The organism is Allochromatium humboldtianum (assembly GCF_013385175.1).
GTDB classification, from domain to species: domain Bacteria; phylum Pseudomonadota; class Gammaproteobacteria; order Chromatiales; family Chromatiaceae; genus Thermochromatium; species Thermochromatium humboldtianum.
Window position 1 is genome coordinate 1 of the sequence record NZ_JABZEO010000007.1, and the last position, 114,638, is coordinate 114,638.

The window sequence follows — 114,638 nt, forward strand, 5'->3', positions numbered from 1 at the left end:
ATACTCTGGATATGTGATGTCGCCATTCGCACCCGAGCCGTATCACCGAATCGCTGACCGCCGGATGCACGCCATGTCCAACTTCTCGGACTCGAAATCTTTAGGACCCATCGAGATCCTGGGTGTCATCTTAGCTTGACACCGACAGATGTCAAGTCTGTTTTACAGCGGATCGCTCATTCGAGGAACTTTCGGAGGTAGGTGATGATGAGGGCCATGAGGGCGATGCCGGCGGTGGCGATGAAGGCCACCTTTCCCATATAGAAGAGCATCGAGATGACGGGGCTGAGATTGGGCAGTCCCACGGGTTCGGAGTCGTCCTCGCCGCCCTCCGGCTCCTGGCCGGCGGAGCCGGCATCCGCCGTGGTCGAGGTGCGCGCTTCGGCGGGTTCCAGGCGATAGGGCGCCGTGGCGGCGACGCGGAAGAACCGAACCCCCTGTCCATCCCCATCCTTGCACATGACGACGAATTCGGTATCGACCGCCAGCTGTTCGAGTGTCGCGAATTCCGACGCAAAGGACTCCGCGCCGTCGGCTTCGCCTTCATGCTCCCAGGTGGTGGCCTTATCGGGCCAGGTTCTTTTAGCCGCAAACTTCACGTGCAATTCCTCTCTATTTTAAGATTCGGATCAACGTAAGGAGCCTTGGCGCATCGTCGCGGCGGCGGCCTGGAGACGAGGCCATGGGTGTGGAAGCGCTGAAGCGGTGTTTTGCCCACAAGATTCAGGGGATTGTATTGCTCGCTGCCGGGCTTGTCACGGTATCGCGCGCGGTGCCGTCCTGGCATTCATGCCGACGGCGCCTGAACGGCATCCATCTTTCTTGCAAGCTGAACCGCCAACATCGTCCCATGCGCCTGTCGATCCATTCCAAGGTCTTCCTGACACTGCTGCTCGCCTGCATGGTCGTGCTGGCGGGATCCCATGCCTTCGTCCAGTGGTCGTTTCAGCGTGGACTGGTCGAGTTCGCCGACGCGCGTGAACAGGAGCGTATCGCGCGCGTGATCGAACGGCTGGTCGACATCCATCAGCGCGAAAGCTCGTGGCGGGCGCTGATCGAGGATCGGCGTCTATGGTTCTACGCCCTGAACGGGCGGCATGACCCCTGGCGCGAGCCGCGACCCGAGCGCCCGGAACGCGGGCCGTCCTGGATGCGCGAGGCCGGCTCCGATCCGCGTGCCTGGCCGCCTCAGCGCTGGCTCGATCGGTTGCGCCAGCACGAGCGCCCGGCCCCGCTGGAACTACGGCTGATGTTGCTCGATGCGCAGGGCGACATCCTCTATGGGCGTTCCGAGCTGCTTGTCGACAGCCGTCGTTATCCGGTGGAGGTGGACGGTCGGCGGATCGGCGAGCTGGCGCTACTACCTGGCTCGCCCGTGCCGGAATCGGCCGAGCTGCGCTTTCGCAGCACCCTGGGCGACCGGCTCTGGATCATCGCCCTGGCCATGCTGCTGCTCGCCGCCGCCCTCGCCTATCCGCTCTCCAGTCGGCTGGTGCGTCCGGTACGCGACTTCCAGGACGTGGCACGACGGCTGGCGGCCGGCGATTTCAGCGCGCGTGTGCCTGCGCATGGCGGCGACGAGCTGGCGCGTCTGGGGCAGGACATCAATGCCCTGGCCGCCGCACTGGAGCGCAACGAACAGGCGCGTCGTCGTTGGGCGGCCGACATCTCGCACGAACTGCGCACGCCGATTGCCCTGCTGCGCGCCGAACTGGAAGCGCTCCAGGATGGCGTGCGCCCCTTCGATCGCGCCGCGCTCGATGCCCTGCATGGCGATATCCTGCGTCTCGGGCGCTTGGTCGACGACCTCTACGAGCTGACCACCACCGACATGGGCGCGCTCGGCTATCGTTTCGCCGCCTGCGACGTCTCCGAGATCCTCGGCGCCGACGTCGACGCCTTCGAGCGGGCGTTCCAGGAGGCGGGGCTGACGCTGGAGTTCGACGACGCACTGCACGAACCCATGCTGATCCAGGCCGACGCCCAGCGGCTCTCGCAGCTCTTTCGCAATCTGCTGGGCAACAGCCGTAAATACACGGATCCGGGCGGCGGGCTGTACATTCGATTGTGGCGCGAGGCCGGACGGCTCGTCATCGATTTTCAGGACAGCGCACCCGGTGTGCCGGCTGAAGACTTGTCTCGGCTCTTCGAGCGGCTCTATCGGGTCGAGGGGTCGCGCAGTCGGAATACGGGCGGGGCCGGGCTGGGGCTGGCCATCGCCCGCAACGTCGTCGAGGCGCATGGCGGCACCATCGCGGCAGAGGCCGCGCCTCAGGGCGGCCTGTGGATTCGCGTGACCTTGCCGGTCTCGGGCAAGTCCGCCTGACACCGAGCGGTTTTGACAGGGGCTGACCCTGCGAGGAAATCATTGCATGAGCACGACAGAGACAGCGCACATCCTGATCGTCGAGGACGAGGAACGGCTCGCGCGGCTGGTAGCGGACTATCTGCGAGCGGCCGGACACCGCGTCGAGCATCTGGCCGAGGGCACAGGCGTCGTCGCCTGGGTGCGGCGCGAACGCCCGGATCTGATCCTGCTGGATCTGATGCTGCCCGGAAAGGATGGACTGGACATCTGCCGCGAGATCCGCGCCGAGAGTCAGGTGCCGATCATCATGACCACGGCGCGGGTCGAGGAGATCGACCGGCTGCTCGGACTCGAACTCGGCGCCGACGACTATGTCTGCAAGCCCTACAGTCCGCGCGAGCTGGTGGCGAGGGTCAAGGCGGTGCTCAGGCGCACGCTGGCGCCCGAGCCGCCGGCGGCCGATCCAGGCCCGCTGCATCTGCATCGCGATGAACTGCGGGTGCGCGCGGGTGCCGACGAGATCGAACTGACCGCCGTCGAGTTCGCCCTGCTCGAAACCCTGCACGGTGCGCCTGGACGCATCTTCTCGCGCGATCGGCTCATGGACCGTATCTATCGCGACCACCGGGTCGTCTCGGATCGCACCATCGACAGCCATGTCAAGAAGCTCCGGCGTAAGCTCGCCGAACTGCTGCCCGAGCAGGAACTCATCCACTCCGTCTATGGTGTGGGCTACCGCTACGAGCTGCCCGCCGACAGCGATTAGGAATCGAGCGCGGTACGGTCGAGGATGTGGCGCGCCCAGGTGCTGTGCGTGGCCAGTTCGCACATGGAACCGCCGAACTTGAAGACGGCCTGCTCCGACTCCTCCAGGATGCGCCGCGCGGCCTCCAGATCGTTCGGCGCCACCCGAAAGCTCGCCTCGATCAGCGGCAACTGGCTCGGGTGGATGGCGGTCTTGCCGCAGAGACCGTGGGCGATGTCGTCGCTCAGCTCTTCGTGCAGGATCTCGGGATGGTCGATGTGCTCGAAGACCGGCGCGGTGAGCTGGAAGCCGTAGGGTTTGAAGCAGGTCACGAGCTGGGCGATGGTCTGACCCAGGGGCGTGCGGTAGATGGTGCGGTCGCGCGGACGGCGGATGCCGAGCAGGGACAGCAGATCGTTGCCGCCGATGCGCAGTGCCAGGATGCGCTCGCGATAGCCGCGTTCGAGCAGATGATCACGCAGGGCGATCATGCGCGCCGGCTCGAAGACGTCGCGCGTCTCCAGCGTCGGCATGTACAGATGCGCGGCGTCATCGATGAGCGGCTCCAGATAGCGATCGGCGTTGCTCAGGTCGAACTTGGGCAGCACGAAGCCGTCGAGCTTGTCGATCCCCGGCAGCGCCAGCAGCCAGTCGAGGATCTCGGGATTGCGCACCCGCACGAACCGGAGCAGCGACGGACGCGGCTCCATCGCGTCCAGACAGTCGCGCAGATTGGCCAGCCCGGATTCGAGCGCGCTCGGTGCGACCGCGTCCTCGGTGCAGAAAATGACCGAGCGCAGTTCGGGCCATTTGAGTCCATTGGCGATGCTCAGCACATCGCGATGGGTCACGGGCACATAGAGCGATCCGCCGAGACGATAGGCGTCAAGCATCGATCACCCCCTTGATGAGCGAAACGGCCTGGTAAGGCAGGGTCGGGTCGACCTGCCGGCGTACATTCTTCTCATGCGCCAGCTCCAGGAGATGCGCGACCTCCGGGGCCTCTGGGTCGCGGATGATGACGCGCTCGGGCACGCGACGCAACAGCACGCGCGTGGCCTCGCCGATGCCGGGCTTGATGAAGTTCTCGTTCTGGATTCCGAATGTCACGCGGATGTCGGCGAGCAGCGCCGTCGAGCGGGCGCGCGCCAGACTCGGATCGACCGGCTGGGCGTTTGGTTCATAGCCCTTGGCGAGCAATTCGCGCGCGGCACTGAGCAGCTCTTCGATGAACCACACCGAGCGATCGGCAGACGTGAATTCGTGATAGTAGACGCAGCCGTGGAAGTCGTCCGGGCCGATGTGTTCATTGAGGATGGAACGGCTGACGAGTCCCGACATGGTCGCGTTCAGAATGCTCGATGGGATCAGATAGTCGGTGTCCGATGGGGCGATGCCGACGCCCGCCAGATCGGTGAGCGCATGGAGGTCGGCATCCAGACGCACGCCATGGTCGCGCTCGAAGTCGTCGAGCGCGCGGCGCAGTTCACGCGCAATCACGCCCTTGCCGGTCCAGCCGTCGACGAACACCAGCCCCGCCGGATCGCGCCCGGCCCGATCGAGGATGAAGCGCAGCGCATTGCGATCGATCCCCCGGTCGCGGATGATCGAGATCGAATAGTGCTCAGACGCGCGCCCGAAGATCTCGCGCAGCACATGCTTGAGCGCCACGCCGACCGGTGTTCCGGCGCGCGCCAGCGAGACCAGGGTGATCTCGCCCGGACGCCGCGCCGCGATGATCGCCGCCAGATCGAGCACGCCCTGGGCCATCGGCCTCAGTCCCATGGCCAGCGCGCGCTGGAAGACCTCCAGATAACGCGCCGAGGGCAGCGACTCGCGACTGAGCATCTCGCTGTAGTGACGCCGTCCGCTCTGGATGAGGCGCTCCTTCTCGGCCACGTCGATGGGGTCGATCTCGATCGGCTTGAGCAGGAACTGCACGTCACCCGGACGATAGCTTCCCGAGAAGGGCGCTGAGCCAAGTCTTTCGTTCATGATATGACAGTCGGTGATGTGAGCGCTGGTCGAGCATGAGCCGCCGGTCCGTCCGGCGGTGGCGTGGTGTCTGTCCGAGCGTTGGACTCAGATCAGGACACGCGACAGGGTGGCCTCGAACAACTGCGAGCCGCGCGGTGTGATGGCGTAGTCGCATTCGGCCATGAAGGCCCCATCGATCAGGCTGTCGCCGATGCCGATGGTCAGCAGCTCGCCCCAGTCGCGCCCCAGGTGCGCGATCAGATGCTGCACCGCCCATTCCTTGCCGAGCCAGCGCGGGAGGATCGCCAGATTGTTGCCGTTGCGATGCAGTCGATAGGTCTGGGAGCGCTCGGCGGCCCAGGGAACGACCAGCTCGTCTTGCAGCCGGTCGAGATCAGACGCGCGCTCGTCGCGATACTTGGCGACCAGATAGAAATGCACGCCGAAATCGGTGATGAACCGCGCATGGATCGCCAGACGCTCATGGGCGGCGAAGCTCAGCATCCGATCCAGCAGGGCGTTGAGTTCGTCGAGCGAATCATGCGACTGCGTCTCCATGCGCGCCATCCAGTCGCTGTCGGGTTCGCCGTCCGGGTTCAGGATGACACCGCCATAGTCGATGATGCGCCAGCTCGCGAACGGCAGATCCACCCGGCGCAGGGCGTCGTGATCCCGCGCCGTGGTGGGGATGAGCGTCGACTGGTCGTCCAGCAGTTGCCACAGCGAGCGCTGGCGTGCCGTCATGAACGAATGGGCGCGACCATCGGCCAGATAGGCGGTCGGACGTAACGCTTCTTCGCTCGGACACTTGCGGTGGCTCTGGAACAGGGTGTCGTCCAGATCCAGGAAGACCAGTCGGCGCACGTTCAGGCCAGCTCGAAGTCGGCCGGGTTCAGACCCAGTTCCATGGCCAGCTTGCGGGCGACGCGCTTCTCGTTGTCGTCGAAGTTGCCGTCCGCGCCGCCGATGGCGATGGCCAGACGCACGATCAGACGCGCGCCCTCGTCGTTGCCCTTCATCTTGCGGATGGCCTCATAGGCCTTGGCCTCGCCCAGATCCTTGTCGAACTCGATCTGGGTCATGATGTTCTGGAACGACTCGATGATGTCCTTGCCGGAGAAGACCGACAGCGCTTCGTAGTTCTCGATGAAGCGCATCATCTTCTGCTTCTCGTCGGAGGAGACATGGCCGTCGGCCATGGAGATGAGCACCGAACCGCTGACGGCGGCGTTCAGGAAGTCCTTGTTCTTGAACTTCATGACCTCGGTCTTGAGGTCGGAGGCTTTCTGCTTGAGGTTGTTCAAAAAGTCTTGGAAGGCCATGGTGTGTCACCTGTGATGTCGATGTCGATACGAAAACAGAAAGTCTAAATGCGTCAATCCTTGCTGCCCCGAACCCAATCCAGTCCCCAATGATGGGCCTGATCCATGTCCAGATGACCGCGATGGTAGTCGACCAGCTTGGTGATCTTGACGGCGCCGCCCTGGTTCTCCAGAAGCGCGATGGCGCACATGGGCCGGTCGTTGCGGTGTGAGTCGAGCCGCACCTCGATCTCCGGCTGGCCCGGCGTCTTGAGCGTGATGAGCGCCTCGGCCTCGGCCCAGTTGGGCGCACCCTCGTAGATGAAGGCATAGACCAGCACGCGCTTGATCTGATCCCAATGTTCGCCGTTGATACGCAGATTCTCGCCGCCGGCGCTGGAGCCGGTGCGATCGTCGGCGTCCAGGGCGATATAGGGCGCACGGTAATAGTCGCCGAAGGTGTTGCCCAGCGCCTGAACCGCGCTCTTGTCGCCATTGGCCAGCTCGTAGAGACAACCGACGTCGAGATCGGTGCGGTTGTTGCCCATGAGTCCGCTCAGGAACCCCTTCTTGGCCCCGGAGACCGAACGCCATTTGAGATTGATCAGGATCTCGCCATGCGCGGCGTTGAACTGCTTCTGCAGCGAGACCGAGTTGCCGCGCTTCTCCAGCGTGATCTTGCTGAGATTGACCGGCGACGGCTGAAGCTTGGGCGGCGCGGGCGGCGGCGGGGCGGCCTGGGTCTCGGTCGCCACGGTGCCGCCGAAGTGCGCGACCAGCGCCGCCAGTCCGCCGTTGAAGCCCTGGCCAAGCGCACAGGTACGCCAGACGCCGTCCTTGCGATAGATCTCCAGCAGCATGAGCGCGCGTTCCTCGGCGAAATCCGCGCCGCTGAACTCGAAGCAACCGGCCTCGCTCGTCCCGTCCATGAAGCGCACATGCCCGCGACCGATCCGCGACATGGTTCCCGCGCCGTCGATCGCTACGGTGACGGTCAGGCGCTCGATGCTCGTCGGCAACCGCCCGAGATCGACCGCGAAACCGGCCCTGTCGCCCGCCGGCACCGACAGCGCCACCCCGCCGCAGGGCGAGGTCGGCTGGTTGAAGAAGGTCATGTAGCGCTCATCGGCGAGCCGACCCCCAGCATCCAGCCCGAAACAGGCGAAATCGAGGATCAGGCCGGGCGCGTCGATCGACACGCCCAGCGTGAAGCGCTGACCATTCGGAATCAGATCCGCGATCTTGGCGCGCTGTCCGCGCGAGAGGTTCATCAGACATTGACTCCATGTTGCAACGCCAGCGCACGCAAACCACCGGAATAGCCCTGCCCCACGGCGCGGAACTTCCAGTCGCCGCTATGGCGGTAGATCTCGCCGAAGATCATGGCCGTCTCGGTCGAATAGTCCTCGGACAGATCGAAGCGCACGACCTCTTGATTGTTGTCACGGTTGACGATGCGCACGAAGGCGTTGCTGACCTGACCGAAGTTCTGCCGCCGCGCGTCGGCATCATGGATCGTGACCACGATCACCAGACGCTGCACCTCGGCAGGCACCTTAGACAGCGTGACATGGACCGACTCATCATCGCCCTCGCCCGCACCGGTGCGATTGTCGCCTGTGTGCTCAATGGCCCCCTCGGGCGACTTCGGCTGGTTGTAGAAGATGAAATAGGCATCGCTCGGCACCTTGCCGTCGTCCTTGACCATGAACAGGCTGGCGTCCAGGTCGAAATCCTGCCCATCGGTGGCGCGTGCGTCCCAACCCAGACCCACGAGCACGTTCTCCAGATTGGGCGCTTCCTTGCTCAGGTTGACGTTGCCGCCTTTGTTCAGACTGATGGCCATGGCTTAGCTCCTTTCAGAGTGGTCAGTAGTCGAATCGCGTCCTATTCGGTAGACGCAACGCTATAGGACCGATGACGCGGCCCCAGGTTTTGCAACAGGTCGTCGAGTCCCGCACGCGGGGTTTCGTGACAGACGATGATCCGCGCATAGTCGCCGGGGTCGACATTGTAGAGATAGTTACGGATCCCTTCGCCGTAATTATCCGCGAAGACGCGCCGAGACCCAACATCGGCGCCGAGCAGGATCGGCGAGCGACTGGTGGCCTGGACCGCGACCCTGAAGCCCAGTGCTTCCAGCCCCAGCCCGACGCGGAAAGCGAGATGCATGAACTCGCCGGTACCCAGAACCAGGATCGAATCGCCCGCTTGCAGGCCCTCGGACAGATGCTCCAGATCGGCGTGCGGCACGTGGATCGACTGTTCGATGCCGAACCGGCCCAGATCCTCAGCAAGCTGGTGTGGTGCACGTCGGTTGTCGCCGACGGCGGACGGCGGCTCGTCGGTGGACCAGGACGCGGCCGGCTCGAAGGCGAATTCACCATGCAGCGCGGCCACGCACTCGACCGGCAATCCCAAGCGTGCGGAGAAACGCGCCGCGCTGTCGGCGCCGCCGAACTGAGTGATGGCGACGAAGTGGATGCGCTCGATTTTAGGATTGAGGCGTCGATAGGACTCGACCAGATTGCATAGGGTATTGCCGGTGCTGATCTCGTCGTCGATCAGTACCAGCTCGCGCGCCGACTCGAAGCGCGCTCGTAACTCGGGCCGGGTCGGGGCATAGAGCAACTGGTCGGGCGCGTGACAATGCGCCTCCTGGAAGTCGAGCGCCGTGCGCCCGTCGATCCGGTAGCGGGTCGAATGGATGAAGAGCGCCTCGGTCTCGGGCCGCTGCTCGAGCACCGACTCGAATACGCCCTGCCCCAGCCCGGTCGCGGTCTCGGCCATGGCGACGAACAGACAGGGGCCGGCGCCCAGGTCGAGCCGGCCGGCCAGATGGGCATGGATCTCAAGCATCCGCGTCGGCGTGACCGGCCAATGCTTGCCGAGCACCTTGCTCAGGAACAGAAAGCCGCGCTTGCGATTGTGACGCGCGGCGAATCCGCACAACTCATCCAACTCGAAGGCCGACTCATGGACCCGCACGCGCAACGTGCCCGTGTCCAGTCTGACCGCGCGCTCGGTCAGATCGACGACATCCTTCTTGGTCACGCGGCGACCTCATGGCGTTCGTACTGTGCGACCTCCAGGACCGTCATTTCGGGCGCCAGCCTTGGAGCGTCCTGATAGTCCTGATCGGTGAACCCCCGGATCAGGCCACACAGCGCCAGATAGGGCAGATTGAGTCCGGCCGCGCCCGTGTAGCCGATACCGCCGGCGAAACGCGGGTTGACCTCCAGCAGACGCGGGCCATGAGGCCCCTCGCGAAACTGGACGTTGAAGAGTCCGGTCAGACCAAAGCGCTCGGTCAGTTCGGACGCCGCCTGGGTCAGGTCAGGTCGCGCGACGATCTGCTGACCATAGGCGCCGCCTGCGGCCTTGCGCCGTTGGGTCAGGGCGATCAGGCGCCGGCCATCGCCGACGGCATCCAGGCTGTATTCATCGCCCGCGAGATATTCCATCAGCAGCCAGGTCTCATCGGGCGGGGTGCGCGCGAGAAGCTGGCGCAGACAGCCGAGCTGGATACTGTAGAGCCCATCATGCGCCAGACCATCGAGTCCCGCGTGTCCCTCCCGGATGACGCGAAAGCCGGTGCCGTTCACCCCCTTGGCCGGCTTGATGCACAGCACCTCATGGGTGAAGCGCAGTCGCTCGTAGGCCGACTCGAACTCCGCCGCCGTGCGAAAGGGGATGGTCTCGGGCGTGGGGATGTGGAACCGGCTCGCTTCGAGCGAGAAGCGTGCCTTGTCGTGCAAACGCTCCAGAGACTCGGGTGCGGCCACCGACAGCAGTTGCACACCGATGGCGGCGAAGCGCTCGCGCTGCTCGGCCAGCAGCCGCGCCTCCTTGCCAGGCCAGAGCACGTCGATGTGGCGCTCGCGGCAGAAATCCACACAGAAGTCGACATAGTCCGCACCGCTCAGCCCGGCCGGCTCCAGGGCGTGCTCGTGCGCCGGCACGAAGCCCGGAAAGCTCGGCTCGGGGTGGGTGCAGACCAGATGGAACTCGCCCGCCGCGTCGCCCCGACGGATGAGGTCGAGGACGGCGCGGACGTTCGAGAAAGTGCGGTTGAACCAGACGCGGGTCATACGCCTCCTTCGAGCGGGGTCACTCATCACGCCAACGCCTCGACGTCCCGGTCGCGCATACCGAGCAGATAGAGGATGGCGTCGAGTCCGACCGTGGCGATGGCGTGGCGCGCCTGTTCGGTGACGATGGGCTTGGCGTGGAAGGCAATACCGAGTCCGGCGATGGCCAGCATCGGCAGGTCATTGGCGCCGTCGCCGACCGCGATCACCTGCTCCAACCGGATACCCTCGCGCGCGGCGATCTCGCGCAACAGTTCGGCCTTGCGCGCGCCGTCGACGATCTCGCCGCTGACCTCCCCTGTGAGCTTGCCGTCTCTGAATTCGAGCCGGTTGGCGTGAACGTAGTCGATGCCGAATCGCCGTTGCAGATGCTCGGCGAAATAGGTGAAGCCGCCGGAGAGGATCGCGACCTTGTAACCGAGCCGCTTGAGCGTGGCGATGAGCCGGTCGGCGCCCTCGGTGATCGGCAGACGCTCGGCGATTCCGGCCAGTACGGATTCGTCCAGTCCCTTGAGCAACGCCATGCGTCGGCGAAAACTCTCCTTGAAGTCCAACTCGCCGCGCATCGCTGCCTCGGTGATGGCCGCGACCTCGGCGCCCACGCCCGCCGCCGCCGCCAGCTCGTCGATGACCTCGGTTTGGATGAGGGTCGAATCCATGTCGAAGCACACCAGCCGCCGGTTGCGGCGGAAGATGTCGTCCTCCTGGACCGAGATGTCGACGTCCAGCACCCGCCCGAGCGCCAGCAGGGCGCCATGCAGCTCGGTCAGGTCGGGCACGGCGCCGCGCACCGAGAGCTCCACCGAGGCCAGCGCCGCCGGCAGACGCTCGCGCCGCGAGATGCGCCCGGTCAGACGCGCGATGCGGTCGACGTTCAGACCGCGCTCGGCGACCACGGCCGAGACACGGGCGATGTGCTCGGCCTCGATCTCGCGTCCGACCAGGGTCAGGATATGGCGCGGCTGGCCCTGCTCGTGCACCCAGCCTTCGTAGTCATCGGCCGCGATCGGCGTAAAACGGATGTCGAGCCCCAGGGTATGGGCGCTGAACAGCAGTTCCTTGAACACCCCGCAGTCACTCCCCGTCCGGGGCAGCTCGACCATCAGACCCAGCGCCAGAGCGTTGTGGATGGTCGACTGGCCGATGTCGAGGATCGGCACATCATAGCGAGCAAGGATGGCGGTCAGGGCCGCTGTGATGCCGGGACGATCCTCACCGGTGACGTTGATCAGGACGATTTCGCTCATCGCACGGTTTACCAAGGCCGCGATGGATAGATACCGCGCAACGCAATGCAGTAGCGTACTCCAAGATAGGGATCGCGGATGGAAACGGGCTGATTGCCGCCACTCTGCGCGACCGAAACCTGGGAGGCCATGACGCTCGCACCGTCGCTATCCTTGGCGCCATGAGAGTTCAGCGCCGTCTCGATCACGACATCGGTGGCGGAGACTGTTGCGGTCGTGCCGGGCAACTGGCTTGAGGTGAGGATCACCGTTTCGGCGCCTCCCATCTGCCCTTGGTCGATACGGTTGAGTCCCGGCCCCTGGCCGATATGCACCGGCGCGCGGCTGCGAAGATCGGGAAGGGCGAACATTGCAGTACAGTCGCCGCCGTAGGTACAGCCAAGCAGCGAAAAGAGGGCTTCGTTGCCCCTGATGTTCAGTCGTTGTCCATTAGCCTCTGCATAGCCATCGGGACAGTAGGTTGATGCAAGAATGCAGACCGACCCAATGTAGGCATCGCTGTAACTATCGGGACAAGCCAGCAGCGGCGGCGCGGCCAGTGCCCCGGCCAGTGCCAGAGCGAGTGTCTTTGCAGTCAGCCTAGACATGACGAGTCTCCGAGTCAGTATGAATGAGGGCAGGAACACCGATCCGAGCCTGGATCGCTTCGACTCGCCATTCTTCGTCGCGCGGTCATGGCTTGTCAAACCGCCGACACTGGCGCTTTCCGATTCGATGGTGGCGCGCTAGGATGCGTTTTGCACAGTCAAGACCCATCACTTCGGGAGACATCGATGACGATCAGTAGAACCATTGCCGGCCTTGTGTGCGGCTCACTTCTCATCCTGAATTCGGCTCAAACAGTCGGCGCCCAAGGCGCGACTGTCGATTGGAGCGGCGCCTATGTGGGCGCGCATCTCGGGCCGATGTGGGGAAGCGCCGATTACAGCGAGCGCCACGAGCCTGTCTACGCCCGCGATGCCGACATCGATGGATTCAACGGCGGCTTGCTTGCCGGCTACAACCTTCAGACAGGCGATCTGGTCTATGGCATCGAGGTCGATCTGGGCTTCGCCGATGTCAGCGCCAAGGCTGATCGCGGTGCGCTGCATAACAATTATTCAGCCTTCAAACTCGACTTCAACAGCCATGCGCGCCTGCGTTTCGGTCTGGCCTCGGACCGGATGCTGTTCTATGTCGCCGGCGGTCTGGCCATGGCCAACTTGACCGTGAACGATGTCGACCCCGGCTGGGGTGAGGACGAATCGAGCCATGTCGGCTGGACACTGGGCGCCGGCGTCGAGCGTGTCGTCATGGATCGGCTGTCACTGCGACTCGAATATCTCTACGACAACTATGGCAGCCAGGATTACCGACTGCGCGGCGATGGCTCCTACGACGGCGAGGTCGACCTCTCGGCACATACGATGCGAGCGGCTATTTCTTATCGATTCTGATATCGAGGGCGCATTCCCCATGTTCAAACACGCCGGAAAGACCCTTCTCGCCACGCTCCTGGGCTTGACGCCCGCGATGCCGGCACTGGCTTGCAGTAGCGAGTCCTACATCGGCTCAGTCTGTATCGTCGCCTTCGGGTTCTGCCCTCAGGGGTATGCCGAGGCGAACGGACAGCTACTGCCGATCTCGCAAAATACCGCCCTGTTCTCTCTCCTCGGCAACTACTATGGCGGCGATGGCCGCAGTAATTTTGCGCTACCCGATCTGCGCGGACGCACGCCAGTGCATGTCGGTCAGGGGCCGGGACTGGCGAATTGGATCGAACTCGCCAGCCAGGGAGGCGCGGAAACGGTGACTCTCACCCCAAGCCAATTACCCGGCACGACGACCTCCGTCACGGCGACCGATGTCGTGATCGACATGGCACAGGATCCCCACGGCGCCAAGGATGGCGGAAGCGCCGCGAGCGTTACGGCCTCACGTGTCTCAGTGGCACTGACCGGCGCGAATCAGCCGGTCTCCATCCGCGATCCCTATCTTGGGATGCGTTACTGCATCGCGTTGCAGGGCTATTATCCACCACGCCCCTGAGATCGTCTCAAGCCTGCCAAACCGGGGAGGTTACTCCCCGGCGATCGTCATGCGGTCGATCAGCCAGGAGCCGGTGCGGGTGCTGCCCGGAAAGTCGCAGTCGTTGCCGACCGCCACCAGTCCGGCGAACATCTGCTTGAGATTGCCGGCGATGGTGATCTCCTCGACCGGATACTGGATCTCGCCGTTCTCGACCCAGAAGCCGGAGGCGCCGCGCGAGTAGTCGCCCGTGACCGGGTTGACGCCGTGGCCCATGAGTTCAGTGACCATCAGGCCCGTACCCATCTCGCGCAGGAGTGCGGCGCGGTCCAGCTCACCCATCTCGATGGTGAGATTGCGCACCCCGCCGGCATTGCCCGTGGTCGGCATCCCGAGCCGGCAGCCCGAATAGGTGTCGAGCACATAGGTCTGGAGCACGCCGTCGCGCACCAGATCCTTGGCGCGCGTGGCCACACCGTCGCCGTCGTAGGGCGCGCTGGACAGGCCGCGCAACAGATGCGGCTGCTCGTGGATGCGCACGAACTCGGGGAAGATGCGCTTACCGAGATGATCGAGCAGGAAGCTGGAGCGCCGGTAGAGGCTGGCGCCATTGATGGCCGAGACCAGACTGCGCAAGAGTCCGGTCGCCACCTCGGCACGGAACAGCACAGGCGCTTCACGGGTACCGAGCCGACGCGCACCGAGACGCGCCACGGTCCGTTCGGCCGCCCGTTCGCCGACCGAGCGCGCCGAGTCCAGATCAGTGGCGGCGCGCGCGGTGGTCCACCAGTAATCGCGCTGCATCAGCTCCCCATCCTGACCGATGACGGCGCAGTTGAGACTGTGGCGCGTGGTCGGATAGCCGCCGAGGAAGCCGTGACTGTTGCCGGCGACATGGATGCCGAGATGGGTCGAGAGGCTCGCGCCTTCGGAATTGACGATGCGCGGATCATGGGTGCGTGCGGCGTCCTCGCAGGCGATGGCCAGTTCGATCGCCTGCTCGACCTCGATCGCCCAGGGATGGCAGAGATCCAGATCCGGGATCTCGGTGGCCATGAGTTCGGGCGGGGCCAGATGGGCGCAGGGGTCGTCCTGGGTGTGCTGGGCGATGGCGCGCGCGGCGCTGACGGCATCACGCACGGCGGTCGGGCTGAGATCCGAGGTGCTGGCCGAGCCCTTGCGGTGGCCGAAATAGAGCGTGACGCCCAGACCATTGTCGCGCGTATGTTCGACCGTCTCGACCTCGCCGAGCCGCACCGCGACCTCCAGCCCGGCGCTGCCGCCGACCGAAGCCTCGGCGGCGCTCGCGCCCTGGCGTTTGGCCTCTTTCAGCAGGTCTTCGATGATCTGTTGCAGCCGGGCCAGACGCTCGGCGGTGTCCTCTGTGGTCAGAATGGGCATGATACGGTCTGTGTCTCGGCTGGGATTCGGATCAGCGGGGTAGCGTCGTCGGTGGTCGCTGGGACATGATAGCAGTTCGATTCGGAAAATCCGTATCCGGTTCGGGCATCCCATGGTTGGCCTGACGATCCCGTCGAACAGGCGATGCCGGTCCCGTTTCGATCTGAGGAGATCCATGATGAAACTGTCGGATTCGATCGCTCGATGCATCCGGACGCCGGTCCGGAACGCGGTTTGGCGGACGGCCCTGGCGCGGTCCGGTATCCTGGCGGCACTGGGGTTGACCTTGGCCCAGGCTCAGGCAGAGGTCGTCGCGCCCTGCGCGGATGCCTGCCGCTTCGAGGTCGGCGTGTCCGAGTCGCGCTGCCGACTCTGGGAGGCGTCCGGCGGCGGCTGGATCTCGAACCTGGACGATGGCGCCGGCCAATTGCACAACCGGGCACGCCATCACACCGCCTGGCTGAACCGCTGGATGATGCCCGCCGGCGGGGTCATGGCGGCCGAATTCACCGACGAGACACTGAGCGCGATCCGCTCCTATGGCGGACGGCGTGATTCGCCGATCTGGACCGGCAGCTATCTGGCCGCCGAGGCCCTGCGCTTCATGACCACGGGCGCGCCCGACGCCGAGCGCGCCCTGCGCGAGACGGTCGCGACCCTGCACCGCTGGTGGGCCATCTCGGGCGATCGCGGCTATCTGGCCCGCTACGCCGCGCCCGCCGACAGCCCCGAGCCGATCCTGGCGCTGTTGAGTGCCGACGACCCGGAGGTGCATCGGGACGTGCTCTACGAGAACCGGCTCTGGCACTGGCGCGGCAACATCAGCCGCGACCAGTACCAGGGACTCATGCTCGGCTATTCCCTCGCCTACGAGGCGACCCGCAGTCCGGCACTGCGCGAGACCATCCGGGCCGATGTGGTGCGCTTCGTCGAGCAGCTCATGGAGAGCGAGAACCAGCCGGTGCGCGCGCGCGTCCAGGGCACGACCGTCAGTCAGGACATCCGCATCCCCTATGCCGTCTTCAGCCGCGCCGACGCGCCGGGTGGGATACCGACCCTGACGCTGCGGCTCACCCCCTTCGACGCCGCCGGCGAGGGGGTGCTGTTCTTCTCGCCGAACACGGCCGATCTGATCCGTCAACTACCGAGCTTCGGCGCCTTCCCGGACCAGTATCAGCCGACCCAGGCGATTCAGCTCGGCGCCATCTTCCGCGTGGCGCTCCAGGTCACGGAGGGCGTGCCCGAATATGCCGAGCGCCGGCGTGTCATCGCCGAGCACTACGCGCGTCAGGCCGACAGCTGGCTCGGCATCGCCGAGCGCTGGCGCAACACCAACCGTTGCGACTCGGGCTATTTCGGGCTGAACATCGGGTTCATGCCGCTCTACAACTGGACACGGCTGGAGACGGATCAGGCACGCAAGGAACGTTTGCAACGCGCCGTGCTGCGCGACGCACTCTGGGCCGAGGTCGCCGACCACAAGAACGTCTTCTTCGCCTTCATCTATGCCGCACTGGCGCCGACGGAAGACGAAGTCCAGCCCGTGATCGACGCCCATGTGGAACAACTGGCACGCTTCAGCGCCGCGCCCAACCTGTCGCGCCCGATCGATCTGCGCGGCCGCTACCCGGAGAATCCACGCTGCCCCGGAATCTCGGCCGAGGCCGTGAACGTCGACGAGCGACCGGCGGCATCCTTCACCTGGGAACGCCATCCCTGGAAGCTCCAGGAGGCCGGGACGCCCAACATGACCTATGGCGGAGTCGACTATCTGCTCGCCTACTGGATGGGACGTCATCACGGCTTCATCGCCGACGACGCGCCTGAGACCTGTCTGCTCTGGAAACGCTGATCGGGCCGTGATCCTTTTGCGATCCAGTGCACGAAATACAGACGCGGACTTGCGTTACATTGACGCTCCGTCGACCGAGTGAGTGAGGAACCATGTCCGTCATTCTCAATGCTTTGATCCATACCGTCACACGCGCGCGCTGGCACAACTTCATGGGACGCTGCCGCAACCTGGAGCAGACCCAGCGTCGCCTGTTGGAAGAGCGTCTGGAGCGCAACGCCGACACGGTCTTCGGGCGCGAGCATGATTTCGCGCGTCTGAAGTCGCCCGCCGACTATGCGCGCGCCCTGCCCGTCTCCAGTTGGGAGACGGTCGACCCCTATGTCGATCGTCTCATCGCCGGCGAAACCCATGTCCTGACCGCCGGTCCGCCGCCCTCCATGTTCAACAAGACCAGCGGCACCACCGGCAAGCCCAAGCTGATCCCGGTGACGCCCGAGAGCAAGCAGGGCAACGCGCTCAACCAGAAGGTCTGGGCCTTCGCCGCCGTCGGCGCCCATCCGCGCTTTCTGGCCGGCAAGGTGTTTCCGATCGTCAACAAGGCGGTCGAGGGCTACACGCCGCACACCAACATCCCCTATGGCGCGGTCTCCGGGCTGATGGTGCGCGACGCCCATCCGCTGGCGCGCGCCAAATACGCCTATCCCTATGACGCCATCGAGATCGAGGACTTCAACGCACGCCGCTATGCGATGATGCGCTGCGCCGTCCCCGAGTCGGTCAGCTTCATCCCGGCCTCCAATCCCAATGCCCTGCTCAAGCTGTTCGAGAGCGCCGATGAGCACAAGGCCGACCTCCTGCGCGACATCCACGACGGCACGCTCTCGGCAAACCACGACATCCCGGGGCCGATCCGCGAGGCGCTGAGCCGCCGCTTCAAGCCCAATCCGGGCCGGGCGCGCGAACTGGAGCGGCTGGCCGAGCGCGCCGGACGGCTCCAGCCGCGCGACTACTGGCCGGATCTCAAGCTCATCGGCTGCTGGAAGGGCGGCACCGTGGGTCAGTTCGCCCGGCATCTGCACGACTGGTGCTCGCCGCAACTCAAACTGCGCGACACCGGCTACATGGCCAGCGAGGCGCATATCACCATCCCGATCAGCGACGAGGGCAACAGCGGTCTGCTGACCATCCACACCAACTATTTCGAGTTCATCCCGGAGGAGGAATTCGGACGCCCGGACGCGCGCGTGCTCATGGCCCACGAGCTGGAGGTCGGCGTGCCCTATCAGATCCTGCTGACCACGGCCGGCGGGCTCTATCGCTATTCGATCAACGACGTCATCGAGGTGACGGGGTTCTACCAGGGCGCCCCCCTGGTGAGCTTCCTGCGCAAGGGGCGCGACGTGATGAATCTTCAGGGCGAGAAGGTCAGCGCCAATCAGATCCTGATCGCCGTCCAGGGCGCCTGTGCCGAGACCGGCGTGACGCCCATGCATTTCATGGTCGTGGGCGAGTCGGCGACCTCGCGCTATCACCTGCACATCGAACCGGCCGGCGAGACGCCGGAGCAGAGCGTGATGCACCGTCTGCTCGCGAGCTTCGACGCCCGTCTGTGCGAGATCAACCATGTCTTCAAGCGCTATCAGGAACTCGATATGCTCAAACCCACGGCCCTGTCGCTGATGGAGCGCGGCTGGCTCGGCGCCATCGTCGACCACCAGGTCGCCTCCGGGATGCGCGACACCCAGTTCAAACCCGTGGTCCTGGGTTCGGAACTCCCGCCCGGCGGTCGCCTCCTCTATACCATCGACATCCGGGAGGGCGCGCCCGCATGACGGTCGAACGAGCCCGACGCCCCAAGGTCGCCGTGGTGCTCTCCAGCGGCGGCATCAAGCCGCTGGCGGCCATCCCGCTGTTCGAGTTCCTCGACGAGGCGCAGATTCCGGTCGACCTGCTGGTCGGCTGTAGCGGCGGCAGCATCATGAGCGCCATGCGCGGCTGCGGCTATGACTCCGATCACATCCGCGAACTCATCGGTCGCGTGGCACAGCGCGGACTCTTTTCCTCGATCGACCTGCGCGCCGTGCTCGGCATGGGGCGTCTGCCCTTCGGGCGCTTCGACATGCGCACGGGGCTGGTGCGCCCGGCCAAGCTCAAGCGCGCGCTCCAGGAGATGTTCGGGGATCGGCGGGTCGAGGATCTCCAGCCCAAGACCGTGATCCAGGCCACCGACATCCGGACCGGCGACGGCGTGGTCATTGAGCAGGGGTTGTTGACCGACGTGGTCTATGCCTCCAGCGCGGTCTTTCCGATGCTGCCGCCGCTGGAACTGAACGGTCGGCTGCTCGCCGACGGCTACTACACCTCGTCGCTGCCGGTGATGGAGGCGGTCAAGCGCGGCATGGACGTCATCATCGCCGTGATCTTCCACGATCCGATCGACAATCAGCCCAACGACTACATCGCCTGCCTGTCCAACTATTACACCATCCAGGGTGATGCCATCACGCGCTTCCAACTGGCGCTCTCGATCGAGCTGCACCACCACGAGATCATCATCATCAAGGTGCCCTTCGACCGGCCGATCAACATGTGGGACGTGCACCACATCCCCTACATCATCGACACCGGGCGAGCGGTGGTCGAGCAGCGCCGGGAGGAGATCCTGGAGGCTATCGGGTCGTTCTCCCGGCCGCCGGCGACGGTCACGAACGGATGAGCTTCACCGGGTCGCCTCGGGCTGGGCCGCCGCCGACCGGATATCACGGATGATGCGGCGGCTCGCCGGCCAAAACAGAGCGGTGACCACCAGCACCGCCACCCCGGCGGCCAGTGAGGCGTTATGCAGTCCCAGCATCTGGCTCAGCCAACCGCCGAGCAGATTGCCCACCGGGATGGATCCGAACACGGCCAGCAGATAGAAGGCCATGACACCGGCCCGGTGGTCGTCGTCGATGCTCAGTTGCAGCAGGGTATTGGCCGCCACGCCCTGCGCGATATAGGACAGCCCAAGCATGACGGTGACGAGCATGGCCAGCCAGAGCCCGTGCGAGAGCGACAGCAGGATCAAGGCCAATCCAAGCAGGACGCCCGCGAGTCGGAACATGGGCCACAGCCGCTCGGGTCGACGCTGGGTACCGATCAGGGCCGCGCCGATCAGAGCGCCAACACCGATGCCGCCCATCAGCCAGCCCAGTCCCTGAGGACCGGCCTCCACGACCTCGCCCGCCCACACCGGCAGCATCACATAGACCGACATGGTCGCCACCGCCACCAGGGTGTAGGACAGGATCAGATAGCGCAGTGGCGCCGTGCTCAGAATGAAACCCAGATTGCCGAGCGCCCCCCGAACCCGTCGGGCCCCGGCCCCCTCGATCGGCGGCGTCAGACAGACGAACAGCAGGGCCGTGATCATGCATAGATAGCTCACCGCATTGAGCAGAAAGCAGGGCGCGGGTCCGGTCTGCGCCATCACCCACCCCGCCAGCGGCGGTCCCACGGCGCGGGCCGTGTTGAACAACATTGAGTTCAGCGAGATGGCCGCGGGCAGATGCTCGCGCCGACTCACCAGACGCGGGACGATCGCCTGCCGGCTCGGACTGTCGAAGGCGGTCAGCACACTCATGAGGCAGCCCATGACCACGATCAGCGGCAGGGTGAGCAACTCGAAATACGCCAGCGCCGCCAGGATCAGCGCCTGGATGGCGAAGAGCGTCTGGAGCACGATCAGCAGGCGCCGCCGCTCGAAACGGTCGACCAGGGCGCCGGCGAAAGGCAGCAGGAGCAGGACCGGCAGATTGATGGCGGCCGTGAGATACCCCAGCATCAGGGCCGAGTCGGTCAACTGGTAGAGCATCCAGTTGAAGGCCGTGCTTTGGATCCAGTAGCCGATCAGCGACAGTCCCTGGCCGACGAAGAAGAACCGATAGTTGCGCTCGCCGAAGGTCTTGAGCAGTGTCGTCATGTCGGTTCCGCGCTAGGCTTCGGTGGCCGGATCGGTGGGTGAAACGAAGCCCTCGGTGAGATCCGGCTCGGCGAGCTGGTAGCCGACGATCTTCGGCTTGGCCTGATAGCCGCCGCGCTGCGAGAGCGCCTCCAGCCATCCGGCACGCATCAGCCGCAGACGGGGCGGTTCGAAGGTGCCGTTGCCGCGCCGCAGGTCATAGCCGTAGCTCAGTGTTCGCAATTCGCGGTCGAAGGATTCGACCAGCCGACGCCAGACGACTTCATCGGCGGTTGCGGCCGGTTCGATGCAGAGTTCATAGCTCAGACTCGCCTCATCCGCTACCCATTGGAAATGACGGATCGTAGTACCGCTGGCGCGCTGGGCCGACTCCATCGCCATGGCCACCTGACGGGCATCGAGCTTTTCACCGAGCAGATTCAGGACGTCGCCAACCTTGCGCAGGAACATCACCAGGGGCGCGCGTCCCTGGAAGCCTGTGACCTCGATCAGATCGCCCAGACAGTAGCGATAGAGTCCGGCGGCGCTGGTCAGGATCAGCTGATAGCGTTGCCCGACCTCCAGCTCATGGGCCAAGAGCGTCGGCGCGTCCGGCGTCTGGGGCGTCTCCTCGGGCAGGAATTCGAAAAAGAGGCTGTGGATGGCGAGCACACCGGCGGAGGTCTCATCACTCATGGGAATGGTCAGCAGACCCTCACTGGCGCCATACCCATATTCGCGAAAGATGGTCCCCGGCGGACAGCGCTCGGCCAGATCGGCGAGGAAGCGCCCCATGAGTCCGGTCTTCCAGCAGACGATCAGGCGCAGATTCGGCCAGACCGAACGGGCCGTGAGTGCCTCCAGGGCGCGCAGTTCAGCCGCGCGAGCGGGATTGGGCTGTAATTCATCTTCCAGACGCCGGCGCAGATCCGCCGGCAAGGGCGTCGGCGTCGAGACGGTGCCGGAGGCGATATCGGCGATGAAGGCCTCGGCCTGGACCGGCAGTTGGTCGAAGAGCTGGGTGAAGTTGAGCGGATTGTTGCCGATCGCCAGCGTCAGGTCGCGTTCGAGCGCAAAGCGCAGCATGGCATAGACCCGACTGGCCGGATCCTTGATCTCCAGGACAGCCGGGGGATAGGCGAAACGGCGCTGGAGTTCGGCCGGTGCGCGGGTCATCGTCATGCCGGAGGCCGAACCATAAGGGATACCCTGGGCGGTCTGTCCGGCGACCGGCGCGTTGGCGAGCGCCAGGATGTCGCCCTGCAAGACCTCGGGATGATCGCGCAGCACGCCGAGCAGACGCAGGGCCATGGTGACGCCATTGGCCGTCTGGGTGGCCTCGTTGGCCGGGATGAGCTTGGGCTTGCCCGTGGTGCCGCTGGTCATGACGAAGCGCGAGACCGGCTGCCCCTGGGTCAGCACGTCCGCCTCGCCCTCGACCAGGGCCGTCACATAGGGTTCGATCCCGTTCCAGTCGCGCAGCGGAACCTGACGGCGAAAGTCGTCGACCGAAGCGATGCGCTCGAATCCATGCTCACGCCCGAAACGGCTATCGGCATTGCGTCGCACCAGATCGAGCAGCAGCGTCTCCTGAACCGAATCGGCACGCTCGCAGAGTTCAGCGAAACCTTGCTGGAGCGCAGGGCCTTGGAGTGAGGACAGTTCAGTCGAGAATGTCATGCGATGTCTCCGCGAGAATCCCGCCCTCGGGCGAGATCATTGACCAATGCGATGCACGCCGATGTGACTCGGCTGAATGCCTGTGGCGGACAGTGATTCTACGGGCATTCACTGAACGCGGATACCCGCTCGGGACGCGACTCAGACCGGCCGGCGACGCAGTGGCTTGGAACGTCCGGGGCGTGCCGGTGCCGGCGTCGCCGGCCGGTTCTTCACGGGCGTTCGCCGCCCCTCGGGCACCCCACCCGTCCCCGGCGGCTGGAAGCTCGGCACCAGATGACGCTTGCCGTTGCCGATGAGATCGGAGCGGCCCATGTCTTTCAGCGCCTGACGCAGCAGCGGCCAGTTCTCGGGATCGTGATAGCGCAGAAAAGCCTTCTGCAAGCGGCGCTGACGCATCCCGCGCACCACCGGGACCGATTCCGAGTTCGGCGAGACCCGTTTCAGCGGATTGCGTCCAGTGTGATACATGGCGGTGGCGATCGCCAGCGGTGTCGGCAGGAAGGACTGGACCTGATCGAGCCGCAGCTTGTGGCGCTTGAGCCAGACGGCGAGATTGAGCATGTCGACATCGGTCGTCCCCGGATGACCGGCGATGAAATAGGGGATCAGATACTGCTCTTTTCCGGCTTCGCGCGAATAGCGGTCGAAGAGTTCCTTGAAGCGGTCGAAGATGCCGATGCCGGGCTTCATCATCTTACTGAGCGGCCCGGATTCGGTGTGCTCGGGCGCGATCTTGAGATAGCCGCCGACATGGTGCGTCACCAGCTCACGGATATAGGCCGGCGAGCGCATGGCCAGGTCGTAGCGCAGCCCCGAGGCGATGAGCACGCGCTTGATGCCGGGCACGGCGCGCGCCTTGCGGTAGAGCTGGATCAACGGCCCATGGTCGGTGTTGAGATTGCGGCAGATGTCGGGATAGACACAGGAGAGCTTGCGACAGGCCGCCTCGATGCGCGGGTCACGGCAGCCGAGACGCCACATGTTGGCGGAAGGCCCCCCGAGATCCGAGATGGTGCCGGTGAAACCGGGCGCCCGGTCGCGCACCTCGCCGATCTCGCGCAGGATCGAGTCCTCGGAGCGGTTCTGGATGATGCGCCCCTCGTGCTCGGTGATCGAGCAGAAGGTACAGCCGCCGAAACAGCCGCGCAGGATGATGACCGAGTGGCGGATCATCTCCCAGGCCGGCAGCCGCGCCTCGCCATAGCTCGAATGCGGACGGCGGGTGAAGGGCAGCTCGTGCAGCCGGTCGAGTTCGGAACTGGTGAGCGGGATCGGCGGCGGGTTGAGCCAGACCTCGCGCTCGCCATGGGCCTGGACCAGGGCGCGCGCATTGCCCGGATTGGTCTCCAGATGGAACACGCGCGAGGCATGGGCATAGAGCACCGGGTCGTCGCGCACTTGTTCGAAGGACGGCAGCCGGATCACGGTCTTGTCGCGCTCGGCGCGCGGCGTCGGAACGACGACCGGCACGCCCTCGGCACGCTGCTCGCAGCGCGGGTCGTCCTCATAGGGATCGTTGTGGAGCTTGAGCGGTCCGGGCGTGTCGAGCCGGGTGGAATCGAGCACTGTCCAACCCTCCGGCGGAGGACCACGACGAACGAAGGCCGTGCCGCGCAGATCGCGGATGGTGTCGATCGGTTCGCCGCGCGCCAGACGGTGCGACAGCTCTACCAGCGCCCGCTCGGCATTACCGTAGATGAGCAGGTCCGCCTTGGAATCGACCAGCACCGAGCGGCGCACCGTCTCCGACCAGTAGTCGAAGTGTGCGATGCGGCGCAGACTGGCCTCGATCCCGCCGATGACGATGGGCACGCCCTTATAGGCTTCGCGCGCGCGCTGCGCATAGACGTTCACTGAGCGGTCGGGGCGGCGTCCGGGCTCGGCGTTCGGGGTATAGGCGTCATCGGAGCGCGCGCGCCGGTCGGCGGTATAGCGGTTGACCATGGAGTCCATGTTGCCCGCCGTGATGCCGAAGAACAGATTCGGCTTGCCGAGACGCCGGAAATCGTCCGCCGAGGTCCAGTCCGGCTGCACGATGAGTCCGACTCGAAAACCCTGCGCCTCAAGCAGGCGCCCGATGATCGCCATGCCGAACGAGGGATGATCGACGTAGGCGTCACCCGTGACGATGACGATGTCGCAACTGTCCCAGCCGAGCAGGTCCATTTCGGCGCGCGAGATCGGCAGCTCGGGCGCGGCGCCGAATTTATAGGCCCAGTGCTTGCGGTAGGAGAAGAGATCAGGGGCGGCGTGCATGGCTGTCTGGAGCATCGAACGGAGATCGGAACCGCATTGTAACGCCAAGATGACGGCTGGACCCGTCGGGCGCAATCATTGAAAATGCGTCGCTTGCATTTTTCATTCAGCGCGTCGGATGCCCTCCGGCCGTCGTTGCAATCGAGGTTGATGACGTGGATTTGGCAACCCTATTGGGCTTTGTTGGCGCTATTGGCGTCATGATCGGCGCCATCGTGCTTGGTGGCGACATCGGAACCTTCATCGACGTCCCATCCATCGTGATCGTCTTTGCCGGAACCACCTTCGTGGTGCTCTTTCGCACCACCCTGGCTCAGTTCCTGGCCAGCTTCAAGGTCGCCATGGGCGCCTTCTTCGCCAAGCCCATTCCGCCGCAATCACTCATTGAGGAGGCCGTGGCCCTGGCCAACGTTGCGCGCCGCGAGGGCCTGCTCGCGCTGGAGGGCAAGGAAATCTCGCATCCATTCCTACAGACCGGCATCGGCCTGTGCATCGACGGCCACCCGCCCGAAGTCGTCCAGAAAGTGTTGAGCAAGGACATCAATCTGGCCATCCAGCGTCAGGAAGCCGGTTACAGCGTCTTCAAGGCCACGGGCGAGGTCGCACCCGCGATGGGCATGATTGGTACGCTCATCGGTCTGGTGCAGATGCTGGCCAACATGTCGGACCCCAAGGCCATCGGTCCAGCGATGGCTGTAGCCCTGCTGACCACGCTCTATGGCGCCTTTCTCGCCAATGCCGTCGCCATCCCGATCGCCGAGAAACTCAAGCTGCGCGCCAACGAGGAGAAGCTCAACAAGAGCCTGATCCTGGAATCGATCTCAGGCATCCAGGAGGGGTTGAATCCGCGCGTGCTCGAACAGTTGCTCATGACCTATCTTCCGGAAAACAAGCGCCAGAGCGCCGGTAAGGACTGATGATTCACACGCTAGCCCAGGGGGGATGACTCCATGGAACAATGCGAATGCGACGAGCAGGAATGTCCGCCGGCCGGCGCGCCGGAATGGATGGCCACCTTCGCCGACCTCATGTCGCTGATGATGTGCTTCTTCGTGCTGCTGCTGTCGTTCTCCGAGATGGATGTCATCAAGTACAAGCAGGTCGCCGGCTCGATGAAGGCGGCCTTCGGCGTGCAGCGCGACATCCCGGCCGACCAGGATCCGCTCGGCACCAGCATCATCATGCAGGAGTTCTCCCCGGCCCAGCCGCAGCCGACCGTGGTCAACGAGGTTCGGCAGCAGACCACGGACGACATGAAACGGATGCTGGAGATCCTCGACCCAGCGGTCGAGGACGCCCAGGACAAGGCCGAGGATCTCAAGCATGAACTCAAGCTCGAGATCGAAATGGGCCTGATCGAGATCAACACCATCGATGACCAAGTCGTCATCCGTATCCGCGAAAAGGGTTCTTTCCCCTCGGCCTCGGCGCGGATCGACGCGCCCTTCAAGGCCGCGCTGATGAAGATCGCCGATGCGCTCAATCAGGTCGAGGGGCGCATCCTGATCGCCGGACATACGGACGACGTGCCCATCGAAACGCTCGAATTCCCCTCCAACTGGGTGCTGTCGGCGGCGCGCGCGGCCTCCGTGGCCCACACCATGACCCAGGTGGGCGGCATCGCGCCCGAGCGCGTCGAGATCCGCGCCTATGGCGACAATCGTCCGCTGGAGTCCAACGAGACCTCCGAGGGCCGGGCCAGCAATCGGCGGGTGGAGATCATCGTGCTCGGCGAGCGCAGCGCCCAGACGCTGCTCGAAAACATCGGCGACGACGACAATCCGTAGGCAGAGAGAGTGTGGCAATGAGCAGAGACGAGCCAGTCCGAACAAGCGCACCCGCGCCGGAAGACGATCAGGATCGCGACCGGCGGCGTTACTTTCGCATCGAGGATCATATGGGGTTGCTGGTCGTTCCGGTCGGACCGGCGGAGGAAGCCCGGTTGATCGAGAGCCTGGAGACGCCGAGTTGGCGTGCGGGTCTGCTGAACGATCTGCACGCCATCCGCGAGCTGCATCTGCCCGAGCGCCGCGCGCTGGAATACAAGTTCCCGACCGTGGCGGCCTATGTCAAGGTGATCGAGAGCCAGATCGAGGCCCTGGCCCAGGCGATCGGCGATGGTGAGGGGTTTCCGAGTTCGCCCGACACGGATGCCTGTCTCAGTGCGCAGGGCGTCGGGTTCGACTGGCCGGAGGTGCTGGCGGTCGACAGCCATGTCGATCTGCGCCTGACGCTCTTTCCCGATCGGGTGCATATTCGGGCGCTGGCGCGGGTGGTGCGCTGCGATGCGGTCGAGGATCGAGGCTATCGGGTCGCGGTCGACTTCACGCATGTGCGCGAGGCCGACCGCGAGGCCATCATCCGGCATGTCTACCGCTTGCAGCGGCTCCAACTCCAGGCTCAGGCCGAGGAGGCATTCGAGGCGCGCTACCAAGCCTCCATGAAGCCCCTCAAGGACAAGCCCAAGCGCGGTTAGGTCGTCGCGCGATCGGCCTTCTCGGTGACGACGGTCTCCGAGGCCGTCGGGCGCATCCGCCCTCGGATCAGCACGAAGAACAGCGGCACGAACAGCACGCCGAGCAGGGTCGCCGCGACCACGCCGCCGAGCACACCCGTACCGATCGCGTTCTGTCCGCCCGAGCCTGCGCCCGAGCTGATCGCCAGCGGCAGCACGCCGAAACCGAAGGCGAGCGAAGTCATGACGATCGGTCGGATACGCATCCGTGCCGCTTCCAGCGCCGCGCTCAGGGCATCGCGCCCTTCTTCCTGGAGCGTCTTGGCGAACTCGACGATCAGGATCGCGTTCTTGGCCGAGAGCCCGATCGTCGCCAGCAGGCCGACCTGGAAATAGATGTCGCTCGGCAGTCCGCGTCCGAGCGCGGCGACCACCGCGCCGAGCACGCCGAGCGGCACCATCAGCATCACCGCGAAGGGCACCGACCAGCTCTCGTAGAGTGCGGCGAGCGCCAGGAATACGACCAGCGCCGAGAGCGCATAGAGGGCTGGCGCCTGAGCACCGGCCGCACGCTCTTCATAGGAAATCCCGGTCCACTCCAGACCGATGCCCGGCGGCAGTTTCCGCGCCAATTCCTCGACGGCGAGCATGGCCTCGCCCGTGCTCAGACCGGGTGCGGCCTGACCCAGCACCTCGGCGGATGGCAGACCGTTGTAGCGCTCCAGACGCGGCGAACCATAGGTCCAGGCGCCGGTCGCGAAGGCCGAGAAGGGCACCATGTCGCCATCGGCATTGCGCACGTACCAGGCGTTCAGATCCTCCGGCAGCATCCGATAGGGTGCGTCGGCCTGGACATAGACCTTCTTCACCCGTCCCTCGTGTACGAAGTCGTCGATATAGGCACTGCCCCAGGCCATCGAGAGCGTGCGGTTGATGTCGGCCAGCGACAGCCCGAGCGCGCCGGCCTTGGTGCGATCGACCTCGACCTGATACTGCGCCTCGTCCTCGCGTCCGTTCGGGCGCACGGCCATGAAGCGCGGATCCTGCATCGCCATGCCGAGGAACTGACCGCGCGCGGCGGCCAGCACCTCGCGTCCGACGCCGCCCTTGTCCTGCAACTGCACGTCCCAGCCCGAGGCCGTGCCCAGCTCGATGACCGCCGGCGGCGGAAAGGCGAAGACGCGCGCGTCGCGAATGTGCGAGAAGGCCATCATGGCCCGTCCGGCCACGGCCTTGACGTGCAGATCGGGCCGTTGGCGCTCCGACCAGTCCCGCAGCTTGACGAAGCCGATGGCCATGTTCTGGCCCTGACCGGCAAAGCTGAAACCCGAGACCGTGATGAGCTCCTTGACCGCCTCCTTCTCGTTCTCCAGGAAGTGTTTCTCGACCTGCTTGAGCACCTCGCGCGTGCGCTCGAGCGTCGCACCCGAGGGCAGCGTGACCTGCATGATGAGGATGCCCTGATCCTCGTCGGGCAGGAACGAGGTCGTCATCCGCTCGTGCAGCACGATCAGCAGGCCGACCAGCCCCAGATAGACCGCCAGGAAGATCCAGCGCCGACGGGCGATGCCGGCCACGCTCTTGCCGTAGACCGAGACACTGCGCTCGAAATTGCGGTTGAACCAGCCGAAGAAGCCGCGTCGCGGTCCATGCGGCATGGGCTTGAGCAGCGAGGCCGCCAGCGCCGGACTCAGGGTGAGCGCCACCACCACCGACAGCAGCATGGCCGAGACGATGGTGATCGAGAACTGCCGATAGATGACCCCGGTCGAGCCGCCGAAGAAGGCCATGGGCACGAACACCGCCGACAGCACCAGGGCGATGCCGACCAGCGCGCTGGTGATCTGATCCATGGACTTGCGCGTCGCTTCCTTGGGCGGCAGTCCGTCCTCGTGCATCACGCGTTCGACGTTCTCGACCACCACGATGGCGTCGTCGACCAGCAGACCGATCGCCAGCACCATCGCAAACAGCGTCAGGGTATTGATGGTGAACCCGAAGGCGGCCAGGATGCCGAAGGTGCCGAGCAGCACCACGGGCACGGCGATGGTCGGGATCAGGGTGGCGCGGAAGTTCTGCAGGAACAGATACATCACCACGAACACCAGCAGCACCGCCTCGAAGATGGTCTTGACCACCTCGCCGATGGAGATGCGCACGAAGGGCGTGGTGTCATAGGGGAAGACCGCCTCCATCCCCGGCGGGAAGAAGGCCGAGAGTTCGGCGATCTTGGCCTTGACCGCATCCGCCGTCTGCAACGCATTGGCGCCGGTGGCGAGCCGGATCGCCATGCCCGCCGCCGGACTGCCGTTGTGACGCGCCATCTTGCCGTAGCTCTCGCTGCCCAGTTCGATGCGCGCCACGTCACGCAGATGCACGGTCGAGCCATCGGCCTGGGTGCGTAGCCGGATGGCGCCGAATTCATCGGGCGTGTTGAGCCGGCTCTGGACGTTGACGGTGACGTTGAGCTGCTGGCCCTCGGGCGAGGGAATCGCACCCAGCTGACCGGCCGAGACCTGAGCGTTCTCGGCCTCGATCGCCGCGACCACGTCGGTCGGACTCAGACCATATTGATTGAGCCGGTTGGGGTCGAGCCAGATACGCATGGCGTACTGGGCCTCGAACAGGGTGATCTCGCCCACGCCGGGCACACGGCTGATCGGATCCTTGACCAGACTGGCGGCATAGTCGCCCAGATCAGCGTTGGTCAGGCTCCCATCGCGCGAGACGAAGGCCACGACCATCAGGAAGTTGCGCACCGATTTCGCGACCTGGATGCCCTGACGCACCACTTCTTCCGGCAGGAGCGCGTTGGCCAGTTGCAGCTTGTTTTGCACCTGCATCTGGGCGATGTCGGGATCGACACCGTTCTCGAAGGTGAGCGTGATGGTCGAGAGTCCGTTCGACTCACTGGTCGAGGACATGTAGCGCAGACCGTCGAGACCGTTCATCTGCTGCTCGATGACCTGGGTCACAGAGTCCTCGACGGTCTGGGCCGAGGCGCCGGGATAGGTGGCGCTGATGGCGATCTCCGGCGGCGCGATGCTCGGATACTGCGAGACCGGCAGGATGCGGATCGACAGCAACCCGGCCAGCATGATGACGATGGCGATGACCCAAGCGAAGACGGGTCGGTCGATGAAGAAACGGGCCATGATGGGGTGCTCGGTGATCGGTTAGTGAGTCTTGCCGGGACCGGACGCCGAGGCGACGGCCTCGGACGGCTGATCGTCGAGCACCACGGGCTGGGCCTTGTCGCCCGGACGCACCTTCTGCAGACCGTCGACGATCAGCCGGTCGCCGGCGGCCAGTCCGTCATCGACCAGCCAGTCACTGCCCAGCGCGCGATCGGTCGCGAGCATCCGCTGATCGACCACGCCCTCGGCGTTCAGCACCAGCGCATAGGGCCGACCGCGCCGATCGCGCTGCACGCCGCGCTGGGGCGCCAGGATCGCCTCGGGTCGCGTGCCCTCCTCCACCCGGGCGCGCACGAACATGCCCGGCAGCAGGACGTGATCGGGATTGGGGAAGGTCGCGCGCAGCGTGACCGCGCCCGTGCCCGGATCGACGCTGACCTCGGAGAACTCCAGCCGTCCGGCGAGCGGATAGTCGCTGCCGTCCTCCAGCACCAGGGTCACGCGCGGCTGATCGCCGTCCGGACGCTGGAGACGCCCGTCTTCCAGAGCACGGCGCAGACGCAGCATCTGCGCGCTCGACTGGGTGAGATCGACATAGATGGGATCGAGCTGCTGGATGGTGGCCAGAGCGAGTTCCTGATTGGCCGTCACCAGCGCGCCCTGGGTCACGACCGAGCGCCCGATGCGCCCGCCGATCGGCGCTGTCACCCGCGTGTATTCGAGATCGATGCGCGCGCGCGCCAGCTCGGCCTCGTCGACCGCCACGCTGGCGGCGGCTTCCTTGAGCGCGGCTTCGGCGTCGTCGAAATCTTCCTGACTGACGGCCTTGGCCTTGAGCAGATCGGCATAGCGCGTGGCCTTGAGCCGGGCGCGTTCGAAGGTCGCGCGCGAGCGGTTCAGGGCGGCCTGGGCGCTGTCATAGGTCGCCTGATAGACCGCCGGATCGATCCGATAAAGCACCTGACCCGAGCGGATCAGCGCGCCCTCCTTGAACAGCCGCTCCTTGATGATGCCGCCGACCTGAGGCCGCACCTCAGCGACCCGATAGGAGGCCGTGCGTCCGGGAAGCTCGGTGGTCAGAGCCGCCTCGCGCGCCTGGAGCGTGATGATCCCAACCTCGGGCGGCGGCCCGCCCGGACCACCTGGACCGCCCGGTCCCCCGCCCGGCGGCGCCGAGCGCTCACAGCCGACGACGGAGAGTGCCGCGACGAGCACGCACAGCCAGACACCGGCCCAGGGCCGAGGGATCAGGGGGTTCATGGGCAACCTCGAGAGAGCACTAGGATTGTATAGAACGTTCGTTCTAGAATGAGCGTTCAATCTAGACATTCGAGGCCAGTTCGTCAAGTACGAAAGCGAGCCTGCAAATAACGAGGAGCGACTCCCGCATGACCCTGCCGACCCGACCCGACCCAGAACAGACGCGCGCCCAGACGCGCCGACGTCAGATCCTGGACGCCGCCGCGATCTGTTTCGCGCGCGAAGGCTTCCACGGCACCAGCATCGCCGCGCTCTCCAAGGCGGCCGGGATGAGTTCGGGGCACATCTATCACTTCTTCGAGAACAAGGAGGCCATCATCGAGGCGCTGGTCGAGCGCCGGCTGGAGCAGTCGCTGGAGATGGTGAGTCAGTTCGAGAACGCCGAGGACGTCTTCCAGGCGCTGATCGATCGCGTCGACCTTGGCCTGAACGAAAAGACGGATCTGGACAACGCGGCCCTGGAGCTGGAGATCCTGGCCGAGGCGGCGCGCAATCCCAGGGTCGCGGCCAGCGTGCGCGAGGCCGACCGCATCAAGCGTGAACGGCTGATCGGTGTGCTGGGCCGCGCGCGTCAGGCGCTCGGGCGGGAGCCGGAGACCCCGGATGCCGATGCCGTGACCGAGATCCTGATGGCCCTGTTCGATGGACTCGCGGCCCGGGTCATCAATCATCCCGAACTCGACCGGACCGCGCTGGCGCCCCTGATCCGCATCGCGCTGCGGACCTTCATCGAGGGCGAGTAGACCTGATTCGGTTCAGCGACGCCGGATGTGCACCGAAGTTCAGAGCTGGAAGCGTATGGCGCGTTCTCTCAGGTCGCCGGCCAATTCCTCCAGGCCCCGGCCGGCCTGTTCGAGTTCAGCCATGTTTTCGCTCGCTTCCCGCGTTCCCCCACTGATCGAGAGGATGCCGCGACTGATCTCGATCGCGACCGCCGTCTGTTCCTCGGCGGCGCTGGCGATCTGTGACATGGTCTCCGAGATCCCATCGACGGCCGAGGTGATCGCCCCGAGCGCCTCGCCGGCCTTGCTCGCCGTGGTCATGGAGTCGTTGGCGCCCTGTCGGCTGCGGTTCATCTCATCGGCGGCCTGCTGCGCACTGTGTTGCAGGCGCTTGACCATGCCCTCGATCTCCTGGGCCGACGTCTGGGTGCGCTGCGCCAGGGTGCGGACCTCGTCGGCCACGACCGCGAAACCACGCCCTACTTCACCAGCACGCGCCGCCTCGATCGCGGCGTTCAGGGCCAGCAGATTGGTCTGACTGGTGATGGCCTGGATCACGTCGAGGATCTTGCCGATCTCCTGGCTGTCACGCTCCAGCGACTGGATGGTCTCGCCGGACTGGGCGATGCGCTCGGCCAGGGCGGACATGGACTCGATGGTCTCGGTGACGGCGACCTGCCCCTGATCGGCCAGTCGCTTGGAGGCGCGGGTGGACTCGGCCGCCGAAGCGGTGTTGCGCGCCACCTCCTCGACCGAGGCCGTCATCTCCTCCATGGCCGTGGCCACCTGATCGGTCTCCAGGTGCTGGCGCTGCGCCACCTCGCGCACCTGGGCCAGATTGCCCGACATCTCGCCGGTCGCCGAGGACAGGGTCATGGCCGAGCCGGTGATGCGCTCGACCAGACCGCGCAACTCGGCGACCATCCGATCGAAGTCGCGCGCGATGGCGCCGATCTCGTTCGGGACATCGAGATCCGTGCTGGCGGTGAGGTTGGAGTGCTCGACGATGCTGTGGATGGCGCGCCGAAGGGCGCCGAGCTGTCCCATGATGGAACGACGGAACAGCCAGTTGAGGGCGGCGACCACGGCCAGTGCGATGAGCGTGAGCGCAACGAAGGCACGCACTGAGGTCTCATAGCTGGCATGGGCGGCCTGCTGTTCCTCGTGGGCCACCTCCAGTTGCAGATCGACCAGCTCGGTGAGCTTGGCGCTGATGGGATCAATGGTCTCGTAGAGCGGGCCGTCGAACGCGCGCAACTGGTCGGCGATGTGGCCGCTCAGTCCTTCCAGATGGCGCGTGACCGCCGCGATCGCGGCATCCGCGCGGGCAAAGAGCTGCTCGGCCTCATCGACCAGGACCGCCTCGCGTGGCGTGAGATCGGTCTGGAGATAGGTCGACCAGCGCGTGCGGATGCGCTCCTGGGCCTGACGAATCCCGTTCAGGGCCTCCTCGGCCGTCATCCGGCCGGCATTGGCCTTGTTGACCGCGTCGATGACGAGCACCGCATAGTCGTCGGCGATGCCCTTGAGCCCCTGCAAGGGGACGACGCGATCCAGATAGATGCGATCGACGCCCTGATCGACCTGCCGCAGCATCGTGGTCGCGACCAAGCCGATCAGCACCATGGCGATGCTGGGAACCAGGGCCAGGAGGATCAGCTTGGTGCTGATGTTGGCGCGTTCAATAAATCTCATCCCTATTCCTCAGTGGGTGTCGCTGTCTGTCATGCCCCCGGCGATCGAGGCGAGTGGCCCGGATCCGGGGGACATGGCGAAACCACGCCCGATCGACCGATCGGCTTCGATTTCAATCGTTCCAGTAAAAGGATTGCTCGACGGCGCCCGTCGCCGGTATCGCGATATCGCGCGTCTGGACCTGACCGGCGTTGTCGACGCGCAGGACATAGCGTCCCGGCGCCAGACTGGCATAGAACCAGGGGCCTTGGGAGACGGCTTCGAGCAGGGTCGGGCCGGCGGCATCGTCGATGCGCACCCGCACATCGGCCAGATAGGAGCCGGAACCGGCGACGGCGAAGAGCAGGCGCAGATTGAACCTGGATTTGACCTCCTGCATCTCGGTGCGCTCCGAGACGCCGATGCCGCCGCTGATGTAGGGCACACCGCTGGCCACATCGGTTGCGGGCGCGGGTGTGGGTGCGGGTACGGGCGCCGGAACCGGGGCCGGCATTGGCGCAGGCTGAGCCTGGGCGGGCGCGGCCGACTCAGCGGGCAGGATGGCCCCGCCCGGCAGGACGGTCCCCGGCGGCAGCAACATGCCTTCCTGCAGCACCGTGCCCTGTGGGAGCTGGACCGCCGCCGGCGGTTGCCCGCCCGCGGGCGCGATGGCCCATTCGGTCCTCAGCCCCTGTTCGACCGGCGCGGGCGGCGCCGACTCGTACTGGGCCTGGGCAACGCCCATCGGCAGGGTCAGAGCCAGCAACAGACCAAACCCTGGGGTCTTGTCGATTCGTGTCATGAGGCACCTCAGGTCTTCAATTCCGATGATTCCAAACCGTGCAGGGAGGATAGTGTATTTTCTTCAGTCCGTCCCCGAAGCACGCCCGCTCCAGCGGCTCGGGAACTGACTCTCGATGACACCCGAACGGTGCAGGATGGCGATGCCGAGCACATGACCCCGATAGCTCGCGATGACCTGTCCCGGCGGATTGGCGGCCAGTTGCTCGGGCGTGGGCGTGAAGATCTCGCGGCGCAGATAGGCATCACGCTGTTCACGGCTGAGATCCAGCCGGAAGCGCGTCACGTCCGGGCCGATGAGCAGTGCCCCGCTGGTGGTGGGCTTGGGCGGACGGACGTTGGTGCGATGGAAGAAGATCCCGCGTCCTTCGGCCGGCGGAACGGCGGGCGGTGCGTGATCGGCGGCCATCAGATGCAGACCGCGTTTGGTCTGGCGATTGATGCGGTAGCGGCTCCAGTAGTCATCCGGCAGTCCGTATTTGGACAACAGACCGTCGAGCCATTCGTCATGCTCGCTTTCGGCGAGGGTGGCGAGTTCGGGTTCAGGCTCGGCCGGGAGTCCGGCGTCCTTCTCCAGCAACGCGATGAAGAAGCCGCCGGTGTCGTTGCGGTGGGGCCAGAGACGTCGGCATCGCGCCAGCTCGGGCGGCAGCGTGCGGCCCAGCCACTCGGTCACACCGGGCGCGGTGTCGAAGCCGGGGATGTCGATGGTCCGTAGCCGGATCTTGCCGTCGAACTCGGCCAGGATGTCAGCCACCACCAGCTCGTTCTCCTCGGGCGCGAAGGTGCAGGTCGAATAGAGGATCAGACCGCCCGGCCGGCAGCGCTGCACGGCCTTGCGCAGCAGGGCGCGCTGGCGCGGGCCGAGCCGCTCGGAGCCGGCCGGATCGTGCCGCTGCAACAGGGACGGATTGCGCCGAATGGTGCCCTCGCTGGAACAGGGCGCGTCGAGCAGGATGCGGTCGAACTGACCGCCGGCGGTCGGCCAGTTGCTCGCATCGCTCTGGGTCGTGGTCACATTGAGCACGCCGAGCCGGTCGAGATTGCCCTGGAGCGCCTTGATCCGGCCATAGGAGATGTCGTTGGCAACGACCGTGCCGCGGTTGTCGAGCGCGAAGGCGATCTGAGCGGTCTTGCCGCCGGGCGCGGCGCACATGTCGAGCACGCGCTGACCAGGTTCGAGATCCATGAGCGTCACCGGCAGTTGCGAGACGGCCTCCTGCGCATGGGCCAGACCCACGCAGTACCACCACTGCTGACCGGCCCGAAACTCGGGCGGCAGATTCAGGGCGTTGGGTAGCCCTTGGATCGGTTGCGGCGACAATCCCTGCTCGACGAGCAGCTCGTTCAGCGCCGCGACCGAGATCCGCGCCGGATTGGCCCAGAGCGCGACCGGCAGCGGACGGCCGAGCGCCTCGGCGAAGGCGTCCCAGTCGTCGACCAGATCGCGATAGCGTGCGAGCCAGGAATCGGCGATTTGATCCGGTGTTGGGAGCGAGGCCGCACTGACGCGGGCGGTACGTTGGTTCATCACTGACTGTGACCCTTTCTATTCAAATGACCCTTGGGTTCAATGGCTGACAAAGGGATTGACAATGGTCAAGCAATCAGCGATGACTTGACCGTGTTGCATGTCTTCGCTGTAGAGCGTGGAACAGCCTGCATCGATTGCGGCCGCAACGATCAGGCTGTCCCAATAACTGAATGCATGGTTTTCCCGTAACTCCGAAGCCAACAGGTGTTGCGCTGCATTGGAGGGATGAATTTCGCAGGCTCGGTACCAGTCTTCAATGATGGCGCGCAGCTGCGGCTCAGCGAGTCCAGCCTTTTTGAGCAAATTACTACTGGCCTCGCGAATCACTTGCGAGTTGACTACGGGTCTCGTCAGGCCAAGCAAAAACCGGGCTGCAAGCCGATGCTTGGGATCCGCGTCTTCGGAAGCCAATGCGTAGAGCCAGATGTTGGTATCGACGAACAGCCTAGCGGGCATTGGCTTCTTCCCGACTCAGCGGGTGAAAATCCTTGACGCCCAAAGGATGATTGATCCATTGCGCCAAGGACGACTCAGCCAAGGTTTTTGGCTGGACCTGGTCGCTTTGAATGCGTTGGACGAGAAACTTGGCAAAATCGAGCACCTCGGCCTGCTTGGCTGTCGGCAGTTGCTCTAGGGTTTCAATCAGTTCGGCCTGTATCATGACGCTCTCCTCGCGTTTTGTTCACCAGTCATCGCATTCCTCATCACGTCGATGACATCCGATGGCGTAATTTATAGCGGTCTCGATCGTTGTCTACCGTGCTTCTGGGGCTATTTGTCCGCCTTGGCCTGACGCCGCCGATCGAGCCGCTGGACGAACTCGGCGATCAAGCGCACGTAGAGCGCATCGCCCAGCACCCGATCCTCGACCCCGGCATCCAGACTGGGATTGTCGTTGACCTCGATCACGACCGGCCCCGAGGGCGTCTCCTTGAGATCCACGCCATAGAGTCCGTCGCCGATCAGATCGGCCGCCTTGAGCGCGGTGCGCACGACCGCCGGCGGAACGTCCTCGATGGCGAACGTCTCATAACCGCCCTCGACGTGACGCCCGTCGCTCTCATGCTTGACGATCTGCCAGTGATCACGGCTCATCAGATACTTGCAGGCATAGAAGGGTTTGCGCCCGAGGATGCCGATGCGCCAATCGAAAGGGGTATAGAGATATTCCTGCGCCAGGATCAGATCGGACTCCTTGAACAGCCGGGCAGCGATCCGGGTCAGACTCGCTCGATCCTCGGCCTTGTGGACGCCGCGCGAGAAGGAACCCTCGGGGATCTTGAGCACCACCGGATAGCCGATCCGCTCCTCGGCCTCCAGCAGATTCTCCTTGCGCAGCACCAGCGTCTTGGGCCGGGGAATGCGATGCGCGGCCAGTAGCTCGGCCAGATAGACCTTGTTGGTGCAGCGCAGGATAGAATCGGGATCGTCGATGACGACCATGCCCTCGCTGTCGGCCTTCTTGGCGAAGCGGAAGGTGTGGTGTCCGATACGGGTGGTCTCGCGGATGAAGAGCGCGTCGTATTCGGCCAGACGGCTGTAGTCCTTGCGCTGGATCAGCTCGACGTTCACGCCCTGGCTCTTGCCGGCCTTGACGAAGCGGGCCAGCGCCTTGGGGTCCGAGGGCGGCAACTCCTCCTCCGGGTCGTACAGGATCGCCAGATCATAGCGATAGGACAACCGCGCGCGCGGCTGACGCCAGCGTTTGGACAGATAGCCTTCCAACGCCGCGAACAGCGGACTCTCACCCTCGTTGGCCACGGCCGTGATCGGCAGCGCCTTGATCGCGCCGATGCGCCAGGTGCCGTGCAACCGGAACTCGACCTTGAGGATGGGGCAGCGGAAGGTCTCGAAGATCAGGCGCGCCAGCGGCTGCAACTCCTTGACGTCGCACTGACCGAAGCAGATCGTCAGCTCATAGGCGGTCGGGACGAGCGCGCTGGTCTTGCGCCGTCCGAGCAGACGCTGCGCCAGGGTGTTGAGTTCCTCGGTCGCCAGGTCGTAGAGCTCGCGGCTGGACAGCTCCTGGATGGTGCGCACCGTCGGGATGACCTTGTGACCGCGCGCCTCGGCCAGCAACGAGCAGTAATAGCCGAGCGAGAGATAGCGATAACTGCGGCAGAGATTGATGACGCGCAGGTCACGTTTGGCCGCCAGCTCGCCGCCGGCCAGATAATCGCGCGCCGTCACCACGGGCAGACGCGGGAAGCCGGGCTTCCAGTCGCCCGGCTGTTCGACCAACAACAGATGTTCAGCCATGTGGATCGGGTTCGGTTATTGATCGGAGACGAGCACGACGGCCTGCAGCCCGACCCGGCCATAGCGGGCCATGCGGGTGAATTCGTCGCGCTGGATCGGCATGTCGATAGAGTCGATGGTGGTCTCGCCGTTGGCGGTGTCGACATAGGGATCGTGGACGTAGACGAAATGCTCGTCGAAGCCGGTGATCACGACCCAGTGTGGAAACTTTTCGCCATAGATGCGATAGGAGCTGATGAGCACCAGAGGCACGGCGCCGGCATCCCAGCGCTGCTGGATATCCTGGATGCCGAGCGTTTGGTAGTAGATCGGGATGCCGCACTGTTCGGCTTCGGCGAGCATGTCTTCCTGGACCAGACGCATGACCTCCTTCTTCTCGGGACTGCGCACCGAATCGACCAGCAGCACGCCGGTGTCGTTGACATGGACCTCGACGGCGAAGTTCCGGCGCTGGGCCGCCAGCGCCAGACCGATCGGACCGCAGCCGCCGTGTCCCGAGGTCATGAAGATGGTGGTCGACTCGCGCCAGATGCGCAGTTCCAGGGTGCGGTTGAGCTCCAGACTCGGCCGTAGCGCCTGCATGGCCATCATCAGCGACGAGGGACCGCAGGTGAAGTCCAGCGTCTGCTCGTAGAAGGGCACGCGCTTGAGTTCGGGCTTGAGACCGGGCGCCATCGCCTTCTCGTAGCGCAGCGCCTCCATGTGGTCTTCGTAATAGTCCGAGAGCACGCCGAAACGCCGATAACCGGCGTGCTCGAACAGCTGTTGCGAAGCCAGGTTGTCGCGGCGGATCTCCAGACGCATATAGGCGCGATCCTGCTCCCAGGCGGCCTGCTCGGCGGCGACCACCAGGGCGCGACCGATGCCCTGTCCGCGTGCCCGCGCATCGATGGCGATCGAATAGAGCCGGGCGACCGAGGTGGCGCGACTGAAGAGCACCAGCACATAGCCCAGCAGCTCGCCGTCGGCCTCCGCTGCCAGGGTGCTCGCCCGCCCGCGCGTGAGCAGATAGCGGAACTGGCGCCGACTGATACGGTCGCCGTCGAAACAGGCGTTCTCCAGACGCAGCAGGGCGCTCAGATCACTGAGGACGGCGGGACGGATGGTGAACGGCAGGGTGTCGGAGGGCGTTGACACGAGAGGCGCGCTTGGGCGATTTCTATTGGACGGTGGAAAGCCGACAATCTACAGCGCCACCTGAAAAACGCAAGATCGCTGCATCCATCGCCGTCGATACCCGGAGAGCTTCAAGACCATGACCACACAGTCCCCATCCCTCAAGACCATGCTCGAAGGGTTGATCGGCACGCTCTCGGTGAGCAGCGTCACGCCCGCCTTCGATCACAGCAACGAACCCCTGGTCGCGCTGCTGGCCGGCTGGCTGGAGAGCGCCGGATTCCGCGCCGAGATCCTGCCGGTCCCTGGACATCCGGGCAAGTTCAACCTGCTCGGCACGCTCGGCTCCGGCCCCGGCGGTCTGGTGCTCTCCGGTCACACCGACACCGTCCCCTTCGACGCCCCGCTCTGGAGCCATGATCCGCTCAAGCTGACCGAGGTCGATGGGCGTTATTACGGACTAGGCACCTCGGACATGAAATCCTTCTTCGCACTGGCGCTTGAGGCGGCGCGTGCGTTCCGCGCGTCAGATCTCAAGTGCCCGCTGATGATCCTGGCCACCGCCGACGAAGAATCGGCCATGCACGGCGCGCGCGCCCTGGCCGAGGCCGGTCGACCGCTCGGACGTCATGCCGTCATCGGCGAGCCGACCAATCTGCGGCCGGTGCGTCTGCACAAGGGGGTGATGGGCGAAGCGGTACGGCTGATCGGGCGCAGCGGTCATGCCAGCGATCCGAGTCTGGGCAACAATGCGCTCGATGGGATGCACGAAGTCATGTCGGTCATCCTCGACTGGCGCACCGAGTTGCAGCAGGCGCATCGGCATCCGGCCTTTCCGGTCCCCTACCCCACCGTCAACCTCGGCCACATCCACGGCGGCGACAACCCCAACCGCATCTGCGGCGAGTGTGAGCTGCATCTGGATCTGCGTGTCCTGCCCGGCATGGACCCGGCTGACCTGCGCGCCGCGCTGGCTGAGCGCGTCGCCGATGTCGGACGGAGGCGCGGACTCCAGTGGTCGGTCGAGCCGCTGTTCACGCCGATCCCGCCCGCCGAGACGCCAGCGACGGCGGCCATCGTGCGCGCTTGCGAGTCACTCACTGGACATGCGGCCGAGGCGGTCAGCTTCGGCACCGAGATGCCGTTCCTGAACCAGCTCGGGATGGACACCCTGATCCTGGGACCGGGCGACATCGCCCAGGCCCATCAGCCTGATGAATTCCTGGCACTCGATCGCATCCCGCCGACGCTGGAGCTGCTGCGCGCGCTCATCCGGCGTTTCTGCGTCGAAGGCGAAGACACGATGGGTTGAATCGCACCTCAAACACACTCAGGATGCCGTTATTTCGGTCACGAAGGCGCTGGTACGGCCTGTCTCGACCGGAACCGTCCAAGACACTGTTTCCGACTCACAGCCGGCTACCCATTGACGCTCGCTCCCATCCCGCCGCCGTGATCACGGGCGAGCGCGACGAAGGCATGCAGATAATCGATGTCGGCCTCGCGCTCGCGGATGCCGACGAAGATCTGCTTGGCGATCCCCTGCGCGCCGAGTCGCACCGCCCCGAGATCGAGCGTGCCGGCCTGTTCGTCCACCAGCCAGCGGGGCAGTGCCGCGACACCGCGACCGCTGGCGACCATCTGCAAAAGGATATCGGTCGTCTCGATCGGCTTGTGGCGCTTGGGCCGGATACCGGCCGGCAACAGGAAGTGCGTGTAGATGTCGAGCCGGTCGAGGGCGACCGGATAGGTGATCAGCGTCTCCTCGGTCAGGTGTTCCGGTTGCACGTATGGGAGACCGCGCAAACGATGCCCCGCGCCGACCACCAGCACCTGCTCATAGTCGAACACCGGCTCGAACCGCAGACCGTGCGCGTAGAGCGGATCGGGCGTCACCAGCAGATCGATTTCGTGCGCGAAGAGCGCGCCGATCCCGCCGAACTGGAATTCCTGCCGGACATCGACGTCCACGTCCGGCCAGGCGGCCAGATAGGGTGATACCACCTTCAACAGCCATTGATGGCAGGGATGACACTCGATGCCGATGCGCAGGGCGCCGCGCTCGCCCTGGGCGAACTGCCGCAGACGCTCCTCGGCCTGTGTGAGTTGCGGCAGCAGACGATTGGCCACCGCCAGTAGATAGGCGCCGGCCTGCGTCGGACGCAGACGACGCCCCTCCCGCGTCCAGATCGCCACCCCGAGCTGATCCTCCAGCTTGCGTATCGCATGACTCAACGCCGATTGGGTGAGATGCAGTTGCTCGGCAGCGGCCGTCAGCGAGCCGTGCTGGTCGACGGCACGGACGATTGCCAGATGGGTGCGTTCGAGTTGAGCCATGACACCTATCTTGCATGAATATCATGCATGGTTGGATGAAATCATACCATTTCCATTCATGATTCACGCTGACGAGAATGGCGCCATCCTTCATCTGTCAGAGCAATCGATATGGCCATCACACACAACCTCGGCTTTCCGCGCATCGGCGCCAAGCGCGAATTGAAGTTCGCCCTCGAATCCTACTGGAAGGGCGAGTCCTCACTCGACGCACTCAGGGCGGTCGGCGCCGAGCTGCGCGCGCACAATTGGCAAGACCAAGCGGGTCTGGATCTGGTTCCGGTGGGCGATTTCGCCTTCTACGACCAGATGCTCGACATGAGCTTTACGCTGGGCCACCTCCCCGAGCGCGTGCGTGGCGTCACAGGCAATGTCCTCGACGCCTATTTCCGCGTGGCGCGCGGACGCTCGGCGCCGGCGGCCGAAGCACAGGCTGGCTGCACCGGCGGCGTCGCCGCCGGCGAGATGACCAAGTGGTTCGATACCAACTATCACTACATCGTGCCGGAGTTCACCGCCGCCACTGAATTCCAGCTCGATGCCTCGCGTCTGCTCGAGCAGCTGGCCGAAGCCAAGCGCCAGGGCGTCAATGCCAAACCGGTCATCATCGGTCCCGTCACCTATCTGGCCCTGGGCAAGAGCAAGGACGGCTCCGACCGGCTCGCGCTGCTCGATCGTCTGCTGCCGGTCTATGCCGAGTTGCTGAACCGGCTGGCCGCACACGGCGTCCAGTGGGTGCAGATCGACGAGCCGATCCTGGTGACGGAACTCGACGAAACCTGGCGCCACGCCTTCGAGATCGCCTATCACGAACTCAAGACGGCCCCGGTCAAGCTGCTGCTGGCGACCTATTTCGGCGAACTCCAGGATCAACGCTATCTGGCCGCCCATCTGCCGGTGGCCGGACTGCACATTGATGTGGTCAGGGGGCGTGACGACCTGCTGCCGTTGCTGAATCTGTTGCCCTCGACCAAGATCCTGTCACTCGGCGTGATCGACGGCCGCAACATCTGGAAGACGGATCTGAACGCCGTGCTCGATTGGCTGGAGCCGATCCAGGACCAGCTCGGCGAGCGGCTGTGGATCGCGCCCTCCTGCTCGCTGCTGCATGTGCCGGTGGATCTGGACAGCGAGCAGACGCTCGACCCCGAGATCCGGTCCTGGCTCGCCTTCGCCCGACAGAAACTCGATGAGCTGAGGATATTGGCCAGAGCGCTGAATCAGGGTCGTGAGAGCGTCAGGGCCGAGCTGGACGCCAATCGCGCCGCCATCGATTCGCGACGCCAGTCGCCGCGCGTCAACGATCCCGAGGTCAAGGCGTCGCTCACCCGGATCGATGCGCGCCTGGGCCGGCGTCAGAGTCCCTACGCCGAGCGTGCCGCCAAGCAGGCCGGCCTGCTGAGTCTGCCTGAATTCCCCACCACCACCATCGGTTCCTTCCCCCAGACGGGCGAGATCCGTCAGGCGCGCCGGCAGTTCAAGGCGGGGACGATCGACGAGGCGACCTATGTCGAGATCATGCGTGGCGAGATCGCCCGCTGCGTGCGCGAGCAGGAGGCGCTGGAACTGGATGTCCTGGTGCACGGCGAGGCCGAGCGCAACGACATGGTCGAGTACTTCGGCGAACAGCTCGCGGGTTTCACCTTCAGCCAGTTCGGCTGGGTGCAGTCCTACGGCTCGCGCTGCGTCAAGCCGCCGATCCTGTTCGGCGACATCCGCCGTCCCAAGGCCATGACGGTGGACTGGATCAGCTACGCCCAGTCGCTGACCGACAAGCCGATGAAGGGCATGCTGACCGGCCCGGTGACGATCCTCAACTGGTCCTTCGTGCGTGACGACCAGCCGCGTTCGGTCTCCTGCCGGCAGTTGGCGCTGGCGATGCGCGAGGAGGTGCTGGATCTGGAGCGCGCCGGCGTGCGCGTGATCCAGATCGACGAGGCCGCGCTGCGCGAGGGCCTGCCGCTACGCCGTTCGCAATGGAAGGGCTATCTCGACTGGGCGGTCGAGTGCTTCCGTATCACGGCCAACGGCGTGGCCGACGAGACCCAGATCCACACCCATATGTGCTACTCGGAGTTCAACGACATCATCGCGTCGATCGCCGACATGGACGCCGACGTCATCACCATCGAGACCTCGCGCTCGGACATGGAACTGCTCGACGCCTTCGATGATTTCAGTTATCCCAACGCGATCGGCCCCGGCGTCTATGACATCCACACGCCCAACATCCCGAGCGAGGCGCACATGGTCGAGCTGATGCGCAAGGCCGCCGAGCGTATCCCGGCGCAACGGCTGTGGGTGAATCCGGACTGCGGACTCAAGACGCGGCAGTGGAACGAGGTCGTCCCGGCGCTCACCAACATGGTCGCCGCCGCCCGGACGCTGCGCGCCGGCCTCGGCTGATCGCCTCAACGGGTGGCGCGAGCTTTAAGCGCCCCCATCGACCATTGCCCCCTCCAACGCCCTTACCAGAGCGGCATTTTCATCGGGCGTGCCGACCGTGAAGCGCAGACAGTCGGCCAATAGCGGATGCGCGCCATCGAGATTCTTGATCAGGATGCCGGCCTGTTTGAGTCCATCGAAGAGCGCCCTGGCACGCCCTTCGGGGACGCGCGTGAGGATGAAGTTGGCCTCGCTCGGATAGGGATGCAGTCCGGGAATCCGGTGCAGCGCCTCCTGGAGCCGGGCGCGTTCGGCGCGGATGGTGCGCGTCTGCTCGTCGAACACCGCCTTGTGCCTGAGCGCAAAGGCCGCCGAGACCTGGGTCAGCACATTGATGTTGTAGGGCAACCGGACCTTATCGATCTCGGCCAGCCAGTCGGGCGGCCCGACCAGATACCCGAGCCTCAGCCCGGCCAGCCCCATCTTGGAGACGGTGCGCATCACCAGCAGATTGTCCCAGTCGCCGACCAGCCCCATGAAGCTCGAATCGGTGAAGGGCGCGTAAGCTTCGTCGACGATGACCAGACCGGGCGCGGCCTCGATGATCCGCACCATGTCGTCGGCGTCGAAGCGGTTGCCGGTCGGGTTGTTGGGATAGGCCAGATAGACCAGCGCCGGCTGCTCGCGTTCGATGGCTTCCAGCACCGCCGGCAGGTCGATCGAAAAATCCTCGGCCTGGAGCGGCACGCCGACATAGTCCATCCCGGCGAACAGCCCGATCATCCGGTACATGACGAAGCCCGGATCGACCGAGAGGATCTTGCGCCCAGGCGCAGCGACCGTGAACGCCAGCATCTGGATCAGCTCATCGGAGCCGTTGCCGAGCAAGAGCCCCATGTCCTCGGGGATATCCATCGCCTCGCGCAAGGCGGCCTGGAGCACGAGCCCCTGCGGATCGGGATAGCGGTTGAGTTCCAGCCCGCGCAGCGTCTCCAGCCAGTCGGCCTGGAGCGACTCCGGCCAGGTGTAGGGATTCTCCATGGCATCCAGCTTGATCAGTCCGGCCGACTCGGGGACGTGATAGGCCCTGAGCGCGCGGATCTCGGGGCGAACCAGGGACTCGATGCGTGCGTTCATGCCTCGACGTCTCCGCGATATTCGGCCGAACGGGCGTGGGCGGTCAGCCCTTCGCCGCGCGCCAGAACGGAAGCGGTCCGCGCCAGTCGGGCCGACCCCTCGGCCGAGGCCATGATCAGACTGGAGCGCTTCTGGAAGTCATAGACCCCGAGCGGCGAGGAGAAGCGCGCCGTGCGCGAGGTCGGCAGGACGTGATTGGGTCCAGCGCAGTAGTCACCGAGCGCCTCAGCGGTATAGCGCCCCATGAAGATGGCCCCGGCGTGCCGGATGCGCCCGACGATCGACTCGGGATCGGCGACCGACAGCTCCAGATGCTCGGGGGCGATGTGGTTGGCGACCGCGATGGCGTCGTCCAGATCGCGCGCCAGGATCAGCGCTCCGCGTGCACGCAAGGCCGCTTCGATGATGGGTGCGCGCTCCATGGTCGGCAGCAGCCGGTCGATGCTCGCGGCCACCCGATCGAGGAACCCGGCATCCCAGCTCACCAGGATCGATTGGGCATCCTCGTCGTGCTCGGCCTGCGAGAACAGATCCATGGCGATCCAGTCCGGGTCGGTGCCGCCGTCGCAGATCACCAGGATCTCGGACGGACCGGCGACCATGTCGATACCGACCTGACCGAAGACGGCGCGCTTGGCGGTGGCGACATAGATGTTGCCCGGACCCACGATCTTGTCGACGCCTGGGATGGTCTCGGTGCCATAGGCGAGCGCGGCCACCGCCTGCGCCCCGCCGACGGCGAAGGCCCGATCGACACCCGCGACATGCGCCGCCGCCAGCACCAGCTCGTTCAATTCGCCGTCCGGTGTGGGCACCACCATGATGAGTTCGGCCACACCCGCGACCTTGGCCGGGATGGCGTTCATCAACACCGAAGACGGATAGGCCGCCTTGCCGCCGGGGACATAGAGCCCGGCGCGATCCAGGGGCGTGACCTGCTGACCGAGCAGGGTGCCGTCCGGATCGCGATAGCTCCAGCCGGCGAGCTTCTGATGCTCGGCATAGGCGCGGATGCGTTCGGCGGCCGCTTCGAGCGCCTGACGCTGCTCGGCGGGGATGGTGTTCCAGGCCTGTTCCAGACGCGCGCGCGGCAGTTCCAGATCGGCGGGCGTGGCCGGCGTCCAGCGATCGAAGCGCGCGGTATAGTCCAGGAGCGCGGCGTCGCCCCGCGCCCGCACCTCGCGGATGATCTCGGCGACGATCTGCTGGACCCGATCATCGGAGACCGACTCCCAGGCCAGCAGCCCATCGAGACGGGTGTCGAAATCTGAGTCCGAAGTGGAGAGACGTTGGATGTCGGTCACGGCGGTATGATCCTGATTCGATAAGGAGCGTTTGGAATCCGTGAAGGCTCCAAGCGCAAGATGACGACTCAAGCCTTGCGTTCGGCCACGGCCTCGCGCAGCAATTCCAGGAGCGTGGTCAAGGCTTCGTGCTTCATCTTCCAGGACGCCTTGTTGACCACCAGACGCGAGCTGATGTCGGCGATGTGCTCCAGCGGCACCAGACCATTGGCTTTGAGCGTGTTGCCGCTCTCGACCAGGTCGACGATGAGGTCGGCCAGTCCGACCAGCGGGGCCAGTTCCATCGAGCCATAGAGCTTGATGATCTCGACCTGTTGCCCCTTGGCGGCGAAATAGCGTTCCGCCGAATGGACATACTTGGTGGCGATGCGCAGGCGGCGCGTGCCGGGCTCGGGCGTCTCGGGCCGACCGGCGACCATCAGACGACAGCGGGCGATCCCCAGATCCAGAGGTTCGTAGAGTCCCTCCCCGCCGTGCTCCAGCAGCACGTCCTTGCCGGCCACGCCCAGATCGGCGGCGCCGTACTGGACATAGGTCGGCACGTCGCTGGCGCGGATGATGACGAACTTCACCATCGGGTTGGAGGTTTCCAGGATCAGCTTGCGGCTGGTCTCCGGATCGTCCAGCGGCTCGATCCCGGCATGGGCCAGTAGCGGCAGTGTCTGATCGAAGATGCGGCCCTTGGAGAGCGCGATGGTCAATGGGACAGTGAGATTCATGGCGATAGGATCCTGTCAGCCCCGGCGATGCGCCGGATGTCGGCGCCCAGGGTCGAGAGTTTGGCCTCCATGGTCTCATAGCCGCGATCCAGGTGATAGATGCGATCGACCAGGGTCTCGCCGCGCGCGACCAGTCCGGCCAGCACCAGCCCGGCCGAGGCGCGCAGATCCGTGGCCATCACCGGCGCGGCGGTGAGATGCTCGACGCCGTGACAGACGGCGACGTGCCCGTCGATACGGATGTCGGCGCCCATGCGCTGGAGTTCCGGCACATGCATGAAGCGGTTCTCGAAGATGGTCTCGGCGACCGTGCCCACGCCCTCGGCGATGGCGTTGAGGGCGCAGAACTGGGCCTGCATGTCGGTCGGGAAGGCCGGATGCGGCGCGGTATGGATATCGACCGACTGCGGACGCCGACCGCCCATGTCGAGGTCGATCCAGTCCGGCCCGGTCGTGACCGTGGCGCCGGCCTCGCGCAGTTTCTGGATCACCGCATCCAGACAGTCGGGACGGGTCGCGTTCACCCGCACCCGGCCGCCGGTCATGGCCGCGCCGACCAGGAAGGTTCCGGTCTCGATGCGGTCGGGCATGATCCGGTAGTCGCCGCCGCCGAGCCGCTCGACGCCCTGGATGCGGATGAGATCCGTGCCCGCGCCCTCGATGCGTGCGCCGAGCGCGTTGAGGAACTCGGCCAGATCCACGACTTCCGGCTCGCGCGCGGCGTTCTCGATCAGGGTCTCGCCGGAGGCCAGACAGGCCGCCATCATCAGGTTCTCGGTGCCTGTGACCGAGACCAGTTCCATAACGATGCGCGCACCCTGCAACCGCTGGGCGCGCGCGCGGATATAACCGCCCTCGACCGTGACTTCGGCGCCCATGGCGCGCAGTCCGTCGATGTGCAGATTGACCGGCCGCGCACCGATGGCACAGCCGCCCGGCAGCGAGACATCGGCCTGACCATAGCGCGCGACCAGCGGCCCGAGCACCAGGATCGAGGCGCGCATGGTCTTCACCAGCTCATAGGGCGCAACGAAGCTGTTCAGCTCGGCGGGATCGACACGGATGCCGTCGGCCGCGTCCTGGGTCAGACGCGCACCCATGCGCCCCAGCAGTTCGAGCGTGGTGCGGATGTCGCGCAGACGCGGCACATTGGTCAGGTTCACCGGGCCATCGGCCAGCAGGGTCGCCGCCAGGATCGGGAGCGCCGCGTTCTTGGCGCCGGAGGCGCGCACCTCGCCCTGCAAGGGGGTGCCGCCGGTGATGAGGAGTTTGTCCATGGGAAACTATCGCGTTCGAAGACTGTGACGACAGGAGCACGCCTGTCACGCGCCGCGTGGCCGGCTAACGGGATCGTTCAGGTTGGTGGCGCGGCCGGAGCCAGCAGATCACCCAGGTTGGAGACGGCCGCAAGCCGGCCGAGCGAATCGGGCAGATGGGCATAGCTCAGGCGCAGTCCACGACGGCGCGCCATCTCCAGCCACTCCAGCAGGAGCGCCAGACCGGCGCTGTTGGCCCGCTCGACCCCGGCGAGATCGATCACCAGCGACTCCAGACCGCGCGCCGCCGCCGTGCGCAGCAGCACCTGCCCCTCGACGGCGAGCCGGCCGACGGTATCGAAGTCGAGCACGCCGACGAGCGTCCAGCGGTCCGGCTCGAACGCGGTCAGCCGGGCAGGAGGATTCACTCCTGACCCTTGCGGTTCATCTCGCCGAGCCGCGCGATGAGTCCGTCGATGCCGTTCTGACGGATCTCGGTGGCGAAGCTGCTGCGATAGTTGCCCACCAGACTGGCGTTGTTGATGACCACGTCATAGACCTTCCAGCCGCCGCCGGCATTGTGCATGCGGTAATCGACCGGGATGGGCGTCGAACCGGACTCGCGCACCTCGGTCGCGACCGTCACCATCGAAGGCCGGTTGCCCGGCCTGGACGGCAGATAGCGGATCTCCTGACCCGAATAGCTCAGGAGCGAGCGCGCATAGGTGCGGATGAGCACCTGCTTGAAGCCGTCGACCAGCTGGCGCTGCTGGATCGGCGTGGCCTGACGCCAGTACTGACCGACCGCGCCCTGGGTGATGCGCTCGAAGTCGAAGTGCGGCAGAACGATGGTCTCGACCAGCCCGTAGATCAGCGACGGATTACGGTCGATCTCGGCGCGGCGCGCCTTCAGCGTGTCGAGCATACGCTCGGCGGTGCGCTGGACCAGTGCGGTGGCCTCGTCCTGGGCGGCCAAGAGCGAGCCGCTCCAGGTGAGCGGCGCCAGCACCAGGAGTAACAATAGGAAATGACGTCGTTGAAGAAGCATTAGCCGCTCTCACCCGCTTTTTTGAAAAGGAACTGTCCGATCATCTGTTCGAGCACCAGCGCCGACTGGGTGTTGACGATCTCGTCGCCATCACGCAGCGACTCGGGGCTGCCGCCCGCTTCCAGACCGATGTACTGCTCGCCGAGCAGACCGGACGTAAAGATATTGGCGAAGGTATCGTCCGGGATCGAGTCGACCGCCGCGTCGATCCGCATCGAGACCACCGCCTCGTAGGTCTGCTTGTCGAAGCGCACCGACTCGACGCGCCCGATGCGCACCCCGGCCATGGTCACGGGGGCGCGCACCTTGAGGCTGCCGACATTGGCAAAGCGCGCCTGGACCAGATAGCCTTCGCTGGAGGCGCTCAGGCTGAGGTTGCTCACCTGCATGGCCAGGAAGAAGAGCGCGACCAGCCCCAGGGCCACGAAGGTTCCAACCGTCAGCTCGACATTGCGTCGTTTCGCCATCTCGATTCAGTCTCCGAACATCAGCGCCGTCAATACGAAATCCAGCCCCAGCACCACCAGGGCCGCGTGCACCACCGCGCGGGTGGTCGAGCGGCTCACGCCCTCGGAGGTCGGGACCGTGTCATAGCCCTGGAAGAGCGCGATCCAGGTCACGACCACACCGAAGGCCAGACTCTTGATCACACCGTTGACCAGATCCTCGTCGAAGTCGATCTTGGCCTGCATCTGGCTCCAGTAGGCGCCCTCGTCGACCCCGAGCAGCCCCACGCCGACGAAATAGCCGCCCAGCACCCCGACGGCGCTGAAGATGGCCGCCAGCAAGGGCATCGACAGCACGCCGCCGACGAAACGCGGCACCAGGATGCGCCGCACCGGGTCGACGGCCATCATCTCCAGACCCGAGAGCTGTTCGGTGGCCTTCATCAATCCGATCTCGGCGGTGAGCGCCGAGCCGGCGCGTCCGGCCACCAGCAGCGCCGTGACTACGGGGCCGAGTTCGCGCACCAGAGACGCCGCGACCATGACGCCCAGACTCTCGGCGGCGCCGAACTGCGAGAGCACATAATAGCCCTGGAGGGCGAGCACCATCCCGACGAACAGCCCCGAGACGCCGACGATCAGCAGCGACAGCACGCCGATGTTGAACAGTTGCTCCCAGAGCAGACGCGGGCGGCGCAGCACCTCGCCCAGACCGAGCAGGATCGCCAGCAGCAGCAGATGACCGCGCCCGAGCCGCTCCAGGGCGTCGAGCACGCCGCGACCGAGTCGCACAAGCGGATCGAGCATCAGCGGTCTCCCCGCAGCAACAGATCGTCGGCCAGATCGGGCGCCGGATAGTGGAAATGCACCGGGCCGTCCGGCAGGCCGTCCATGAACTGGCGCACCCACTCGGAGCGATCGGCCGCCAGTTCGTCCGGCGTGCCCTGGGCGACAACCCGCCCCTCGAAGATCACATAGAGATAATCGGCGATGCTCGCCGTCTCGCGCACATCGTGCGAGACCAGGATGCTGGTCAGACCCGAGGCGTCGTTGAGCTGGCGGATGAGCGCCATCAGCATCCCCATCGAGATCGGATCCTGGCCGGTGAAGGGTTCATCATAGAGGATCATCATGGGATCGAGCGCAATCGCCCGCGCCAGCGCCACCCGGCGCGCCATGCCGCCCGAGAGTTGGCTCGGCATCAGATCGCGCGCCCCGCGCAACCCCACGGCCTCCAGCTTGAGCAGCACCAGCTTGCGCACCATCGAGGCGCTCAGATTGGTGTGCTCGCGCAGGGGATAGGCGACATTGTCGAAGACGCTCAGATCGGTCAGGAGCGCGCCCGACTGGAAGAGCATCCCCATGCGCCGGCGCAGCCGGTAGAGTTCGGCACTGTCGAGCCGGGTCACGTCCTGGCCGTCGACGCGGATGGTTCCGGCGTCCGGGTGCAGTTGCCCGGTGATGAGCTTGAGCAGGGTCGTCTTGCCGGTCCCGCTCGGTCCCATCACCGCCGTCACAGTTCCGCGGCGGATGTCGAGATCGAGATCCTCGAAGATGACCCGCTCGCCACGACGAAAGCACAGACCACGGATCTCGACGAGCACCTCCGGGCGCGCGTCGCCCGCAACGTCCCGGCACTCCAATACGCCATCCGACTCAAGCCCTTGTTGCGTCATGGTCTCTAGCGTTTCGATCGAAACGGGTGATTCTCATCTCCACGGATGTGTGGCGTCAAGCCATACCGACGACCGGCGGCGAGTCCGGCAGCTCCTTTCGTCCGTGTCGACCGCCCGGCCGCCTGAGGCCAGAGCTGGCAGGATTTGCCGATATCGCCGCCAATCCTGTTAATCTTGCCCCTGTCATCGATCCGCCCCCGTTCAAGGACGTGTGATCGATGCTCGCACCCTAAGCACCCAATCCCATCGAACCCGGCTGGATACAGCTCGCCATGACTGAACGACGACGACTCGGCACACTGCCGGCCGCGCTCTCGCCCGAGCAGGCCGATCAGATCAAGCGCCTCGGGCGTGCCGTGATCGAGACCGAGGCCAAGGCCGTGACAGCGCTCGCCGAACGGATGGACGACGCCTTCGTCGTCGCCTGCGCCCACATGCTCGCCTGCGACGGGCGTATCGTGGTGCTCGGCATGGGCAAGTCCGGCCACATCGGCGGCAAGATCGCCGCCACCCTGGCCAGCACCGGCAGTCCAGCCTTCTTCGTCCATCCCGGCGAGGCCAGCCACGGCGATCTGGGCATGATCACCCCGCGTGACGTGGTGCTGGCCATCTCCAACTCGGGCGAGACCGATGAACTGCTGACCATCCTGCCCATCATCAAGCGACTCGGCGTGCCCCTGGTCGCCATGACCGGACGGCGCGAGTCCACGCTGGCGCGCGAGGCCGATGTCCATCTCGACATCAGCGTCGCCATGGAGGCCTGCCCGCTCGGACTTGCCCCGACCTCCAGCACCACGGCGGCGCTGGCGATGGGCGATGCCCTGGCCATCGCGCTGCTCGAAAGCCGCGGTTTCACCGCCGAGGACTTCGCCCGCTCGCATCCGGCCGGCCGTCTCGGACGACGCCTGCTGCTGCACGTCGACGACGTGATGCACCAGGGCGAGCGCCTGCCCTGGGTGGCGCTCGGAACCTCGCTGCTCGATACGCTGGAGGAGATCTCACGCAAGGGGCTGGGCATGAGTGCCGTGGTGAACCCGGACGGCACCCTGGCCGGCGTCTTCACCGATGGGGACCTGCGCCGCGCGCTCGATCGCAGCATCGACGTCCATCACACAGCGATCGACGCCGTCATGACGCGCCAATGCGCCACCATCCAGTCGGGCGCGCTGGCCGTCGAGGCAGTGCGTCTCATGGAGTCGCGCGCCATCAATGGCTTGCTGGTGGTCGACGCCGGAGGGCGCCTGATCGGGGCGCTCAACATGCACGACCTGCTGCGCGCTGGAGTCGTCTGAGGATCGGTCCGCCGGATTCGAGCGACTCCGTGCTCGTATTGACCCCATGCCGCGAAAAGGCTACAAGGGCACGCATTCCAACCCTGGACGCGATTCAATCACGACATGACAGAGCTTCGAGAACGCGCCTCACGCATCCGGCTGGTCATCTTCGACGTCGACGGCGTACTCACCGACGGCAGTCTCTACCTCGGCGACGATGGCCAGGAGTACAAGGCGTTCAATTCGCGCGACGGTCACGGCATGGTCCTGCTCCGGGAGAGCGGCATCCGACTGGCCGTCATCACCGGACGCACCTCCAATGTCGTGCAGATGCGCATGGAGAGCCTGGGCGTCTCCGACATCTTCCAGGGCTATCGTCACAAGCTCCCGGCCTACGAACAGCTCAAACAGCGCCATGGACTCACCGATGAGCAGATCGCCTATGTCGGCGACGACGTCATCGACCTGCCGGTGATGCGCCGGGTCGGGCTGGCGATCGCGGTCGCCGACGCCGACCCCCGAGTGCGCGACCTGGCCCACTGGCGCACCACGGCGCCCGGCGGACGCGGCGCGGCACGCGAGGCCTGCGAATTCATCCTCGACGCCCAGGGCCGGCTCGAACCCCTGCTGGCCTCCTACGCATGACCCACTTCGCCGAGCGTCAGCATGGAGCACGCCGCCAGTGGCTGCTCGGGATCGGCTTCGTGCTCCTGGGACTCGGCGCCTGGTGGCAACTGCGTTCTCTGCCCGAGGACGACGGCGTCCGCGCACCACGCGAGCGCAGACCCGACTATGTCGTCCAGGGACTCTCGGCCCTGGAGACCGATGCCAGTGGCCAGCCGAGCCGGCGTCTGAGCGCCGAGCGTCTGCGCCATTATGCCGACGAGGATCTCTCCGAACTCGATGAGCCGCGTCTGGTGCTCTATCGCCCCGACGGGCCGCCCTGGTTCGCCCGGGCACGCCTGGGCCAGGTCCAGGCCGGCGGCGATCAGGTGCGTCTGACCGGCGCCGTTCGGTTCGACCGTGAGGCCGACGCGGCCAACCGCCCGGTCCATCTGCAAACCGAAGCCATGGACATCTGGCGTCAGACCGGACTGGCCGAGACCGATCTGCCGGTGCGTATCGACAGCGACGGCGACTCGATCACCGCCAACGGGATGAAGCTGTGGTACCTGGAAGACAGCTCGCGCACCAGCTTCCACGGCCGCGCCCGCATCCGGCTCTCACCCGAACCCGAACGCCAGCCGGCACCATGAGGCGTCCCATGTTCTCCAGTTTTTCCAAGCGGCTGCCGATCCTCGGCCTCCTGCTCGGCCTCGGTCTGATTGCGCCTGTCTGGGCGCTCGAAGAGGACAGCAGGCAACCGATCTACATCGAGGCCGACGAGGTCGAGTTCAACGAGGCCGACAGCACCAGCGTCTATGTCGGCAACGTCCAGGTCGAGCAGGGCAGCATGCGCCTGCTCGCCGACCATGTGACCGTTTACCATCGCGAGGACCGCCAGCCGCGTCTGATCATCGCGCTCGGCCAGCCGGCCAGCTATAAACAGTTGCTCGACGACGATCAGGGCGAGGTGCAGGCCTTCGCCAAGCGCATGGAATACGACGCCGACAAGGACGAGCTGGTGCTGATCGGCGAGGGCCTGCTGATCCAGGGCGAGGATCGGCTCACGGGCGAGCGCATCCTCTACGACCGGGCCAATGCGCGTTTCCGGGCCGGCGGCGCGGGCCGGGTCAAGATCACCATCACCCCGGACGAGTCATGAGCGGTCTGCGCGCCGAACACCTGATGAAGCGCTACGGCAGCCGCCAGGTGCTCCAGGACGTCAGCGTCCAGGTCGAGCCGGGCGAGGTCGTGGGTCTGCTCGGTCCCAACGGCGCCGGCAAGACGACCTGCTTCTATCTGATCGTCGGCCTGATCCACGCCGATCAGGGCCGCATCCTGCTCGACGAGCGCGACCTCACCCGTCTGCCCATGCACGCCCGCGCGCGCGCCGGACTGAGCTATCTGGCCCAGGAACCCTCGATCTTCCGCAAACTGAGCGCGCGCGAGAACATCCTGGCCATCCTGGAGACCCGGCGCGACCTCAAGCGCGCCGAGCGCGAGGAGCGCTGCGAGCATCTGCTGGAGGATCTGGGCATCGCGCATGTCGCCGACTCGCTCGCGCTCAGTCTCTCGGGCGGCGAGCGCCGGCGGCTGGAGATCGCGCGCGCCCTGGCGGTCGAACCCTCGGTGATGCTGCTCGACGAGCCCTTCGCCGGCGTCGATCCGATCGCCGTCGGCGACATCAAATCCATCGTCACCCATCTGCGCGACCGCTCCATCGGCGTGCTCATCACCGACCACAATGTGCGCGAGACGCTCGCCATCTGCGACCGCGGCTACATCATCGGCAGCGGCACCGTGATCGCCGCCGGCGAGCCGGCCGAGCTGCTGGCCAACCAGCGCGTGCGTGATGTCTATCTGGGTGCCGATTTTTCCATGTAGACTAGACTCAAATCACAGCTACCCTCATTGCCGAATCACGTTAAACGGACCACAGCCGGACGCCCACTCGATCGATGAAGCCATCCATTCAGCTTCGACTCAGTCAGCAACTCACCATGACGCCCCAGTTGCAGCAGGCGATCAAACTGCTGCAATTGTCGACGCTCGAGTTGCAGCACGAGATCCAGGAGGCGCTCGAAAGCAATCTGATGCTGGAGGAAGGCGAGGAATCCGAGCGGCTCGACGCCGGCATGCTGGATGACGCGCGCCTGCCCCGGCTCGACGACGATCTCCTCCAGCTCCAGGGCCATGAAACCCCGTCCGAATCGTCCCTGGAGCGCGAGGTGCGCGCCGAGTCCAACGAGATGCCGGAGGAGCTGCCGGTCGACACCCAATGGGGCGACGTCTTCGACGGCTATCTGCCGCCGACGGCACAGGGTTCGAGCGACGATGCGGACTACGACCCGCTGCTGCACCGCTCGCGTCCGCAGACGCTCTGGGATCATCTGACCTGGCAACTGAACCTCAGCCGCCTGAGCGAGCGCGACTTCATGATCGCCCAGGCCGTGATCGACGCCATCGATGCCGACGGCTATCTGCGCGCCGACGTCGAGGAACTGGTGGCCACCATCGACGATCCCACGATCGGCGCCGATGAGGTCGAGACCCAGATCCACCGCGTCCAGTCGCTCGACCCGGCCGGCGTCGGCGCGCGCGACCCGCGCGAGTGCCTGCTGATCCAGTTGCGCCAGTTGCCGCGCGAGACGCCCTGGCGCGATCTGGCCATCGCCGTCTGCGAGACCGGATTCGAGCATCTGCCGCGCGGCGACGTCACCGCCCTCGCCCGCCTGCTCAAGGCGTCCGAGCGCGACCTGACCCGCGCCCTCGATCTCATCCGCGGACTCAACCCGAAGCCGGGCCGCTTGATCCAGGAGACGGCCTCGGAGTACGTTGTCCCTGACATCTTCGTGCGCAAGTACGAGGGCCGCTGGCAGGTCGAGCTGAATCCGGACATCACCCCCAGACTCAGGGTCAACGCCGACTATGCGCGTCTGGTGCGGCGCGCCGACCAGAGCGCCGACGGCCAGACGCTCAAGAGTCACCTGCAGGAGGCGCGCTGGTTCATCAAGAGTCTGGCGAGCCGCAACGACACGGTGCTGCGCGTGGGCGCCAAGATCGTCGAGATGCAGCAGGACTTCCTCGAACACGGCGACGAGGGGATGCGTCCCATGGTGCTGCGCGACATCGCCGAGGCCCTGGAACTGCACGAGTCGACCATCTCGCGGGTGACGACACAGAAATACATGCACACACCACGAGGCACCTTCGAACTCAAATATTTCTTCTCGTCCCACGTCAACACCACATCTGGCGGCGAATGCTCGTCGACGGCGATCCGCGCCCTGATCCGCAAGCTGATCGCGGGAGAGTCCCCGCGCAAGCCACTCAGCGACAACAAGATCGCCGAGGAACTGGCGAATCAGGGCATCGACGTCGCGCGCCGAACAGTCGCCAAATACCGCGAGGCCATGGGTATCCCAGCCTCGAGTGAGCGCAAACGCCTGGCTTGACAGGCCGTTTGAACCTTAGAAGGAGTCCAATGATGCAAATCAATCTGACGGGTCATCACATCGACGTCACCGATGCGCTGAAGTCCTATGTCGACAGCAAATTCGAGCGTCTGGCACGCCACTTCGACCACGTCATCAACGCCCATGTCGTCCTGAGCGTCGAGAAGCTCGAGCAGAAGGCCGAGGCCACGCTCCATGTCAACGGCGGCAAGGTCTTCGCCGACTCCGTGCACGAGGACATGTATGCGGCCATCGACGGCCTGATCGACAAGCTCGATCGCCAGGTCATCCGCTACAAGGAGAAGAAGAGCAGCCATCGCGGCGGAGCCGTCAAGGTGGCCGAATCCGAATGAACCCGGCCACTCCACGCCCTTGGAAGCCGTGTCTTCCGAGGTGATGGATGCAACGCCCGTCACACCTCGGAGGCCGGCACCCCGCCGGCGTTCGAGGTGTCTTTCTATCGAGACGGCGACGGACGCCGGCCGCCGGAGCGATCCGGCGCCGGCCGCGCCCGTCCGCCCGAGGTACCCCAATCCATGACCAGCATCGAATGCCGGCGGCATCCTGGTTGGATCAGCCATCACCCCCTGGCCGCCTGCGGGCGCGCCGGCGGTTAGCAGGAGTTGGAGCCATGTTAGGCCCTGACCTGATCAACGAAGCCCGTATCGGATGCGGCCTCGAGATCGCCAGTAAGAAGCGGCTGCTCGAGACGCTGGCCGAGTTGCTCGCCGGCGACCACCCCCGACTCCAGCCCGAGACCGTCTTCGAGCATCTGCTCGAACGCGAGCGTCTGGGCAGTACCGGACTCGGCCACGGCATCGCCCTGCCCCACGCACGCATGAAGGACGTCGGCGAGGTGGTCGGCGCCTTCGTGCAGACCGTCAAGGGCGTCGATTACGACGCAGCCGACGGCGAGCCGGTCGACCTGGCCTTCGCGCTGCTCGTGCCCGAGGCGGCCAACGAGGAGCATCTGCGGCTGCTCGCGCATCTGGCCAGCCTGTTCAGCGACCCGAACATGCGCGTTCGACTGCGTGAATCCGGCTCGTGCGCCGAGATCCTGCGCGTCCTGAGCGCCTTCTAGGCCCATGCAGCCCGGTCGATTCACATGATCGACAGCCTCCAGAGCGTCGTCGTCCAGACTGGCGCCCAGCTCAAGCTGCGCTGGCTGACCCCGGAACCCCAGGCCCCTCGCCCGCTGCGCGGGGCCGATCCTGGGCAGTCGCTCATCGGTTCGCTCAATCTCATCCACCCCAATCGGCTCCAGGTCGTCGGTCCGCCCGAACAGACCTATCTGGCGGCACTCGGGCGCACCGCCCACGACGAGACGCTCGACAGGCTGTTCGCCGACCAGCCGGCGGCCATCATCCTGAGCGACGCCATCACCCCGAACGCGGATCTGCTGGAGCGTGCCGGCGCCACCCGGACGCCGTTGCTCGGCTCCACGCTCGGCGATCAGGAACTCATCAACCATCTGCGCTACTTCCTCACCCAGGCCCTGGCCGAGCGCAAAACCATCCACGGCGTCTTCATCGAGGTGCTGGGCATGGGGGTGCTCCTGATCGGGGCGCCGGCCGTCGGCAAGAGCGAACTGGCGCTCGATCTCATCACGCGCGGCCACCGGCTGATCGCCGACGACGCGCCGCGTTTCGCCCGCATCGCGCCCGAGGTGATCGAGGGGAGCTGTCCGGAGACGCTCAGGGACTTCCTGGAAGTGCGCGGACTTGGAATCCTCAACATCCGCGCCATGTTCGGCGAGGGCGCGGTCCTGCGTGACAAGACGCTCAATCTCGTCGTCGATCTCCAGCCGCTGGCCCAGCCCGAACTCGAATGCATCGACCGGCTCACCGGCAGTCTGTCGGCCATGAACGTGCTGGGCGTGGCCATCCCCAAGATCATCATGCCGGTGGCGCCGGGCCGCAATCTGGCGATCCTGGTGGAAGCGGCCGTCAGGCACCAGATCCTGCGCATCCGTGGTTATGACGCCGGCGTGGACTTCATCGACCGCCAGGCGCGCGCCATCCGTCTGGACCGGCCCGATCCACCCGTCGCCCGAGACTGAATCCCGAACCCGATCGCTCGACAGGAGGCACGCCCCATGCAACTGATCATCCTCAGCGGTCTGTCCGGCTCCGGCAAGAGCATCGCGCTCCACACGCTGGAGGACATGGGTTTCTACTGCATCGACAACCTGCCCTTCTTCCTGCTCCAGGATCTGGTGCTCGGGCTGCACGAGACGCTCGACGAGGCTTTTGGCAAGACGGCGGTCGGCATCGACGCGCGCGGCAATCCCGAGGCCCTGCGCCGGCTGCCCGAGCTGGCGAGCGCGGCGCGCGAACGCGGGATCGACTGTCGCGTGCTGTTCCTGGAGACCCAGCTGGAGATCCTGATCCGGCGCTACAGCGAAACGCGGCGCCGTCATCCGCTCACCCACAGCGACCGCTCACTGCGCGAGGCGATCCAGCTCGAACAGGAGTTCCTGGAGCCGGTGCGCAAGCGCGCCGACCTGGTGATCGACACCACCCAGACCAATGTGCATGAACTGCGCGATCAGGTGCGCGGCTGGCTGCTGGGCGGGGAGTCGCCCCGGATCTCGATCCTGCTCAAGTCCTTCGGCTTCAAGCATGGCGTGCCGCCCGACGTCGATTTCGTGCTCGACGTGCGCTGTCTGCCCAATCCGCACTGGGAGACCGAACTGCGGATGCTCACCGGACTCGATCCCGAGGTCGCGCGCTTCCTGGAGTCCAGCCCCGAGGCGCTGAACATGCGCGCCGACATCCTCGCCTTCTTCGAGCGCTGGATCCCGCGTTTCGAGACCGACGGACGCAGCTATCTGACCATCGCCATCGGCTGCACCGGCGGTCAGCATCGCTCGGTCTACATGACCGAACGGCTCGGCGAGCATCTGGAGTCGCTCGGTCACAAGGTCATCGTCCGCCACCGGGAACTGGCGTGAGCGTCGGCATCCTGCTCGTCACCCATCGTTCGCTCGGGGTGGATCTGCTGCGCATCGCCGGCGAGATCCTCGGCCGGGCGCCGGTCGGAGTCGCCTGCTGCGAGGTCGTCAACGACACCCCGCCCGAGGAGATCCTCACCCGTTGCCGGCATCTGGCCGCGACCATCGATCAGGGCGAGGGCGTACTGGTGCTGACCGATCTCTATGGCGCCACCCCGGCCAACGTCGCGCGCGCATTCGCCGACTCGCGCGCCCAGGTGCGCGTGGTCAGCGGCCTGAACCTGCCGATGCTGCTGCGGACCCTGAATTACACCGCGCTCGACCTCGAGGGTCTGGCCGAGAAGGCCCTCAGCGGCGGTCGCGACGGCGTGCGCGGCAGCGACTGAGGCGCGTTCGACCCGAATTGTCCTCAGTCCCATTCGAACGCCTCCAAATCCGATTCAGGTACTACTCTTACCCAGAAGGATCACACCGGATGATTCGCCAAGAACTCGAGATCCGCAACAAACTCGGTCTGCATGCGCGGGCGGCCGCCAAACTGGTGCAGTGCGCCAATCGCTTCGAGAGCGAGGTCAGGGTCGAGCGCCGTGGCCAGAGCGTCAACGGCAAGAGCATCATGGGCGTCATGATGCTGGCCGCCAGTCAGGGGACCACGGTTGTGGTCGAGGCCACGGGCCCGGACGAACAGGAGACCATGGCGGCCATCGAACAACTCATACTGGACCGCTTCGGAGAACCAGAGTGACTCTCGCCTTCCAGGGCATCGGGATCGGCGCCCCGAACTCGATCGCACTGGGTCCGGCCTTCGTCGACATCCGTGGACAGGGGGGCGTGACCCACGCACCGATCGGCGCCGACGAGATCCAGGACGAGATCGCCCGTTTCGATCTGGCGGTCGAGGCCGCGCGCGGCGCGCTCAAGCGGGTGCATGCCCAGATCCCGCCGGACACGCCGGTCGAGATCGTCGAGTTCATCGACACCCATCTGCTGATGCTGGAGGACACGGCGCTCATCGACGGCGTGCGTCATATCGTGGCCGAGCAGCTGTGCACCGCCGAATGGGCGCTGCAACGCCAGCGCGATACCCTGATCGCGGTCTTCGACCGCATGGACGATCCCTATCTGCGCACGCGCCGCGACGACATCGAGCACGTGGTGCGCCAGATCCAGATCTTCCTGCGCGGCGAGCCGAGTGAACCGACACTCGCGCCACGGGATCTGGACGGCTATGTCGTGGTCGCGCGCGACCTGATGCCCGCCGATGCCATCCTGCTGCATCATCGCGGCGCCGTGGCCTTCGTCACCGAGTACGGCGGTCCCATGTCGCATACCGCGATCCTGGCGCGCAGTCTCGGCGTGCCGGCGGTCATGGGGCTGCACGATATCAGCCGCTATCTGCGCGCCGGAGAACTGCTGATCGTCGACAGCGCCAGCGGGACGGTCATCGCCAATGCCGATGAACGAATCGTCGATGACTACCGCCAGCGCCTGCGCGAGATCCAGGTGCGCCAGAGCCGACTGCGCACGCTCGTCGACCGCCCGGCCCGCACGCGCGACGGCATGGAGATCCGGCTCCAGGCCAATCTGGAGCTGGCCGAGGACGTCGAGCTGGCCAAGGCCAATGGGGCGCACGGAGTCGGACTCTATCGCACCGAATTCCTCTACATGAACCGCGCCGACCTGCCGGACGAAGAGGAACACCTGGCCAACTACAGCGCCATGCTGGGCGCGCTCGACGGTCGTCCCATCACCATCCGCACGCTCGATCTCGGGGTCGACAAGCACAGCGAGGCCCTGGCCCGGCCCGGCTCGAACGTCAGCAATCCCGCGCTCGGGCTGCGCGCCATCCGGCTCTGTCTGAAGGAACCCGAACTCTTCCGGCCTCAGGTGCGCGCCATCCTGCGCGCCTCGGCGCTCGGCCCGGTGCGGCTGATGCTGCCGCTCGTCACCAGCGTGCACGAGATCGACCGCGTCCTGACCATCGTCGCCGAGCTCAAACGCCAGCTCGACCGCGACGGACTGGCCTATGACGCCGCCATGCCGATCGGGGCCATGATCGAGGTGCCCGCCGCCGCGCTCACCGCACACGCCATCGCGCGCCGGATGGACTTCCTGTCGATCGGCACCAATGACCTGATCCAGTACACCCTGGCCATCGACCGGCTGGACGATGCGGTCAACGACCTCTTCGACCCGGCGCATCCGGCCATCCTGCGCCTGATCCGGCTCACCATCGAGGCCGGACGCGCGCTCGACGTCCCGGTCGGGATGTGCGGCGAGATGGCCGGCGATCCGCGCTTCACGCGCCTCCTGCTCGGCATGGGACTGCGCGAGTTCAGCATGCAGCCCGGCGCCCTGCTCGACATCAAGGAGATCCTGCTCGACTCGGATGCCGACGCTCTGGCCCGGCGCGCCGACCAGTTCTTCGCCCGACTCGACGAGTCCGACTCCACCGATCTGCTCGCGGTCTTCGACGCCGCCTGAGCGTCCACGCCCGCGCCCTGAACTGGTAGCATAGTCGTCTCCCGGCTCGTACCGGACGATCCGGACTCCCGACTCAGCGACCGCGCCAGCAGGTGACCATGAGCCTTCCCGCGACCTCCATTGCCGACAACACGCGCCTCGAGGATCTGCGCCGCGTCCTCGAACAGGGCGCGGTGCGTCAGGCCGCGCGTATGCTCAATGCCCTCCAGCCGGCCGAGATTGCGCATCTGCTCGAATCCTTGCCGCACAAGGAACGCGAGCTGCTGTGGAACCTGGTCGATGCCGAATACGACGGCGAGGTGCTGGCCTATCTGCACGACGACGTGCGCGAGCAGCTCATCGCCCTGATGGATGCCGGCGAGCTGATCGCCGCCATCGGTACGCTCGACACCGACGACCTGGCCGACCTCATCCAGGATCTGCCGCTCGCCATCACACGCGAGGTGGTCAAGTCGCTCGATCAGCAGCGGCGCGACCGGCTCGAAAAGGCGCTCTCCTATCCCGAAGACAGCGCCGGCGGACTCATGAACAGCGACACCGTGACCGTGCGTCCCGAGATGACGCTCGACGTGGTGATCCGCTATCTGCGCCGACTCAAGGACGGGCTGCCGGACATCACAGACAACCTGATCGTGGTCGACCGCAAGGGCCGTTATCTGGGCGTGCTCTATCTGACCGATCTGCTGACCCATGACCCGGAGGACTCGGTCGCCGAGGCCATGACACTCGATGTCCAGGCCATTCCGGCGACCTGGAGCGCGCGCGAGGTCGCCACCCGGTTCGAGCAGCACGATCTGGTGACGGCGCCTGTGGTCGACGAAGAGGGCAATCTGCTCGGACGCATCACGGTCGACGACGTCATGGACGTCATCCGCGAGGAGGCCGATCATCAGTTCCTCGGTCAGGCAGGCCTGTCGGAGACCGAGGACATGTTCGCGCCCGTGATCCTGAGCGCGCGCCGCCGCGCTCTCTGGCTGGGAATCAATCTGCTCACGGCGTTTCTGGCCGCCTGGGTCATCGGACGCTTCGAGGACACCATCCAGCAGATCGTGGCGCTGGCGGTATTGATGCCTGTGGTCGCCAGCATGGGCGGCATCGCCGGCACGCAGACGCTCACGCTCGCCATCCGCGGGCTGGCGCTCGGTCAGCTCACGTCCAACAACAGTCGCTGGTTGCTGATGAAAGAGCTGGCGGTGGCGGCCATCAACAGCGTCATCTGGGCGCTGGTGGTGGCGCTGATCGCCTGGGTCTGGTTCAGTGATCCCGAGATCGCGCTGGTCATCGGCGCGGCGATCAGCATCAATCTGCTGGCCGCCGCCTTGGCCGGGGCGCTGCTGCCGCTGGCGCTCGAACGGTTCGGCATCGACCCGGCGCTGGCCGGCGGGGTCATCCTGACCACAGTGACGGATGTGGTCGGCTTCCTGTCTTTTCTGGGGTTGGCGACCCTGTTTCTGCTCTGAGGGCGGATCGTCTGTTCAGCCCCCTCTCCCGCGAGGGGATAGGGGCTGGACGGCTCACTCGAAACCGGCTGGTGCGGCCTGATGCCAGTGCGTCGCGTGCTGGTAGCGGTGGGCGACATTGAGCAGACGGGCTTCCTGGAAGTAGTTGCCGATGATCTGCAACCCGACCGGCAGACCGTCGACGGGTTCGACGGGGATCGACATCCCCGGCAGTCCGGCGAGGTTGGTGGCGATGGTGTAGATGTCGTTGAGATACATCGACACCGGATCGTCCATCTTGGAGCCGAGCTGGAAGGCGGTCGTGGGGCTGGTCGGTCCCATGATGACGTCGACCTGCTCGAAGGCGCGTTTGAAGTCGTCCGCGATCAACTGGCGGATCTTCTGCGCCTTGAGATAGTAGGCGTCGTAATAGCCGGCCGAGAGCACATAGGCGCCGATCATGATCCGGCGCTGGACCTCGGGACCGAAGCCCTCGGCGCGACTGCGCTCATAGAGGTCTTGCAGGTCTTTCGGATTGTCGCAGCGATGGCCGTAACGCACCCCATCGAAGCGCGCCAGGTTGGATGAGCACTCCGCCGGCGCGACCACATAATAGACCGGCACCGAGAGCGGGCTGTTGGGCAGGCTGATCTCGACGATCTCGGCGCCGAGCGCCTCGTACTCCTTGATCGCCGCCATGACCGCATCGCCGATGCGCGCATCGAGTCCGGCCCCGAAGTATTCCTTCGGCAACCCGATGCGCAGACCATGCAGATCGTCGTCGAGCGCATCGACATAGTCCGGAACCGGGACATCGGCGCTGGTCGAGTCGCGTTCATCGAAGCCGGCCATCTCGTCGAGGATGAAGGCCGCGTCCGCCGCCGAGCGCGCCATGACCCCGGCCTGATCGAGCGAGGAGGCGAAGGCGATCATGCCCCAGCGCGAGCAGCGTCCATAGGTCGGCTTGATGCCGGTTACGCCGCACAGCGCCGCCGGCTGACGGATCGATCCGCCGGTGTCGCTCGCCGTGGCCGCCGCGCACAGTCGTGCAGCCACCGCCGCCGCCGAACCGCCCGAGGAACCGCCCGGCACGCGGGCCGCGTCCCAGGGATTCCTGACCGGGCCATACCAGCTCGTCTCGTTGCTCGACCCCATAGCGAACTCGTCCATGTTGGTCTTGCCGAGCACCACGGCGCCGGCCGCCGCCAGCCGCTCGACGATGGTCGCGTCATAGGGCGCGACGAAGTCGTCGAGCATCCGCGAACCGCAACTGGTCTTCAGACCCTGGGTACAGAAGATGTCCTTGTGCGCGATCGGGATGCCGGTCAGCGGCCCGGCCTCGCCGGATCTGAGCGTCTGGTCGGCACGCTCGGCCGCCGCGAGCGCCGATTCGGCCGCCACCGTGATGAAGGAGTTCAGCGCCGGATCGAGCCGCGCGATGCGCTCCAGATAATGCCGGGTCAGCTCAACGCTGGAATAGGTCCGCAGCCGCAGATCGGCGGCCATTTGAGCGATCGATTTGTTCTGCATCAGTCGATGACCTTCGGAACCAGATAGAGTCCGCCCTCGGTCAGGGGGGCGATGGACTGGAAGTGTTCACGCTGGTTGGATTCGGCGGCGACGTCCGGGCGCAGACGCTGGACCATGTGCAGCGGATGGGCCATGGGCTCGACGCCCGAGGTGTCGACCGCGTCCATCTGAGCGACCAGGTCGAGGATATTGGAGAGATCCGTGGCATAGCGCGCGCGCTGCTCGGGAGCGATGGCGAGCCGGGCCAGATGGGCGATCTTGTCGATGTCTGAGGAATCCAGTGACATGTTGAAACGGCCGTTGGCGGTAAAATGGGCGAAAATAGCACAAAAGGGCGTCGGGGCGGGCGACTCGACCCGGCCTTCCCGAAGACCCGACACCGCCGGTGCCTTGCCGATCCAGTCCCGCATTGCTAGATTAGCGCCCCAATCATCCAGGGATCCCGTATCGGAACCGAGACCCGGGCTACTCCTCTTCTGCGACGCCGCACCCATCCATGGCGTTCCTTACCACCCGGAAGGTATCTTTACCGATGTTCTTCAGAAACATTCGCGGAATGTTCTCCAATGATCTGTCGATCGACCTGGGGACCGCCAATACCCTGATCTATGCCCGTGGTCGCGGCATCGTGCTCAACGAGCCATCAGTCGTGGCCATCCGGCACGAACGCCAGGGCGGTACCAAGACGGTGGTGGCCGTCGGCGAGGAGGCCAAGCAGATGCTCGGCCGCACCCCTCAGAACGTCACCGCGATCCGGCCGATGAAGGATGGCGTCATCGCCGACTTCACCGTCACCGAGAAGATGCTCCAGTACTTCATCCATAAGGTGCATGAGACCAGTTTCCTGCGTCCCAGTCCGCGCGTGCTCATCTGCGTGCCCTGCGGCTCGACCCAGGTCGAGCGCCGTGCCATCAAGGAGTCGGCCGCCGGCGCCGGCGCGCGCGAGGTCTATCTGATCGAGGAGCCCATCTCGGCAGCCATCGGCGCGGGGCTTTCGGTGCACGAACCACGCGGCTGCATGGTCATCGACATCGGCGGCGGCACGGCCGAGGTGGCGGTGATCTCGCTGAGCGGCATCGTCTATGCCGAGTCGGTACGCATCGGCGGCGACACCTTCGACGACGCCATCGTCAACTATGTGCGCCGCAACTACGGCACCCAGATCGGAGAGGCCACCGCCGAGCGCATCAAACACAGCATCGGTTCGGCCTTCCCGGGCAACGAGGTGCTGGAGATCGACGTCAAGGGCCGCAGTCTGGCCGAGGGCGTGCCGCGCAGTTTCACGCTCAACAGCAACGAGATCCTGGAAGCGCTCCAGGAACCCCTGTCGATGGTGGTGCAGGCCGTCAAGATGGCGCTGGAAAAGACCCCGCCCGAGCTGGGCGCCGATGTCGCCGAGCGCGGCATCGTGCTGACCGGCGGCGGTTCGCTGCTGCGCGGCTTCGACCGGCTGATCGAGGAGGAGACCGGACTGCCGGTGATCGTGGCCGAGGATCCGCTGACCTGTGTCGCTCGCGGAGGCGGGATGGTGCTGGAGATGCTCGACACGCAGGAGAGCGCCTTGTTCGCGACCGAATGACAGCCAAGAGCGTTCGCGGACGCTCTCGACGAGGACTGCCGTCATCAAACCTCTGTTCAACCCAGGCCCATCACCCAATGTCCGCGTCATCCTGGCCGTGCTGATGGCGCTCGGGTTGCTCGTGGCCGATCACCATCAGCATCACCTGGAGCTGCTGCGCACGGCGCTCTCACTCGTGACCTATCCGCTGCAACTGGCCGCCGACCGGCCCAGCCAACTCTTCCGCGAGGCGCGCGAACGCTTCGCCGGTCAGGACATCCTGCGTGACGAGAACACCGAACTGCATCGCGAGAACCTGCTGCTCAAGGCGCGGCTCCAGCAGTTCGAGTCGATGGAGGCCGAGAACGCACGTCTGCGCGACCTGCTCGGTTCCTCGCTCGACGTCGGCGAGCGGGTGCTGATCGCCGAGATCATGGCCGTCGAGCTCGCACCCTATCGTCAGCAGGTGATGGTGAACAAGGGCACCAATGCCGGGGTCTTCGTCGGTCAGCCGGTGCTCGACGCCAATGCGGTGATGGGGCAGGTCATCCGCGCCAATCCCTTCTCGTCGGTGGTGCTGCTGATCACCGACTCCGATCACGCCCTGCCGGTCGAGGTCAACCGCAATGGACTGCGCACCATCGCCGCCGGCACCGGCCCCAATCAGGATCTCGAACTGCTCTACATCCCCAAGAACGCCGATATCCAGGTCGATGATCTGCTGGTGACATCCGGGATGGACGGACGCTTTCCTTCCGGCTATCCGGTGGCGCGTGTCAAGACGGTGCGCCAGGATCCGGACAACCCCTTCACCACCGTCCTGGCCGAACCCACGGCCCGGCTCGATCGCAGCCGCGAAGTCCTGCTGGTCTGGAACCTGAACGAGACCTCGCGCCTGCAGGCCCTGACCGCCGAGGCCCTCAAGCCCAGGGACATGCCGCCGTGAAGACCGTCAAGAAACGTTCGAGCAAGCCGTCTTACAAGCCTCGTCAGCCCTTCTGGCCGATCGCGCTCTCACTCACGCTGGCGATGTATCTGACCATCCTGCCGCTGTCGGACTGGCCCTGGGACTACCGTCCGCCCTGGACCGTGCTGGCCATCCTCTTCTGGTGCTTCGCCACACCGCGCCGGGTCGGCATCTTCACGGGGTTCGTGGTCGGCCTGATGCTCGACGTGCTCACCGGCGCCCTGCTCGGTCAGCACGCGCTGGCGCTCTCGGTCACGGCCTATCTGGCGCTGGTGCTGCGCCCGCGCATCCGCATCTTTCCGCCGTGGCAGCAGGCTTTCTTCGTGGCCCTGATCCTGTTGACCGAGCGACTACTGACGCTTTGGATCATCGGCGCGACCGGGCAACCGATGCCGGCCCTGACCTACTGGATCTCGGCGCTGGTCGGTCTGGCGTTCTGGCCGATCATGGCCTGGCTGCTGGTGCCTTTCGAACGTCGTCTGGGGTTGGGTTGAGCGACATGCTCGAAAGCAGTCTGGAGGATCGCCAGCGCGAACAGCGTCTGGTCAGGACGCGCGCCATCGTGGCGGGCGTGTTCGTCGTCCTTGGGCTGAGCCTGATCCTGGCGCGGCTGTTCCATCTGCAACTGGAGCTTCACGAGCACTTCACGGTCCTGTCGACCGAGAACCGGGTCAAGATCCAGCCGGTACCGCCCAACCGTGGGCTGATCTTCGATGCCAAGGGCGTGGTGCTCGCTGAGAATCATCCGTCCTTCTCGCTGGTGATCACGATCGAGAAGGTCGAGGATCTGAAGGCCACCATCGACGAGCTCAGAAAGCTGATACCGATCGAGGATGGCGACCTGACGCGCTTCGAGCGCCTCAAACGCCAGCGCATGCGCTTTCAGCCGGTCCCCATCCGCTTGAACCTGACGTCCGAAGAAGTAGCCCGCTTTGCCGTCGACGGCTATCGTTTCCCCGGCGTCGAGGTCCATGCCGAGCTGATCCGTACCTATCCCAAGGGCGATCTCACGGCCCATGTGCTCGGCTATGTCGGACGCATCAACGAAAAGGAACTGGCGCGCATCGACAAGGGCAACTATGCCGGCACCAACTTCATCGGCAAGGGCGGCGTGGAACTGGCCCACGAGGACGTGCTGCACGGCAAGGTCGGCTATCAGCAGGTCGAGGTCAATGCGCGCGGACGCATCCTGCGCACGCTCGAGAGCACGCCGCCGGCGCCGGGTCAGGATCTCTATCTCTATCTCGACATCGCGCTGCAACAGGCGGCCACCGAGGCGCTCGGCGCGAATCGCGGCTCGATCGTGGCCATCGATCCGCGCAGCGGCGGCGTGCTGGCCCTGGTGAGCACACCGAGCTTCGACCCCAATCTCTTCGTCGAGGGGATCAGCCAGAGCAATTACGACGCCCTGCTCCACTCACCCGACAAACCGCTCTACAACCGCGCCATTCGCGGTCAGTATCCGCCCGGCTCCACGGTCAAGCCTTTCATCGGGCTCGGCGGTCTGTCGCTGGGTTTCGTCACGCCGCGCAAATCGACCTTTTGTCCGGGTTACTTCTCGCTGCCGGGTCAGAAGCACCGCTTCCGCTGCTGGCGGCGCGGCGGGCATGGCACGGTCGATCTGGAGCTGGGCATCGTGCAATCCTGCGATGTCTATTTCTACTGGCTGGCCAACCAGATGGGGGTCGACAAGCTCCACGCCTTCCTCTCGGAATTCGGTTTCGGTTCGCGAACCGGCGTCGATGTCTCGGGCGAGCTGCCCGGACTCCTGCCGTCGCGCGAATGGAAGGAGCGCGTACGCAAACAGCCCTGGTATCCGGGCGAGACCCTCATCATGGGCATCGGCCAGGGCTATTTCCTGGCCACGCCCATGCAACTGGCGGCGGCCACCGCCGCCCTGGCCAACAAGGGGCACTTCATCCAGCCGCGACTGGCCTATGCGCGACGTGTGCCGGGGGCCGACGTGGCGACCGTCTTCCCCACGGTCGCGCGTCAGATCCAGATCACCAATCCGGGCGATTGGGACATCGCCATCGAGGACATGGCCAAGGTCGTGGAGAGCCAGCGCGGAACCGCCAAGCGCATCCACTCCAACGACTACCGGATCGCCGGCAAGACCGGCACCTCGCAGGTCTTCACCATCGGCCAGAAGGAGCGCTACGACGCGTCCAAGATCTCGGAGCGTCTGCGCGATCACGCGCTCTTCGTCGCCTTCGCGCCGGTCGAGGATCCGCGTATCGCCGTGGCGGTGATGGTGGAGAACGGCGGTTCGGGCAGCGGGACCGCCGCGCCGATTGCGCGCCGGGTCATCGATGCCTATCTCGGCGGCACGCCGCTGCCGGACGAATCGGAGACGAAGAGCGATGGCGACTGATCCACTGTCCTCACGGGCGAACTGGGAGGTCGATGCCAGCGAGGGGGGCTGGCTGCGCCGGCTGCACATCGACGCTCCGCTCATGACCGGACTGCTGGCGCTGTGCGGCTTCGGCCTGGTGGTGCTCTACAGCGCCGGCGACAAGGAATGGGTGATGGTCGAGCGTCAGCTCCTGCGTCTGGGCATCGCCTTCGGCATCATGCTGGCCATTGCTCAGATCTCCCCTGGCCAGTTCAAACGCTGGTCGCTGGGGCTCTATGGGCTGGGCGTGTTGATGCTGGTGGCCGTGCTCCTGGTCGGCGACATCGGCAAGGGCGCGCAACGCTGGCTGGATTTCGGCGTAGTGCGCTTCCAGCCCTCGGAATTGCTCAAGCTCGCCGTACCCATGACCGTGGCCTGGGTGCTGGCGTTGCGCCCCTTGCCGCCGCGTCTGTCGGGCGTGTTGCTGGCGGCCGTGCTGAGTCTGATCCCGGTCGGGTTGATCGCCAAGCAGCCGGACCTGGGCACCTCGCTGCTGGTCCTGAGCGCGGGCGTCATGGTGCTCTTCATCGCCGGGCTGAGCTGGCGCATGATCACTGGACTGATCGCCATCGCCGCCGCCGTGGCGCCGCTGGTCTGGATGCACATGCACGACTACCAGCGCGCGCGCGTCATGACTCTGCTCGATCCGCAGTCCGATCCGCTGGGCAGCGGCTATCACATCATCCAGTCGCAGATCGCCATCGGTTCGGGCGGGCTTTCGGGCAAGGGATGGCTCAACGGTACTCAGTCGCACCTGGAATTCCTGCCCGAGCGCCACACCGACTTCATCTTCGCCGTGATCGGCGAGGAGTTCGGCTTCACCGGCATCCTGGCCCTGATGGCGCTCTATCTGTTCATCATCGGACGCGGGCTGATGATCGCCGCGCGCGCCCAGGACAACTACGAGCGCCTGCTCGCCGGCGGCCTGACGCTCGTGTTCTTCGTCTATCTGTTCGTCAACACCGGCATGGTGAGCGGTCTGCTGCCGGTGGTCGGCGTGCCCCTGCCGCTGATCAGCTATGGCGGCACCTCGATGGTGACACTCATGGCCGGTTTCGGGATACTGATGTCGATCGAGACCCACCGTGCCAGGAAATGAGTCGGATCATGCGTGACACCACCCTCCAGCCACTCATCATCGTCGTCATCCTGCTGCTCGCACTGACCGGCTGCGCCAGTCGCGGCGAACTCGACGATGAGGCCATCGCCCGCATCCCGGATGCCGTGCCCAAGGTCGAGCCGTTGGCCAAGTCGGGCAATCCAGAGTCCTATGTGGTCTTCGGCCGGCGCTATTACACCCAGAAGTCCGCGCGCGGCCATGTCGAGCGCGGACTGGCCTCCTGGTATGGCCGTCCCTTCCACGGGCGCAAGACCAGCTCGGGCGAGACCTATGACATGTACGCCATGAGCGCGGCGCACAAGACGCTGCCGCTGCCGACCTATGCGCGCGTCACCAATCTCGAAAACGGTCGCCGTGTCGTGGTGCGGATCAACGATCGCGGCCCCTTTCACGACGGTCGCGTCATCGATCTCTCCTACACGGCCGCCGTCAAGCTCGGAATGAAGCGCCAGGGCACGGCGCGAGTGGAAGTCCAGGCGATCGATCCCAGACGCCGTTTCTGGAGCTTCCTGCCCTTCCTGGCTGACCACTCCGAGGCCGAGAGCGACACTGGCCGCCCGACCCGCGCGGCGGCTTCGCTACAAAACTGAAACACTGTGCCATTTTTGCGATTTGAGGGGTAAAATGCGCCACAATTCTCTCGCCACCCCCGAGTTTTCGGATCACCCATGAAATCAGCCATCAAGCGCCTGCTCCCGTGGTTTCTGCTGCTGCTCCCGCTCGGCCTGCCCGTCGGTGCGCAAACGACGACGCCCGCTCCTCCCGAACTGGAGGCCAAGGGTTATCTGCTGGTCGACTTCCATACGGGCAAGACCCTGGCCGAACTCAATGCCGACGAGCGGCTCGAGCCGGCGAGTCTGACCAAGATCATGACGGCCTACACGGTGTTCCGCGAGCTGGCCTCCGAGCGCATCAAACTCACCGATCAGGTGCTGGTCAGCGAGAAGGCCTGGCGCACCGGCGGCTCCAAGATGTTCATCGAGGTCGGCAAGCAGGTCAGTCTGGAGGATCTGCTCAAGGGCATGATCATCCAGTCTGGCAACGATGCCAGCGTGGCCCTGGCCGAATACGTCTCGGGCAACGTCGAGTCCTTCGCCAATCTCATGAACGCCCATGCCAAGCGGCTCGGCATGACCAACAGCCATTTCACCAACCCCAATGGCCTGCCGGACCCCGAGCTCTATACGACCGCGCGAGACATGGCGCGGGTCGCCGTGGCCCTGATCCGCGAGTTTCCCGAATACTACGCCTGGTACTCCAACCAGGAATTCACCTACAACGGCATCACCCAGGCCAATCGCAACCCGTTGCTCAAGCGCGATCCCACGGCCGACGGCATCAAGACCGGCTACACCAAGGCGGCCGGTTACTGTCTGGTCGGATCGGCCAAGCGCGACGACATGCGCCTGATCTCGGTCGTGATGGGCACGCCCAGCCCCAGGGCACGCGCCGAGGCCAGCCTGGCCCTGCTCAACTATGGTTTCCGCACCTACGAGAGCCACAAGCTCTACCCCGTCGGTCAGCCAATCGAGAACCTGCGCGTCTGGTACGGCGATCAGGACACCCTGCCCGTGGGGCCGCAGCGCGACGTGGTGGCCACGATCCCGCGCGGCCAGTACGACAAGCTCAGCGCGCGTATCGAGAAGACCTCGGATATGAATGCCCCCATCGCTCAGGGCGACCAGCTCGGCGACGTGGTGGTGTCCATGGGTGAGGAGGAGGTCACGCGCATTCCGCTCGTCGCGCTCCAGGATCTGCCCAAGGGCGGTCTCTGGCGTCAGGCCAAGGACAGCGTGCTGCGGATGTTCTGATGGGCGATCGCACGTGAACGAACTCTATCTCAACGGCGCCTTCGTGCCGCCCGAGGCCGCGCACATCTCGGTCATGGACCGTGGATTCCTGTTCGGCGACGGCGTCTACGAGGTCATCCCGAGCTATGGCGGTCACTTCCTGGGTCTGGAGCCGCATCTCGACCGGCTGGACGCGAGCCTCGCGGCCATGCGGCTGGACGCGCCGCTCGCGCGCGAGGACTGGCGCACGGTGCTGCGGCGGCTGATCGGCGAGCCGCCGGCTGCGGATCAGTACGTCTATCTCCAGGTGACGCGCGGCACGGCGCCCGAGCGCGATCATCTCTGTCCCGAGGGCGTGCGACCGACCGTGCTCGCCTTCGCCAAGCCGATCAAGCCGCGCGCACCCGCCATCGCCGAACAGGGCGTCGCCTGCATCACCCATCCCGACATCCGCTGGCTGCGCGGCGATATCAAGTCGATCTCGCTGGCGGCGGCGGTGCTGATGCGCCGCGAGGCCGCCGACGCCGATGCGCTGGAGACCATCATGCACCGCGACGGCTGGGTGACGGAGGGCGCGGTCTCCAACGTCTTCGTCGTCGCCGGAGGCGCGCTCATGACCCCGCCCAAGAGCCGGCTGCTGCTCTCGGGCATCACGCGCGAAATGGCCCTGACCCTGGCGCACGAGCACGGTCTGGAGTTCGTGGAACGGCCGGTCGCGCTCGACACCCTGCGCGCGGCCGACGAGATCTGGCTCAGCAGTTCGACGCGCGAGGTGCTGCCGGTCACGCGGCTCGACGGCGAGCTGGTGGGCGACGGGCGTCCGGGACCGCTCTGGCGCCGGATGGATGCCCTCTATCAGGACTACAAGGCACGGGTGCGAGCAGGCCATGTCTGACCAAACAGAAACCCTGATGACCTTTCCCTGCCGCTTCGCGGTCAAGGCCATGGGACCGGCCGGACGCGGACTGGAAGCGGTCGTGGTCGAGATCGTCAGCCGTCATGCCGAGGGCGTCGACGAGACGGCGATCTCGGTACGCGAGAGCCGGGGCGGCAAATGGATCGCCGTCACCCTGACCTTCGAGGCCCACAGCAAGCCTCAGCTCGACGCCATCTACCAGGAACTCAGCGCCCACGAACTGGTGGCCTGGGCGCTGTGAACGCGCCGTCTCCCCCGCTGCGCATCCGACATCTGGCCGGACTCCAGGACTATGGAGCGACCTGGGCGGCGATGCGCGCCTTCACCGATACGCGCGACGCCGAGACGCCGGACGAGCTCTGGCTGCTCGAACACCCGCCCGTCTTCACGCTCGGTCAGGCCGGGCGTCCCGAGCATCTGCTCGCCCCCGGCGCCATCCCGGTGGTCCAGACCGATCGCGGCGGGCAAGTGACCTATCATGGTCCGGGTCAGCTCGTCGCCTATCTGCTGCTCGATCTGCGACGCGCGGGGATCGGTATCAAGCGGCTGGTGGAGCGACTGGAACAGGCGATCATCGATCTGCTGGCCACGCACGGCATCGAGGCCGAACGGCGCGCCAACGCGCCCGGCGTCTATGTCGCCGGAGCCAAGATCGCGTCACTGGGTCTGCGCGTGCGCAACGGGTGCAGCTATCACGGTCTGGCGCTCAATGTCGACCTGGACCTGGAACCCTTCGGCCGCATCAATCCCTGCGGCTATGCCGGACTGACCGTCACCCGGCTCGTCGATCATGTCCCTGGGATCACGCTCACCGAGACGGCTCGGGCGCTGGCCGAGATCCTGCCGCGATACCTGAGCCGACCGGACTGAAGCCGACTCAGCAGCATTCGTCCTCGATCCGGTCGAGCAGATCCAGCCCTTCACGGTGTCCGTGATGCTCGAACAGGGCGCGGATATAGTTGACCTGACTGCCGACGACGAACAGCTCGTCCTGTCCCATCCGCGTGATCTCGTCGAGCTTGCGCTCGAAATAGGCGCTCCAGGACGAGGCTTCGGGCGCCTCGATACAGTCACGGATACAGTCCAGAATGCGACGCGCCTGCTCGTCGCACTCGAGGCCCTCGAACGTGATATAGCGATCAATCTTCACGGCAGCCTGGGACACGGTTGATGATTCCTCTGTTGTCTCGAATCCGACACGACCCGGCTGGATCGGCGCAGGCCAGGTCTTTGATACCGGGTCGGTTTCGGCGGAGAGCCGCTACCGACCCATCATGTGCCGGAGATTCAAGCAAGAACGAGGCCGGATTCGCGTCTCAGGGCACCCGCGCCACCGGACGCATCTCCTTGTCACAGACGCCGCCGACGCTCACCGAGCGCATCGAACCGGACTCCTTGCAGGTTTCGCCGCGATCGGCGATCCGGCAATGGAGTTCGACCGGATCGCCTGAGCCGAGCCAGTTCGGCACCTTGCGATAGCGTCCGGCGCCGGCCGAGCGACAGCCGCCCGGGATGCCATAGGGCGGACAGTAGTCCGGACGCTTCAGCGAGACCTTGCGCGCATCGACCAGGAAGCCCGGATAGTTGTCCTGGACGCGGACGACATCGCGATCCGGCTCCTGAGTGACCAGGAACTCCTTGAACGCATAGCCGGAGCCGGATTTGTCACCGACCTCGATGCGGGTATTGGCGATCAGCGCGAAGTCGTCGCCCTTGCGTGCCACGGCGCCGGTCATGTACTCGACCCGGTCGTGGTTGGGGAAGCATTGGCCCATGGCCGGGGCGTGGTAGTAATGGCGCGTGGTGGTCAGATCGCTCAGGCTGTTGCCGGGGAAGACGGCGCGCAGACCCGAATCACCGCCATAGAGGATCTGCTCGGCGTCCGGCACGGTCTGGGCATACATGGCCTGGAGCTTGGCGTAGTTGTCGCGGTCGGCCAGATCCGGTCGCAGATAGCAGGCGGTCAGACCCGAGATCTGGGTCAGGTACTCGTCCCAGATGTTGTACTGAGAAGGCGCCGAGGAGACGCCCTGGAAGTCGCCGGGGAAGGTACAGCCCTGCCCGCGCTGGCACTGTCCCACCGCACGATTGCGGATCGAGAGCACCACGATGTTGCGCTCGCAGGCCCCATAGGCGTTGCAGCCGCGTCCCAGATGTCCCTCGTAGAGCGCGGTACGCATGGCGTAATCCAGATGCTTGGCGCGCGCCAGCGTGGTCGGCGAGCCGAGGTCCGAGCGCCGGGCGCTGAAATCCTCCCAGGCGCGCTCCAGGGCCTGACGGCGGCGTGTCAGACGCGTGTTGACCGAAGCACATTCGTTCGAATCATGGAAAGCGCGCACGATGCGGTCGAGTTCACTGGCGCCGCCCGTCGAGCCGCGGCGTCCGCCCGAGCGCGGCGGATCGAAGAAGGGCGCCTTCTCCAGCGCATAGAGTTCGCGCACATTGATGACGTTGCGCACGCTCGCCGGGCAGTGATGGTTGCGTACCTGGAGTTCCTTGCGCTCGGCCACGGCGCGCTTGAAGACTTCGGTCGAGGCGGGAGTCGCCGAGCGCGGGTCGACCACGACCTCGAAGCCGACATAGGGCGTGCCGTCCCTGTCGGTCAGCGGCTCGCCGTTGCGGATCATCAGACAGGGGATGACCGATGTGCCCTGCACCAGGGTTCCGGCGCGCCCGGCGGCGGTGCCGGCGGCCGCGAAGCGGTCGGCGTCGTAATAGGGGACGTCCATGGGGCCATTGAACTTGTAGACCGTCATCACGGGCGTGGCCGGGATCGCAGCCAGCAGATCGAACGAGACGAGTAGCGCGAGCGCGCCGAACCAGATACGCATGAGACTGAACCTTCCTCGATGTTGGATGCAGGGGGCGTTCTAGGCTAGGCCAAGCTGGAGTGCGAATCCACCCCCGAGTCCCCCAAAGGGGTCGGCATGCTTGAGAATGATGTTCTGATATGCCGTAATGCAAACTCGAATCGAGACCGTTCCGAGGATCAAGTCACCATGTCACACGCACTCAGGCTGTTCGTCGGCGCCCTGCTGATCGTCATGCACGGCCTCGTCATGGCCGACGACGATCGTCTCCAGCGCATCCAGACCGCTCAGACACTGCGCGTCTGCATCTGGCCGGATTACTACGGCATCTCGTTCCGCAATCCCAAGACGCTCCAGCTCTCGGGCATCGACGTCGATCTGGCGCGCGAACTCGCCCGCGATCTCGGGGTCGAGGTCGAATTCGTCGACAGCGCCTTCGCCACCCTGATCGAGGACGTGCTCGGCGACCGCTGCGACATCGCCATGTTCGCCATCGGCATCACGCCGGCGCGTCAGCAGCATCTGCGTTTCACCCAGCCGTATCTGGCCAGCGACATCTATGCCGTCACCACCCGCACCAATCGGCGCATCCGCGACTGGTCAGACATCGACCAGCCGGGCACCGTGGTCGCCGTGGCCAAGGGCACGCTGCACGAGGCGGTCATGCGCGAAAAGCTCCAGCACGCCGAGTTGCGCGTGCTCGACACGCCCCATTCCCGTGAGCAGGAAGTCCAGTCGGGACGGGCTGACGTCTTCATGACCGACTATGCGTACAGCCGGCGCATGCTCGACAATCACGACTGGGCGCGTCTCGTCTCGCCCACCCAGTCCGATCAGAACACCGGCTACACCTGGATGACGACGCCGGGCATCGACCAGCATGACTGGGAACGGATCGTCTCGCCGAGCGCGAGCTATCACCTCACGCCCTACGCCTGGGCCATGGCGCCGGGCGATGACGCCTTCCACGCGCGCGTCGAGCGTTTCATCACCGCGATCAAGACCGATGGCCGACTCCTGGAGGCGGCGCGCCGTCACGGTCTCGAACCCATCGTGGTGCATTGAGCCAGCCTGACATCCGGCCGCATTCATGTCTCACAGCGAATCACAGCGACACGGCCTGATCCTGGCCGCCCTGGTCCTATTGGCGAGCGGCTGGCTGGCGGCCTTCGGCATCACGCTCTGGCGTCTGCACGACAAGGCCACCACGGATGCGTTCGCCACGGCCCGGATGCACGCACGCAATTTCGAGGATTATCTGACCAAGACGCTCCAGGTCATCGACCTGAGCGTGGGCAATCTGCCGCCGGGACAGGATCTGACCGACGACCGGGCGCTCGCAACGCATCTGACCGGATTGCTGCGTCCCTCGCCCTTTCTGCGCTCGCTGTCGATCCTGACGACGGATGGCTCGGTGATCGGCAGTTCGGATGCACGCAATATCGGTCTCAGGATCACACTGGACGGCTTCTACCCGGAGACCACTCTGGGCGGCGCCCCGCCACGCATCGGCCGACCCTGGGTGGGACGGGATCTGGCGAACGCGACCCCGAGCACGGGTCAACCACCGCCGCCGCGTGCCGCCAGCCTGATTCCGGTCATGCACCGCTTCGAACTCGACGACACGCCCTACTGGTGGCTGGCCGCCCTCAACCCGGACGACTTCATCGACCACTTCAGCCAGCTACTGCCGACCGAGGAGGGTCGCGTCCAGCTCCTGCGCTACGACGGTCTGCTGCTGCTCTCGACCAGTCCCGACGACATCCCCGGACGCGCGGATCAGTCCGGCGAGGTGCCCGCGCGGCTGGAGCGGCTGGAGCTGGGCGAGCTGGCGCAGACACTGGCCGACGGTCATCACGTCCTGACGGCCTATCGCGCCTCCAGCCGCTATCCGGTCGTGATCGCCGTCCATCTCGATCGCGACTACATCCAGGCGCAGTGGCTCCGTGAGGCGGGCCGGTTGTCGATGATCGTCGTGCCGATCCTGGTCGCGCTCTCGGTGGCCATCCTACTGCTCTGGCTGCGCCGCCGCCGTCTCGCGCAGCAGCGCGCCGAACTGGAACGCCAGCGCCGGCTGACCTCCAGCGTCTTCGAGGCCAGCAGCGACGCCATCATGCTGACCACGCCCTCGGGCGAGATCCTCTCGACCAACCCGGCCTTCGAACGCATGACCGGCTACAGCGGCGCGGAGGCGCTGGGCCGCAATCCGCGTCTGCTCTCCTCCGGGCTGCACGACCAGACTTTCTATCGCGATCTCTGGGACGCCGTCATCACCCGAGGTCACTGGCGCGGCGAGATCGTCAACCGCCGTCGGGATGGCGAGTTCTACACCGCGATCCTGACCATCGATGCCGTGCGCGACGAACAGGGCGAACTCCAGCACTATGTCGGCGTCACCTCGGACATCACCGAGCGCAAGCGGCACGAGGCCGAACTGCTGGCGGCCAAGGAGCGTGCTGAGAGCGCCGCGCGCGCCAAGACGACCTTCCTCTCGACCATGAGCCACGAGCTGCGCACGCCCATGCACGGCATCCTGGGCATGACCGAACTGCTGCTGGAGTCAGACCTGAACGAGCGCCAGCGCCGTCAGCTCGACACCGTCAAGCGCTCCGCCGACTCGCTGCTGGCCATCCTGGCCGACATCCTGGACTACACGCGCATGGATGCCGAGGACGTCCAGCTCCAGCCCGGCCCCTGCGATCCGCTCCGGATCATCCGGGACGTCATGACCGTCCACGCCCCCCAAGCCGAGAAAAAGGGACTGGGCTTCGTCCTGGACTCCAGCCGTCCGGCGCCTGGATTCGTGGTCGTCGATGCACAGCGCTTGCAGCAGGTACTCGACAAGCTGACCGCCAATGCCGTCAAGTTCACCCACGAAGGCGAGATCCGGCTCGCGACCTGGCTCGACACCGAGACGGCGGCGAACGGGCGCGGCCGGCTCGCCATCTGCGTGACGGATACCGGGATCGGCATTCCGGGCGAACTGCACGCAAGCATCTTCGAGCCCTTCGTCCAGGCCGACGGCTCGCATACGCGGCGCTATGGCGGCACCGGGCTGGGTCTGGCCATCGCCCGCCGTCTGACCGAGGCGCTGGGCGGAACCCTGAGCTTGGAGAGTGAACCCGACCAGGGCAGCTGCTTCAGGCTCGATATTCCCGTCCAGCCGGTCGAGGTCGGCCGTGCGTCGTCCACATCATCGAATCCGAGCTGATCGCCCATGTCCAGTGTCCTGTCGCGTCTGACCCGTTCGAGCCGGCTCGGCGTTCCCCTGATCCTCTGGATCGGTTTTCCGGTCTTCGCCCTGCTGATGGTGCTGTGGCCGGGCCTCGATCTGGCGGTCTCCGGGCTGTTCTACACGCCTGGAGCCGGATTCACGCTCAAGGGCGAACCCTGGGAGCGTGCGCTCCATGAGTCGGTGCCCGTGCTGATGGTGGGGGTGAATCTGGCGCTGATCGCGCTCTGGTGGTTCAACCGGCGCACGGGGCGCGGCTGGTTCGGGTTCACGGGGCGCAAGCTGGCGTTTCTGCTCTGTCTGCTGATCCTGGTGCCGGGGCTGATCGTCAACCAGGGTTTCAAGGAGCATTGGGGACGGGCGCGGCCGGTCACTGTGATGGAGTTCGGCGGGGACAAGACCTTTACGCCGGCCTTCGTGCTGTCGGATCAGGAGGGCGGCTCGTTCAGCTCGGGACATGCGGCGGCGGCGGCCTATGTGGTGGCGGCGGCGGCGACTTTGGCCGGGCGCGGCTCGCCCTGGATGTGGCTGGCGCTGGTCTATGCGCTTGGGGTCGGATTGGCGCGACTGGTCTCGGGCGGGCACTTCTTGAGCGACGTTCTGACGTCGCTGCTCCTGGTGTGGATCGGTTATCGGTTGCTGGGCTGGCTCTTCTTTCCCGAAACGCAAGCGGCGAAAGCCGGCATTCGAGTTCAGTCGAAGACCACGTCCTCGTAGACGGCGTCCTGGTTGCAGGAGAACTCCAGGGATTCGAGCACGAGCGGCGCATCCGAAGCCACTGGAGACAGCAGCCAGCCCTGGTCGCAACGCCGGAAGACCTCGATCGAACGGCTACGCGAATCGATCAGGACATATTCGCGCAGGGTCTCCAACTGCCGATAATGGGCGAACTTGGCGCCGCGATCATAGGCTTCGGTCGATTCCGAAAGGACTTCGATGATGAGGGTCGGTTCGCGCTTGAGCTTGCGTTCGCCCGCGTCGGACGATGAGCAGGTGACGAAGACGTCGGGATAGAAGACGTTTGCGGAGGTCTGGGTGGCGACTTGGAGCTTCATGTCGGCCATATAGACCCGGCAAGGCGTACCGCGCACATGGGCGCGCAGTAGCGCGCCCATGTTCAGTGAGATGGTGACATGCTCCTCGGTCGCGCCGGCCATGGCGAAGACCTCTCCGGCGATGTATTCATGCTTGACGTCGGAGGCTTCCTCGCCCGCCAGATAGTCTTCCAGGGTCAGGCGCTGGGCTTCGGCTAGGTTCGACATGGCCATGGCTCCGTCGATCGTGGTTGAGTCCCGTCTAGGCTATCAGGATCGGCGTCGTTTTGCCGTCCTGATCGCCGCGCTCACGTCAGATTTCGCTCCAACTCGTCCAGCACCGTCAGAGCGGCCTCGAAGTCATAGTCCTCAATGGCCCGAGTCATCCGGCCCATGAGCGACCCGAGCGCACTGCCGGCCAGTCGCGTGGTCAATTCCTCGGCCACATCCGCCGCCTCGGTATCGTCGTCGAGCAGCAGGGCGCGCAAACGCGCCAGGATCGGCTCGACGACCACGCGCTCGACCGGAGCCGTGCCGGATTCGGCCGATTCCGATCGATCGAGCACCGCCAAGCCGGCCAGCACAGGTTCCAGACAAACCAGAGTCTCGGCCAGAAGCACGTCGAGACGTTCGCCCGATTCGCCCGCCTGACAGGCCGACTCCAGCGCCTGAGCCGCCGCCTGGACATCGCGCGCGGCGATGTTGCCGGCCACGCCCTTGAGCGTATGGGCGCAGCGCGTGGCGGCCTCGGCGTCGGGATCGAGCCGTGCCGCCGCGAAACGCACGCCGAAATCGCCCTGACTCTCGCGGAAACGTCGCAGGAGCTTCAGGTACAGACGCGGATCGTTCTGACTGATCGCCAGTCCCGCCTGGGTGTCGATCCCCGAAAGCTCGGGGATCGGCTCGACCGACGTATCCGGGATCTCGACCCCGACGGCCGACTCGGACGGCGGCAGGACGGCACGCGCCGGCCGAATCCACTTGGCCATGGTCGCGAACATCTCGCGCACATTGATCGGCTTGCCGATGTGGTCGTTCATCCCGGCGGCGAGCGCCTTCTCGCGATCGCCGCTCATGACGTTGGCGGTCATGGCGATCACCGGCAGCCCGGCCAGCTCCGGACGCGCGCGGATGGCGCGCGTGGCCGAGTAACCGTCCATCACCGGCATCTGACAGTCCATGAGCACGCCGTCGAAGCGCGACTCACCGGCGAGCCGCTCCAGCGCCTCCTGCCCATTGGCCGCGATCTCGACACTCAACCCGTTGCTGACCAGCAGCTCCAGCGCCAGTTCCTGATTAAGCTCGTTGTCCTCGACCAGCAGCACATGGGCGCCGCGCAGGCCGGCGATTGCCTCGGAGGATTCCTCCTGACGATGGGTCGCGCGCGTGAACTGACCGACCTGCCGACCGACGGCGTGCATGACGGCATCGAGCAGGGTCGAGGGCGTCACCGGCTTGGTCAGGAAACCGGCCACGCCCAGTTCGGCGGCGGCCTGATGTGCGGCCTCGCGCCCATAGGCCGTCACCATGATCAGGGTCGGTGCATGGGTGATCTCGGTCTGGGCGCGCAACCGGCGGATGGTCTCGATCCCATCCATCTCGGGCATCTTCCAGTCCATCAGCATCAGGTCGAAGGGTTCGGACCGATCGGCGGCGCACAAACGCTCGATCGCCTCCGGACCGCTCGCCGCCGCTTCGACCGCGAAACCGAAGGCCAGCAGCATCTGGGTCAGGATCTCGCGCGCGGTGGCATTGTCGTCGACGACCAGAATCCGCAGCGACAGCGCTTCGCGCGACAGATGCACGGGTTCACTGACGACGCCGCGCTGCTGCCCAAGGCGCACGTCGAAGCCGAAGGTACTGCCCTGCCCTAGCGCGCTCTCGACCCGGATCTCGCCGTCCATCAGCTCTGTCAGGCGCTTGGAGATCGTCAGTCCCAGGCCGGTACCGCCATATTTGCGCGTCGTCGACATGTCGGCCTGGCTGAAGGACTCGAACAGCCGTGCCTGCTGCTCCGGCGACATGCCGATGCCCGTGTCGCGCACACTGAAACCGAGCCGCACCCAGTCCGCGTCCTGATCCAACACCCGTACCGAGATCAGGATCTCGCCGCCCGGATCGGTGAACTTGACCGCGTTGTTGCCCAGATTGATCAGGATCTGGCCCAGCCGCAGCGGATCGCCGACGAGCGCCATGGGCGCCTCGGGGGGGAGATCGAACATCAGCTCCACCCCCTTCTCCTCGGCCTTGAGTCCGACCAGATTCGAGAGGTTGTCCATCACGTCTTCGAGCCGGAAATCGATGTGCTCGATGTCGAGCTTGCCGGCCTCGATCTTGGAGAAGTCCAGGATGTCGTTGATGATGCCGAGCAACGCCTCGGCCGAGCGATGCACCTTTTCGATGTAGTTGCGCTGACGGGCGTCGAGTTCGGTCTGCAACGCCAGATGCGCCATGCCGATGATGGCGTTCATCGGGGTGCGGATCTCGTGGCTCATGTTGGCCAGGAAGCTCGACTTGGCCTGCGTGGCTTCCTCGGCCAGCTCCTTGGCGGCCAGCAGCTCGACCTCGGCGGCCTTGCGGTCGCTGATGTCGATCACGGTCCCGGCCAGATCGATCGGGATGCCCGCCGAGTCATAGCTGGCCTGTCCCTGTTCGTAGACATGATGGATTCGGCCCTCACGGTCGATGATCCGGTATTCGACCGTATAGGACAGATGCCGCGACACGGCCGCATCGATCACCTGCGCGACATGCGCGACATCCTCGGGATGGATGAGGCTGCCGTAGGTACGTACCACGTTGTGGATGAACTCGCTCGCCGGATGGCCCGAGAGTCGCTCGATCTCGTCGCTGATGAACAGCATGGTCCAGTCCGAGTCGATCAGAGAGCGGAAGACAGTGCCGGGGATGGTGCTGACCAGACTCCTGAACAGGCGCTCGCGCTTGGCCAGCTCCTCGGTGATGCGCCGACGCTCGGTGAGATCCTGGCTCATGGCGACGAAGTCCGTCACCTGTCCGGCGCGGTTGGTCACGGGGGCGATGGAGACCGAGACCCAATAGAGTTCGCCATCCTTGCGGCGGTTGCAGATCTCGCCGTTCCAGGTCCGGCCGCTCAGGATGGTGTCCCAGAGTTCGACATAACGCTCGGGGGGCGTGAGCTCGCTCTTGAGCAGTCGCGGATTCTGACCGACGACCTCCTCGCGCGCATAGCCAGTCAATCGGGTGAAGGCCGGATTGACGTGCTCGATACGGCCCTCGACGTCGGTGATGACGATGCACAGCGGGTTCTGTTCGACCACCTGGGCGAGCTTGCGCAACTCATGGGTGCGTTCCTCGACCAGCACATTCAGGCGCGCGCGCGTGCGCTCGCCCAGCCAGACGATGATCGCGGCCAGGGCCAGCACCAGGAGCGAGGTGCTCAGGAGCGCGCCCAGGATGAGCGCGCGCGAGTCGCGGAAGGGCGCCAGCGCCTCGTCCAGATCGATCTCGGTGGCCACGCCGACGCCCAGTCGGTTCGACCAGCTCCAGGCGCCCATGACCGGCACGCCCCGATAATCGCGATACCCCTGCACGTCCAGTCCGTTGCGACCGCTCAACACGTCGGCGGCCAATCGCGTCAGGGGCCAGGTGGAAGGCTCGCTCGCCGGCGTCCGACCGGCGGTCAGATCGACGCCGGGGTCGCGGATGCGCCAGTTCAGAAAGCCGGGCGCGTCGCCGATCCGGACCGACAGCGACTGGGTATCGCTGAAACGCGAGGGTGTCAGCAGGCGCGCCTGACGGTCGAGCAGATAGGTCTCGCCCGTCTCGCCGATGCGCATGATCGATCCGATCCGGCCGAAGGTCACGGACGGATCGAAGCGCATGGCCAGCACGCCGATGACGCGCGCCTCGCGTCTCATCGGCGCGAGGATGAACAGGGCCGACTCCGATCGAGCACCCGCGGTCGGCGCGTCCGGACTGTCCAGCGTGCTCGGCGGAATCAGAACCGTCTCCCCGGCCAGCGCGCGCGCAAAGGCTTCGGGTTCACGCGTGGCCAGTTGTGACGGACGATCGAGATCGTACAAGGCGATGACGACACGCCCATCGGGCGCGAGCAGCTTCAGATTGGAGAGACCCGCGTCCTTGATGTGCGCCCGGTAGATCTGCTGGAGACGCTCGCGATCGGCCGCCTCGAGTCGCGGCGCCTCGCCGACCAACCGACCGGCCAGTGCGACCAGATCCGGATTCCCGGTGATGTGGTGGATGTGGAGCATCCGGTCATCCAGCCACATCTCCAGCGTCTGGAGCGCGGCACGATTGACGGTTTGCAGGGTCTGTCCGATCTCGACGCGCAGTCCGCGCTCGATCCGACCGAATCCATGGCCGGCCAGTATCAGGATCAGGGTCAGAAAGATCCCGACCACGAGCAGGACGACCTTGCGCAGATTGCGCCGATCGAACAGCCGATCCTCGGCGCCCTGACGCGAACGCCGCAGCAGGATCAGGAGCAGGGCGGCCAGGGTCGTCAGAACGGCGACACCGATCAGGAGCTGGATGGAAACGGGCTGGTAGGCGCCGGTCTCCGCCGGCCCGCCGCCGACCACGGACGTCGTCTCCTGCAGCCAGCGTTCGCGCAGGTGTTTCAGCTCCTCCTGGGTGACGTGCGCCATCGCCTTGCCGAGCGCCGAGTGCAGCAGCGGCCAGTCGTTGCGCACCCCGATGCGCAGCCCGGTCATGTCCGGGTCGACGGACTCGACCTCGCCCGAGATCCGCAGATTGGCCAGCAGATTGCCGGCGATCTGATACCGCACCACGGCATCCCGCCCGATGGCGGCATCGGCGCGTCCGAGCGCGACGGCCTTCAGCGCCTCCAGTGCATCCTCGGCCGGCAGGCGTCGGATGTCCGGGTAGTACCGGCTCAACAGGCTCTCGACGAAGAAGCCGGCCGGAAAGGCGACCACCCGCCCCCGCAAGTCGTTCAGATCCGCGAACGGCTGGTCACGACGGCTGACGATCACATTGGGCGTGGTCGCATAGGACTCGGTGAAGAGCAGATCGGCGCGCCGCTCCTCGGTGGCGACGATGTTGAGCATCAGGTCGAGCCGTTTGTCGCGGATCCGGTCCATGAAGACATTCCAGTCCGACCCGGTCTGATACTCGACCCGCAGACCGAGCTTGTCGGCCAGCAGGTTCAGATAGTCGATCGAGAAGCCGCGCGGCTCGCCATAGCTGTTGAAATTGAAGGGTGGCCAGTTCTGCTCGTTGTGGGCGCGGATGACGGGGTGCTCGCGCAGCCAGACGCGCTCGGCCTCGGTCAGGGCGATGTCGGCGCTCGGCGCCGCCGTCCGGTCCGTCGACTCGGCACGAGCCGGCCCCAGGGCGACCGCGAGCAGCGCCAGGGCAACGACGAGCATCGAGCGGAAGCGCATCATAGAGGCGTATCGAGGACGGCGGCGACTCGCTCCAGCAGGTGTTCGGGATCGATCGGCTTGAGGAGGTAATCGAGTGCGCCCAGCGCCAGCCCGGTCGCGCGCTCGGCCGGTTCGAGCCGCCCTGTGACGAAGAACACCGGAATGTCCGCCGTGGCCGGATCGGCCTTGAGTCGGCGACAGGTCTCGTATCCGTCCAGGTCCGGCATCATCACATCAAGCAGGATCAGATCCGGCGGCGATGGCCAGCGCCTTCTCGCCGCCGGTGGCGGCCTTGATCCTGTAGCGCTCGCGCAGCAGACCCTTGAGCAGATCGATGTTGGCGGGCAGGTCGTCCACGATCAGGATGGTCTTCTTGGGCGTCTCGTCAATCATCGGTCAGTCATCCATTCGCTGGTTGGGCCGCCGGCAGCGTCACCGTGATCTGGGTGCCGGCTTCGTCGGAGGTGCGCATCGCGATGCGTCCGCCCTGGGTCTCGGTCATGAGCCTGGCCGAATAGGTGCCGATCCCGGTGCCGCACGTCTTGCCGTGGGTGACGTACTTGTCGAAGAAGGTATCACGGATCGGCTCGGGGACGGCACCGTCGTTGTAGATGTGCACACTGATCCCGTCGGACTCGGTCTCGATCTCGATGCTGACCTCGCTGCCGATGGGCGAGGCCTCGGCGGCATTGCGGATCAGGTTCGAGAACAGGGTATGGCACAGCAGTTCCTCGCCGCGCACCCGGAGCGGCACGGGCGCGGCCTGATGCACATGGATGGGCAGCGAACCGAAAGCGGCCCGGGTCTCGGCGACGACCCGCGCCAGCAGCGCCGACAGATCCAGGTCGACGGGTTCGAGTTGATAGGTGCCGGACTCCATGCGATAGAGCGCCTGCGAGTGGTCGATCAGGTCGAGCACGAAGCGCGCCGACTCCTGCATGGCCTCGACCGTCTCGCGCTGGGCCGGGAGCAGATTGTCGCCAGTCGCCAGATCCTGAGCCAGCGCCAGCAGGGCATTGAGCGGATTCTTGATGTCGTGGCGCGTCATGCGCTCGATCTCTTGTCGGCTTGGTCACATAATCGACCGCGCCCAGATCCAGCCCGGCGATCACGTCCTGGGCGTCGATCTTGGCGGTGAGAAAGATGATCGGGATCTCGCGCGTGCGTGGATCGGCCTTGAGCCGGCGAAAGACCTCGATGCCGTCCATGTCGGGCATCATGATGTCGAGCAGGATCAGATGCGGCGGATCGTCCGAGCGCGCGATGCGCAACGCCTGCTCGCCGCTCTTGACGCCCTTGACGCGATAGTCGTCCTTGAGGATGCCGGTGATCAGATGGATGGTGTCCGGCATGTCGTCGACGACGAGGATGGTGGCGACCGCGTCCATGACGTCCGGCTCGCCGCTCACTACCTCCGGAGCGGTCGCCGTCTCGGCGTCCGGCTCGGCTTCGAAGGGTGGCGGCGCAACTGGAGGCGGTGACGTACCGGCGGCCGATCGGTTTCCGGCGGGCGGCGTCCCGAGCCGATCGATGACGCGCCGGATCTTGCGTTGAAAGGCCCCGAAGGAGAACGGCTTGATCAGGAACTCCGTGACCCCGGCCTCGATCGCGTTGCGCACCTGCGAGCGCTCGCCCTCGGCCGTGATCAGGACGACCGGTACGTGACGATAGGCCTTGGAGGCGCGGATGTGCTTGAGCAGCTCCAGGCCGTCCATGAGCGGCATGTTCCAGTCGGTGACGACGATATCGAAGCGCCACTTCTGGAGCATGTCGAGCGCCTCGCGGCCATTGGCGACCAGGGCCACGTGCTCGATCCCCATCGAACGGAGATTGTTGCGCACCAGCAGCCGCATCACCGCCAGATCGTCGACGACCAGAATCCGCAGGGTCTTGCCGACCAGGGGTCTATCCATGCCGCCGCCCGGACGCTCCGTGCGTCGCCGCGCGTTCAGGACCGGGCAGGCGCGATATCGGCCACGATTTCATTGGGGAGCGGTCTCCTCGGCATAATGGGTTTTGATCTCCAGCACCCTGGGCAGAATCTCCAGGAAGGGCGGAACCAGTTTGGGATCGAAATGCGAGCCGGCCCCCTCTTGCAGGAGCGCGACCGCCTGTTCGACCGGCCAGGCCTTCTTGTAGGGGCGCTCCGAGGTCAGGGCGTCGAAGACGTCGGCGATGGCGACGATGCGCCCCACGCGAGGGATGTCCTCACCGACCAGACCGTTGGGATAGCCCGAGCCGTCCCATTTCTCGTGATGGGTCAGGGCGACGATGCGCGCCATCTCCAGCAGATCCGAGTCGCCCGCGTCGCCAAGGATGTCGGCGCCGATCTGGCTGTGGGTCTGCATGATCGCCCATTCCTCGGCGTCGAGCTTGCCGGGCTTCTGCAGGATACGGTCCGGGATGCCGATCTTGCCGATGTCGTGCATGGGCGCGGCGTTCAGCAGCAGCTCGGCCTCCGCGTCGCTCATGCCGATCGCCTCGCCCAGGAAGCGCGAATAATGGCTCATGCGGATGACGTGCAGCCCGGTCTCGTTGTCCTTGTACTCGGCCGCGCGTCCGAGCCGGCGGATGATGCGCAACCGGGTCTCGTGCAACCGGGCGGTCTGCTCCTTGACCCGCTGGTCGAGCACCCGATTCTGGTCGTAGAGCGCCAGATGGGTGTGCACCCGCGCCTGGACCACGGGCGGACTGATGGGCTTGGTGATGTAGTCGACCGCGCCCAGATCCAGACCGCGGATCTCGTCCTCGATGCCGATCTTGGCGGTGATGAAGATCACCGGGATGTGGCGCGTGGTGAAGTCCTCCTTGAGCTGACGGCAGACCTCGAAGCCGTCCATGCCGGGCATCATGATGTCGAGCAGGATCATGTCGGGCGGATCGCCCGAGCGCACGATCTGCAGGGCGCGCTCGCCACGGGTGGCGGCCTTGACGTTGTAGTCGGCCTTGAGCGTATTGACCAGGAGGTCGATATTGGCCGGCGCATCGTCGACCACCAGGATCGTCTGTCTGTGAGCATCTGTCATCGAGCGGCTCCAAATCCGTGAAGGAACGCTCCGTCGTAGCCCGGCTCGCCTCGTTACCGCCTGAGGCCACTCAAACCGCGTTCGTTGCGTCCAGATTTAGCACAAAAGCGACTTCGAATCCTTTAACCAGGTCTCGTTCGGGCACGATCGTCGACGAGGCTCGCTCATTCCCCATCGCTGATGAGCGTTCCATGCACCTCGACCCGGTTGCGCCCGCGTTCCTTGGCTCGATAGAGCGCCTCGTCGGCGCGCCGGATCAGGGACTCATGATCCGGATCCTGGGCGCCGGCCGGCTCCTCGGCCACGCCGATGCTGATGGTGACGATCCCTCGCGATGAGGCCGGATGCCACATGCCCAGACCAGACACCGACTCGCGAATCCGCTCCGCCACCCGTAGCGCACCCTTCAGGGTCGTATTGGGCAGCACCACGACGAACTCCTCGCCGCCATAGCGGGCGCAGAAGTCAGAGCCGCGTTGAAGGCTCTCGCGCAGCAGATCGGCCACGGCGCGCAGACAGCGATCGCCGGCCTGATGGCCGAAGGTGTCGTTGTAGCTCTTGAAGTCGTCGATGTCGCAGATCAGGAGCGCCAGCGGAACCTGCTCGCGCCGTCCGCGCCGCAGCTCGTGCACCAGATGCTCGATGAAGAAGCGCCGGTTGGGGATGCTGGTGAGGGCATCGAAGACGGCCTGACGGCGCAGATCGCCATAGGCGCGCGCCAGCATTCGGCCCAGGAGCAGAATGAACACCACGCCCGCCACCCCCACGAGCGCATGACTGACCACGAGTCCCTTCCAGGGAATGGGGGTGAGTGTCGGCAGGGTGACGCTGATGCCGCCACGCACGTTACCGAGTTCGTAGCCCTGCTCGGCATGACACTTGAGACAGGGCTTCTCTGTGATCAAGGGGGCCATGTAGTGATAGCCTTCCTGATCGCCCTGGCGATAGAACTCGACCCATTCCTTGGCCCCCTGTTCGAAGGCGCGCAACGCCTCGACCTCCCAGGGATGGGGGGTATTCTGTGGTCGAATGGGTTTGAGGCTGGTGATGTGGAACTGCACGCCCGAGCGCTCGGCGGCCAGCTCGGCGAGGACGCGCGTCATGTAGGCCGGATTGACCTTGGTGAGCGTCAAACCCTCGTCGACCCGGATCTCGCGGCGCGGATCCTTGAGATAGGGGTTGGGCGGCGTCTCCGGCGTGACCGGCACATAGACACCCTCGTGCCGGGCGTTCCAGCGGCGTGTGATCAGCAGCAGATCGAAGAAGGAACGCGCCGACTCGCGCGCCAGCGCCTCCCGATGGCGCTCGGCCTGATGCAGATTCCAGCCGAGCGAGCCGGCGACGATCAGCAACCAGAGCGCCACCACCAGCAACAGGTTGAAACGCGCGCGCAGGGCCGCGTGGAACAGGCCGAACCTGTCATAGGCGCCCGCCTCGTTGGACGGGTCATGCGGAGCCTCGAGGGCGCGATTGGACATGCGTTGACATCAGGACGAGTTGGGTGAGAACGACGACCGCAAAAACGCCTCGGCTCGACAGGCCGGACGAAGCCCCGGATAATGACCGGAACGCACCCTCGGGATGCACTTCAGGCACGCTGTCATGCGGACATCCCAAAATATGGTCTCGATCATCGGCCGTCTTTCAATCCTGGCGGTCGCCGCCCTGTCGATCGGATTTCTGTTTCACTGGATGCGGACTCAAGGGCCGGGCTCCGGCCAGGTAACGCTGGAACTGTCCGCACCGCCGGTAGGGGGTGATTTTACACTGGATTCGGCGTCCGGCCCGGTGCGTTTGAGCGATCTGCGCGGACAGGTGGTGCTGGTCTATTTCGGCTACACGTCCTGTCCAGACATTTGCCCGACCAATCTGATCTACATCGCCAACGCCCTGCGTTCACTGCAACCGGCCGAGTCGGCACGCACCCGCGTGCTCTTCGTCAGCGTCGATCCGGAGCGCGACGACCCGGAGCGTCTGGCGGGCTATGTCGCCTATTTTCATCCCAACATCCTGGGACTCACCGGCACCCCCGAGCAACTGGCCGAGATCGCCGGGCGCTATGGCGCGGCCTATCGGCGCGTCGACGACAGCGGCTCGGCCATGGGCTATCTGATCGATCACTCGGCTTTCACCTCTGTGGTCGACCCAAGCGGGCGTCTGGTCGAGACGCTCGGCCACGCCAGTGCGCCCGAGACCATCCAGGCCGCGATCCGCAAAGCGCTCGGCCCCGAATCCTGATCGACACAACGGAGACCTTCGAGTATGCACCTGATCCGTACCCTGTTCGCCGGCGCGCTCCTGTCGAGCGCCAGCCTCACGCTCAATGCCGCCGGTCTGGAGGTCGGCGATCCCTATGTTCGCGCCGTGCCGCCCGGCCAGCCGAACAGCGCCGCCTTCATGACGCTGCACAACACCGGCAGCGAGGATCGCGCCCTGATCGGCGCCGAGAGCCCAGCCGCCGAGACCGTCGAGCTGCACACCCATGTCGAAGAGGACGGCATGATGCGCATGCGCCGCATCGAACGCATCGCCGTGAACGCGGGCGAGACCACGACGCTGGCGCCCGGCGGACTCCATATCATGCTGATCGGACTCAAGTCCGAGCTGACGCCTGGCCAAACGGTCGAGCTGACCCTGATCCAGGACGACGGCGAACGTCTGGCGATCCAGGCTCCCGTGCGCCGGATCGAGGCGATGTCGCCCGCCATGAAACATTGAGCCGGCGGCGCGAAGCGTTCGGGGTCGGCTCATCGGCCGATGAGAGAACTCTTCGCGCCGGCTACGGTCTATCCGCGAGTTCGATCCGGCCGTTCGCCCCCTGAAACACCACGGAATCCAAGCATCCGGTTTGACCCGAGGGTCGAGCGTCTGATATACATTGCCGGATTTTCCCACCCCAAATCCACAGCTCGTCGGTCGCTGACGTGATCCGGCCGCGAACACGAACAACATTTAGGCACTCGCATGAAGAAGACTTGGCTGACAACGGTTTCAGTGGCGGCGGTTTTGGCGAGCGGTCTGGCGCAGGCCGCCGAGGAACTCCAACCGGCGGACCCCGCGCGGGGCGAGACGAAGGCCAATACCATCTGCATGGCGTGCCACGGCCCGCAGGGCAACAGCGTCGTGCCCCTCTGGCCGAAGCTCGCCGGCCAGCATCCCGAGTACATCATCAAGCAGTTGACGAACTTCAAGGCCGGAGAGCGCTACAACGTCCAGATGACGCCCATGGCGATGCCGCTGACCGAGCAGGAAATCCTCGACGTGGCCGCCTATTTCTCGACCCAGACCCAGAGCGGCGGTCAGGCCGATCGTGAACTGGCCGAAAAGGGCGAGGCCCTCTATCGCGCCGGCAATCCCGCGACCGGCGTGCCCGCGTGCAGCGCCTGCCATGGTCCGGCCGGCATGGGTCAGGGCCTGTCGAAGTTCCCGCGCGTCTCCGGTCAGCACGCCGACTATGTCAAGCAGACCCTGGAGTATTTCCGCAAGGGTGAGCGCGCCAACGATCCCAACGGCATGATGCGCGGCGTGGCCGCACGCATGACCGACCAGGAGATCGCCGCCGTGTCGCAGTACATCCAGGGCCTCTCGAAGTAACACCGCCCCTCGAACGGATGGACGGAAAAGGCCGCGCATCGCGGCCTTTTTCACGCTGAGCCGGACGCTATCCCCCGCCCGTCTCCCGATCACAGCGCCCCAGGATTCGCCATGACCCTCGATCCCGCCGTGGCCGGACGCTTCGCGCGTCTGCGCTGGACCATCTACGTCATCCTCGTCCTGGCCTATATGACGGCCTTCTTCCATCGCATGGCCCCCGGCGTGGTGTCGGCGGAGCTGATGGCGGCCTTCCAGACCAGCGGCGCGGCGCTCGGCTCGCTGGCGGCGATGTACTACTACATCTATACCGCCATGCAGATCCCGGCCGGGGTGATGGCCGATACCCTGGGGCCGCGCGTCGGGGTCACGCTCGGCTGTCTGGTGGCCGGGGCCGGGTCGGTGCTGTTCGGGCTGGCCGAGACCTTCGAGACGGCCTCGATCGGGCGCCTGCTGGTCGGGCTCGGGGTGTCGGTGATCTTCGTCGGGCTCATGCGCTCCAACACCATCTGGTTCAGCGAGCGCGTCTATGGCGCCATCAGCGGACTGACCCTGCTGCTCGGCAATCTGGGCGCGATCCTGGCCGCCGGCCCGCTGGCGCTGGCGCTCCAGGCCACCTCCTGGCGCAACGTCTTCATCGGCATCGGATTGTTCTCAGTGCTGATCGCATTGTTGTCGATCCTGTTCGTGCGCAGTCGGCCCGAGGACGCGGGGCTGCCCTCGGTCCGGGAGCTGGAAGGACTCCAGCCGCATCCGCCGCGCGAACATCACTGGCTGCCGGAACTGCGTCGCGTGCTGACCACGGGCGCGGTCTGGCCGAGCTTCTTCGTCATGTTCGGCGTCACCGGCAGCCTGCTGGCCTTCGCCGGACTCTGGGGCGTGCCGCTGATGCGCGACGGCTTCGGACTGGATCGAACGGCCGCCTCGCTCTATACCACGGTCGCGCTGAGCGGATTCGCGCTCGGCTGTCTGGCGATGGGGGCGTTCTCGGATCGTCTGGGACGACGCAAGCCGGTCATCGTCGGGGCGAGCGCGCTGTCGCTGCTGCTGTGGCTGGCGCTGATCCTGCTGCCCTGGGGACCGGGCTGGAGCGGGCTGCTGCTCTATGGTCTGCTCGGACTGGTGGCGGGCGGCTTCGTCGTCGGCTATGCGGTGGCGAAAGAGGTGGTCGCGCCTGGGGTGGCCGGGATGTCGATCGCCCTGGTCAACACGGGGCTGTTCCTGGGCGCGGCCATCATGCAACCGGCCTTCGGCTGGGCCATGGATCTGACCTGGGACGGGGCGCTGATCGAGGGAGTGCGGGTCTATGCCCTGGCCGACTATCGCAACGGACTCTGGCTCTCGGCCGGATTCGCCGCCATCGGCCTGATCGCCGCGCTCTTCGTGCGCGAGACGGGCTGCCGCAACATCACGTTGAACGAGCGGCCTGCCTGAAGGCTTCAGACTCCAGGGGTCATTCCGACGGCTCCAGCCAGTTCACGACCAGTTCCTCGGGCGTCAGCGGACGGTCGTAGAGATAGCCCTGCCCCTCGATGCAGCCCTCGCGAAACAGGAAATCGGCCTGTTCGCGCGCCTCGATGCCCTCGGCCAGCACCTCGAGTCCCAGGGTGCGGGCCAGGGCAATGATGGCGCGCGCAATGGAATCGTCGTTGACGTCCTGCGTCAGCCCCTCGACGAAGGAGCGATCGATCTTGAGCCGGTTCAGCGGCAGACGCTTCAGATAGGACAGGGACGAATAGCCGGTCCCGAAGTCGTCGATGGCCAGGGTGACGCCGAGCGCGCGCATCGCGTTCAGGGCGCGGATGGCCATCTCGGCATGGCGCATGAGCTTGGACTCCGTGACCTCCAGCTCCAGACGCGCCGGGTCCAGTCCGGTCCGCTCCAGGATCGCGGCGATCTGGCCGGGCAGTCGCGACCGCTCCAGTTCGCGCACCGACAGATTCACGGCCAGACGCGGCACGTGCAGACCGGCGGCATCCCAGTCGACCATCTGGCGACAGCCCAGTTCGAGCACCTTCAGACCCAGGGTATCGATCAGTCCCAGATCCTCGGCCATGGGAATGAAGAGCGTCGGCGAGAGCAGACCGAGCTGCGGATGACGCCAGCGACAGAGCGCCTCGACCCCGATGAGCTCGCCCGTGGTCAGATCGACCTGCGGCTGGTAGTACAGGACGAACTCATCGCGCTGCAGGGCCAGACGCAGATCGTGCTCCAGACGCAGTCGCTCGGCCGCCCCTTCCGACATGGTCGGCTCGAAGAAGCTGAACCCGTTGCGGCCCGCCTTCTTGGCCTGATACATGGCGATGTCGGCATGACGGACCAGGGTCTCGAACTCGCGTCCGTCGCTCGGATAGAGGCTGATGCCGATACTGACCGTGACGAAGAACTCGCGTCCCTCGACCTGAAAGGGCCGGCCGAACTCCTCCATGACGCGATCGACGAAGTGCGCGACGAAACGCGGCGCCGGGATGTCCTCCAGGATGACGACGAACTCGTCGCCGCCGAGCCGGGCGATGGTGTCGACGGTGCGGATCTGCGCCGACAAGACCTCGGCGACCCGACACAGCAGGGCATCCCCGACATGATGGCCCAGGGTGTCGTTGACCTCCTTGAAGCGGTCCAGATCCAGGAACAGGAGCGCGAACTGACGCCGATACCGCCTGGCGCGCTGCAGGCATTGCTCCAGACGTTCCTGGAAATAGGCGCGGTTGGCCAGACCCGTGAGGGCATCGTGGTGGGCCAGATAGTCGAGCCGCTCGCTGGTCTCGCGCAGACGCCGACGCTGGCGCACTGCCTCGGTGCGATCGATGATGGCACAGACGTAGCGCCGCGCCCCCTGGTCCAGACTCGGGATCTGGGCGATGTGCAGATCGCCGATGAAATCCTCATCCGACCTGGAGCGAAAGCGGACCTCGGGGATGACGGTCGAGCTGTTCTCGGCCAGCTCGCTCCAGACATCGATGACGGTCTCGCGGTCGGACTCGGCGATCAGGCGCGCGAAGAAGTGTTGATGGAAATGCGCGCCGCGCAGGTGGAACAGGCGCTGCGCCGCCAGATTGGCCTCTTGGATCAGCCCCTGGGGGTCGATCACCAGCTCGGCGATCGGCAGGGTGTTGAAGAAGGAGGTGAAGCGGTCCAGGGCCTCCTGGATGCGGTGCTGGCTCTGGGCCAGCTCCTCGTTCTGGATCTCCAGCTCGGCCTGATAGATGCGCAGATTCTCGATCAGGGCCGCCGGCCCCGGATCCTCGTGACTCAGGATCTCCTCGGCCAGATCGAAACGCCGTGCGCGCAGCGCGGCCAGCGCACGCTCGCGCAATCCGTCCGCTGGCTCGCCGAGTCCATCCTCGGTCGGATCGGGCCGTGGAGGCGGTCGGCTACTCATGCCCGCGATCAGCCCAGTCCGTGATATTGATGTGACTGACGACGACACCGGCGCGGACATGCCGGATCGGCGCGACATACATCAGATACCACTGCCTCCCGCCATCGGACGGCGCCGAATATTCCAGACAGAACGAGGAGCGTTCACCGGCCATCACCTGCTTGATGCCCGCCAGCGTATCGCCGGCATGGGGCGCGCTCGCCAGACGTCCGTCCTCGCAGGCGGCGAGATAATCGGCTCCGACACCGATCTCCTTGAGTTCGGGGTCGCCGTGTGCGCGTGCGAAGTCGCGCCAGGCGTTGTTGACCATGGTGACGACGCCCTTGTTGTCAAGCACGGCGACATGCTCGGGCAGCGAGTCGAGCACGGCCTGAAGGTGCTCGATGTCGCGCAGCGTGGTGACGTCGACGAAGGTGGCGACCGCCCCGCGCGGTTCGCTGGTACGCACCGCATAGGGCAGGACACGGACCAGATACTGACGGTTGTTGGCGGCCTTGATCTCGTGTTCGAGCATCTCGCCGCGCGCGATGGTCTGGCGCAGATCCGTGATGAACTCCGGGTACTGGAGCAGATTGGTGAAGTCGTCGATCGGGCGGCCCAGATCGCCGTCGCGGATCTTGAACAGGGTCGTGGCCTCGGGTGTGAAGCGGGTCAGGCGCAACTGCGAGTCGACGAAGATGGTCGCGATCGAGGCGGCCTTGGCCATGCTGTCGAGATCGGCATTGAGCCGGTTGAGGATCTCGATCTTCTCCTGATTCTCGGCGTTGACCGTGTAGAGTTCCTCGTTGACCGATTGCAGCTCCTCGTTGGAACTCTGCAACTCCTCGTTGGAGGCCATGAGTTCCTCGTTGGTCGCCTGAAGCTCCTCGTTGGCGGTCTCCAGTTCCTCGATCGTGGCCTGGAGGCTTTCGCGGGTGGCCGCCAGTTCGCGCTCCAGGTTCTCGATGCGCTGGCTGGTCTCGCGGTCGAGGCTGATGGTCTCGATCGCCCTGGAGGTCTCGCCGTCGATGATGCGCAGCGTACCCGGCTCCGGCGGCATCACGTCGTCCGGGCCATAGCTGGTGACGGGTTCGAAGGACAGCAGCAGATGCAGCTCGCCGCCCGGCGGCTCGACCGGACGCGCCACCAGACGCAGCCGCTCGCTGCGGTCGTCGGCGAGCGCCAGACCGATGATGTCCGAGCGCAAGGGCACCCGATCGCGCGCGGCCTTGTAGAGCAGCGCCTTGGCGACGGCGACCAGCGAGCCGGGCAGCAGCTTGGACAGATCCAGACTGACACTGCCCTCGCCGATGCGCAGATAGGGGCCGACGTCGCCGAAGACGTGCAGCAGGTCGTGACGCTGGTTGAGCAGCAGACTGGTCGGCGCATAGCCGTGCAGCAACTGCCCCTGAGCGGCATCGATGGCGGCGGCGTCGGTGGCCACGCCACGGGTGCGCACGCCTGGACGCGGCGGCGCGGGCACGATGGTCGTCTGGCGCGTGCGCGGCGGATTGGCCGCGTCCAGCGGTAGCGACACATGACGCAGGATGCGATAGATCTTGTGCTTGGAGCTGACCGCCGTGAAATCGGTGTGCAGGTTGGCGATGGTCTCGCTCGGGCCGAGGAAGAGGAAGCCGCCGGGCGCCAGGGCGTATTGCAGCCGGCGCAGGGCGCGTTCCTGGGCCTCGGGCCGGAAATAGATCAGCAGGTTGCGGCAGGAGACCAGATCCATCCGGGTGAACGGCGGATCGTCGAGCAGGTTGTGACGGGCGAAGACGATGCTCTGGCGGATCTCGGTCTTGACCACGAAGTGGTTGCCGCGCTTGATGAAGAACTGCTCCAGACGCTCAGGCGAGATCTCGGCGGTGATGGCCTCGGTGAAGACGCCGGCGCCGGCGACCTCGATGTTCTGCGGCTCGACATCGGTGGCGAACAGCTTGAAGTTCGGCCAGCGGCGCGCCTTCTCGAACGCCTCGGCGAAGAGGATGGCCAATGAATAAGCCTCCTCGCCCGTGGCCACGCCCGGCACCCAGACCCGGATCGGCTGGTTGCCGTTGTGGTCGCTGACGATGGTGCGCACGGCGGTCTCGGCCAGCACCTCGAAGGCGTCCGGGTCGCGGAAGAAGCTGGTGACGGGGATCAGCAGTTCGCGTCTCAGGGTCGCCAGCTCGCCCCGGTCGGCGCTCAGCAGCCGCACATAGTTGAGCAGGTCCGGGGTCTGGCGCACCTGCATCCGGCGCTCCATGCGCCGCATCACGGTGGCCGGTTTGTACTCGCGGAAATCGATGCCGCCCGAGTGCTGCAACAGGTGCATGACTTCTTCATGCGCGCTGTCGCGGTCGATCTCCATCGCCATCGAAGGCGGGCGCACCTTGGGCTGGGGGCGCTGATGGATGTGGTCGAGCAGACGCGGCCCGATCTCCTCGGGCGGCAGGATGGCGTCGACCAGACTGGTGGCGATGACGCTGCGCGGCATGCCGTCGAACTTGGCCGTCTCCGGATCCTGGGCCACCAGGAAACCGCCGGCGTCGTTGATGGCCACCGCACCGCGCGTGCCGTCCGAGCCGGTGCCGGAGAGGATGACGCCGATGGCGTGATTGCCGAACTCCTTGGCCAGCGAACTGAAGAACAGATCGATCGGCAGGGTCAGCCCACGCGGGTTCTTCGGACTCAGGCGCAGCACGTCACCGCTGACGGTCATCAGACTCGCCGGCGGGATCAGATGCACCCGATTGGCCTCAATGCGCATGTCGTGCTCGACCGTCACCACCGGCATGGGCGTGTGACGCGCGAGCAGATTGCCCATCATGCTCTTATGGTCGGGCGACAGATGCTGGACGACGACATAGGCCGCCCCCGTATCTGTCGGCAGTCCCTGGAAGAACCGCTCCAGGGCATCGAGTCCCCCGGCCGAGGCGCCGATGGCCACCACATAGCCATCGAATCGACCGGGGATCGATACCTGATTACCCTCTCCCGCCGCTTTCGGGTCGCTGGACATACCACTAGGCTCCTGTCTGCTGTTCGTGTCGAACCGCATTCACGATGACAGCATGGTTTCGAGAGCCTGCCAGTCCGAGCACCGCCCCGGCAACTGTCTTCAGCAACGCGATTCGAGTATCCGGCCCATTATAGGCGAACCCCGTGCAGGTCAGTTCCGGATGCTCGCCGGTCGCGCCAGGGCCAGACCATCGATCACCTGCATGGCGCCGATCCCGACCAGACCGCCGATCAGCATCGCCAGATAGAGCACAGCGACGGGTTGTTCGATCAGGGCGAATGTGAGCAGCGCCAAGCCTGCTCCCAGCTCCAGGACACCGCTGCGCCAGAGGGGCGTGCGCGCGGTCTTGCGGTCGCGGGCCTTGGGCGTGCGCACGAACTCGGTGCGATGACCCAGCAGCGCCTCCAGTCCGCCGCGCGCGTTCGACAGCAGCAATCCGCTCGTCAGCGCCAGGGCGCCCAGGATCTCGATCGCCGTCCGGCGTACCCCCTCATCGCGCCCAGCCATGGTCAGAAACATGATGGGCGCGGCAAAGCCCAGGACGGAGGTCACGGAGGCCACGACGCTCAGTCCGGCGCCGCCGACCACGGCGCCGGCCATGAAGGGCAGTCCCATGATCAGACAGGCCACGCCGACCACGAAGGCCAGCGGCTGCCCGATCTGGAAGCTGATCATGATCTTCTGCCAGACGGGCAGACGCCGACTGCGCCAAACCATCGGCGTCAGCTTGATGAAGCACTGCACGAAGCCCTTGGTCCAGCGGAATTGCTGTACCCGCCAGGCACGCGCCGAGGTCGGCAGCGAACCGGGCACGACCAGATCGCCCATGAAGCCCGAGCGCCAGCCGGCAAGATTGGCGCGCAGACTCAGATCCAGATCCTCGGTGAGGGTGTCGCCGTCCCAGCCGCCGGCCTCGTCGATGGCCGCACGACGCCACAGCCCGCAGGTGCCGTTGAAGGGCAGCGGCAGACCCAGACGCCAGCGCGCTTCCTGTTCGACGCCGAAGTGCGAGTCGAGCAGACGGGCCTGGATGCGGGTGAGCAGACTCTCGTCGCGATTGAGATGACCCCAGCGGGTCTGGACATAGGCCAGATCGGGGCTGGCGACGAGCGCACCGACCGTCCGCTGCAGGAAGTCCGGCGGCGGGATGAAGTCGGCGTCGAAGATGGCCACGAAAGGCGCTTCTGAGCGCTCCAGTCCGGCGGCGAGCGCCCCGGCCTTGAAGGCGGTGCGCTGGACGCGGTGCAGGAGTTCGATGTTCACCCCCTGCTGTTTGAGCGCTGCCACGGCACGCTGACTGATGGCGAGCGAGCCGTCGATGCTGTCGTCGAGCACCTGGATCTCCAGACGGTCGCGCGGCCAGTCGAGGCCCATGACCGCCTCCAGGATACGCTCGACCAGATCGCCCTCGTTGAAGAGCGGGAGCTGGACCAGGACGCGCGGGCGTTCGGCGTCGGTGAGCTTGGCTACGGAGAGCGGCCGGCCAGGCATGAAGCGGCGCGCCAGGGTCAGCGCGACCAGATTGAGCGAACAGAGTGCCAGAATGACGAGGCCGAGTATCAGGTAGTACTCGACCGAGGTTTCAGCCGCAAGCATGGCTTGAATTCCGCTGGGTGAGGGATGGACTGGAGACAGAACGAACACCGGATCCAAACCGACCGCGAGCGGCCGAGAGGCTGCCGCCTCTATCCGATGTCTCTTTAAGAATCATCGACGGGGGCCGGAATGCGCCCCCTGGACGTGACGAATGTCTTGCTGCGATCAATGGCGATACAGCATAGGTTGGTCGCTTGCCGACAGCAAGTCCGGCACACAATAAATTACAGTCAGGACTCCCGAAACGCTGACCGGCGCGCGACTCGCGACGCACTCACGCAAACGCCCTCGGGAGCGAGGGCGTTCTCAGTCGCGAGACTGGCGCGAGCGGCCAGAGTCAGCCTTCGCCGGTGATGCGCTCGTACTTGGCGCGCAGCTCGTCTTCGGTCTCCTCGTGAGAGGGATCCTTGATGATGCAGTCGACGGGGCAGACTTCGACGCACTGAGAGGTCTCGTAGTGGCCGACGCACTCGGTGCAGAGACTGGGCTCGATCACATAGGTCTCGTCACCCTGCGAGATGGCGCCGTTGGGGCACTCGGGCTCGCACACATCGCAATTGATGCACTCATCGGTAATCATCAGGGCCATCGGAATACTCCTTGCTGGTTCTTTACGAAATCTGGCTGGGGTTGTGTGGCGTAGATCTTATCCAAACCGCGCGCGCAATGCAGCCTGTACCGTCGGGGTGACGAAGGTCGAGACGTCGCCCCGGAGCCGGGCGATCTCGCGCACCAGCGACGAAGAGATATAGGCATACTGCTCGGCCGGGGTGAGAAAGAGCGTCTCGATGTCGGGGGCCATGCGCCGGTTCATGCCGGCGAGCTGGAACTCGTACTCGAAGTCCGAGACGGCCCGCAGGCCGCGCATGATGACCGAGACCCCGAGGTTGCGCGCAAAGTTCACGAGCAGGCCCTCGAAGGGCAGGATCTCGACATTGGGGTGATCGGCGACGCTGCCGCGCACCAGCTCTACCCGCTCCTCGGTCGAAAAGAGCGGCATCTTGCCGGTATCGGCGGCAACGGCGACCACGACCCGGTCGAACAGACGCGCTGCGCGATGGATGAGATCCACGTGCCCATTGGTGATGGGATCGAAGGTTCCTGGATAGACCACGGTGCGCAAGCGTTGCTCCTCAGTTGGCCTGCCCGACGGGCGGCGGTTGGACTCAGTGGTCGAGCGTGACACGGCCAAGACCGCCGTCGGACCACCGGCGCGCAACATAGCACAAACCGCTCGGGCTTACCGAAATGACAGAGCATCGCCCAGCCGGCCCGAGCCGATGAGCAGTGCGGAACCCGAACGCTCGTCGGTCCAATCAGGCCGAGCCGATCCTGGCCAGACCGTAACGCACCTGACCGGCCGTCTTGTCGCGGATCAGCTCCCAGGACGCGGGCAGCGGCGGAAAGCCGATCTGAATCGGGGCTTCAAGATAGATCCGTGCCTCAGGGGCCAGCCAGCCATGTCGGTCGAGCCGCTCGATCGCCGGGGCGAGCAATCCCTCGGCGAAGGGCGGATCGAGAAAGACCAGATCGAACGGCTCGCCGTCACGCTCCAGCCAGATCAGGGCATCAGCCTCATGGACCTGGAGATCGGCGGCGTCGAGCATCCCGGCATTGGCGCGCAACTGACGGGCGACGACGGCGGCACGCTCGACCATCACCACCTTGCCGGCGCCGCGCGAGAGGGCCTCGAAGCCGAGCGCCCCGCTACCGGCGAAGAGGTCGAGACAGCGCGCGCCCTCGATCAGGGGCGCGACCCAGTTGAACAGCGTCTCGCGCACCCGATCCGAGGTCGGGCGCAACCCTGGTTGATCGGGAAAGCCCAGACGGCGGCCGCGATGGCGACCGCCGATGAGACGCAGCTGATTGGACGAACGATCCTTAGTGCGTGCCACGGGCCAGTGACACCTGCTCGGTTGCGGAACCCGCTTCGACCTGCGTCGATGAGGCGCCGACCGTGACGATGGCCAGTCGCTCGGGATGAACGCGCCGCGCGAAGGCGTCGCGGATCTGCTCGGCCGTGACCGATTCGATGCGCTCGCGGAAGCGGTCGAGATAGTCGAGCGGCAGGTCGTAGAAGCCGATCACGGCCAGATACTGCACGATGTTGCTGTTGCTGGCGATCTTGAGCGGGAAGCCGCCGGTGATGTTCTTCCTGGCCGCCGTCAGTTCCTCCTCGGTCGGTCCCTGGTCGATGAAGCGCTTGAGCGTGTCGAGCATCACGGCACGCGCCTGCTCGGCCTGATCGTTGCGGGTCTGGAGCGACATCAGGAAGGGGCCGGGCTGGGCGAGCGGCAGGAAATAGCTGTAGGTGCTGTAGGACAGCCCGCGCTTCTCGCGAATCTCGTCCATGAGGATGGAGACCAGACCGCTGCCGCCCAGGATGTGGTTGCCGACATGGAGCGCGAAATAATCGGGGTCGCCGCGACGCATCCCTGGCTGACCGGCCAGCACCGTGGTCTGGCTCGACGGGAAGTCGATCGATTTCAGGATCGCGTCGGCGAGTTCGGGCACGGGGGGCAGGGGCGCGGCCGGCTCGCCGCTGGGCAGTCCGGAGACCAGTCGCCTGGCCAGCGCCTCGGCCCCGGCGCGGTCGAGAGCGCCGACGATGGCCAGCACGGCGTTGGAACCGACATAGTGACGGGCATGGAAGTCAGCCAGTTCGGCACGCTTCAGATCCGCGATCGATTCGGGTGTCCCTGAGGGGTCGGAGGCATAGGGATGGCTGCCGAAGACCGCGCGATAGAGCGCCTTCTGCCCGACACTGCGCGGCGACTCATCCTCCTGACGCAGGGCGACGAGCCGATTCTGGCGCACGCGCTCCAGTTCGCCCGGCGCAAAGGTGGGGCGCGCGATCAGGGTCGCGAAGGTGTCGACAGCGGTGTCGAAGGCCGGCTGGCGGGTCAGGGTGCGCAGCGCGACCGTCGCCATGTCGCGATCGACGTCGGTGCTCAGGACGGCGCCGACCCCATCGAGCCGGTCGGCGATGGCATCCGCGTCCCAGTCGCCCGCGCCCTCGCTGAGCATGGCGGCCGTCATCGAGGCCAGACCGGAACGCTCGCCGTCGCGTGCGCTGCCGGCGGCGAACACCAGACGCACGTCGACCATGGGGATCTCGGGCGCGGCGACGAAGAGCACGCGCGTCCCATTGTCGGTGTTCCAGGTCTGGATCTCGGGCGTGGCCTGGGCCAGCAGCGGGCTGGTGAACAGAAGGGTTCCGGCGAGCCAGGCCGTCAGGCGACGCGCGGCGCGATCGATGCGGTCGGACTGTCGTTCAACGCACATGGGTCGATGCTCCCAGTTGAGTGTTGGCGGCGGCCTGGGTCTTGGACTCCAGGGGTTGCGGGTCGAGGATGGCGACCGTCAGCCGCTCGGGGGTCAGATATTTGCGTGCCACGGCCTGGATCTGCTCGGGCGTCACCTCGGCGAGCCGGTCGACATAGGTATCGGCCAGACGCCAGTCGAGTCCGATGGTCTCCAGCAGACCGATCTGCATCGCCTGATAGAAGAGTGAATCGCGCTCGAAGACCTTGGCGGCGATCACCTGATTGCGCACCCGCTCCAGTTCGGCCGGGTCGACCGGCTCGGACTGGACGCGCGTGATCTGCTCGCGCAGAGCCGTTTCGAGCGTCTCGGCGGTCTGGCCCTTGGCCGGCACGCCCTCGAACAGGAACAACCCCGGCAGACGCTCGAAGGCGCGATAGCCGGCCCCCGCCGAGGCCGCGATCCGGGCGCCGCGCACCAGCTCGCGTGACAGACGCGCACTGTCGCCGCCGTCGAGGATCGAGGACAGCATCTCCAGTGCATAGGGTTCCCAAGGCTCGTCGGCATCGGCCAGCGAAGGCGTCTTGTAGCCCATCAATACATAAGACTCCTTGGCGGGAGCCTGGACGCGCAGTCGCTTTTCGCCGAGCTGCTCGGGTTCGGCTCGGGTCTTGGGCGGACGGATGGTCTCGGCGGCCAGCGGGCCGAAGTGTTTCTCGGCCAGGGTGAAGACCTGCTCGGGGTCCACATCACCCGCGACCACCAGGATGGCGTTGTTGGGCGCATACCAGAGCCGGTACCAGTCGCGCACGTCGTCCAGACCGAGCTGCTCCAGATCGCCCGGCCAGCCGATGACCGGATTGCGATAGGGCGAGGCGTCATAGGCGGCGGCGCTGAAACGCTCATAGGTCAGTGACTGCGGATCGTCGTCGGTCCGCATGCGCCGTTCTTCCTTGACCACTTCCAACTCTTTTAGGAATTCCTTCTCGCTGAGCTTGAGATGCCGCATCCGCTCGGCCTCCAGCTCGAAGGAGACCTCAAGCCGATCATTGGCCAGATTCTGGTAGTAGGCCGTGTAGTCGCGCCCGGTGAAGGCATTCTCCTCGCCGCCGTTCTCGGCGACGATGCGCGAGAACTCGCCCGGCGCCAGACGCTCGGTACCCTGGAACATCATATGCTCGAGAACGTGCGAGACGCCGGTGATGCCGCCGTACTCATAGCTCGACCCGATGCGGTACCAGACCTGTGAGGTCAGGATGGGCGCGCGATGATCGGGTTTGACCAGGATCTTGAGTCCGTTGTCGAGCTGGCGCTCGTGGACCTCGGTCGCGGCCAGGGTCGCGAGGGACGGCAGGAGCAGGACCGGAAGCAATAAGCGTGGGACGATCGATCGTCTTGGCATGAGCAATGATGAACCCTTGGCTGATTTGAACTGGATGCGCTTCGACCCGCGCCCGATCGATAAGGTTCGGGGCGATCGAGCGGACGATCTGGTAGCATTGGGGGCCGAACTCAATGGCCGAGCGCCACCCACCCGATCATCGACCCTGAAGCATCACCCTATGTTCCGTTTCGGAAAAAAACAGGAGACGCCCGACCGGGCAGCTCCGGCTTCAAACGCCCCCGAATCGAGCGCGGCCAAGCCGGATCCGGCGCCGCGTGACGCTTCTCACGCCCAACCGGCGAGCGAGTCCCCGGCACCCAAGAAGCCCTGGTTCGGCAAACTCTTTCGCTCGAACAAGCCGGTGGTCGCCGAGCTGGAACCGACCGCGACTCCCGAGCCAGCGCCTGTCGCCGCCGAACCCGCACGCGAACCGTCGCCGCCGAAGACTCGACCGGCGTCGTCCAAGCCTGTGGCGACCAGGGCACCAACCAAGGCGCCCGAACCCTCGACCCTCGTCAGCGCCCAATCTCAGGTCGAGCCCGGCTCCGAGCCGGAGACCGCGCCCAAACACAGCGCACTGGCACGTCTGCGCGAACGTCTCTCCAAGTCACGCACCCAACTCGGCGGCGGACTCGGCAGCCTGCTGCGCGGACGCCGGAAGATCGACGACGACCTGCTCGAAGAACTCGAGACCCTGCTCATCACCGCCGATGTCGGCATCGAGACCAGCACACGCCTCATCGCCGATCTCACCGCGCGGGTGAAGCGCAAGAAGATCACCGACCCCGAAGCGCTGCTCGCGGCGCTCAAGGAGGATCTGCGCGCCATCCTGCGCACTGTCGACGGTCCGGTCAAGCAGCCCGCGCCCGGCAAACCTCAGGTCGTCCTCATGGTCGGCGTCAACGGCGCCGGCAAGACCACCACCATCGGCAAGCTCGCCAAGCGTCTGCAAGAGGACGGCAACAGCGTCATGCTCGCCGCCGGCGACACCTTCCGCGCCGCCGCCGTCGAACAGCTGGAGACCTGGGGCGAGCGCAACGGCGTGCCGGTCGTCGCCCAGCACACGGGCGCCGACTCGGCCTCGGTGATCTTCGACGCCCTCCAGGCCGCCACCGCGCGCGGAGCCGACGTGCTGATCGCCGACACCGCCGGCCGACTGCACACCAAGACCAATCTCATGGACGAACTCTCCAAGGTCGCGCGCGTGCTCAAGAAGCTCGACCCCGAGGCGCCGCACGAGGTGATGCTGGTGGTCGACGCCACCACGGGCCAGAACGCGCTCAACCAGGCCGAGCACTTCCATCGCGCCGTGGGTCTGACCGGCATCACGCTCACCAAGCTCGACGGCACGGCCAAGGGCGGTATCCTGTTCGCCATCGCCGAGCGGCTGGGAGTACCGATCCGCTTCATCGGCGTGGGCGAATCGATCGAAGATCTGCGCCCCTTCGATCCCGACGAGTTCGTCGAGGCCCTGCTCGGCTAGCACGCCCGGAAATCCTGCGAAGAGGTGTGAGCGACTGATGATCCGCTTCCAGAACGTCTTCAAGCGTTATCCCGAGCGCGGTGAGGCCCTGTCCGCCATCGATTTCGAGATCCAGACCGGCGAGATGGTCTTCCTGACCGGACACTCGGGCGCCGGCAAGAGCACCCTGCTGCGTCTGATCGGGCTGCTCGAACGTCCCTCGCGCGGACAGGTGCTGGTCAACGGCCGCAACCTCGGCACCCTGCCGCGCCGCGAGATCCCGCAGCATCGCCGTCAGGTCGGCATGATCTTCCAGGATCATCGATTGCTGCCGGACCGCACCATCTTCGACAACGTCGCCCTGCCGCTGGTGGTCACGGGCGTCCATCCCAAGGAGATCGGTCGCCGGGTACGCGCGGCACTCGATCAGGTCGGTCTGCTCAAGCGCGAGCGCGCCACGCCCATGGCACTCTCGGGCGGCGAGCAGCAGCGCGTGGGCATCGCGCGCGCCCTGGTCGGTCGCCCGCCGGTACTGCTGGCCGACGAGCCGACCGGCAATCTCGACCCGGATCTGTCGCGCGAGATCTTCGAACTCTTCGAACGCTTCAAATATGTCGGCGTGACCCTGCTGATCGCGACCCATGATTTCTCGCTGGTCAGCGATCTGCGCCATCGCACCCTGACCCTGGACGAGGGTCGACTCACCCGCGACACGGGGGCCTGGTGAGCATGGCCAGACGCGTTCATCCACGCCCGCCCCGCGCCTCGCGCATCCGCACACCCAGGTTCCTGGAGCGCCCTGGGATCTGGTTCAACCAGCATCTGCAAACGCTCATCGAGACGCTGGGCCGGCTACGCGCCAATCCCGTGCCCTCGACCATGACCGTGGCCGTGATCGGCATCTCGCTCGCCCTGCCCGCTGCACTCTATGTGTTGAGCGAGAATCTGCGCGCCATGGCCGGCGGCTGGGATCAGACGGCGGCGATCTCGCTCTTCCTCGATCTAGAGATCGACGACCGGAAGGCGGCGGATCTGGCCGAACGGCTCAGAGCTTGGGAGGAGGTCGCGCGCGTCAACCTCATCACGCGCGATCAGGCGCTGGCCGAGTTCCGCGATCTGGGCGGCTTCGAGGATGCGCTCGACAAGATCACCAAGAACCCGCTACCGAACGTGCTGGCCGTCTATCCGACCCCCGAGCACGCCGAGCCGGAGCGACTGGCAGCCGTGCAGGAACGCCTCCTGGATCTGCCCGAGGCGGATTTCGCGCGCATGGATACCCTGTGGCTGCAACGTCTGCAAGCGATCCTGGATCTGGTTCAGGTGGTCGCGCTACTGCTCGGCGGTCTGCTCGGGATCGGCGTGCTGTTGATCGTGGGCAACACCATTCGACTGGAGATCCTCAACCGACGCATCGAGATCGAGATCATGGAACTGGTCGGCGCCACGGCGGCCTTCATCCGCCGGCCCTTTCTCTACACGGGCGCCTGGTACGGCCTGCTGGGCGGGCTGACGGCCTGGTTCCTGGTGACGCTGGCGATCCTGGTGCTACAAGGCTATGTCTCGCGACTGGCCTCCCTGTATCACAGCGAGTTCAGGCTCGCGGGGCTCGGGTTCGTCGATACCGGCTCCATGCTCGGCGCCGGTATGCTGCTCGGACTCATCGGTAGCCGGCTGGCGGTCAACCATCATCTTCAAGGTGCCAAGCCCGCCTGAGGCTCTATGGCGCGTGCGACTCGGCCAGTCGCACGCCCTCCGGCAATTCGATCCGCATACTGATCGGCAGATGATCCGAGAGCGCATAGTCGACCACGCGCGCCGCGACGACCTCGATCGGGCGTGACACAAGGATGTGATCGAGATTGTGGCGCGGGCGCCAGCTCGGGAAGGTCTTGAGTTCGCAATCCAGACCGCGCATCCCGGAGCGGCGGACCATGTTGCGCAACCCTTTGGAGTTGCAGCCGCAGTTGAAGTCGCCCATCAGCACCAGATAGGGGTAGGTATGGGCGAGTTGGCTCAGATACTCGAGCTGGAGCCGGCGCGCGTTCCAGCCGAGCGCCAGATGCACGATGCCGATGGCCAAGACCCCGCCGTCGTCGAGCGCGAACTCGGCCACCACCACGCCGCGTCCGGGCAACCCCGGCAGACGATGCTCGGTGATGCAGACCGGACGCGGACGGGCGAGCAGACCATTGCTGTGCTGGGCGAAGGGCGCCAGATTGCGGTTGATCTGACGATACCAATGTGGAAAAGCGCCCTGAGTGGCCAGATACTGGGTCTGGTCGACATAGGAACTGCGCAGACTGCCGGCGTCGACCTCCTGCAACCCGACCACGTCGAACTGACGCAGTAACTGGGCGATGCGCGCCAGATTGGCCAGACGCCCGGGATGGGGCAGCAGATGCTTCCAGCTATTGACCAGATAGTCGCTGTACTGACGCGACTCGATGCCGGCCTGGACGTTGTAGCTGAGCAGATTCAGTTGGCGCATGTCGCTGTTCCGACCGGCAGCGGCAGTTGGCGCGGACACTGGATGCGCAGTCGCTTGTAGCGTGCCTGCTCGCCGCTGAGGATCTCGACCTGCGACAGGGTCACGTCGAAAGCGTCGGCGATGAAGCGTCGTAGCGCCTGATTTGCCTTGCCCTCGACCGGCGGCGCCTTGAGCCTGACCCGATAGTAGTCACCGCTCGGGTCCGGCTCGACGAAGGCGTCCTTGGGTGCGCGCGGCTGCACCCGCACGCGCAGTTCCAGATCCTCGCCGTCCCAGCGATACCAGCTCACCGCCGCCGGTCCGTCAGAAGGGACTGGCGACCAGCCATTTGAGCGGCGGGATCAGCAGCATGTTGAGCAGCACCAGACCGATCATGACCAGCATCGGCGAGAGATCGATGCCGCCGATCGGTCGGATCACGCGCTGGGCCGGACGCATCACGGGCGCGGTCAGCCGGTCGAGCAGGGCGGTCGCCGGATTGTAGGGGTCGGGATTGACCCAGCTCAGGATGACCCGGATCAGGATCGCGAACAGGAAGATGTTGATGAAGAGTTCGACCATGCTCGGGATCGCCCAGCCGAAGGCGCCGAACAGCGAGCGGTCCAGTCCGACGACCAGCGCCATCAGCCCCAGCTCGACCGCCGACAGCAGCCAGATCAGCACCAGCGCCGCCAGATCCAGGCCGCCATAGCCGGGCACGATCCGGCGCAGCGGACGCAGGACCGGCGTGGTGATCCGCACGACGAACTGCGAGATGGGATTGTAGAAATCGGCCCGCACCCATTGCAGCAGGAAGCGCAGCGCCACCACCGCGATATAGAGCCCGAACAGAGTCTGGATCAGAAAGACCAGCGGGTCGAGCAGATAGGAACCTGTCATGGGGCCTCCGAGAGTGTTTTCGACAGCTCGACGGCGCGATCAAGCGCCGCGCGCGCGGCGCGTTCGACCAGGGCGCGCAGGTCGGCCTCGTCGAAGACCGCGAGCGCGCGCTCGGTGGTGCCGCCGGGCGAAGTCACTTGCTCGCGCAGGCGCGCCGGCGGATCGGCGCTCTCCATGGCCATCTTGGCCGCGCCGAGTGCGGTCTGGATGGTCAGTAGCCGTGCCGTCTCGCCGTCCAGGCCCAGTTCGATCGCGGCCTGCTCCAGCGCCTCCATGAAGAGGAAGAAATAGGCTGGACCGCTGCCCGAGATGGCCGTGACCGCGTCGATGTGCGATTCGTCCTCGACCCAACGCACCAGACCCACGGCGCGCAGGATGGTCTCGGCGCGGTTGCGGCCCTCGGTGTCGACCTCGGGGCTGGCGTGCAACCCGATGGCGCCGGTCTGCACCATGGCCGGGGTGTTGGGCATGGCGCGCACGATCGGCAGGGGCGCGCCGAGCCAGCGCTGAATGGTCTGTTCGGGCACGCCGGCCATCACCGAGACGATCAGCGGACGCCGATCGGCCAGGAGCGGCGCGAGCTCGGCGCAGACCGAAGCGGCCAGCTGCGGCTTGACGCAGAGCACCAGGGTCTCGGCCTCGGCGAGCGCCTCGGCGTTGCCGGCGAGTGCGCGCACGCCGAGACTGGCCTGCAGAGCATGACGCCGTTCGGGACTGGGGTCGGAGACCTGGATGGCATGCGGCGCATAGCCGTCGGCGATCAGACCGGCAATCAGACTGGTGGCCATGTTGCCGCCACCGATGAAGCGAATGTTGGCTGTACTCATGTCAACGGCTACGGATTCAGTGTGACAGTCGATGAACCATTGTACGGCAATTTTCGCGCCGTCATCCGTCAGTGGGGCGCGCGCCGAAGACCGCCGTGCCGATGCGGACCTGGGTCGCCCCTTCCAGGATCGCGGCCTCCAGATCGTCGGACATGCCCATCGAGAGCACGTCGAGCGGGCAGTCGGGCGTCGCCAGCCGGTCACGCAGTTCACGCAGTTCTCGGAACGGGCGGCGCTGCTCGGTCTCGTCCTCGGACGGCGCCGGCAGGGTCATGAGTCCGCGCACGCGCAGGCCGGGGAGTTCGCGGCACTGTTCCAGGAGTGCGCCGACCTCATCGGGTTCGACACCGCCCTTGCTCGCCTCGCCGCTCAGGTTGATCTGGAGACAGACGTTAAGGGGCGGACGGCCCGCCGGACGCTGTTCGCTCAAACGTCGCGCATGGGCCGCATCGGCCAGACCATGCACCCAATCGAAGCGGGCCGCGATCTGGCGCGTCTTGTTGGACTGGATACGACCGATGAAATGCCACTCGATGTCAGAGAGATCCACAAGCAGCGCCTGCTTGTCGAGCGCCTCCTGCAGATAGCTCTCGCCGAAGGCGCGTTGACCGGCGGCATGGGCGGCGCGGATGGCTTCGGCCGGTTGCTTCTTGCTCACCGCGATCAGAACGACCGAGCCGGCCGGACGACAGGCGCGCTCGGTCGCCGCCTGAATGCGCGCAAGAACCTGATTGCGATGCTGGGCGATGTCGCTGGGTGTCATGCCGAAAGCTGCTCCTGCAATCGTCGCAACGCCTGACCGCGATGACTGAGCCGGTTCTTGGTGTCGGGGTCGAGTTCCGCTGAGCTGCATCCGTGGCCCGGAACCAGGAAGATCGGATCATAGCCGAAACCGTTGCTACCGCGCGGCTCGAACAGGATTCGACCCTCCCAGGCGCCCTGGCAGATCAGCGGCGTCGGATCCTCGGCATGGCGCAGATAGACCAGCACGCACTGGAAGCGCGCCGTGCGCTCGGCCTCGGGCACCTCCGCGAGATCAGTGAGCAGCTTGCGCAGATTGGCCTCGTCCGTGGCGCCCGAACCGGCATAGCGGGCAGAATAGATGCCGGGCGCGCCGCGCAGTGCGTCGACCTCCAGTCCCGAGTCGTCGGCGATGGCCGGCAGTCCGCTGTGACGCGCCGCGTTGCGCGCCTTGAGGATGGCGTTCTCGACGAAGGTCAGGCCGGTCTCCTCGGCCTCGGGGACGCCGTACTCGCCCTGAGGGCGGATATGGATCCGGGACTCGGCCAGCAGGCGTTCGATCTCACGGACCTTGCCGGCGTTGTTGCTGGCCAGGACGATGGTTTCGCCGATATGCGATCGCGTCATGAACCTCAGACCTCCAGCGCGGCGCGTTGCGCAGCCTGGATGGAGCGGATGCCGGCGGCGCCCAGTTCCAGCAGCGCATCGAGTTCGGCACGGGTGAAGGGATGGCCCTCGGCGGTCCCCTGGACCTCGATGAAGCGCCCCTCGCCATCCATCACAAGATTCATGTCGGTCTCGGCGGACGAATCCTCGGCATAGTCGAGATCGAGCACGGGCACACCCTGATAGACGCCGACCGAGACGGCAGCGATCTGGGTCTCGATCGGATCGACCGTCAGTTCGCCGGCGGCCAGCAGACGGTCGATGGCCTCGCGCAACGCGACCCAGGCGCCAGTGATGGCGGCGGTGCGGGTGCCGCCGTCAGCCTGGAGCACGTCGCAGTCGAGCGTGATGGTGCGCTCGCCAATCGCATTGAGATCCACGGCGGCCCGCAGCGCGCGCCCGATCAGACGCTGGATCTCCAGGGTGCGTCCGCCCTGCTTGCCACGCGCCGCCTCACGCGGCATGCGCTCGCCGGTCGAACGCGGCAGCATCCCATATTCGGCCGTGATCCAGCCCTGGCCCTTGCCTTTGAGGAAGGGCGGCACACGCGGCTCGACGCTGGCGGTGCAGAGCACGCGCGTGTCGCCGAATTCGACGAGCACCGAACCCTCGGCATGACGGGTGAAACCGCGCGTGAAGCGGATGGGGCGCGCCTCATCGGGGCGACGTTGGGAGGGTCTCATGTTGCTTGGCGGCTCCGGCATTGGGATAGACGGGCACAGTGTACTTCGACCGTGGCGAGTAGGGCCAATGTCGATGCCCTAGACTCATGAAAGCACAGACATGGAGCGCTCCTTGTGGCATCCCGAACGCCTTGCCGCTAAGATGCGCCTGATTCGACATAGGATCCCGCCACAGGCCTCCGAAGCCTAGTTGCGGATACGGATCAAATGGATGTACAGAGACTTCGACCGGATTCGAAACGTCTTCGACTCGACCAAGACTCAAGGGTGCTGCAAAAAAGATACATTTGTTGCTGGTGTGTCTTTTTTCGCCCAATCTGTTGCAAAACGCCATTTCGTACTCTATAGTTCACAGCGCAAAGCATGATTGCGCTCGGTTTCTGCAGTCAAACTGACAAATTCACAACAGCGGAGAACAGCATGAACAAGAAACTTCTGAGCATGGCGGTTGCCGCCGCGATGGTTGCTCCGACCGCCGCGATGGCCGAAGCTGTCCTGTACGGCAAGCTGCACATGTCCATCGATTGGGCCGACGTCGAGAACGGCTTCGAGGGCTGGGGCGTCAACGGCGGCGCCGGCGTCCCCGGCGAGGGCCGTGCCAACCGTATCGGCGTCAAGGGCTCCGAGGATCTGGGCAATGGCATGAAGGCCATCTATCAGGTCGAGTTCGGCGTCAAGATGACCGAAGAGAGCACCACCGGC

At 65.7% G+C, this 114,638-nt stretch carries 107 protein-coding genes and 2 pseudogenes (1 of these 109 running past the window's edge); 48 read left to right on the forward strand and 61 right to left on the reverse strand.

Annotated features, from left to right (window positions below; all coding sequences use genetic code 11):
* Positions 1-176: 176 nt before the first annotated feature.
* The gene (locus tag HW932_RS11415) at positions 177-599 is read right to left on the reverse strand and encodes a hypothetical protein (protein WP_176976621.1); all 423 of its coding nucleotides are present in this window, start codon (positions 597-599) and stop codon (positions 177-179) included.
* A gap of 251 nt (positions 600-850) precedes the next feature.
* Between HW932_RS11415 and HW932_RS11420 the strand changes: the two genes are divergently transcribed.
* Both HW932_RS11420 and HW932_RS11425 read left to right on the forward strand, forming a co-directional pair.
* Entirely contained in the window at positions 851-2,326 is a 1,476-nt protein-coding gene (locus tag HW932_RS11420) for an ATP-binding protein (protein ID WP_176976622.1), read from the forward strand.
* Between the two features lie 46 nt (positions 2,327-2,372).
* On the forward strand, positions 2,373-3,074 hold the full coding sequence (locus tag HW932_RS11425) for a response regulator (RefSeq protein WP_176976623.1): 702 nt from the start codon (positions 2,373-2,375) through the stop codon (positions 3,072-3,074).
* Here the strand turns inward: HW932_RS11425 and HW932_RS11430 are convergent.
* From HW932_RS11430 to HW932_RS11475, 10 genes are all read right to left on the reverse strand, one after another.
* Entirely contained in the window at positions 3,071-3,946 is an 876-nt protein-coding gene (locus HW932_RS11430) for an HpcH/HpaI aldolase/citrate lyase family protein (RefSeq protein ID WP_176976624.1), read from the reverse strand. The two genes, HW932_RS11425 and HW932_RS11430, sit on opposite strands and share 4 nt — an antisense overlap.
* Positions 3,939-5,048 (reverse strand): cysteine protease StiP family protein, encoded by a 1,110-nt coding sequence (locus tag HW932_RS11435; RefSeq protein ID WP_176976625.1) that lies wholly within the window; start codon positions 5,046-5,048, stop codon positions 3,939-3,941. The genes HW932_RS11430 and HW932_RS11435 overlap by 8 nt, the downstream gene beginning before the upstream one ends.
* 87 nt (positions 5,049-5,135) lie before the next feature.
* Positions 5,136-5,894 (reverse strand): HAD family hydrolase, encoded by a 759-nt coding sequence (locus tag HW932_RS11440; protein WP_176976626.1) that lies wholly within the window; start codon positions 5,892-5,894, stop codon positions 5,136-5,138.
* 2 nt (positions 5,895-5,896) lie between these two features.
* Entirely contained in the window at positions 5,897-6,352 is a 456-nt protein-coding gene (locus tag HW932_RS11445; RefSeq protein WP_176976627.1) for a tellurite resistance TerB family protein, read from the reverse strand.
* A 53-nt stretch (positions 6,353-6,405) separates the two neighbouring features.
* Positions 6,406-7,602 (reverse strand): TerD family protein, encoded by a 1,197-nt coding sequence (locus HW932_RS11450; protein ID WP_176976628.1) that lies wholly within the window; start codon positions 7,600-7,602, stop codon positions 6,406-6,408.
* Positions 7,602-8,177 (reverse strand): TerD family protein, encoded by a 576-nt coding sequence (locus tag HW932_RS11455; RefSeq protein ID WP_176976629.1) that lies wholly within the window; start codon positions 8,175-8,177, stop codon positions 7,602-7,604. The genes HW932_RS11450 and HW932_RS11455 overlap by 1 nt, the downstream gene beginning before the upstream one ends.
* Before the next feature lie 41 nt (positions 8,178-8,218).
* On the reverse strand, positions 8,219-9,385 hold the full coding sequence (locus tag HW932_RS11460) for a phosphoribosyltransferase domain-containing protein (RefSeq protein ID WP_343047342.1): 1,167 nt from the start codon (positions 9,383-9,385) through the stop codon (positions 8,219-8,221).
* Positions 9,382-10,422, reverse strand: coding sequence for an ATP-grasp domain-containing protein (locus HW932_RS11465; RefSeq protein WP_176976630.1), 1,041 nt, complete (start codon positions 10,420-10,422; stop codon positions 9,382-9,384). The genes HW932_RS11460 and HW932_RS11465 overlap by 4 nt, the downstream gene beginning before the upstream one ends.
* A 26-nt stretch (positions 10,423-10,448) precedes the next feature.
* A complete protein-coding gene (gene serB, locus HW932_RS11470; protein ID WP_176976631.1) occupies positions 10,449-11,669 on the reverse strand; it encodes a phosphoserine phosphatase SerB in 1,221 nt (406 codons plus the stop codon).
* A gap of 8 nt (positions 11,670-11,677) precedes the next feature.
* Entirely contained in the window at positions 11,678-12,256 is a 579-nt protein-coding gene (locus HW932_RS11475) for a phage tail protein (protein ID WP_176976632.1), read from the reverse strand.
* A gap of 186 nt (positions 12,257-12,442) precedes the next feature.
* On the opposite strand from HW932_RS11475, the gene HW932_RS11480 reads away from it, so the two are divergent.
* Both HW932_RS11480 and HW932_RS11485 read left to right on the forward strand, forming a co-directional pair.
* On the forward strand, positions 12,443-13,105 hold the full coding sequence (locus HW932_RS11480; RefSeq protein WP_176976633.1) for an outer membrane protein: 663 nt from the start codon (positions 12,443-12,445) through the stop codon (positions 13,103-13,105).
* 19 nt (positions 13,106-13,124) lie between these two features.
* Complete coding sequence (locus HW932_RS11485; protein WP_222932333.1) at positions 13,125-13,697, forward strand: phage tail protein; 573 nt, start codon at positions 13,125-13,127, stop codon at positions 13,695-13,697.
* A 30-nt stretch (positions 13,698-13,727) separates the two neighbouring features.
* Here HW932_RS11485 and pmbA read toward each other — a convergent pair whose 3' ends face one another.
* Positions 13,728-15,077: a metalloprotease PmbA gene (gene pmbA / locus HW932_RS11490; RefSeq protein ID WP_176976634.1), complete on the reverse strand. Its 1,350-nt coding sequence runs from the start codon at positions 15,075-15,077 to the stop codon at positions 13,728-13,730.
* 178 nt (positions 15,078-15,255) lie between these two features.
* On the opposite strand from pmbA, the gene HW932_RS11495 reads away from it, so the two are divergent.
* The 3 genes from HW932_RS11495 (at position 15,256) to HW932_RS11505 (ending at position 19,588) form a co-directional block, all read left to right on the forward strand.
* Positions 15,256-16,929: a hypothetical protein gene (locus HW932_RS11495; RefSeq protein ID WP_176976635.1), complete on the forward strand. Its 1,674-nt coding sequence runs from the start codon at positions 15,256-15,258 to the stop codon at positions 16,927-16,929.
* A 92-nt stretch (positions 16,930-17,021) separates the two neighbouring features.
* Positions 17,022-18,704 (forward strand): GH3 auxin-responsive promoter family protein, encoded by a 1,683-nt coding sequence (locus HW932_RS11500; RefSeq protein WP_176976636.1) that lies wholly within the window; start codon positions 17,022-17,024, stop codon positions 18,702-18,704.
* Positions 18,701-19,588, forward strand: coding sequence for a patatin-like phospholipase family protein (locus HW932_RS11505; protein WP_176976637.1), 888 nt, complete (start codon positions 18,701-18,703; stop codon positions 19,586-19,588). The genes HW932_RS11500 and HW932_RS11505 overlap by 4 nt, the downstream gene beginning before the upstream one ends.
* Positions 19,589-19,591: 3 nt before the next feature.
* On the opposite strand, the gene HW932_RS11510 is transcribed toward HW932_RS11505, so the two are convergent.
* The 3 genes from HW932_RS11510 to HW932_RS11520 form a co-directional block, all read right to left on the reverse strand.
* Positions 19,592-20,833 (reverse strand): MFS transporter, encoded by a 1,242-nt coding sequence (locus HW932_RS11510; RefSeq protein WP_176976638.1) that lies wholly within the window; start codon positions 20,831-20,833, stop codon positions 19,592-19,594.
* A gap of 12 nt (positions 20,834-20,845) precedes the next feature.
* Positions 20,846-22,492, reverse strand: a complete 1,647-nt coding sequence (locus HW932_RS11515; RefSeq protein ID WP_176976639.1) for a GH3 auxin-responsive promoter family protein — start codon at positions 22,490-22,492, stop codon at positions 20,846-20,848.
* Between the two features lie 141 nt (positions 22,493-22,633).
* Positions 22,634-24,751: a YgiQ family radical SAM protein gene (locus HW932_RS11520; RefSeq protein ID WP_176976845.1), complete on the reverse strand. Its 2,118-nt coding sequence runs from the start codon at positions 24,749-24,751 to the stop codon at positions 22,634-22,636.
* 155 nt (positions 24,752-24,906) lie between these two features.
* On the opposite strand from HW932_RS11520, the gene pomA reads away from it, so the two are divergent.
* From pomA to HW932_RS11535, 3 genes are read left to right on the forward strand one after another with little or no spacing between them, the layout of a single operon-like run.
* On the forward strand, positions 24,907-25,668 hold the full coding sequence (gene pomA / locus HW932_RS11525) for a flagellar motor protein PomA (RefSeq protein ID WP_176976640.1): 762 nt from the start codon (positions 24,907-24,909) through the stop codon (positions 25,666-25,668).
* A 33-nt stretch (positions 25,669-25,701) separates the two neighbouring features.
* Positions 25,702-26,538, forward strand: coding sequence for a flagellar motor protein MotB (locus HW932_RS11530; protein ID WP_176976641.1), 837 nt, complete (start codon positions 25,702-25,704; stop codon positions 26,536-26,538).
* Positions 26,539-26,555: 17 nt separating this feature from the next.
* On the forward strand, positions 26,556-27,227 hold the full coding sequence (locus HW932_RS11535; protein WP_176976642.1) for a PilZ domain-containing protein: 672 nt from the start codon (positions 26,556-26,558) through the stop codon (positions 27,225-27,227).
* On the opposite strand, the gene HW932_RS11540 is transcribed toward HW932_RS11535, so the two are convergent.
* Together HW932_RS11540 and HW932_RS11545 are read right to left on the reverse strand one after the other, a co-directional pair.
* A complete protein-coding gene (locus HW932_RS11540; protein WP_176976643.1) occupies positions 27,224-30,361 on the reverse strand; it encodes an efflux RND transporter permease subunit in 3,138 nt (1,045 codons plus the stop codon). The genes HW932_RS11535 and HW932_RS11540 overlap by 4 nt on opposite strands.
* 21 nt (positions 30,362-30,382) lie before the next feature.
* The gene (locus tag HW932_RS11545; RefSeq protein WP_176976644.1) at positions 30,383-31,603 is read right to left on the reverse strand and encodes an efflux RND transporter periplasmic adaptor subunit; all 1,221 of its coding nucleotides are present in this window, start codon (positions 31,601-31,603) and stop codon (positions 30,383-30,385) included.
* Positions 31,604-31,731: 128 nt separating this feature from the next.
* Between HW932_RS11545 and HW932_RS11550 the strand changes: the two genes are divergently transcribed.
* Positions 31,732-32,346 (forward strand): TetR/AcrR family transcriptional regulator, encoded by a 615-nt coding sequence (locus HW932_RS11550; RefSeq protein ID WP_176976645.1) that lies wholly within the window; start codon positions 31,732-31,734, stop codon positions 32,344-32,346.
* 39 nt (positions 32,347-32,385) lie between these two features.
* Here HW932_RS11550 and HW932_RS11555 read toward each other — a convergent pair whose 3' ends face one another.
* The 7 genes from HW932_RS11555 to HW932_RS11585 form a co-directional block, all read right to left on the reverse strand.
* Positions 32,386-34,020, reverse strand: a complete 1,635-nt coding sequence (locus HW932_RS11555) for a methyl-accepting chemotaxis protein (RefSeq protein ID WP_176976646.1) — start codon at positions 34,018-34,020, stop codon at positions 32,386-32,388.
* Between the two features lie 112 nt (positions 34,021-34,132).
* The gene (locus HW932_RS11560; RefSeq protein ID WP_176976647.1) at positions 34,133-34,801 is read right to left on the reverse strand and encodes a carboxypeptidase regulatory-like domain-containing protein; all 669 of its coding nucleotides are present in this window, start codon (positions 34,799-34,801) and stop codon (positions 34,133-34,135) included.
* Between the two features lie 63 nt (positions 34,802-34,864).
* Positions 34,865-36,331, reverse strand: coding sequence for an RsmB/NOP family class I SAM-dependent RNA methyltransferase (locus HW932_RS11565; protein ID WP_176976648.1), 1,467 nt, complete (start codon positions 36,329-36,331; stop codon positions 34,865-34,867).
* Positions 36,332-36,370: 39 nt separating this feature from the next.
* Positions 36,371-36,790: a PIN domain-containing protein gene (locus tag HW932_RS11570; protein WP_176976649.1), complete on the reverse strand. Its 420-nt coding sequence runs from the start codon at positions 36,788-36,790 to the stop codon at positions 36,371-36,373.
* The gene (locus tag HW932_RS11575) at positions 36,780-36,995 is read right to left on the reverse strand and encodes a DUF2281 domain-containing protein (protein WP_176976650.1); all 216 of its coding nucleotides are present in this window, start codon (positions 36,993-36,995) and stop codon (positions 36,780-36,782) included. The genes HW932_RS11570 and HW932_RS11575 overlap by 11 nt, the downstream gene beginning before the upstream one ends.
* A 110-nt stretch (positions 36,996-37,105) precedes the next feature.
* Positions 37,106-38,593: a RimK family protein gene (locus HW932_RS11580; protein WP_176976651.1), complete on the reverse strand. Its 1,488-nt coding sequence runs from the start codon at positions 38,591-38,593 to the stop codon at positions 37,106-37,108.
* A gap of 15 nt (positions 38,594-38,608) precedes the next feature.
* Positions 38,609-39,730, reverse strand: coding sequence for a peptidase C39 family protein (locus HW932_RS11585; protein WP_343047350.1), 1,122 nt, complete (start codon positions 39,728-39,730; stop codon positions 38,609-38,611).
* Between the two features lie 118 nt (positions 39,731-39,848).
* Between HW932_RS11585 and argE the strand changes: the two genes are divergently transcribed.
* Positions 39,849-41,021 (forward strand): acetylornithine deacetylase, encoded by a 1,173-nt coding sequence (gene argE, locus HW932_RS11590; RefSeq protein ID WP_176976652.1) that lies wholly within the window; start codon positions 39,849-39,851, stop codon positions 41,019-41,021.
* A 107-nt stretch (positions 41,022-41,128) separates the two neighbouring features.
* Here argE and HW932_RS11595 read toward each other — a convergent pair whose 3' ends face one another.
* A complete protein-coding gene (locus HW932_RS11595; RefSeq protein WP_176976653.1) occupies positions 41,129-42,046 on the reverse strand; it encodes a LysR family transcriptional regulator in 918 nt (305 codons plus the stop codon).
* Positions 42,047-42,157: 111 nt separating this feature from the next.
* On the opposite strand from HW932_RS11595, the gene metE reads away from it, so the two are divergent.
* Positions 42,158-44,452, forward strand: a complete 2,295-nt coding sequence (gene metE / locus HW932_RS11600) for a 5-methyltetrahydropteroyltriglutamate--homocysteine S-methyltransferase (RefSeq protein ID WP_176976654.1) — start codon at positions 42,158-42,160, stop codon at positions 44,450-44,452.
* Positions 44,453-44,476: 24 nt separating this feature from the next.
* Here metE and hisC read toward each other — a convergent pair whose 3' ends face one another.
* The 9 genes from hisC to HW932_RS11645 form a co-directional block, all read right to left on the reverse strand.
* Positions 44,477-45,568, reverse strand: a complete 1,092-nt coding sequence (hisC, locus tag HW932_RS11605) for a histidinol-phosphate transaminase (protein WP_176976655.1) — start codon at positions 45,566-45,568, stop codon at positions 44,477-44,479.
* Positions 45,565-46,872 (reverse strand): histidinol dehydrogenase, encoded by a 1,308-nt coding sequence (hisD, locus tag HW932_RS11610; protein WP_176976656.1) that lies wholly within the window; start codon positions 46,870-46,872, stop codon positions 45,565-45,567. Before hisD ends, hisC begins: the two co-directional genes overlap by 4 nt.
* Positions 46,873-46,940: 68 nt before the next feature.
* Complete coding sequence (hisG, locus tag HW932_RS11615) at positions 46,941-47,591, reverse strand: ATP phosphoribosyltransferase (RefSeq protein ID WP_176976657.1); 651 nt, start codon at positions 47,589-47,591, stop codon at positions 46,941-46,943.
* The gene (murA, locus tag HW932_RS11620) at positions 47,588-48,868 is read right to left on the reverse strand and encodes a UDP-N-acetylglucosamine 1-carboxyvinyltransferase (protein ID WP_176976658.1); all 1,281 of its coding nucleotides are present in this window, start codon (positions 48,866-48,868) and stop codon (positions 47,588-47,590) included. Before murA ends, hisG begins: the two co-directional genes overlap by 4 nt.
* Before the next feature lie 77 nt (positions 48,869-48,945).
* Entirely contained in the window at positions 48,946-49,275 is a 330-nt protein-coding gene (locus HW932_RS11625; RefSeq protein WP_176976659.1) for an STAS domain-containing protein, read from the reverse strand.
* Positions 49,272-49,895, reverse strand: a complete 624-nt coding sequence (locus HW932_RS11630) for an MlaC/ttg2D family ABC transporter substrate-binding protein (RefSeq protein WP_176976660.1) — start codon at positions 49,893-49,895, stop codon at positions 49,272-49,274. Before HW932_RS11630 ends, HW932_RS11625 begins: the two co-directional genes overlap by 4 nt.
* Positions 49,895-50,362, reverse strand: a complete 468-nt coding sequence (mlaD, locus tag HW932_RS11635) for an outer membrane lipid asymmetry maintenance protein MlaD (protein WP_176976661.1) — start codon at positions 50,360-50,362, stop codon at positions 49,895-49,897. The genes HW932_RS11630 and mlaD overlap by 1 nt, the downstream gene beginning before the upstream one ends.
* 6 nt (positions 50,363-50,368) lie before the next feature.
* Positions 50,369-51,148 carry a lipid asymmetry maintenance ABC transporter permease subunit MlaE gene (gene mlaE, locus HW932_RS11640; RefSeq protein ID WP_176976662.1) on the reverse strand — a complete coding sequence of 260 codons (780 nt, stop codon included), beginning with the start codon at positions 51,146-51,148 and terminating at the stop codon, positions 50,369-50,371.
* Positions 51,148-52,017 carry an ABC transporter ATP-binding protein gene (locus HW932_RS11645; protein ID WP_176976663.1) on the reverse strand — a complete coding sequence of 290 codons (870 nt, stop codon included), beginning with the start codon at positions 52,015-52,017 and terminating at the stop codon, positions 51,148-51,150. Before HW932_RS11645 ends, mlaE begins: the two co-directional genes overlap by 1 nt.
* A gap of 272 nt (positions 52,018-52,289) precedes the next feature.
* Between HW932_RS11645 and HW932_RS11650 the strand changes: the two genes are divergently transcribed.
* From HW932_RS11650 to mgtE, 14 genes are all read left to right on the forward strand, one after another.
* Positions 52,290-53,309, forward strand: coding sequence for a KpsF/GutQ family sugar-phosphate isomerase (locus tag HW932_RS11650; protein WP_176976664.1), 1,020 nt, complete (start codon positions 52,290-52,292; stop codon positions 53,307-53,309).
* Between the two features lie 105 nt (positions 53,310-53,414).
* Entirely contained in the window at positions 53,415-53,936 is a 522-nt protein-coding gene (locus HW932_RS11655) for a KdsC family phosphatase (RefSeq protein WP_176976665.1), read from the forward strand.
* Positions 53,933-54,547 carry an LPS export ABC transporter periplasmic protein LptC gene (gene lptC / locus HW932_RS11660; RefSeq protein WP_176976666.1) on the forward strand — a complete coding sequence of 205 codons (615 nt, stop codon included), beginning with the start codon at positions 53,933-53,935 and terminating at the stop codon, positions 54,545-54,547. The genes HW932_RS11655 and lptC overlap by 4 nt, the downstream gene beginning before the upstream one ends.
* Positions 54,548-54,555: 8 nt before the next feature.
* Entirely contained in the window at positions 54,556-55,056 is a 501-nt protein-coding gene (gene lptA / locus HW932_RS11665; protein WP_176976667.1) for a lipopolysaccharide transport periplasmic protein LptA, read from the forward strand.
* On the forward strand, positions 55,053-55,778 hold the full coding sequence (gene lptB, locus HW932_RS11670; protein ID WP_176976668.1) for an LPS export ABC transporter ATP-binding protein: 726 nt from the start codon (positions 55,053-55,055) through the stop codon (positions 55,776-55,778). The genes lptA and lptB overlap by 4 nt, the downstream gene beginning before the upstream one ends.
* Before the next feature lie 74 nt (positions 55,779-55,852).
* Complete coding sequence (locus tag HW932_RS11675) at positions 55,853-57,349, forward strand: RNA polymerase factor sigma-54 (protein ID WP_176976669.1); 1,497 nt, start codon at positions 55,853-55,855, stop codon at positions 57,347-57,349.
* A gap of 32 nt (positions 57,350-57,381) precedes the next feature.
* A complete protein-coding gene (hpf, locus tag HW932_RS11680; RefSeq protein ID WP_012972019.1) occupies positions 57,382-57,702 on the forward strand; it encodes a ribosome hibernation-promoting factor, HPF/YfiA family in 321 nt (106 codons plus the stop codon).
* 278 nt (positions 57,703-57,980) lie between these two features.
* Entirely contained in the window at positions 57,981-58,430 is a 450-nt protein-coding gene (locus tag HW932_RS11685) for a PTS sugar transporter subunit IIA (RefSeq protein ID WP_176976670.1), read from the forward strand.
* Positions 58,431-58,454: 24 nt separating this feature from the next.
* Complete coding sequence (gene hprK / locus HW932_RS11690; RefSeq protein WP_176976671.1) at positions 58,455-59,408, forward strand: HPr(Ser) kinase/phosphatase; 954 nt, start codon at positions 58,455-58,457, stop codon at positions 59,406-59,408.
* A 36-nt stretch (positions 59,409-59,444) separates the two neighbouring features.
* Positions 59,445-60,302: an RNase adapter RapZ gene (gene rapZ / locus HW932_RS11695; protein ID WP_176976672.1), complete on the forward strand. Its 858-nt coding sequence runs from the start codon at positions 59,445-59,447 to the stop codon at positions 60,300-60,302.
* Positions 60,299-60,688 carry a PTS sugar transporter subunit IIA domain-containing protein gene (locus HW932_RS11700; protein WP_176976673.1) on the forward strand — a complete coding sequence of 130 codons (390 nt, stop codon included), beginning with the start codon at positions 60,299-60,301 and terminating at the stop codon, positions 60,686-60,688. Before rapZ ends, HW932_RS11700 begins: the two co-directional genes overlap by 4 nt.
* Positions 60,689-60,777: 89 nt before the next feature.
* Positions 60,778-61,047 carry an HPr family phosphocarrier protein gene (locus HW932_RS11705; RefSeq protein WP_176976674.1) on the forward strand — a complete coding sequence of 90 codons (270 nt, stop codon included), beginning with the start codon at positions 60,778-60,780 and terminating at the stop codon, positions 61,045-61,047.
* On the forward strand, positions 61,044-62,786 hold the full coding sequence (gene ptsP, locus HW932_RS11710; protein WP_176976675.1) for a phosphoenolpyruvate--protein phosphotransferase: 1,743 nt from the start codon (positions 61,044-61,046) through the stop codon (positions 62,784-62,786). Before HW932_RS11705 ends, ptsP begins: the two co-directional genes overlap by 4 nt.
* Before the next feature lie 98 nt (positions 62,787-62,884).
* Positions 62,885-64,246 (forward strand): magnesium transporter, encoded by a 1,362-nt coding sequence (gene mgtE / locus HW932_RS11715; protein WP_176976676.1) that lies wholly within the window; start codon positions 62,885-62,887, stop codon positions 64,244-64,246.
* Between the two features lie 54 nt (positions 64,247-64,300).
* Here mgtE and gatA read toward each other — a convergent pair whose 3' ends face one another.
* Together gatA and gatC are read right to left on the reverse strand one after the other, a co-directional pair.
* Positions 64,301-65,755: an Asp-tRNA(Asn)/Glu-tRNA(Gln) amidotransferase subunit GatA gene (gene gatA, locus HW932_RS11720; protein WP_176976677.1), complete on the reverse strand. Its 1,455-nt coding sequence runs from the start codon at positions 65,753-65,755 to the stop codon at positions 64,301-64,303.
* On the reverse strand, positions 65,755-66,042 hold the full coding sequence (gene gatC, locus HW932_RS11725; RefSeq protein WP_176976678.1) for an Asp-tRNA(Asn)/Glu-tRNA(Gln) amidotransferase subunit GatC: 288 nt from the start codon (positions 66,040-66,042) through the stop codon (positions 65,755-65,757). Before gatC ends, gatA begins: the two co-directional genes overlap by 1 nt.
* A gap of 245 nt (positions 66,043-66,287) precedes the next feature.
* Between gatC and HW932_RS11730 the strand changes: the two genes are divergently transcribed.
* The 10 genes and pseudogenes from HW932_RS11730 to lipB all read left to right on the forward strand — a co-directional run bounded on the left by HW932_RS11730 (position 66,288) and on the right by lipB (position 75,371).
* Entirely contained in the window at positions 66,288-67,334 is a 1,047-nt protein-coding gene (locus tag HW932_RS11730) for a rod shape-determining protein (protein ID WP_176976679.1), read from the forward strand.
* A 52-nt stretch (positions 67,335-67,386) separates the two neighbouring features.
* Positions 67,387-68,259 (forward strand): rod shape-determining protein MreC, encoded by an 873-nt coding sequence (mreC, locus tag HW932_RS11735; protein WP_222932357.1) that lies wholly within the window; start codon positions 67,387-67,389, stop codon positions 68,257-68,259.
* Complete coding sequence (gene mreD / locus HW932_RS11740; protein WP_176976680.1) at positions 68,256-68,774, forward strand: rod shape-determining protein MreD; 519 nt, start codon at positions 68,256-68,258, stop codon at positions 68,772-68,774. Before mreC ends, mreD begins: the two co-directional genes overlap by 4 nt.
* Positions 68,775-68,779: 5 nt before the next feature.
* Entirely contained in the window at positions 68,780-70,654 is a 1,875-nt protein-coding gene (mrdA, locus tag HW932_RS11745) for a penicillin-binding protein 2 (RefSeq protein WP_176976681.1), read from the forward strand.
* Positions 70,644-71,774, forward strand: coding sequence for a rod shape-determining protein RodA (gene rodA / locus HW932_RS11750; RefSeq protein ID WP_176976682.1), 1,131 nt, complete (start codon positions 70,644-70,646; stop codon positions 71,772-71,774). The genes mrdA and rodA overlap by 11 nt, the downstream gene beginning before the upstream one ends.
* Positions 71,775-71,782: 8 nt before the next feature.
* Positions 71,783-72,286, forward strand: a pseudogene (locus HW932_RS11755) (septal ring lytic transglycosylase RlpA family protein); the annotation flags it as partial.
* 177 nt (positions 72,287-72,463) lie between these two features.
* Positions 72,464-73,606, forward strand: coding sequence for a D-alanyl-D-alanine carboxypeptidase family protein (locus HW932_RS11760; RefSeq protein ID WP_176976684.1), 1,143 nt, complete (start codon positions 72,464-72,466; stop codon positions 73,604-73,606).
* Positions 73,607-73,619: 13 nt separating this feature from the next.
* Entirely contained in the window at positions 73,620-74,480 is an 861-nt protein-coding gene (locus tag HW932_RS11765) for an aminotransferase class IV (protein WP_176976685.1), read from the forward strand.
* Positions 74,473-74,742 carry a YbeD family protein gene (locus HW932_RS11770; protein ID WP_012972037.1) on the forward strand — a complete coding sequence of 90 codons (270 nt, stop codon included), beginning with the start codon at positions 74,473-74,475 and terminating at the stop codon, positions 74,740-74,742. Before HW932_RS11765 ends, HW932_RS11770 begins: the two co-directional genes overlap by 8 nt.
* Positions 74,739-75,371 (forward strand): lipoyl(octanoyl) transferase LipB, encoded by a 633-nt coding sequence (gene lipB / locus HW932_RS11775; protein WP_176976686.1) that lies wholly within the window; start codon positions 74,739-74,741, stop codon positions 75,369-75,371. Before HW932_RS11770 ends, lipB begins: the two co-directional genes overlap by 4 nt.
* A gap of 7 nt (positions 75,372-75,378) precedes the next feature.
* Here lipB and cowN read toward each other — a convergent pair whose 3' ends face one another.
* Both cowN and HW932_RS11785 read right to left on the reverse strand, forming a co-directional pair.
* On the reverse strand, positions 75,379-75,666 hold the full coding sequence (gene cowN, locus HW932_RS11780; protein ID WP_176976687.1) for a N(2)-fixation sustaining protein CowN: 288 nt from the start codon (positions 75,664-75,666) through the stop codon (positions 75,379-75,381).
* Between the two features lie 151 nt (positions 75,667-75,817).
* Entirely contained in the window at positions 75,818-77,332 is a 1,515-nt protein-coding gene (locus HW932_RS11785) for a hypothetical protein (RefSeq protein WP_176976688.1), read from the reverse strand.
* Positions 77,333-77,500: 168 nt separating this feature from the next.
* On the opposite strand from HW932_RS11785, the gene HW932_RS11790 reads away from it, so the two are divergent.
* Genes HW932_RS11790 through HW932_RS11800 form a run of 3 tightly spaced genes read left to right on the forward strand, consistent with a single transcriptional unit; the run spans position 77,501 to position 81,260 of the window.
* A complete protein-coding gene (locus tag HW932_RS11790) occupies positions 77,501-78,376 on the forward strand; it encodes an ABC transporter substrate-binding protein (RefSeq protein ID WP_176976689.1) in 876 nt (291 codons plus the stop codon).
* 25 nt (positions 78,377-78,401) lie between these two features.
* On the forward strand, positions 78,402-80,522 hold the full coding sequence (locus HW932_RS11795) for an ATP-binding protein (protein ID WP_176976690.1): 2,121 nt from the start codon (positions 78,402-78,404) through the stop codon (positions 80,520-80,522).
* Between the two features lie 6 nt (positions 80,523-80,528).
* Entirely contained in the window at positions 80,529-81,260 is a 732-nt protein-coding gene (locus tag HW932_RS11800) for a phosphatase PAP2 family protein (protein WP_176976691.1), read from the forward strand.
* Here HW932_RS11800 and HW932_RS11805 read toward each other — a convergent pair.
* The 8 genes and pseudogenes from HW932_RS11805 to HW932_RS11830 all read right to left on the reverse strand — a co-directional run bounded on the left by HW932_RS11805 (position 81,236) and on the right by HW932_RS11830 (position 91,471).
* Positions 81,236-81,805, reverse strand: coding sequence for a Uma2 family endonuclease (locus HW932_RS11805; protein WP_176976692.1), 570 nt, complete (start codon positions 81,803-81,805; stop codon positions 81,236-81,238). The two genes, HW932_RS11800 and HW932_RS11805, sit on opposite strands and share 25 nt — an antisense overlap.
* A gap of 80 nt (positions 81,806-81,885) precedes the next feature.
* Positions 81,886-86,988, reverse strand: coding sequence for a response regulator (locus tag HW932_RS11810; protein WP_246296786.1), 5,103 nt, complete (start codon positions 86,986-86,988; stop codon positions 81,886-81,888).
* The gene (locus HW932_RS21825) at positions 86,985-87,194 is read right to left on the reverse strand and encodes a response regulator (RefSeq protein WP_246296787.1); all 210 of its coding nucleotides are present in this window, start codon (positions 87,192-87,194) and stop codon (positions 86,985-86,987) included. Before HW932_RS21825 ends, HW932_RS11810 begins: the two co-directional genes overlap by 4 nt.
* Positions 87,195-87,201: 7 nt before the next feature.
* A complete protein-coding gene (locus HW932_RS21830) occupies positions 87,202-87,360 on the reverse strand; it encodes a response regulator (protein WP_246296788.1) in 159 nt (52 codons plus the stop codon).
* Positions 87,361-87,367: 7 nt separating this feature from the next.
* Positions 87,368-88,015 (reverse strand): sensor histidine kinase, encoded by a 648-nt coding sequence (locus HW932_RS21835; protein ID WP_246296789.1) that lies wholly within the window; start codon positions 88,013-88,015, stop codon positions 87,368-87,370.
* A gap of 67 nt (positions 88,016-88,082) precedes the next feature.
* Positions 88,083-88,880, reverse strand: a pseudogene (locus HW932_RS22105) (response regulator); the annotation flags it as partial.
* Between the two features lie 69 nt (positions 88,881-88,949).
* Positions 88,950-89,993 (reverse strand): response regulator, encoded by a 1,044-nt coding sequence (locus HW932_RS11825; protein WP_176976694.1) that lies wholly within the window; start codon positions 89,991-89,993, stop codon positions 88,950-88,952.
* Between the two features lie 164 nt (positions 89,994-90,157).
* Positions 90,158-91,471 carry a GGDEF domain-containing protein gene (locus HW932_RS11830; RefSeq protein WP_176976695.1) on the reverse strand — a complete coding sequence of 438 codons (1,314 nt, stop codon included), beginning with the start codon at positions 91,469-91,471 and terminating at the stop codon, positions 90,158-90,160.
* A 124-nt stretch (positions 91,472-91,595) separates the two neighbouring features.
* Here HW932_RS11830 and HW932_RS11835 point away from each other — a divergent pair, with 124 nt between their 5' ends.
* The 4 genes from HW932_RS11835 (at position 91,596) to HW932_RS11850 (ending at position 95,018) form a co-directional block, all read left to right on the forward strand.
* On the forward strand, positions 91,596-92,231 hold the full coding sequence (locus tag HW932_RS11835; protein ID WP_246296791.1) for an SCO family protein: 636 nt from the start codon (positions 91,596-91,598) through the stop codon (positions 92,229-92,231).
* A 24-nt stretch (positions 92,232-92,255) separates the two neighbouring features.
* Positions 92,256-92,711 (forward strand): copper chaperone PCu(A)C, encoded by a 456-nt coding sequence (locus tag HW932_RS11840; RefSeq protein ID WP_176976697.1) that lies wholly within the window; start codon positions 92,256-92,258, stop codon positions 92,709-92,711.
* A gap of 246 nt (positions 92,712-92,957) precedes the next feature.
* Positions 92,958-93,587, forward strand: a complete 630-nt coding sequence (locus tag HW932_RS11845; RefSeq protein WP_176976698.1) for a c-type cytochrome — start codon at positions 92,958-92,960, stop codon at positions 93,585-93,587.
* A 111-nt stretch (positions 93,588-93,698) separates the two neighbouring features.
* Positions 93,699-95,018 (forward strand): MFS transporter, encoded by a 1,320-nt coding sequence (locus tag HW932_RS11850; protein WP_176976699.1) that lies wholly within the window; start codon positions 93,699-93,701, stop codon positions 95,016-95,018.
* Between the two features lie 19 nt (positions 95,019-95,037).
* Here HW932_RS11850 and HW932_RS11855 read toward each other — a convergent pair whose 3' ends face one another.
* From HW932_RS11855 to HW932_RS11890, 8 genes are all read right to left on the reverse strand, one after another.
* Positions 95,038-96,966 carry a putative bifunctional diguanylate cyclase/phosphodiesterase gene (locus HW932_RS11855; protein ID WP_176976700.1) on the reverse strand — a complete coding sequence of 643 codons (1,929 nt, stop codon included), beginning with the start codon at positions 96,964-96,966 and terminating at the stop codon, positions 95,038-95,040.
* Positions 96,959-99,946: a chemotaxis protein CheB gene (locus HW932_RS11860; RefSeq protein ID WP_176976701.1), complete on the reverse strand. Its 2,988-nt coding sequence runs from the start codon at positions 99,944-99,946 to the stop codon at positions 96,959-96,961. Before HW932_RS11860 ends, HW932_RS11855 begins: the two co-directional genes overlap by 8 nt.
* Positions 99,947-100,096: 150 nt before the next feature.
* Complete coding sequence (locus HW932_RS11865) at positions 100,097-101,542, reverse strand: glycosyltransferase family 2 protein (protein ID WP_176976702.1); 1,446 nt, start codon at positions 101,540-101,542, stop codon at positions 100,097-100,099.
* Between the two features lie 337 nt (positions 101,543-101,879).
* Positions 101,880-102,131, reverse strand: coding sequence for a YfhL family 4Fe-4S dicluster ferredoxin (locus tag HW932_RS11870; protein ID WP_012972054.1), 252 nt, complete (start codon positions 102,129-102,131; stop codon positions 101,880-101,882).
* A 57-nt stretch (positions 102,132-102,188) separates the two neighbouring features.
* Entirely contained in the window at positions 102,189-102,665 is a 477-nt protein-coding gene (coaD, locus tag HW932_RS11875; RefSeq protein ID WP_176976703.1) for a pantetheine-phosphate adenylyltransferase, read from the reverse strand.
* Between the two features lie 193 nt (positions 102,666-102,858).
* A complete protein-coding gene (gene rsmD / locus HW932_RS11880; RefSeq protein WP_176976704.1) occupies positions 102,859-103,437 on the reverse strand; it encodes a 16S rRNA (guanine(966)-N(2))-methyltransferase RsmD in 579 nt (192 codons plus the stop codon).
* Positions 103,424-104,827, reverse strand: coding sequence for a M16 family metallopeptidase (locus HW932_RS11885; RefSeq protein ID WP_176976705.1), 1,404 nt, complete (start codon positions 104,825-104,827; stop codon positions 103,424-103,426). Before HW932_RS11885 ends, rsmD begins: the two co-directional genes overlap by 14 nt.
* The gene (locus HW932_RS11890; RefSeq protein WP_176976706.1) at positions 104,817-106,208 is read right to left on the reverse strand and encodes a M16 family metallopeptidase; all 1,392 of its coding nucleotides are present in this window, start codon (positions 106,206-106,208) and stop codon (positions 104,817-104,819) included. Before HW932_RS11890 ends, HW932_RS11885 begins: the two co-directional genes overlap by 11 nt.
* Before the next feature lie 160 nt (positions 106,209-106,368).
* Between HW932_RS11890 and ftsY the strand changes: the two genes are divergently transcribed.
* From ftsY to ftsX, 3 genes are read left to right on the forward strand one after another with little or no spacing between them, the layout of a single operon-like run.
* Positions 106,369-107,673: a signal recognition particle-docking protein FtsY gene (gene ftsY, locus HW932_RS11895; RefSeq protein ID WP_176976849.1), complete on the forward strand. Its 1,305-nt coding sequence runs from the start codon at positions 106,369-106,371 to the stop codon at positions 107,671-107,673.
* Between the two features lie 37 nt (positions 107,674-107,710).
* Positions 107,711-108,379, forward strand: a complete 669-nt coding sequence (gene ftsE / locus HW932_RS11900) for a cell division ATP-binding protein FtsE (protein WP_176976707.1) — start codon at positions 107,711-107,713, stop codon at positions 108,377-108,379.
* A 2-nt stretch (positions 108,380-108,381) separates the two neighbouring features.
* Complete coding sequence (gene ftsX / locus HW932_RS11905; RefSeq protein WP_176976708.1) at positions 108,382-109,365, forward strand: permease-like cell division protein FtsX; 984 nt, start codon at positions 108,382-108,384, stop codon at positions 109,363-109,365.
* Between the two features lie 4 nt (positions 109,366-109,369).
* Here the strand turns inward: ftsX and HW932_RS11910 are convergent, their stop codons facing one another.
* The 7 genes from HW932_RS11910 to rph all read right to left on the reverse strand — a co-directional run bounded on the left by HW932_RS11910 (position 109,370) and on the right by rph (position 113,936).
* A complete protein-coding gene (locus HW932_RS11910; RefSeq protein ID WP_176976709.1) occupies positions 109,370-110,140 on the reverse strand; it encodes an endonuclease/exonuclease/phosphatase family protein in 771 nt (256 codons plus the stop codon).
* Positions 110,128-110,430: a DUF167 family protein gene (locus HW932_RS11915; protein WP_176976710.1), complete on the reverse strand. Its 303-nt coding sequence runs from the start codon at positions 110,428-110,430 to the stop codon at positions 110,128-110,130. Before HW932_RS11915 ends, HW932_RS11910 begins: the two co-directional genes overlap by 13 nt.
* A 13-nt stretch (positions 110,431-110,443) precedes the next feature.
* Positions 110,444-111,019 (reverse strand): YggT family protein, encoded by a 576-nt coding sequence (locus HW932_RS11920; protein WP_176976711.1) that lies wholly within the window; start codon positions 111,017-111,019, stop codon positions 110,444-110,446.
* Positions 111,016-111,846 carry a pyrroline-5-carboxylate reductase gene (proC, locus tag HW932_RS11925; RefSeq protein ID WP_176976712.1) on the reverse strand — a complete coding sequence of 277 codons (831 nt, stop codon included), beginning with the start codon at positions 111,844-111,846 and terminating at the stop codon, positions 111,016-111,018. The genes HW932_RS11920 and proC overlap by 4 nt, the downstream gene beginning before the upstream one ends.
* Before the next feature lie 61 nt (positions 111,847-111,907).
* Positions 111,908-112,609, reverse strand: a complete 702-nt coding sequence (locus HW932_RS11930) for a YggS family pyridoxal phosphate-dependent enzyme (RefSeq protein ID WP_176976713.1) — start codon at positions 112,607-112,609, stop codon at positions 111,908-111,910.
* The gene (gene rdgB, locus HW932_RS11935; RefSeq protein ID WP_176976714.1) at positions 112,606-113,214 is read right to left on the reverse strand and encodes an RdgB/HAM1 family non-canonical purine NTP pyrophosphatase; all 609 of its coding nucleotides are present in this window, start codon (positions 113,212-113,214) and stop codon (positions 112,606-112,608) included. Before rdgB ends, HW932_RS11930 begins: the two co-directional genes overlap by 4 nt.
* 5 nt (positions 113,215-113,219) lie before the next feature.
* Positions 113,220-113,936 (reverse strand): ribonuclease PH, encoded by a 717-nt coding sequence (gene rph, locus HW932_RS11940; RefSeq protein ID WP_176976715.1) that lies wholly within the window; start codon positions 113,934-113,936, stop codon positions 113,220-113,222.
* A 420-nt stretch (positions 113,937-114,356) separates the two neighbouring features.
* Between rph and HW932_RS11945 the strand changes: the two genes are divergently transcribed.
* Positions 114,357-114,638 carry the start of a porin gene (locus tag HW932_RS11945; protein ID WP_176976716.1) on the forward strand. Its footprint extends 834 nt past the window's final position, so 282 of the gene's 1,116 nt are visible here — the first part of the coding sequence; it begins with the start codon at positions 114,357-114,359; its stop codon lies beyond the right edge, outside the window.

Excerpts from the sequence above, each read along its gene's own strand:
- HW932_RS11420 (WP_176976622.1), top strand. The coding sequence starts at position 851 with ATGCGCCTGTCGATCCATTCCAAGGTCTTCCTGACACTGCTGCTCGCC.
- HW932_RS11425 (WP_176976623.1), top strand. The coding sequence starts at position 2,373 with ATGAGCACGACAGAGACAGCGCACATCCTGATCGTCGAGGACGAGGAA.
- HW932_RS11430 (WP_176976624.1), bottom strand. The coding sequence starts at position 3,946 with ATGCTTGACGCCTATCGTCTCGGCGGATCGCTCTATGTGCCCGTGACC.
- HW932_RS11435 (WP_176976625.1), bottom strand. The coding sequence starts at position 5,048 with ATGAACGAAAGACTTGGCTCAGCGCCCTTCTCGGGAAGCTATCGTCCG.
- HW932_RS11445 (WP_176976627.1), bottom strand. The coding sequence starts at position 6,352 with ATGGCCTTCCAAGACTTTTTGAACAACCTCAAGCAGAAAGCCTCCGAC.
- HW932_RS11450 (WP_176976628.1), bottom strand. The coding sequence starts at position 7,602 with ATGAACCTCTCGCGCGGACAGCGCGCCAAGATCGCGGATCTGATTCCG.
- HW932_RS11455 (WP_176976629.1), bottom strand. The coding sequence starts at position 8,177 with ATGGCCATCAGTCTGAACAAAGGCGGCAACGTCAACCTGAGCAAGGAA.
- HW932_RS11465 (WP_176976630.1), bottom strand. The coding sequence starts at position 10,422 with ATGACCCGCGTCTGGTTCAACCGCACTTTCTCGAACGTCCGCGCCGTC.
- serB (WP_176976631.1), bottom strand. The coding sequence starts at position 11,669 with ATGAGCGAAATCGTCCTGATCAACGTCACCGGTGAGGATCGTCCCGGC.
- HW932_RS11475 (WP_176976632.1), bottom strand. The coding sequence starts at position 12,256 with ATGTCTAGGCTGACTGCAAAGACACTCGCTCTGGCACTGGCCGGGGCA.
- HW932_RS11480 (WP_176976633.1), top strand. The coding sequence starts at position 12,443 with ATGACGATCAGTAGAACCATTGCCGGCCTTGTGTGCGGCTCACTTCTC.
- HW932_RS11485 (WP_222932333.1), top strand. The coding sequence starts at position 13,125 with ATGTTCAAACACGCCGGAAAGACCCTTCTCGCCACGCTCCTGGGCTTG.
- pmbA (WP_176976634.1), bottom strand. The coding sequence starts at position 15,077 with ATGCCCATTCTGACCACAGAGGACACCGCCGAGCGTCTGGCCCGGCTG.
- HW932_RS11495 (WP_176976635.1), top strand. The coding sequence starts at position 15,256 with ATGAAACTGTCGGATTCGATCGCTCGATGCATCCGGACGCCGGTCCGG.
- HW932_RS11500 (WP_176976636.1), top strand. The coding sequence starts at position 17,022 with ATGTCCGTCATTCTCAATGCTTTGATCCATACCGTCACACGCGCGCGC.
- HW932_RS11505 (WP_176976637.1), top strand. The coding sequence starts at position 18,701 with ATGACGGTCGAACGAGCCCGACGCCCCAAGGTCGCCGTGGTGCTCTCC.
- HW932_RS11510 (WP_176976638.1), bottom strand. The coding sequence starts at position 20,833 with ATGACGACACTGCTCAAGACCTTCGGCGAGCGCAACTATCGGTTCTTC.
- HW932_RS11515 (WP_176976639.1), bottom strand. The coding sequence starts at position 22,492 with ATGACATTCTCGACTGAACTGTCCTCACTCCAAGGCCCTGCGCTCCAG.
- HW932_RS11520 (WP_176976845.1), bottom strand. The coding sequence starts at position 24,751 with ATGCACGCCGCCCCTGATCTCTTCTCCTACCGCAAGCACTGGGCCTAT.
- HW932_RS11530 (WP_176976641.1), top strand. The coding sequence starts at position 25,702 with ATGGAACAATGCGAATGCGACGAGCAGGAATGTCCGCCGGCCGGCGCG.
- HW932_RS11535 (WP_176976642.1), top strand. The coding sequence starts at position 26,556 with ATGAGCAGAGACGAGCCAGTCCGAACAAGCGCACCCGCGCCGGAAGAC.
- HW932_RS11540 (WP_176976643.1), bottom strand. The coding sequence starts at position 30,361 with ATGGCCCGTTTCTTCATCGACCGACCCGTCTTCGCTTGGGTCATCGCC.
- HW932_RS11545 (WP_176976644.1), bottom strand. The coding sequence starts at position 31,603 with ATGAACCCCCTGATCCCTCGGCCCTGGGCCGGTGTCTGGCTGTGCGTG.
- HW932_RS11550 (WP_176976645.1), top strand. The coding sequence starts at position 31,732 with ATGACCCTGCCGACCCGACCCGACCCAGAACAGACGCGCGCCCAGACG.
- HW932_RS11555 (WP_176976646.1), bottom strand. The coding sequence starts at position 34,020 with ATGAGATTTATTGAACGCGCCAACATCAGCACCAAGCTGATCCTCCTG.
- HW932_RS11560 (WP_176976647.1), bottom strand. The coding sequence starts at position 34,801 with ATGACACGAATCGACAAGACCCCAGGGTTTGGTCTGTTGCTGGCTCTG.
- HW932_RS11565 (WP_176976648.1), bottom strand. The coding sequence starts at position 36,331 with ATGAACCAACGTACCGCCCGCGTCAGTGCGGCCTCGCTCCCAACACCG.
- HW932_RS11570 (WP_176976649.1), bottom strand. The coding sequence starts at position 36,790 with ATGCCCGCTAGGCTGTTCGTCGATACCAACATCTGGCTCTACGCATTG.
- HW932_RS11575 (WP_176976650.1), bottom strand. The coding sequence starts at position 36,995 with ATGATACAGGCCGAACTGATTGAAACCCTAGAGCAACTGCCGACAGCC.
- HW932_RS11580 (WP_176976651.1), bottom strand. The coding sequence starts at position 38,593 with ATGGCTGAACATCTGTTGTTGGTCGAACAGCCGGGCGACTGGAAGCCC.
- argE (WP_176976652.1), top strand. The coding sequence starts at position 39,849 with ATGACCACACAGTCCCCATCCCTCAAGACCATGCTCGAAGGGTTGATC.
- HW932_RS11595 (WP_176976653.1), bottom strand. The coding sequence starts at position 42,046 with ATGGCTCAACTCGAACGCACCCATCTGGCAATCGTCCGTGCCGTCGAC.
- metE (WP_176976654.1), top strand. The coding sequence starts at position 42,158 with ATGGCCATCACACACAACCTCGGCTTTCCGCGCATCGGCGCCAAGCGC.
- hisC (WP_176976655.1), bottom strand. The coding sequence starts at position 45,568 with ATGAACGCACGCATCGAGTCCCTGGTTCGCCCCGAGATCCGCGCGCTC.
- hisG (WP_176976657.1), bottom strand. The coding sequence starts at position 47,591 with ATGAATCTCACTGTCCCATTGACCATCGCGCTCTCCAAGGGCCGCATC.
- murA (WP_176976658.1), bottom strand. The coding sequence starts at position 48,868 with ATGGACAAACTCCTCATCACCGGCGGCACCCCCTTGCAGGGCGAGGTG.
- HW932_RS11630 (WP_176976660.1), bottom strand. The coding sequence starts at position 49,895 with ATGCTTCTTCAACGACGTCATTTCCTATTGTTACTCCTGGTGCTGGCG.
- mlaD (WP_176976661.1), bottom strand. The coding sequence starts at position 50,362 with ATGGCGAAACGACGCAATGTCGAGCTGACGGTTGGAACCTTCGTGGCC.
- mlaE (WP_176976662.1), bottom strand. The coding sequence starts at position 51,148 with ATGCTCGATCCGCTTGTGCGACTCGGTCGCGGCGTGCTCGACGCCCTG.
- HW932_RS11645 (WP_176976663.1), bottom strand. The coding sequence starts at position 52,017 with ATGACGCAACAAGGGCTTGAGTCGGATGGCGTATTGGAGTGCCGGGAC.
- HW932_RS11650 (WP_176976664.1), top strand. The coding sequence starts at position 52,290 with ATGACTGAACGACGACGACTCGGCACACTGCCGGCCGCGCTCTCGCCC.
- HW932_RS11655 (WP_176976665.1), top strand. The coding sequence starts at position 53,415 with ATGACAGAGCTTCGAGAACGCGCCTCACGCATCCGGCTGGTCATCTTC.
- lptC (WP_176976666.1), top strand. The coding sequence starts at position 53,933 with ATGACCCACTTCGCCGAGCGTCAGCATGGAGCACGCCGCCAGTGGCTG.
- lptA (WP_176976667.1), top strand. The coding sequence starts at position 54,556 with ATGTTCTCCAGTTTTTCCAAGCGGCTGCCGATCCTCGGCCTCCTGCTC.
- lptB (WP_176976668.1), top strand. The coding sequence starts at position 55,053 with ATGAGCGGTCTGCGCGCCGAACACCTGATGAAGCGCTACGGCAGCCGC.
- HW932_RS11675 (WP_176976669.1), top strand. The coding sequence starts at position 55,853 with ATGAAGCCATCCATTCAGCTTCGACTCAGTCAGCAACTCACCATGACG.
- hpf (WP_012972019.1), top strand. The coding sequence starts at position 57,382 with ATGCAAATCAATCTGACGGGTCATCACATCGACGTCACCGATGCGCTG.
- HW932_RS11685 (WP_176976670.1), top strand. The coding sequence starts at position 57,981 with ATGTTAGGCCCTGACCTGATCAACGAAGCCCGTATCGGATGCGGCCTC.
- hprK (WP_176976671.1), top strand. The coding sequence starts at position 58,455 with ATGATCGACAGCCTCCAGAGCGTCGTCGTCCAGACTGGCGCCCAGCTC.
- rapZ (WP_176976672.1), top strand. The coding sequence starts at position 59,445 with ATGCAACTGATCATCCTCAGCGGTCTGTCCGGCTCCGGCAAGAGCATC.
- HW932_RS11705 (WP_176976674.1), top strand. The coding sequence starts at position 60,778 with ATGATTCGCCAAGAACTCGAGATCCGCAACAAACTCGGTCTGCATGCG.
- mgtE (WP_176976676.1), top strand. The coding sequence starts at position 62,885 with ATGAGCCTTCCCGCGACCTCCATTGCCGACAACACGCGCCTCGAGGAT.
- gatA (WP_176976677.1), bottom strand. The coding sequence starts at position 65,755 with ATGCAGAACAAATCGATCGCTCAAATGGCCGCCGATCTGCGGCTGCGG.
- gatC (WP_176976678.1), bottom strand. The coding sequence starts at position 66,042 with ATGTCACTGGATTCCTCAGACATCGACAAGATCGCCCATCTGGCCCGG.
- HW932_RS11730 (WP_176976679.1), top strand. The coding sequence starts at position 66,288 with ATGTTCTTCAGAAACATTCGCGGAATGTTCTCCAATGATCTGTCGATC.
- mrdA (WP_176976681.1), top strand. The coding sequence starts at position 68,780 with ATGCTCGAAAGCAGTCTGGAGGATCGCCAGCGCGAACAGCGTCTGGTC.
- rodA (WP_176976682.1), top strand. The coding sequence starts at position 70,644 with ATGGCGACTGATCCACTGTCCTCACGGGCGAACTGGGAGGTCGATGCC.
- HW932_RS11760 (WP_176976684.1), top strand. The coding sequence starts at position 72,464 with ATGAAATCAGCCATCAAGCGCCTGCTCCCGTGGTTTCTGCTGCTGCTC.
- HW932_RS11770 (WP_012972037.1), top strand. The coding sequence starts at position 74,473 with ATGTCTGACCAAACAGAAACCCTGATGACCTTTCCCTGCCGCTTCGCG.
- HW932_RS11785 (WP_176976688.1), bottom strand. The coding sequence starts at position 77,332 with ATGCGTATCTGGTTCGGCGCGCTCGCGCTACTCGTCTCGTTCGATCTG.
- HW932_RS11790 (WP_176976689.1), top strand. The coding sequence starts at position 77,501 with ATGTCACACGCACTCAGGCTGTTCGTCGGCGCCCTGCTGATCGTCATG.
- HW932_RS11795 (WP_176976690.1), top strand. The coding sequence starts at position 78,402 with ATGTCTCACAGCGAATCACAGCGACACGGCCTGATCCTGGCCGCCCTG.
- HW932_RS11800 (WP_176976691.1), top strand. The coding sequence starts at position 80,529 with ATGTCCAGTGTCCTGTCGCGTCTGACCCGTTCGAGCCGGCTCGGCGTT.
- HW932_RS11805 (WP_176976692.1), bottom strand. The coding sequence starts at position 81,805 with ATGTCGAACCTAGCCGAAGCCCAGCGCCTGACCCTGGAAGACTATCTG.
- HW932_RS11810 (WP_246296786.1), bottom strand. The coding sequence starts at position 86,988 with ATGATGCGCTTCCGCTCGATGCTCGTCGTTGCCCTGGCGCTGCTCGCG.
- HW932_RS21825 (WP_246296787.1), bottom strand. The coding sequence starts at position 87,194 with ATGCCGGACCTGGACGGATACGAGACCTGTCGCCGACTCAAGGCCGAT.
- HW932_RS21830 (WP_246296788.1), bottom strand. The coding sequence starts at position 87,360 with ATGATTGACGAGACGCCCAAGAAGACCATCCTGATCGTGGACGACCTG.
- HW932_RS21835 (WP_246296789.1), bottom strand. The coding sequence starts at position 88,015 with ATGACGCGCCACGACATCAAGAATCCGCTCAATGCCCTGCTGGCGCTG.
- HW932_RS11825 (WP_176976694.1), bottom strand. The coding sequence starts at position 89,993 with ATGACAGATGCTCACAGACAGACGATCCTGGTGGTCGACGATGCGCCG.
- HW932_RS11830 (WP_176976695.1), bottom strand. The coding sequence starts at position 91,471 with ATGTCCAATCGCGCCCTCGAGGCTCCGCATGACCCGTCCAACGAGGCG.
- HW932_RS11835 (WP_246296791.1), top strand. The coding sequence starts at position 91,596 with ATGCGGACATCCCAAAATATGGTCTCGATCATCGGCCGTCTTTCAATC.
- HW932_RS11840 (WP_176976697.1), top strand. The coding sequence starts at position 92,256 with ATGCACCTGATCCGTACCCTGTTCGCCGGCGCGCTCCTGTCGAGCGCC.
- HW932_RS11845 (WP_176976698.1), top strand. The coding sequence starts at position 92,958 with ATGAAGAAGACTTGGCTGACAACGGTTTCAGTGGCGGCGGTTTTGGCG.
- HW932_RS11850 (WP_176976699.1), top strand. The coding sequence starts at position 93,699 with ATGACCCTCGATCCCGCCGTGGCCGGACGCTTCGCGCGTCTGCGCTGG.
- HW932_RS11855 (WP_176976700.1), bottom strand. The coding sequence starts at position 96,966 with ATGAGTAGCCGACCGCCTCCACGGCCCGATCCGACCGAGGATGGACTC.
- HW932_RS11860 (WP_176976701.1), bottom strand. The coding sequence starts at position 99,946 with ATGTCCAGCGACCCGAAAGCGGCGGGAGAGGGTAATCAGGTATCGATC.
- HW932_RS11865 (WP_176976702.1), bottom strand. The coding sequence starts at position 101,542 with ATGCTTGCGGCTGAAACCTCGGTCGAGTACTACCTGATACTCGGCCTC.
- HW932_RS11870 (WP_012972054.1), bottom strand. The coding sequence starts at position 102,131 with ATGGCCCTGATGATTACCGATGAGTGCATCAATTGCGATGTGTGCGAG.
- HW932_RS11885 (WP_176976705.1), bottom strand. The coding sequence starts at position 104,827 with ATGTGCGTTGAACGACAGTCCGACCGCATCGATCGCGCCGCGCGTCGC.
- HW932_RS11890 (WP_176976706.1), bottom strand. The coding sequence starts at position 106,208 with ATGCCAAGACGATCGATCGTCCCACGCTTATTGCTTCCGGTCCTGCTC.
- ftsY (WP_176976849.1), top strand. The coding sequence starts at position 106,369 with ATGTTCCGTTTCGGAAAAAAACAGGAGACGCCCGACCGGGCAGCTCCG.
- ftsE (WP_176976707.1), top strand. The coding sequence starts at position 107,711 with ATGATCCGCTTCCAGAACGTCTTCAAGCGTTATCCCGAGCGCGGTGAG.
- ftsX (WP_176976708.1), top strand. The coding sequence starts at position 108,382 with ATGGCCAGACGCGTTCATCCACGCCCGCCCCGCGCCTCGCGCATCCGC.
- HW932_RS11910 (WP_176976709.1), bottom strand. The coding sequence starts at position 110,140 with ATGCGCCAACTGAATCTGCTCAGCTACAACGTCCAGGCCGGCATCGAG.
- HW932_RS11920 (WP_176976711.1), bottom strand. The coding sequence starts at position 111,019 with ATGACAGGTTCCTATCTGCTCGACCCGCTGGTCTTTCTGATCCAGACT.
- proC (WP_176976712.1), bottom strand. The coding sequence starts at position 111,846 with ATGAGTACAGCCAACATTCGCTTCATCGGTGGCGGCAACATGGCCACC.
- HW932_RS11930 (WP_176976713.1), bottom strand. The coding sequence starts at position 112,609 with ATGACACCCAGCGACATCGCCCAGCATCGCAATCAGGTTCTTGCGCGC.
- rdgB (WP_176976714.1), bottom strand. The coding sequence starts at position 113,214 with ATGACGCGATCGCATATCGGCGAAACCATCGTCCTGGCCAGCAACAAC.
- rph (WP_176976715.1), bottom strand. The coding sequence starts at position 113,936 with ATGAGACCCTCCCAACGTCGCCCCGATGAGGCGCGCCCCATCCGCTTC.